The organism is Corynebacterium sp. 212_CJEI (genome assembly GCF_001055915.1).
GTDB classification, from domain to species: domain Bacteria; phylum Actinomycetota; class Actinomycetes; order Mycobacteriales; family Mycobacteriaceae; genus Corynebacterium; species Corynebacterium jeikeium_D.
In genome coordinates, this window is sequence record NZ_JVPT01000072.1 from 1 (window position 1) to 115,343 (window position 115,343).

A 115,343-nucleotide genomic window follows, 5' to 3' on the forward strand; every position below is an offset into this window, starting at 1 on the left:
GGGTTAAGTAAAGAAAAGTGTGTCTTTTCCGGGCGTGTTGCGGTTATTTGATCCAGCCTTTTTGGATGCCGAGGTTGTGTTGGTAGCTGGTGTCGATGGCGGTGTCGTATTCTGCTGGTGCACCGATGTCATTGGTAGTGGCTGTGGTGTTGTGGGTGATCAGGTCTGTTGCTGTGGAAAGTGCGTCTTGACCCCATCGTTGGTCCCTGGCGATCTTGACCGGATCGTCAGGGACTTCTGTATGTAGATACAGCCACCAATCCATCACTGTGCGTTGATGCGGTAGTGATAGTCCGCGGTGTCTGCGGGCTAGTTCTTTTATGGGGGCGTTGATGCCACCTTCGAGGCTGTTTGTTGTTGCTGCAAGGTTGTCGGGGTCGATGGTTGTTGGTGGGGGTTGCAGGTAGGTAAACAGCAGGTCTCTGCGGTGCAGAGATAGCAATGATTGATAGGCCGCTCGGACGCGTTGGTGGGTGTAGACCTTGGTGTAGGCGCCGGTAGCAGGGTCTTTGATGGTGGTTTTCTCGTTCATCCATTCCCGGTAGGTGTGGTCGAATTCGTGCAGGTGGGCGACCCATGTGGATGCTTGGTCAAGGTCGGTGATGCGAGTGAGTTTCAGGGCTAGGCGGTAGAGGGTTTTGCCGGCATCGGTGCGGGGGTTGCTGGTGGTGTGGCGGCGGACTGTTCGTTGGGCGTGGACGAGGCAGCGTTGGATGCGTGTTGTTGGCCAGCAGTGGTGGATGGCTGATTGGGCACCTTGTCCGCCGTCTGTGACTGCGATTAGTGGTGCGGCAATGGGGCGTAGGAGTTCGGTGTAGGCGGCGGTGGTTTCGTGTCTGGCCCAGGTCCAGTTGATGACGTGGGTTTTACTGGCTGCGATCAGGAGGCATCCGGACTTTAGATAGGTCGCGTCGAGGAAGATTTGGTCATGGATGCGGAATGAGTCGATGGTGGGTGTGGGGATGATCCACCAGCACCATCGGAATCGGTGGTGCATGGTTTGCCTGGTTACGCCATGGTGTGCGGCGAAGGTGGTTAGAGATTGGGTGCCGGTGGCCCATTGGATGAACAAAGCCATGGTGGCGGTGTTTTTGTTGTGGGTTTGGGTGTTGCGGGTAAAGGAGTGTCCGCAGTGGGTGCAGCGCCAACGGGTGGTTGATTTGCTGGTGGTGCCGTTTTTCTTTGTGTTGTTGCCGCATAGTGGGCAGCTGGGGCGGTTGGTGGTCATCCTTTAATCCAACCGGTGTGCGGTTAGCACAAATGTGGCCGGAGGTGCGGGATGGTGTGGGTAATAGCTTTCGGGGAGCTATTCTTTGGTGATTTGTGGTGTGTGGTCTGGGGTTATGGTGGCATGCGGACACACTTTTCTTTACTTAACCCCCTATTGCAGCGCCGAGGTCAAGCGGAAAACAGAGTCCAGGTAGCGCTGACGAAGGGGCCGGTCATTCCATTCCTCCTGGGTGAGCAGGAAAGATTTGTCGCGGTACTCGTCGGCAAGCATGATCAGTTTGTCCACGATGGAACCGGCGGCGGAAAGAAGCGTGATCTCGTAGTTGAGGCCGAACGAGCGCATATCCAGATTGGAGGAGCCGAACATGGCCATGCGGTCGTCGATAACCATGAACTTGGAGTGCAGGACCGCAGGCGCCGGATAGCGGTAGATCTTCACGCCAGCGGTTAGCAGTGCCTGGTAGTAGGACTGCTGCGCGTGGCCGACCATGAACTGATCGGACTCTTCGTTGACGTAGAGCTGGACGTCGATGCCTCCATATGCGGCAGAGGTCAGCGCCATGAGCATGGATTCGTCGGGGACGAAGTACGGGCTGACGGCGATAATCCGCTCGTGTGCCTGGTAGATCATGTTATTGAAGACGCGCAGGTTCGGCTCCGTGCTGAAGCCCGGACCCGACGGCAGCACCTGGACAACGTTGTAGTTGTCGTTGACTTCGGTGTTGTGGAGTGAATAGTTCCTGGTGGCATCTGGGGTCTTGTATAGCTCGCTGGTCCAATCAACCGCAAAAATTGCGTCGAAGGCCAGCGCAATATCGCCCTCGAGCTCAATCCATGTGTCCACCCAGCGCCGGCCGATCTTATGATTCTTCTTCTTCTGATATTCGGGCTCAATCAAATTCTGCGAGCCCATGAATACAATGTCGCCATCAATCACTACGAGCTTGCGGTGATTACGCAGATCCAGGCGGCGCCAGGTGAGCTTCAGTAAGCTCACGGGCAGCATTGGGTGCCAGGAGATTTTAGCCTGGTCCAGGCGCTTTTTCAGCTTGTAGTAGCCGGGGTACTTCCACGAACCAATTGGATCGACCAGTACCTTGACCTCTAGTCCCCTGTCGTGCGCGCGTTCAAGAGCCTGTATGAAAGGCTCCGTGCTGGAATCCAGTGCAAAGATGTAGGACTGCACGTGGATTGATTTCTGGGCCGCATCGATGGTCTCAATCATGCGGTCAATGGAGGCGTCGTATTCGGTGAAAAGTCCCTTTTCCGCGCTGGCAATTGCCGGCATTCCCGTGAGCTGGCGCGAGAGCTTGAATACGTTGACAACGTCATCTTCTATCTCGGCATCGTCCGGTACGTCGGGCAGATGCTCGGTACGTTCCGCAATGAGCTCCTGTGCCAGTGCCTGTACCTCATGCCGACGGCCCGTAATCTGCTGCGAGCCCAGGAAGAGGAACAGAGGTAGGCCGATAAATGGAATCAGCAGAATCAGCAGCAGCCACGCCGTCGAAGCCGATGGGCTTCGGTTTTCCGGCACCCATCCAATCGCGATGAACTTAATCGTGTAGTCGAGTGCGAAAAATAGTACTTGCCACCACGTTAAGTCCTCCACCAGCCACGGGAAGGTACCCATCAACCAATCCATGCAGATGATATTACTGAAGGAATTTTCAGTACCTTTGGTCGCGGCCCCTTAGGTGCACTCTCCCCTTTTCGTGACAGCCTATTGTGACATCTGAAATTGAATACTGGTATCAATACGTAGTAAGGTTCAACTCATTGAACATCGCAAGCGTTTGGCATGTCGACTTCGAAAGGACTACCCCTCCAAATGACTGAGAAGGCTCCTACGAGCACCGAGTTCGACGTTGCCACTAACGTACTGAAGTTGATGGCCGACAAGACGCGTCTCTCGATCCTGTCGCTCCTCCGTGACGGGGAGATGACCGTCACCGCCATCGCTAGCGCGCTCGATCGCCCCGTCCCCGCGATTTCTCAGCACCTGGCGAAGTTGCGCATGGCCAATATGGTGCAGACCCGCAAGGAGGGCACGTCTAGCTTCTACTCTCAGCCCGACGAGCACCTTACCAACCTCGTGGTCAACGCTCTCCACTTCGCCGAACACACGCTCTACAGCGATCCGCCCCATCACCGCGGTCAGTAGGCGCACACGGATACGCCCGCTTTACTCGCTTTACGACGAAAACCCCGCGCCTTTCTGAACCTAGTTGGCGAGCCCGGCGTTCGATGCCCTTCCCTGGTCAAATGCCTCCATGATGCGCTGGGCGGCGAGCGTCGGTGTGAGCAGCCCCGAGCGGAGTTGTTTTTCCACCAGGGTGCTCTCTGTCTGCACAGCCTCGTTGGTGTTGAGCCGCTGCAAGAGCGTCTCGTGAACCATGGACCACATCCACTTAATCTGCTGGTTAGCGCGGTTTTCATCAAAGAGATGATTCTCGTGCATAGCCTCGACATGGTCTTCGATGGCTTGCCAGAACTTGTCGATGCCGTCGTCCTCCAATGCCGACATAGTCAGTACCGGTGGCGTCCAGACTTGGTCTGAGGAACGAACCATCTTCATGGCCGTCATCAGATCACGCGCAGCGCGCTTTGCCGGGCGCAAGTTCTTACCATCCGCCTTGTTGATAGAAATCACGTCGGCCATCTCCAGCACACCCTTCTTGATGCCCTGGAGCTGGTCACCAGCGCCGGCGAGTGCCAGAAACGCAAACGTATCCACCATCTGGGCCACCGCGACCTCGGACTGACCGACGCCGACAGTTTCGACGATGACAATGTCGTAGCCTGCGGCCTCGAGCACCACCATGGCCTCACGCGTTGCCTTGGCGACACCACCGAGTGTGCCCGCAGAGGGCGACGGACGAATGAAGGCTTCATCCGCGGCCGAGAGTCGGGACATACGGGTCTTGTCGCCCAGAATCGAACCACCGGACTTCGTCGACGACGGGTCGATGGCCAGCACTGCAACGCGGTGGCCCTCCTCGATCAGCTTCAGTCCGAGGGTTTCAATCGTGGTTGATTTACCGACGCCGGGGACGCCGGTAAGGCCGACACGCATGGCCTTGCCGGAAAATGGCAGCAACTTCACCAGTAGCTCTTGAGCCAGCACCTTATGCGCCGGAGCAGTCGACTCCAGCAGCGTGATTGCCCGGGCCAACTTAGTGCGGTTTCCAGCCCGCACGCCCTCAAAGAGGTCGTCGACATCGATCCGTCGTCGCGCACGGCGGACGACTTCGGGGGCTACAGCGGTCTTTCCCTCAACGACCGTGCCAGCGGTAGTGACGAGGGTGCCCAGGTTTTCTTCAAGATACTCGTTCATCGCTACTTCTCAATTCCGACAACGCGCTGAGCTGAACAGTCAGCCCAGCGCGGATGCGGTAGTTATTTAGGACTCTTCGTCAACGGCAAGGTCGAGGCCCAGCTCGTTAGAGAGCTTGGTCATCATGTCGATTGCCGAATCAGCGATGACAGTGCCCGGCGGGTAAATAGCCGCGGCGCCGGCATCGTAGAGTTCCTGGAAGTCGCCCGGTGGGATAACACCACCGACAACAATCATGATGTCCTCACGACCCAGTTTTGCCAGCTCATCGCGCAGGGCAGGAACGAGCGTCAGGTGTCCGGCGGCCAGCGAAGAAACACCGACGACGTGGACATCCGAGTCGACTGCCGACTTGGCGGCCTCCTCCGGAGTTTGGAACAGCGGTCCCACGTCAACGTCCATGCCGAGGTCCGCGTAGGCGGACGCGATGACCTTCTGGCCACGGTCGTGACCATCCTGGCCCATCTTGGCCAGGAAGATACGGGGACGGCGACCTTCCTGCTCTTCGAACTTATCGGCCATGGCGATGGCCTTGGAGACGTTGGACACGGCTCCCTCCTTGCCAACTTCGTCCTTGTAGACGCCGGAGAGAGTACGGATCTCGGCCTGATGGCGGCCAAAGACCTCTTCCATGGCGTCGGAGATTTCACCGATGGAGGCCATGGCGCGAGCACAGTCGACAGCGAGCTTCAAAAGGTTCTTGTCCAGGTCCCCCGGTTCACCCGGGTTACGGCAAGCGTCGGTCAGAGCGGCCAGTGCCTTCTGAACCTCTTCCTCGTCGCGCTCGGCGCGCAGGCGAGCCAGCTTGTCAATCTGCTCCTGGCGCACGCGGGAGTTCTCAACCTTGAGAACCTCGATGGCCTCGTCCTCTTCGACCTGGTACTTATTCACGCCGATGAGAGCCTGACGACCCGAGTCAATACGGGCCTGCGTACGAGCTGCAGCCTCTTCAATACGCAGCTTCGGAATGCCCTCGATGGTGGCCTGTGCCATACCGCCGGCCTCTTCGACCTCGTCGATGTGCTGGCGTGCACGCTTGACCAGCTCATTAGTCAGCCACTCGATGTAGTAGGAACCAGCCCACGGATCAACCGGACGCGTGGTGTTGGACTCCTGCTGAAGCAGCAGCTGAGTGTTACGAGCAATACGGGCTGAGAAGTCAGTCGGCAGTGCCAGAGCCTCGTCCAGTGCGTTGGTGTGCAGCGACTGGGTGTGGCCCTGTGTTGCGGCCATAGCCTCAACAGCAGTACGCGCGACGTTGTTGTAGACATCCTGAGCGGTCAGCGACCAACCAGAGGTCTGCGAGTGAGTACGCAGGGACTGGGACTTCGGGTTCTTCGGGCCAAACTTGCCAACCAGCTCGGACCAGAGGATGCGGCCTGCACGCAGCTTGGCGATCTCGGTGAAGGTGTTCATCGAGATGCCCCAGAAGAAGGACAGACGCGGAGCGAACTTATCAACTTCCAGGCCAGCGTCAATACCGGCCCGCAGGTACTCGATGCCGTCGGCAAGCGTGTAAGCGAGCTCAAGGTCGGCCGTCGCGCCCGCTTCCTGAATGTGGTAGCCGGAAATCGAAATCGAGTTGAACTTCGGCATCTTTGCCGAGGTGTACTCGAAGATCGAGGAGATGATTCGCATCGAAGGCTTCGGCGGGTAGATGTACGTGTTACGAACCATGAACTCCTTGAGAATGTCGTTCTGGATCGTACCGCGCAGCTGCTCGGTCGAAACGCCCTGCTCTTCAGCGGTGACAATGTAGAAGGCCAGAATCGGCAGCACAGCGCCGTTCATGGTCATAGACACCGAGACGCCGCCCAGGTCAATGCCCTGGAAGAGCTCACGCATGTCGTAAATCGAGTCAATTGCCACGCCGGCCATACCGACGTCGCCGGACACACGCGGGTTGTCCGAGTCGTAGCCACGGTGGGTAGCCAGGTCGAAAGCGACCGAAAGGCCCTTCTGGCCGGCCGCGAGGTTGCGGCGGTAGAAGGCATTGGACTCAGCTGCGGTGGAGAAGCCAGCGTACTGGCGAATAGTCCACGGTTGGTTGGTGTACATGGTCGGGTACGGCCCGCGCATGAATGGGGCGATACCCGGGAAAGAATCTACCGGGTGGCCCTCGGCAGCAGCGGCGTCGCGGTCAGCGCGATCGTAGACGCGCTTGACATCGATGCCCTCTGGAATGGTCCACACTTCACCAGCTTCCGCGGCAGCTGCCTTGTTGGTGGCAGCGGCTGCGTCGTCGGTGTTGCGGGAGATGTCAGCGAAATTTGGGATGGTGGTCATTACTTCCTTCACGCTCCCAGTTCGTTCAGCAGTCGGGACAGCTCCGCGACAGCATCGATGGTCATGTTCAGGTATCCGTCGGGGCGAGCGTCCTCAGCGGCATTGGCGAAGCTCTTCTCGGAGCCGGCCACCAAGACCTCCTTAGCGCCGGCGGCGCGGGCGGCCTTGACAGCGTCCTGGCCCGAGGCCTCGTACTCGCTGTCGGCTGCGCACAGCACGACAATCGGAGAGGCCTTCACTGCCTCTTCGAAACCTGCCTCGCCCGGCACAACCTGGCCGGGGTTGGCGACGGCGATACCGCCGGAAGCCAGCAGGTTGGAGGTAAAACCAGTGCGGATGTTGTGCTTGGCCAGCGGACCCAGCGGCAGCATGGCAATCAGCGGACGGTTGCCCTTTTCAGCCAGGAAGTCATCGGAGCGGTTGCGCAGCGCCTCGAAGTCGCTGGCCCAACGGCGAATCGGGTCGCCCTCCGGGCGGGCCTCAGGAGCCAGTGGGGCCTCAGCCAGGTTCGGGAACTCGTTGATGGCGGTGACCTTGGTGCGGCGGTGTGCGATGTCGGCGCGGCGCTTTTCCCAGGTAGCGTCCAGGGCGGCGCGAATATCGGCCTCCGCGGAGGCGAAACCGCCGCCGGCCTCAGTGCCGGTAAAGATCTCCCATGCCTTGTCGGCCATTTCTTCGGTCAGGTCTTCGACGAAGTAGGAGCCACCTGCTGGGTCGGCGACGTAACCAAGGTGAGACTCTTCCAGCAGCAACAGATTGGTGTTGCGAGCGATGCGAGCCTTGAAAGTCTTGGAGACGTTCGGCATGCCGCCGACAACTGCGTAATCAAACGGCAGAACCTCAACTGAGGAGGCACCGCCGACACCTGCGGCGAAGGAGGCGACAGTCACACGCAGCATGTTGACCCACGGATCGCGCTGGCTGAACATGACCGGGGCTGTCACGGCGTGCATCGGAGCGCGGCCAGCTTCAGGGGCGCCGATAACCTCAGCAACGCGGGCCCAGAGAACGCGAGCGGCGCGGAACTTCGCAATGGTGTCGAACTGGTCGTCGGTAGCGGCAAAGCGGAAAGCGATCTGGCCGAGGGCTTCTTCAGCGCTCAAGCCCGCGTCGGTCAGCGCACGCAAGTAGGCGACACCAACGGCGAGACTGTAGCCAATCTCCTGGATGTTGTTTGCACCCAGGTTGGAGAAAACAACGCCGTCGACAAGCAGGGCACGGACGTCGCCCGGCTGCTTAGCCGCCTTGACGGCCAGCTGCGTGGCCTCGTCGAGAGAAATATCGTCAATACCGGCAAAAGCGGAGGTCAGCGGAGCCGCGGAAAGCTCGACTGCGACGGCGTCCGGATTAGTCGGGTTTGCCTGCTCGATGTAGGACGTCAGTGCTTCCGCAACCTGCGCAGTCTTCTTACCGGCATGCACGGCAATCGGAGCAAGGTCGACGTAGACGTTGTTGAGCAGAGCCGGCACATCAGCGGCTTCGAGGGAGCCGGTGAAGTCCAGGCGGATGTCCGTGGTGCCGTTTTCCAGTGCAGTCAGCAGAGTCTCGTTGACGGCCTTTGGGTCAAGTGCATCCTCACCTGGGTACTGGCGACCGAAGGTTTCCCGAACGCCCCAACCGTTGGTGTTGTCCGAAGTGACCTTTGCGCCACGGACGAATGGGAACTGGCCCGGAGCTGGGCTTTCCGCGAGCTCGTCCGCGTGGGTGTAGAGCGGGCGAACATCGACACCGTCATAGGTGGTCTGAATCAGTCGTTTCCAAATATCGAGCGGTACATCTGCAACGTCTTGCTTGTGCACCCGCGCGAATACCTTGGCCACGCCCTGATACCAGGAATTCTGCAATTCCTCGAAGTTTGGTGGCAGCGTGGAAGGTGATTCGGGGGTCGTTCGGTCAGTCACGACAGACCTTCTCCCTTACATGTTCTAAGCAACGCCTCTATCAATCCATAACCGAGGAAATTCGGCTGCGACAATTTCCGAATTCTCCGCGACGGAAAGGGATTTAAAGGCGTTGGCTTCCTCCAATAGTCAATAAGAGCCACTAGTCAGACGCTAAGACTCACCCGAGTGTCCATGCACTGAACTTTTCAGCTATTTGTGCAATACCCTTACGTTCGGTTTTGTGCTGACGGGCACGTCAAGTGCTCGAGCCAAGGCATAGTGACCTTGATTCCCATCCTAGTGAAATAATGGGCAAACGCCTTTAGCCGCTGACTAGCCCTCCTCGCAGAGCCTCCAACGCGCAGGTCACACGCTTCCCCGCAATCCCCGGTAACCTCAAATGGGTGAACGTATCCGATGTGCGAATTACCCCTACACTCAAAAAGGTTCTGCTGGTGCTAGCCGTAGGTGTGGGGGTCGTCGTCACGCTGTACGTCGATGTTCCCACCGTCGCTACCATCCGGCAGTGGTCCATCGATGCCGGTGACTGGTTCCCGCTCCTCTACTTTCTCGCATACGTTGCACTGACTCAGTTCCCAATCCCCCGCACCGTATTCACTTTGGCTTCCGGAATTCTCTTCGGGCCAGTGCTCGGTTTCCTGCTGGCAATTACTGCGACGACGGTTTCTGCCCTTCTCTCCCTCTGTATTGTGCGGTTTTTGGGACGCGATTGGTTTCGCACGCACCTGACCAACCGCCGTCTTCTCAGTCTCGACCATCGGTTGGAGCAACGCGGCTGGCTCACAGTGCTCAGCTTGCGCATGATTGCTGGCGTGCCATTTTCGTTTCTCAACTACGCCTGTGGACTGTCGTCGATACGCATCGTGCCGTATATCATCGCCACTGCCCTAGGTTCGGCGCCGAACACACTCGCCGTCGTTCTGCTTGGCGACGCGCTGTTGGTCGGCTTCGACGTGCGCTTTGCGGTGGCCACGGGAATTCTGCTCGTGCTTGGCTTGCTGGGACTTCTTGCGGACGCCAAGTTCCCTGTCGTAACCGGTTCTTCGAAACGTTAAAACACCGCTTGGCGCTCTTGAGCTAGACGTGAGTTTTCGGCGAGTTGGTGTGGGGCGCCCGTGAGTGTGCGGAGGGAAGGAAAGTGTCTTAGCCCAACTGTCAAGGGGTGGGGCTAGACTAGAGCGTATGTATTCAGTCTTTGCCAGGTATCGCGGTCGATCTACTCGCAGGGCAGATCACGTTCAGGCCTCTGCGCAGGCACTTTCCGGCCTGGAAGGCGTAGGAACTGTTGAGGTTGCAGGTATCGAAGAGCTTCGCGCAGCTCCTGAAAATGCTGTGGGAGTCACCACGCTTGTGCTGGCGCTATTGGCCGCAGGTGACTGGGCGATAGGTATCGGTGTTTGTCCTCAGGACGACATTGAGCAAGCGCATCTGGCATCGAGCTCAGTCATCGGTAAGGGAGGCAGGGCCGGCACGGTAAAAACCCGCATTCGGACTAACAATCCGCGTGGTAAGGATTACTCGGAGGATATTGGTGCAGCATTCACATTGCTGCACCACGTTATCTCTCGCAGGTCCCCCGAAGGCCGCGAGGCAACTGGTTTGGTTCGCGCTGGTTATTCACAGGTAGAGGCCGCGGAAGAATTGGGAGTTTCAAAGCAGGCCGTCAATCAGCGCCTCGCAGCAGCTGGCTGGCAGGCGGAGCTGGCCGGATGGAACCTGGCCGTCCACCTGCTTCAGCGAGCTGATGAGTTATAAAAGCTTACTGCCCATTTTCTGGGGCGTAAGGGTCACGTGACCATCCTGAAAAATCTGGACGCTCGGCGGAGTGTGTACCGCCGCCTGCATTGGTATTGCCGGTGCCAGGAGCCGAGGGCAGGTCACGTTTGCCGGAAGGAACTGACGGCGCAGCCGGTGTGGCCGGCGCAGCGGGCGCAGCCGGTGTCGCAGGTTCAACCGCTGCCGGGCCGTTCTGGCCACCCAACTGTTCAGGCTGAGCGGGCTGAGCCGAATCAGCGCGGCGATTCTTCTTCCTCTCAGGGGTATTACCAGCTGCTGCAGCTACCGGATCATCAACCGGGCGGTTAGCGACCTCGTTCGCCGCGGCAACTGCACGAGCCAACTCCGGATTAGTCGACATGTCGAACCAGTTCTCGTCGCGGCCCTGCTCAGCCTCTTCCTTGGTCTCTCGGCTCACGGCCGGAGGCTCATAGCGGAAGACACCGTCGGCATCCTTCTTGCCGAAAGCCCTAGCGAAGCTCTCGAGACTGTCGCCAAACTGCGACGGAATCATCCAAACAGTATTGCCGTCCTTATTTGCCAGCTCAGGCAGCTTCTCCAGGTACTGCCAGGCAAGAATCTCAGGTGTCAACTGTGAAGCCTTAACAGCTGCGTTGACCTTCTGGATAGCGCGAGCATTACCCTGTGCCTCAAGGTAGGTAGCGGCGCGAGTACCCTCAGCGCGCAGAATGGTTGCCTGACGCTCAGCTTCAGCAGCCAGAATTGCTGCGTGCTTGTTACCTTCGGCGGCGAGAATCTGTGCCTGCTTACGGCCCTCAGCAGTTTTAATGTCGGCTTCGCGGGTACCTTCCGCAGTCAGAATCATGGCGCGCTTCTCGCGATCGGCCTTCATCTGCTTTTCCATCGACTGCTGAATCGACGGTGGCGGCTCAATGGCCTTCAGCTCCACACGAGCGATACGAAGACCCCACTTGGCAGTGGCCTCGTCCAGCTCGCCGCGCAGACGGCGGTTGATGTAGTCACGGGAAGTCAGTGTCTCTTCCAGTGTCAGGCCACCCACGACGTCGCGAAGCGTTGCGGTGGTGATCTGTTCGACGCCGAAGATGTAGTCGTCGATACCGTAAATTGCCCGATCCGGTTCGTTGACCTGGAAGGTCACGACGGTATCGATAGCCACAGTCAGGTTGTCTTCGGTGATCACTGCCTGTGGCGGGAAGGTAACCATACGCTCACGGGTATCAACCTTCTCGCGCACTCGGTCAATGATCGGGATGATGAAGTTCAGGCCGCTGTTCAGTGTCTGCGTGTATCGTCCCAGTCGCTCTACGATTGCCGCTTCACCCTGAGGAACCAGGACAATCGCTTTGAGAACCAAGGTAACAACCACGAGAATGAAAACGACGAGGATGATAAAGCCTTCCATGAGATTCCCCCGTAGCTAGAAACTGTGTGGTCAGTTATTTAATGGTCAGTAACTAAGAGTGCTCCGAGCGCCCTTTAAGTGAGTTGACTGCTCAGAGCAGCTTGTCCACTACTGCGGTATTGCCCGAAATCTCTACAATCGTGACTCTTTCCTTCGCATCGAAGGTCTGCGCAGTCAGAAGACTGCGCGCGCTCCACAACTCGCCGTTGACCTTAATCAGACCCGCTGACGAAGAAACTGGCTCGATGACCTCAGCATGACGGCCCGCTAGCAGTTCCGGACGCGACTCCAGTTCGGCGGACTTGTCCGGTTTTGCCATCTTTTTGCGCAACACAGGGCGAACTGTCAGCACAAGTGCGGCGGACACAACGGCGAAGATAACCACTGATAGCCAAAGCGGCGCTCCAAGCTGGCTCGCACCGGACGCTGCCAGTGCACCACCTCCGAGCATTAACAGTGCTAAATCTCCGACTGCGAGTTCACCGAGAACCAGTAGGAGGCTTGCTCCGAGCCAAAGGAGAGGAATCACGCCCTCACCCTACCTACTTTGCAGAACAAATGTGGGGCGAGTGGAGCCAGTATTCCGGGGTCAGTACTGCATATGTGGCTCAGTTACGAAGTCGACCAGGCGCTCAACTGCGCCAATCAAATCTGACTCCAGATCACGGTAGGTGTGTACACCTGCGTAGACACGTCGCCAGCCCTCCTTGGGGTCGTCTCCCCAGCCCAAGCGACGGCAGATTCCTGTCTTCCAGTCCTCCCCGTAGGGAACTTCCGGCCATGCCTCGATGCCTACCGACGAGGGTTTGACCGCTTGCCAGACATCGATAAACGGGTGGCCTGTGACCATCACGTGCGGGCCGAGCTGCTGAGTCATGCGGCTTTCCTTACTGCCCTCCACCAAGTGGTCTGCCAGGACTCCGACGCGGCGCTTCGGACCCGGACCAAATTCGGCCAAGCGTTCTGGAAGGTTGTCCAAGCCCTCCAGATACTCCACGACTACGCCCTCAACACGCAGATCGTGGCCCCACACCTTCTCGACGATTGCCGCGTCATGAATACCCTCGACCCAGATACGGCTGGGGAGAGCAACCTTGGCCTTGACGTTGTGGACCTTGCGCGAGCCCGATGCCGACAGATCCTGCGAGGGCTTTTTGGGTTGTGCTTTCGGACGCACCAGAGTCACAGGTTTGCCGTCGATGAGAAAACCGCGCTCGTGCATGGGAAACAGCCGAGACTTGCCGTGGCGGCCCTCCAGCCGGACGCACCAGCCGTCGAAAGTTTTCTCCAACCCGATAATGGCACCGACGAATCCGTCATAGGACGCCTCGACGACAACACCATTTTCTGCTGTCACCTCGCGTGCCGGCTGTGGGATACGGCGGCGGTGGCCACGTGCGCCAGCGAACACGTCCTGATTGCGGTACGGGTCTTGAAAGCTCATGGGTACTGAGATTAACAGCATCGGTTACGGGACCAACGACACGCTGCACTAGGATGAGCTGCACTATGCAGCGCAGTGTTCTCGACCAGGTCTGGAGTCCAACTCAGCACATCGCCCTTTGGCTGGGCGCGTGGTTGTCGGGTTTGGAAAACTACGATCATCTCCTCGACGCGCTAGACTCGCTCGGCGGACCCACGTCAGTTCCGGGGACGTTCGTGCTTGCCGACGCCACGGTTCCGAATGTCATCGATTGCGACGCTGATCTCGATCGAAGCGACATGCTCCGCCTTCTTCGAGCGGTTACTGAAGCGGGAGATTGGCACAGTGACCACCGTCCCCTCGTCCGCCTCATTCTCTCCGGGCCCGGTGATGCACCTGCACTGCCTGCGGGAACCGACGCCGCTGAAGCTGCACGCGCAGCAGGCTCGGCCATTGTGATTGCGGATGCGGAGCCGGGCTGGAACCATGTGCTCATACCAGTGACAACGCCGGTGCCAGGCCTACCGCAGTGGCATTGGTACACACTGGAAGGCCACATTCCCGAGCCGGCCTATCTCTCCCCTGGCGAGGCGGATTTACAGCTGGCAGATGCGGCGCGGGTTGCGGCTGCCACGATTGCGGCGATGCCGCGTTCACCGCTGACGTCGTCAAGCAGTGGTGCCCCGAAAGTGGATCCCCGGCTGATGGTCGGCATGCTCGATGACCACCTGGACATGGCCTTTGTGCCGGATGATGTGCCACGCCGTGCACTGGGAGTGCTCGCCAGAGCTGATCGGGTGTCGTCGATTCTGGCGGTGGCACAGGGCAGCGAGTCGGGGCACGGCAGCGCCGCGTTTGATGCGCAGCTCATCCCGCTGTGGCGGAAGATTCGGCAGGCGCGGATGAGCGCGGTGGAATACGCGATTCAGGAGTGGACTCGCTAGGGATTTGCCTTGCCCCGCGGCCCCATTGCCGCCAAAGGAATCAGTGTGGGCGGCGCTTTGCCGGGGTACAACAGGATGCGGCGCAGGGGGCGCCGTTGCAGGCCGAGCCGAGTAGCGGTTCACTTCCCAGACGGCGGGGCTTGACATCTGCGATGCGCTCTTCGATGAGCTCCACGAGCATGTCGGTGAAAGTAGCCGTCGGACCAGGCGTTGCGACCCGCTCGATGACGATGTCGTGATGAGCCATTTCATCCTGAAGCTCAGCATCCAAATCCCAGGCGACCTCAACATGATCCGAGATGAAGCCAATCGGGCACACTATTGCGGATCGGAGGCCGTTGGCGACCTTCGCTTCAACGTGGTCGACGATGTCAGGCTCCAACCACGGCACGTGCTCCGGGCCAGAGCGGGACTGCCAGACGACGTCAAAGTCGGTGATACCCACTGCGTCGGCGACGAGCCGTGCTGCTTCGTTGACCTGGCGGGAGTAAAGATTTCCGCCGAGCTCTACCGGCCCGGATGCCTTGTCCGCAGAGACCGGAATAGAGTGAGCGGTGAAAATAAGCCGGGTGTCCTCACGGCGGTCATCCGGTAGCTTGGCAAACGCCTCACGCACTGCGTCTGCATAGGCTTTTATAAAGAGCGGATGATCGTAGAAGCTCCGGATTTTCTCCATGTCAAAAGCACGGTCGCCCAGAGATTCGCGCATCCGAGCAATGTCTTCGTGATACTGGCGGCAGCCGGAGTAGCCGCCCCAGGCGCTAGTGGCGAAAACGAGCGCTCGCTTAACACCGTCATCAGCCATCTTTGCCGCGGTGTCTTCAGCCATCGGATGCCAATTGCGATTGCCGAAATAAACAGGCAAGTCATAGCCACGGCGAGTGAGCTCAGCCTTAAGGTTGGAGACAATTTCGCGGTTTAAATCGTTGAGCGGGGACTTACCGCCAAAGTGCGCGTAGTGTGCACCGACTTCGTCCAACCTCTCCGGCGGAATTCCGCGGCCGCGGGTGACATTCTCCAGGAAGGGACGCACATCGGCCATCTTTTCGGGACCGCCGAAAGACAACAGCAAAATAGCGTCAAAATTATCAGAAGACATAGCTAATCATGTTAGTAGCGCAGTCTGAGGACTCCATAAGACGACTGCTCAATGCCCCCGGCGTCTCCTGCCAATCGGGTTCCATACAAATCGCTTTACGACGGCACCCTAACCCAGCCCTACTGCGGAATTCGACGATTGGTCACAAGCAGTGAGCCCACGGTCACTAGCAGCATCGCGAAGGCTGCGATCAGATAGGGCCTCGGATTCTCGGCCCGCTTGAGTTCGTAACCGATGTCATCTTCCAGTGAGCCATAGGCATCGCGGAGCTGCTCGAGGGAACCAGCGCTGAAGAACTCACCTTTTGTTCGACGGGCGATCTCTCGCAGCGAATCGTCGTCGTTAGGCACTGGAATTAATTCGCCCTGAACCGTGATTGCGCCTTGCGCGGTACCGAACGAAATCGTGTTGACTGGCACCCCGGCCTTGGCGGCTTCGGCGGCGGCGGTATATGCGCCGCGGGGATCGTCGAGTTCTTGTGGGACGGTCTGTTTGCCGTCGGAAAGCAGCACGATTGTAGCTGGTGGGGCGCCTTCTCCCCCGCCCTGAACTGAGTCGCTGAACTGATTGATGGCATCGAGCGCGGCTGCGATGGCATCACCGGTCGCAGTCGCCTGATCTAACTCAGCAGCCTGGAGCGCTCGATTCACGGTGTCATGGTTGGTAGTCGGGCTAACAGCAGTGCGAGCGCGACCAGAGAACGTCACCAGGCCGATATTGAGGTCGTCGGGAAGGTTCTCCACGAACTCTTGGCCGGCTTCTTTAGCGGCAGTGATGCGGTCTGGCGCAACATCTGTCGCCGACATAGACAGCGAAACGTCGACCACCAGCATGACCGTCGCTCGGTTGCGGGCGACTTTGGTCTCCGAAATCGGACCAGCCAATGAAATGATGACCAGAACTAGCGACAACAGCGCACTGATAGCCACGACATGGCGCAGGCGTGCCGACGACTTATTCCCCAGTGACCCAACGATGGTGAAGTTGCCAAAGGCAATGGCACGTTGCTTTCGCTGCTTAGTGCTGATCCAATAGGCCACGGCTGCCACGAGAGGCAGAGCGAGTGCGAGCAGCCACCCTGGGTGCGCAAAAGTTGAGTTTAGGAACGTCATCGCGGTATCAGTTTCCTCACATCCAGTCGCCTAAACAGTCGCGTATAAACCAGTGGCTATAGCCGGTTAGTCGGTGGCCCAAAAGAGATAGCACTAACAAGCGGCCACTCAGACGCTAATGTTGGCCAATTTGTCGAGCAAAATCCAGTACCCAATCGGAATCCGTACGCAAGGTAATAACGCGAGCACGGCATTTGCGCAGTTCATTGATTACACGCTCGTGGTGGGCACGAGCCTGAGCTGCATACTCGGCGCGGGTCTTGTCGTTGATGTTGAGTTCAATGGTCTCGCCGGTTGCTGAATCCGCCATGACCACCGGGCCTTCGCCGGGTAAGGCTTCATCGGCTGGATCTACCAGGCGAATCGCCATAATCTCTGTCGAGGCCGAGGCAACGCGCAGCGGGCGCGCCCAATCGAGTGATCCAAGGAAATCCGAGATGACAACCAACAGCCCAGCGCGCGGAGCCTGAGTCATTACTGTGTCAATATCCGCTGCGAGGTTATGCTCAGCAGTCGCGTCAGCCAACTGCTTGAGCAGCATCAAGCTGTGGGCACGGCCCTGGCCCGCGGGCACTGGAGTGCCACCGGCGATTAATCCAGTTCGGGACCCCGGGGCGTCGTTAAGCATCGTTACTGCGCCGGCAGCGGCGGTGAGCAGATGTCGTTTGGTGGTATCGGCCAAGCCGGTGGACAGACGTGCGGCGGGTTCGGCTACAATCCAGCACTCCAGCTCGCGCTCGGCCTCGGAGGTGCGAACGTGCGGCACTCCAGTGCGGGCTGTCACTGCCCAGTTCATCTGGCGAACATCATCGCCGATAACATATTCGCGGGAGCCAACCGGCTCAGAGCCATCTCCAGTAGCGGTGGAGAGAAAGCTGCCGCGCAAAAGTCCGTTGAGCTTACGCGTAACAGTTAGCTCTAAGTACGCCAGGACGCGTGCAAGATCGTCTTCACGAGCTGACATTAGGAGGCAGTGCCCTCATCGGAGCCAGTGCTCGCGCCTTGGGGAAGGCGCACGTGAGACAACACGATGTCAATAATCCGTTCGGGAGTAACGCCATCGGCCAGGCCCTCATAGGAAAGGACCAAGCGATGACGCAGCACGTCGGGAAGCACGGAGACCACATCGTCCGGCACGACATAGTCGCGACCGGAAAACAGCGCGTGGGCGCGGGCAGCCGCGACAGCACCAAGAGTTGCACGCGGTGATGCGCCATAGGAAAGCCAGCGGTCGACATCCTTCAACTCCGCCCGCATCGGATTGCGGGTGAGTTCGATGACGGCCACGATGTAGTCAATCAGTGTGTGGTGGACAAAGACTTCGCGGGTAGCGCGCTGCAGTTCCCGAACACTCTCTGGGGTGAGAATCTGCTGCGCGACTGGAGGGGTGGCTCCCATGCGGTAGACAATCTCCCGCTCTTCCGCCGGAGTGGGGTAACCCACGAGGACCTTAAATAGGAAACGGTCCCGCTGGGCCTCCGGCAGTGGGTAGACACCCTGGTTTTCGATTGGGTTTTGCGTGGCCAGAACCAAAAACGGCTCCGGTACTGGCGTGGACTCCCCTGCGATGGACACCTGGTGCTCTGCCATGACTTCCAGCAGTGCCGACTGCACCTTCGCCGGTGCGCGGTTGATTTCATCAGCGAGCACGATATTTGACATGACCGGGCCGGGCTCGACAATGAACTCCGAGGTGTCCTGGCGGAAAATCCGGGTGCCGACAATATCTGATGGCACCAAATCCGGAGTGAACTGGATGCGGGAGTAGGACCCACCCATCACTGTGGCAAAAGTAGACACTGCCAGAGTTTTCGCAACACCCGGAACACCTTCGAGCAGGACATGACCTCCTGCGAGCATCGCGATGAAGAGCTGCTTAATCAGGTGCTCCTGGCCAACCACAACCTTCCCCAGCTCCGCGTATGCGCGCTCGAGGTCCGTGTGGTCAGTGGGCGTTGGGTAGGTCACAGAGAAACCCTTCTTTAGGTCGGTCGCCCGACCTGTAGAACACGTCGTTAGAAACTAGACGAGGCGGACAACGTTCGGTGTCATTCCGTTATAACGGACTGGCGAGATCTTAACCACAGAACCGGACTGCGGTGCCTCAATCATCTTGCCATCGCCCAGGTAGATAGCGACGTGGCCATGACCATTCGGGCCCCAGAACAGCAGGTCACCACGCTTCATCTGAGATGCCGGGTAGTGCTTTCCGCGCTGGTACTGGTAGCCGGTGTAGTGAGGCAGGTCAATGCCGACAGCGGCGTAGGCGTACAGAGTCAGGCCCGAGCAGTCGAAACCAATCTTGTTGTAGTCGCCGTGGGAGTCAGCTACTCCGCCGTCACGGATGCCCTTGGTCGGGCCGTTGGCGTTGCCGCCGCCCCATGCGTATGGGACACCGAGCTGCCCCATCGCGCGTGCGATGACAGTCTCGACCTTCTGGCTGGAAGAACCCGAGGTGCTCTGACCGGTCTCTGGATTCGTCGGCGCCACAGTCTGCGCCGGGGTGCCGCTTGACGACGAGCTGTCGGTGCTAGAAGATTCCGAGGTCTCGGTGGACTCAGAGGAGTCCGAAGATTCGGTCGTCTCAGAGGAACTGGTGGAGCCAGTGGAGCTGTTAGAACCAGTCGAGCGAGTCGAGCCCGTAGAACCAGTCGAGTCGGTAGAGTCAGTGGAACCAGTCGAGTCAGTTGAGCTAGTGGAACCAGTCGAGCCCGTAGAACCAGTGGTGCTAGAGCTTTCATCTGTGGACTCAGAAGAGGAATCCTCATCAGTCTGGTTCGACTGCGCCTCGGCGCGAGTCTTAGCTGCGGCTTCCTCAGCGGCCTTCTTGGCAGCGGCGTCTTCCGCTTCCTTGCGGGCCTGCTCGTTCTCGTAATTCTGGCGCTGGGAGTTCAGCTCGTTGACCGCGTTTCGGGCTGCATCCAAAGATGCCTTTGCGGCATCGCGATCGACCTGAGCCTGCTGGTAATCAGCTTGCTCCTTTTGAAGCTCCTCGTTTGCCTCGGAGTACGCGTTCTGAGCATCGGTGTTTCGCTGGTTTGCGGTGGCTTCCGCCTGCTGAGCCTCGTCACTCTTCTTGCGAAGCGTGGACTCCTGGTTAGCAGCCTCGGTTCGATTCTTATCCAGGGAGTCAACGGTCTGCTCTTGACGATCAGCTTCGCGACGCAAAGCGGACAGGCGGTTAATAGCCTCGGATGCATCTCGCGCACCTTCGAGAATCGAGCCGCTGGAACGTCCCTGGCGCATGATGGTGCGTGCTAGCTCGTCGAACTGCTTCTGGGCACTAGCGAGCTCAGCGCGGGAACGGTCGAGTTGGATCCGTGCCTCGTCGACCGCCTCGCGCGCACGGTTAGCGGCATCTCGAGCGTTCTCAAGGTCTACCATGGCCTTGTTGACATCCTCGCGGAGAGTGCCCATGCGTAGCTCGAGGTCAGATACCCGGCGCTCGCTGGAAGTTACCTCGGCGACCAGGGACTGCAAGTACGACTCGGCGTTAGAGGTCGCCTCGCGCGCTTGACGGATCTGGGCGTCGCTCGGATTTAGTGGTTGTGCAGCTGCGACCTGAGTGTTCGTCGCCAGAAGACCCGCCGTGATAATACCGGCAATTGGACGAGTCCAATATGATGCACGGACTTTGCGATTACTCGGCACCGCGTTACTCCTACATTTCTCCTATGGGTGCGTTCACGCCTCAGAATCGACACCAGCGACTTCCCCATCGTTGGATATCTTCCTGTTGTTGCCTCCAGGTCTTGAGTGGAACTTCGAAAAACGTCGAACCGAAACCAGAACCAAAAGCAACAGCGGCGCTCCCGCGAGTTTTTCATTGGTCAATACTGGACCCTTGAGTCCACTATTGGCATCACGAAGCACTTTACGGGTCAAAAAGCTCTAAAAAAACATAAGTAACAAAATTACCAACTGTCCCCCTCTTTGTGACCGTTTCGTTATATGTCGTGGCCTGCGGTTATGGTGAGCCCTAGGTTTCTATGTGAATTATGTCACTATTAGATGACTTATCGGCGTGCCGGAGTGTCGTGGGTCTTTACCTGGGGTACCGGACATAAGAAAAGGTCAAGCTTTAATGCTTGACCTTTGTGAAAATCGTTGACACGGTTACGGTGGCTGCAACAGTGTTATCCAATTCAGATAGTGGCTGATTTCTCTACTGCTACCAGTTTTTGGGGCATTTGCCCTGTCTTTCGCCTGGGGGTGGAAAACCGGGGACGGTGAATGTATTCAGTGAGACCGTTAGCTTCAGCGTCCGTCGTAAAGCGAACTCTTAGGCGGTTGGGCGTGTGCGTAGCCAGTAGAACGTCAGTCCGACGAAGAGTGCGACGATAACGACGCCTGCGATGAGGCTGTAAAGAGTCCACGGAACGACGTAGTTAGTGAGCTCGTGCAAATAGGCATCGAGACCCGCCGGATAGTCTCGTGGAGTCTCCATCATTGCGTGGTCGGCGCGTTCAATGGCTGCGCGGGGGAAATCGGCAGATGCGGTGGCCACATTGCCCGGTGTGCGCACGACAGTGGTGCCGCCGACTTGGTCCGCTACTTGGCGGGCAAAGGAAAAGATGTCGGTGTTCTTTTGTTCGGCGACGGGGTAAATCTTCTCGCTATCTAGGTAGATGATATTGAAATTGGGCACCCCCCGATTTGCTGCATCGTCGACAATTGGCTGGACCGCTTCTCGGAGCTGTGGGTTATTTGTCACGATGTTGTCGGTGCGTAGCTGAGCGACCACCTTCGCGACGGTTTCTTTCGCTGCCTGTGAATCTGCTGGCGTATGCATTAATTGCCTTCCGTATCGTGCTCCTGTTTTGCGTGAGAATGGTTTCCACGCGCCCCAATTTGGCGGAGATGCTGCTTCGTTTGTCCTATCTATAATGGCCTGCTCTGGATGTGAACGGGGGTAGCGTGACTCGGCGCGCCGCGAGCAATCTACATACAGAACGTTCGTACTGTTATTGTTGATGCAAGGACGGTAACGCTTCCTTAAAAACGTGTGTGTGGGCTCGTGTGCCCCGCGTCGTGATTATTGCTTTAATTGGTTGATAAGGGGCGGCGTGATCGCACCTATGCCTTGTGGAGAGCCGAAATTCGAGTGCCGGACTCTTCAGTTAAGGCGACAATTCACCCGAATAGAAATGGAGCTGACTGTGGCTGAAAGCAAAAACTCTTTCAACGCCCTGCGCAAGCTTGAGGTCGGAGACAAGTCTTATGACTACTTCGCTCTTGACGCCGTGCCGGGTATGGAGAAGCTGCCTTACTCGTTGAAGGTTCTCGGTGAGAACCTGCTGCGCAACGAAGATGGCGCCAACATCACTGAGGAGCACATCAAGGCTGTCGCCAACTGGGTTCCTTCGGCTGATCCGTCGATCGAGATTCAGTTCACCCCTGCTCGCGTTATTATGCAGGACTTCACCGGCGTCGCCTGTGTTGTTGACCTGGCTACCATGCGTGAGGCTGTTAAGACTCTCGGCGGCGACCCGGATCAGGTTAACCCGCTGAACCCGGCAGAGATGGTCATCGACCACTCGGTCATCATCGAGGCCTTCGGTAGCGAAGACGCTCTGGCTAAGAACGTCGAGATTGAATACCAGCGCAATGATGAGCGCTACAAGTTCCTCCGTTGGGGTACTGGCGCATTCTCCAACTTCCGCGTTGTTCCTCCGGGAACCGGTATTGTCCACCAGGTCAACATCGAGTACCTGGCTCGCGTTGTCTTCGAGAACAACGGCCTGGCATACCCGGACACCTGTGTTGGTACTGACTCCCACACGACCATGCAGAACGGCCTGGGCATCCTGGGCTGGGGTGTCGGTGGTATTGAGGCTGAGGCCGCAATGCTTGGCCAGCCGATCTCCATGCTCATTCCGCGCGTCGTTGGCTTCAAGCTGACTGGTGACATTCAGCCGGGCGTTACCGCAACCGACGTTGTGCTCACCGTCACCGATATGCTGCGCCAGCACGGCGTCGTCGGCAAGTTCGTAGAGTTCTACGGCGCTGGCGTCTCCAAGCTGCCGCTGGCTAACCGTGCGACCATCGGTAACATGTCGCCAGAGTTCGGTTCCACCGCTGCTATCTTCCCGATCGACGATGAGACCGTCAAGTACCTGGCCCTGACTGGCCGTGACAAGGAGACCCTGGAGCGCGTCGAGGCTTACGCCAAGGCTCAGGGCATGTGGTTGGACGAGAACACTCCGGAGGCTGAGTACTCCGAGTACCTCGAGCTGGACCTGTCCACCGTCGTTCCGTCCATCGCTGGCCCGAAGCGCCCGCAGGACCGCATCGAGTTGGCTTCCGCCAAGGAGCAGTTCCGCAAGGACCTGCACAACTACTCCGACGGCGAGATTAAGGGCGCTGTCAAGGCTTCCGCACCGACCTCCGAGCTGGCCGCAGACTACAACGAGTCCCGCGAGGGCCACGGCGAGTCCGCCGCTAACGGCGCTGAAGGTCGCCCGAGCTCCCCGATTACCGTCACTTCCCCGAAGGGCGGCGAGTACACGCTCGACCACGGTATGGTCGCTATCGCTTCCATCACCTCTTGTACCAACACCTCCAACCCGTCGGTCATGATTGGTGCTGGTCTGTTGGCACGCAAGGCAGTCGAGAAGGGTCTGCAGGCTAAGCCGTGGGTCAAGACCATTTGTGCTCCGGGCTCCCAGGTTGTTAACGGCTACTTCAAGCGTGCTGACCTGTGGAAGGACCTCGAGGCTCTGGGCTTCTACCTGTCCGGTTTCGGTTGTGCAACCTGTATCGGTAACTCCGGTCCGCTGCCGGCTGAGATTTCCTCCGCCATCAACGAGGCCGACCTGGCTGCTACCGCGGTTCTGTCCGGTAACCGTAACTTCGAAGGCCGCATCTCCCCTGACGTGAAGATGAACTACCTGGCCTCCCCGATCCTGGTTATCGCTTACTCTATCGCCGGTACCATGGACTTCGACTTCGAAACTGACGCCCTGGGTCAGGACGCAGAGGGCAACGATGTCTTCCTACGCGACATTTGGCCGTCCACCGAAGAGATCGAAGCAACCATCGAGGCCTCCATCTCCTCCGAGCTGTACGACGAGGACTACAAGGATGTCTTCGCTGGTGACGAGCGCTGGCAGAACCTGCCGACCCCGGAGGGCAAGACCTTCGCTTGGGACGACAAGTCCTCCTACATCCGCAAGGCACCGTACTTCGAGGAGATGGAAATGGAGCCGGCACCGGTTTCCGACATCAAGGGCGCTCGCGTCCTTGCTGCCCTGGGTGACTCGGTGACCACCGACCACATCTCCCCGGCTTCCTCCATTAAGCCGGGCACCCCGGCTGCTCAGTACCTCGACTCCATGGGCGTTGAGCGCAAGGACTACAACTCCCTGGGTTCCCGTCGTGGTAACCACGAGGTCATGGTGCGCGGCACTTTCGCTAACATCCGCCTGCAGAACCAGCTGCTTGACGGTGTTACCGGTGGCTACACCCGCGACTTCACCCAGGAGGGTGGCCCGCAGGCCTTCATCTACGACGCTGCCATGAACTACAAGGAGGCTGGCACTCCGCTGGTCGTCGTTGGTGGTAAGGAATACGGCACCGGTTCCTCCCGTGACTGGGCAGCTAAGGGCACCCTGCTGCTGGGCGTCAAGGCTGTTATCGCTGAGTCCTTCGAGCGTATCCACCGCTCGAACCTCATCGGCATGGGCGTTGTTCCGCTGCAGTTCCCGGAGGGTGAGTCCTGGAAGTCCCTGGGCATCGATGGCACTGAGACCTTCGACATCGCTGGTCTGGAGGAGCTGAACAACGGCTCCATCCCGAAGACCGTCAAGGTTACGGTTACCAAGGAAAACGGCGAGTCCTTCGACTTCGACGCTGTGGTCCGCATCGATACCCCTGGTGAGGCTGACTACTACCGCCACGGCGGTATTCTGCAGTACGTCCTGCGCAACATGATCAAGGGCAACTAGTTTCCCTTTGACTCGTGCGCGCTAGGGCTTGTTACAAGCAGCGCTTCTAGAGGCCGGTAGGTAGCGCTAGCCCGCGGATTCATACCCCACGGGCTAGCGCCCTGCCGGCCTCGGGTTTCTCTACCCCAACCAAAATGAGGCTTGGGAAGTATAGGAATGGCGCTGCCACGTCATGCAGTGAAACATGTCCCTGGGCGTCGCCGGCAAGAAAAGAGTTTCCTTATGCCAAAAGTGAGTAACCAGGATTTAGCTCAACGGCGGCACGAAATTCTCGACGGCGCTCGGCAGTGCTTTGCAGAATTCGGCTACGACGGCGCAACGGTCTCTCGTCTGGAGTCCGCTACCGGTAAGTCTCGCGGTGCTATTTTCCATCACTTCGGATCCAAAGAAGGTCTGTTCTTAGCATTGGCCGAAGAAGATGCCGCAAATATGGCGGAAGTCGCGGAGGCTTCCGGCTTAGTGGAAGTAATGCGTGACATCGTGGCGAACCCAGACAAGCATGGCTGGCTGGGAACTCGCCTTGAGATTGCCCGTCGCCTTCGCAGCGATCCGGAGTTTAAGGGCCAATGGTTGGGTCATCAGGATCAATTGGATGACGCTGTTGCCCACCGATTGACCCAGACATCCTCATCCGGCTCCCTACGGTCGGATTATTCGGTTCGCACGATGCAGCTTTTTCTCGAGCTGATGCTCGATGGCATCATCGTTCGTCTGGCATCTGGTCGCACTGTCGACGAATTGGATTCCGTGCTTGATTTAGTTGAAGACAGCTTACGGCGCAAGGACTAGCCACTCAGGCTAGGCCTGATAGCGTTACGTACCACCCGCTCCCCTAATACGGGAGCGGGTTTCGGCTTTCTGCCGTGCATTTACCCCGTTTGACCGGTGAAGATGCATAGATTTCACTCAATATGGACTAAGCTGTCTATTTATGAGTGTGGGTAAGTTTTTGTTGGTGGCGCTCCGCCCCGCAGATGGTGCGGGGCAAGCCGAGTACCAGGACTTTCTGGATTCCACCGGGCTTGAGCCCAGCCAGTTGGATCTGTTTACCATTGACGCTGTCGGCGCTAAGTTGCCCGACCTGACCTCCTATGACGGCGTATTCGTCGGAGGCAGCCCATTTAACATCACCGACCTTGAGCATTCGGGTTTGCAGAAGTATTCGCACGATGTGCTTTACGACGTACTTAGGAGTCCTGTCCCCGCACTGCTTATCTGCTACGGCGCTAGCTACACAGCCTTTACTTCGGGTGGTTTGGTTAACCTGCGCCACGGCGAAGTAGCGGGTTCTACCCGGGTAGAGCTCACCGAAGCCGCCACTCAAGATCCAATAGCTTCGGTGTTGCCTCCGGTTTTTTATGCGTTGACTGGCCACAAGGAATCCGTTGCGGAACTTCCCAATCACGCAACTTTGCTTGCCACAGGTCCAACCTGTCCGGTGCAGATGTACTCGATCGGACCGAATAACTGGGTTACCCAATTTCATCCGGAGATGAATGCTAACGGACTGCTCCGCAGAATGTCTTTCTACACCGACGTCGGTTACTTTGACCCGTTGGAAGTCGACGCGATTCGACTAAAGGTATCTGATGTGGACCTCCAGGCCGTCTCGTCAATCATCCCCCGATTTATGCACGTATGTACGCATGCAGCCAATCCGAGCCTGCTAGTGGTGCAGTAGTCTCCGTCCCCCTCTAGCTCCCTTTTTCACGAAATTTGTTCCCGCAAATGTCTACCTCCGCCAAGCCCTTCCTCTTGCTTTCCACACGCGGCGAAGATGCCGCAGCTCACGCTGAACATCTCTCATTTGCCAGGAGGTGTGCATTGGCGCCGGCAAAGTTGCATCAAATTCGCCTGGAACAGTCTCGTCCGGGGAATCTGAATCTAGATAACTACTCGGGCGTAATCGTTGGCGGAGGACCCTTTAACGCCTCTGATGACGATAAGAGCTATCTACAGAAGGAAGTCGAGACCTGGTTCGAGGATTTGTTGGCAGAAGTGCTCGAACGAGACTTCCCCTTCTTCGGAGCTTGTTATGGCGTCGGCCTGCTCGGTACTGCTGGCCATGGCCGTGTCTCCCGCAAGCACGGGGAGCAGGCAGCTGTAATCGAAGTAGCTGCAACTCCAGATGGCGAATCAGATCCAATTCTTGATGGTTTACCGGCCCACTTTCACGCCATCGTCGGCCACAAGGAGGCCATCGAAGAACTGCCTGGCGACGCTACGTTGTTGGCAACTGGTAAGGACTGCCCCGTACAGATGTTTCGGTTGGGCCGCAATGCATATGCGACGCAGTTTCACCCGGAATTAGATGCCAACACATTTGCCCAGCGTCTCCAGATTTACGCAAATGAGGGCTACTATTTACCAGGAACAGATCTTAAAGCGGTGTCGGCCGCGCGACAGTTGGATGTTGCTCGAAGTGGGCGTATTCTTCAGAATTTCGCTCGGCTCCATACCGCATGTAGAGACTAATTAGTTTTATCTAGTGGCAATAAGCAAAAGGAATGTGATTGTCGCATGGAGAGGTGGAATCCCGATTCGGCACTTGCCGGACAGTCACCATCAATTGAAATGTCTGTGCTGCGATCCGGCGCGATTATTATTGCCGTCACCGGCTTTTTGTGGCAGGTTGAATCGGCTGTTCGTTCTGTCCCCTTTGAAAACTTTCTGAGCCACTGGTTCCCTTTTGCATCACTGCTCATATTCATTCTCAGCGATATGTTGCTGATTTGGGCTGTGATTAATAATACGCGGCGAGGCCTTATTACCGCACTGCGTGTGCCGATGTACATCATGTTGGTTTTCCTGATGTTGGTTTCAACCTATTGGGATCTCCCTCATAACCTCGTTGGAAATGCGCTCTGGTATAGCCCATTTTCAGGTTTAGCCCTCGCTGCATTTGCTCTGACAGTGCCACTCCACATCAGTTTGTCCGTGATGGTATTTGTTCCCGGACTTATTGCGGTCATTAATTCGTGGTTGCTGGGACACACTTTTTGGCTCGACATGTTGTCGGATGTTGGTTTCAATCTCATCAACACTTTTCCATTTGTGATTATTGCAGGCTCTGCACAACCCGTCGCAAGGCTTATTGACTTCACCTACGAGAACTCTCGGAAGGTCAATGAGAGAGCGGAGCGTATGCGTGTCCGCGGCGAGGCGATGAGCAGCTTCAACGCCTATGTCCATGACTATGTATTGGCCGCACTGTCTGCAATCGGTAAGGGCTCTAAGATTGACTTCTCGCTAGACGAGCAGACTGGGCTGTTTTTCTCGCCTCGGCAAACAGTAAGCGGTAGAACTTTTGCTGAGGCTGTACGGGCGCAATTGATGTCGGTGAGCCCCGACATTTCGGTAACGCTAGACACCAGCGAAGAAGGCGGTCCAGTTCGGCTGCCAGGAGAAGTTGCTAACACGTTCCTATTAGCCGCAACCGAGGTGGCAAATAATGCCAAGCGTCACGCAGGTGCCGCAGCGGAAAAGAAATGCCACATTCGTGTTGCCTCGGGAGAGGTGTCCATTGATTTTCGTGACGATGGCACCGGGTTCGACCCCGAGGGAATTGACCCGCATCGTGCAGGTATCCGGTTGAGCGTTAAAGGGCGAATGGAGGCCCTTCGCGGTGGAGATGCTCTCGTTAATTCAAAGCCTGGGAAAGGTACTCAGGTTATTCTCAAATGGCACGGTAATACCTCTCCTGTGGAAGAGGAAGATGTAGTCGATTCCTCCGCTCACACGACATCGCTGTATGACCTCATGGGAATGTCAATTGTTTTTTCCTGGCAGTTCTACGGCGCGATCGTCGGCGTGTTGTTCATGGTTCTAGTCAGTAATGGACAATTATTTACCGCGGCCGGGCAAATCAGTCTGGCATTAGCGATCGGCCTTCTCGGGCTGATTATGTATGGCCGCCATTCACAATTGCCGTTAGCCCGTGCAATCGTAACTGGTGTCGCGATCGTTGTATTAGCTGTGGTGGGGCTCTACCAGCCCATTCCAAATAATTTGGAATGGTCGTATTTCTGGCACTTTAGCTTAATTTCTTTTGCATCTGCATTGCTCGCCATCCGCGGCCGCCCCTGGGTTGCGCTGAATTCAGTGCTCGGTGGCGCGATCATGGTGGAGCTTCTCAAGTTCTTCCCCTTTGCCCCCTCGGATACGACCCACATCAGTATCTCTGGAGTTGACCTGTTAGTTCGCTCCGTGATGTTGGTCGCGGGAATTTTGACGTCCATCATGGTCCGCTTTTTTATGCGCACCGTTCCGCAGTCTATTCAGGATTATAATCGTGCGCTGTACGCTGCCGGGGCCGCCAAAGAGTACGAAATTAGCAGCCAGAGTAACTACGAATGGCTGCAGCGCCGGGTCGGCCCCATTTTTAGCGCCGCTGCAGTTTTGGAAGAACCGACCCCGCGACTGCAGTTGCGTGCGCGGCTTACAGAGCAGCTTCTCCGAGACGTCCTACGTTCGCCGCATCTAAATGTTGGGTCCCTTCACCAAGCTGTTTGGGACGCCCGCGCAAGAGGTGTTCATGTCCGGCTCCTCGATGACCGCAATCACACGCAGGCCGTTTCCGATAGCACCGATGTGCGCCGTATTCCGCTTGTCGACGACGATTCCGCGGTGGCCAAGTTGATGCCGAACTTCCTCGAAGCAATCGATAACGCCGAAGAAGGATCGGTAACGATTCGCCTATTGCCCCCGGGCAGACGTGCATTTGCATCTATTTCTGATGACAATGGAGTGCAAAGGTTTGATGAAGCCGGTGAGAGGATAGTGATGTCACGTGACTAGGGAGAATATTGCGGGAATGAGCAATGCTTCCATCGACGTCTCGGCTGCAATTGACTCCGACAACATCGGAGATTACAGCGTGCAGTCGGATCGTTTGCTTCGCGTTGCTGCGATTGATGATCATGCCTTGACTCTGCAGGGGCTCGAAACCCTGCTTTCTGCAGAGCCAGACTTTGAGCTCGTCGGCTGTTATCAAACTGTGCCGGAGCTACTGGCCGATGTGGGCACCGATGACCGCCTGGATGTGGTCGTGCTGGATCTACGGCTGGCGGATAATTCAGATCCAGCGCAGAACGTTCTGTCGCTGGAATTGGTTACCGATCACGTGCTCATCCTCTCGTCAGCTGAAAGCCCATACCTTGTCCGAAAGGCAGTGCGTACCGGAGTGATGGGGGTTGTGCAAAAATCGGAAACCCCGGAGACAATCGTGTCTGCAGTACGGCTGGCGGCACTTGGCAAGGGTGCGCTGACTACAGAATGGGCATCGGTAGTTGACTCTGATCCCCTGCTCGACTCTGTCGATTTGTCAGAACGCCAGCGTGAGGTACTGGAGCTTTACGCCTCCGGTGAGTCGACGAAGCGAGTCGCGTCGATGACAGGGCTGACACCGAACACCGTGTTGGACTACTTGGGTCGTATTCGAGCCAAGTATGCGGCAGCTGGCCGGGCCGAGAACAGCCTTAACAAGTCGGAGATGTATAGGCTCGCTCAGCAGGACGGTTACCTGCCAGGGCCAATGGATCCGTCTTAAGCCAGCTCGACGATTTCCATGTAGTCGTCGCTCCAGAGGTCTTCGGTGCCGTCGGGAAGCACGATGACGCGCTCGGGCTCTAGCGCCTTGACCGCACCTGGATCGTGGGTAACCAGAACGACGGCCCCGGTGTAAGTGCGAAGTGCATCGAGAACCTGTTCGCGGGACTGCGGGTCGAGGTTGTTAGTGGGCTCGTCGAGAAGCAGGACGTTTGCGCGGGAGCTAACCAGCGTCGCCAGCGCCAGACGCGTCTTCTCACCACCGGAGAGGGTTCCCGCTGGCTGCTGCAGCTTGTCGCCGGAGAACATAAAGGCACCGAGCAGGCTCCGCAGCTCCGGCTCGTTGACGTCAGGGCAGGCGTAGACGGTGTTTTCCCAGACAGTCTTGTCCGGATCAATCGTGTCGTGCTCCTGGGCGAAGTAGCCGATGCGCAGGCCGTGGCCGGAGACAATGCCGCCTTCGCCATCGGTGCGCTCCACACCGGCGAGTAGCTTCAGCAGCGTCGTCTTACCAGCACCATTGAAGCCGAGGACAACCACGCGGGAACCCTTGTCAATCGCAAGATCAACACCGGCGAAGACCTCCAACGAGCCATACATCTTGGTCAGTCCCGTGGCGTTGAGCGGAGTCTTGCCACAGGGGGCCGGCTCTGGGAAGGAAATGTGGGCGACTTTATCCTCGACGCGGACCTCGTCGAGACTGTCCATCATGCGCTCAGCACGAGCCACCATCTGCTTGGCCGCACGAGCCTTCGTCGCCTTCGCGCCTAGCTTCTCGGCCTGCTTGCGCAGTGCGCTGGCCTTCTTCTCCGCGTTAGCGAATTCACGGCGACGTCGAGCCTCATCGGTCGCGCGTGCCGACAGGTAGTTCTTCCAGCCCATGTTGTACACATCAGCTTCGGCGCGCACCGCATCGAGGAACCAGACTTTGTTACACACGGCCTCGAGCAGCTCGACATCGTGCGAAATCATGATCAAGCCGCCCTCATGCTTACTGAGGAATTCGCGCAGCCAGGTAATCGAATCCGCATCGAGGTGGTTCGTCGGCTCGTCGAGAAGCAGCGTCGTGGCGGACTTGCCCGAGCCTTCGGTAGCGGCGAAGAGAATCTGAGCAAGCTCGACGCGGCGGCGCTGACCACCCGAAAGCGTCTTCAGCGGCTGGTCGAGTACGCGCTCCGGCAACCCCAGCGCGTCGCAAATGCGGGCTGCCTCGGCGTTCGCCTCGTAGCCGCCGAGGTCGTGGTAGCGCTCCTCGAGACGCGAAAACTTCCGAATCGCCGCATCGCGTTTCGTGTCGGTGGTCGCGGTCTCCATGATCTCCTGTTGGCGATCCATGCTGCGGCGGATTTGGTCAAGACCTCGCGCCGACAGCACACGGTCGCGGGCGGAGATGTCGATGTTGCCCTCGCGCGAGTCCTGTGGCAGGTAACCAATCGAGCCAGAGCGCACTACTGAACCGCCGTAGGGTTCAGTTTCACCGGAGAGAATACGCATAGTCGTCGTTTTGCCAGCACCATTTCGCCCGACGAGTCCAATCCGGTCTCCCGGCTGGACGCGCAGCTGCTCACCCGGCGCAGTGAGCAGGGTACGGGCGCCGACTCGGACTTCAAGGTCATGGGTCACAATCACGAACGAGTAGCCTACCAGTTATGACTTCATTTCCCGTGACCGCCTCCGTCGTCGGCCTCGGGCCCGCCGGAAGAATCGCCGCCCACCGTGCATCCGCTCGCGGCTGGGATGTCACCGCTTATGACCCAGCCGGTGGCACACTGCCCTCGACGATTGGTCTCTGGTGCGACCAACTCCCCGACTGGTTGCCCAGCGACTTCCTCGCCGCCACCTTTCAACCCAGCGTCATTCTTGCCGACGGCACCGAACGTCAGCTCGCCCGCAACTACGGCGTTGTTAACAAGGACTGCCTGCAAGAACTTGGCGGTTTCCACATCGAACGCCGCGCACTCACCGATTCCGAAACCACGGGTACTGACATCACAATTGTCACCACCGGGCGCACGCACGCCGCAGTCGGGCGAGGTGGGCAGGTACGGCAGCTCGCCATCGGGCACATCTTTTCGCTTGACGACGTCCCCAGCGCCCACCGCCGCGCAGTCCTCATGGACTTCACTCCGGCTGAACCGGTTGACCCAGCGGCAGAGCCGGCTAGTTTCTCCTATCGCATTTTCTTGGATGACAGGACCTTCCTCATTGAAGAGACCATTCTCGCTACTCCGACTCCTATGGTTGACGGGTATCGTGGCGAAGCCGGTGCTGCAGTCCGGATCGGCGGTGAGGCCGATGACTCCGCACTTTTAGCGCTGTTGCGTAGACGCCAAAGTGCACGGTTGAAGTCCCTGGGGCTTTCGGAAGATCTGGCCATCGATGAAGAAGTGGTGTCCTTTCCCCTACTGGCAAACTTTCCCTCTCGCCGCGGTAACTTCACGCACAGTGGACCATCCATGGGCACTCTCTTCGGCTTTGCTGGTGGTTGGATGCATCCTGCCACTGGTTACTCGGTGGGTTCGGTTATCGAAGATGTCGACCGCTTCTTGGCCGATATGGAAAAGAAGGGAAGCCGGACGCTGGGGACGTCGTTAAGCATGCGATTGCAGCGATGGCTACGCGAACGTGGACTCGCGGCGCTGCTGGGGTTCGATGCACGACAGACGGGTGCGTTTTTTCGGGCGTTCTTTTCGTTGCCGGAAAAGGACGTGTTTGCCTATTTGATAGGGACATCCCCACTGACGACGCTTCGCGCTATGGCGAAAGTGGCCGTGCCTTTGCTGAAAATGAGTCCGCGTACGTGCGGAAAGCTCATCGCAGGGTTTGTGCGGGGACCTGGGAGATGGAGAACTCGTTGACCGGGAGCATATACATCAGCCGATTTGTGGGGTGATACCAACAATTAAAGCGGTGTGGTTTTTGCATTCACCGGAGTACAAACGCTTATGATAAATGAATGACTTCGACGCAATCTGAGGAGACTTCCTCACAAAACCATAAGCTTCAGCGCAGGCTGAGAGCTCGCCACCTGAACATGATTGCCATTGGTGGTGCCATTGGTACGGGCCTGTTTGTTGCCTCCGGTGCGACCATTTCGCAGGCCGGTCCAGGCGGTGCGCTTATCGCTTACGCTCTTATCGGCATCATGGTGTGGCTGGTTATGCAGTCTCTCGGCGAGATGGCCGCTTACCTGCCGGTGCCCGGTTCCTTCCAGGAGTACGGTCGCCGATACGTCTCAGAATCCTTCGGCTTTGCCATGGGCTGGAACTACTGGTTTAACTGGGCGATTACTGTGGCCGCAGAGCTCGTCGCTGCTGCGCTGGTGATGCGCTATTGGTTCCCGGATGTGCCTTCAATCATCTGGTCCGCGCTCTTCCTCGCGATTCTATTCGGGCTGAACGCCCTGTCCGCACGTGCATTCGGCGAGGGTGAGTTCTGGTTTGCGACCATCAAGGTCATTACCGTCATCGTCTTCCTCGTTCTTGGTGTCGGCATGATTTTCGGTATCTTGGGCGGCTCCTCCCCCGGCTTCGAAAACTGGACCACGGGCGACGCCCCATTCGTCAATGGCGGAATGGGACTGTTGGCTGTCTTCGTTGTAGCTGGATACTCCTTCCAGGGCACCGAGATGGTTGGCGTAGCAGCAGGTGAGGCTGAAGATCCTGAGCGTACGATTCCCCGCGCGATTCGCACTATCTTCTGGCGTATCCTGCTGTTCTACATCGGTGCCATCGCTGTTATTGGTTTCCTTATTGCGTACACGGACCCGAATCTTCTGAATGCCGCCGAGGACAATATTTCCATTTCACCGTTCACCCTGGTCTTTGAACGCGCAGGTATCGCGATTGCCGCTGGCCTGATGAACGCCGTTATTCTGACTTCGGTGTTGTCCGCGGGTAACTCCGGTATGTATGTGTCCACTCGTATGCTGTTTTCCCTGGCCCGTCAGGGACACGCTCCGCGTTACTTTGGCAAGCTTTCCGGGCACGGCGTTCCGCTGCGCGCTCTGATTGCCACCGCTGTGATCGGTATGGCTGGCTTCATTACTTCATTGGTAGGCGATGGCGTGGCGTACACCTTCTTGTTGACACTTTCTGCGCTCGCGGGCTTTATCACCTGGTTTGGTATCTCTTTCAGCCACTACCGCTTCCGCAAGTGTCTGAAGGCCCAGAATATCCCGTTGGATTCGCTTCCCTACAAGGCGAACTTTTTCCCCGCCGGTGCTGTGCTGGCACTGATTATGTGCTTCTTTGTGGTGGCCGGACAGGCACTTGATCCGATTCGCACTGGCGAGAATATCTTCGCTATCCTCACTCCGTACCTGGGTATCCCGGTCTTCGTCCTGCTGTGGTTTATCCATAAGAAGGTCACGGGCTCCAAGCTCGTTGACCCGGCCACCGCAGACATGACTCGCGAATAGCTGCGAAGAGCTGTGAATAGATGCGAGTAGCTATGCATCTCGCATCTAACTCTCACAACTTGGATTAGCAGTCGAAGACAATAGCGACCCCGCTTGGCACTTTTCAGTGCCAGGTGGGGTCGTTTTTAACTCCGAGTCGGACAGCTTGAAAAAATTGCGGGGATGCTCGTGTGAATACGGGCTGCAGATGTGAAACTGTGCAATTTTATGACGCTTTCAGGCCATTTTTTGAGCCATTTTTGACATAAATGCAGTCAGTAACTCGCATCGCCCTACCGATCCCGGCCATAAACGCAGTCAGCAACTCAAAAAACAAACGAAAAAGTGCCTAGCTGAACGAGCCAGGAGCTCGTCGCCAAGCACTTTTAGCGTAGCGGTTCCCTAATCACCGCTGTCACTGATCATCTAGACCGAGAAACCGAGAGCGCGCATCTGCTCGCGGCCGTCCTCAGTGATCATGTGTGGGCCCCATGCCGGGGACCAGACCCAGTTGAGGCGGAAGTCGCGGATACCCTCGACCTTCATAACCTCGGAGGCAGTCTGGTCGGTGAGCATATCGGTCAGCGGGCAGGCCGGGGACGTGAGTGTCATGAAGATAGCGGCAATGTCGCCTTCTTCAATCCAGATGTCATATACCAGGCCCAGGTCCACGACGTTGACTCCAAGTTCCGGGTCAACAACCTCGTACATTGCCTCTTCAACCTGGATAGCCAGCTTGTTATCGGCTTCGGTCTGCTCCGGTGCCGGCGGGACGGTGATGGACTCGTACGCATCCCCCTCATCAATGGGAGCACCAGTAGTCATGGTGTCCTCGTCGACAGCATCAGGCTGTGCGGGCGAGGTGGCGTCATTAGCGATTGGTTCAGTCATGGCGATGGCCTTCCTCGTCATTGGTAACGGTTACAGTCGCGGTACCAACGCCGTTGCCTTCAGCAGCGTTGGCCAGGGCCTCAGCGGTTGCGGCCTGGAAAGCTTTCCATCCGAGAAGTGCGCACTTCACGCGGGCGGGGTACTTAGAAACTCCAGCGAAGGCAATCCCATCGCCGATAATGTCCTCATCGCCCTCAATCTTGCCTCGGGACGTGACCATCTTCTCGAACTCGGCAAGCTTGGCCATGGCCTCGTCGACAGTCTTGCCGACAATCTCCTCAGCCATAACTGAGGTGGAGGCTTGCGAGATAGAACAGCCCACGGCGTCATAGGAGACGTCATTGACGACGGTGAGGTCGTCGTTCAGAGTGACGCGAAGCGTGAGTTCATCGCCACACGACGGGTTGACGTGATGCACTTCCGTATTGAAAGGCTCCCGCAAACCCGCATGCTGCGGATGCTTGTAGTGATCCAGGATAACTTCCTGGTACATCTGCTCGAGCTTCATGTCCTTCTCCTTTCTTAAAGCTACGGGGTGACACCGAAGAACTTCTGTGCATGGCGCACTGCGTCGGCAAGCGCCTGAACGTCCTCTTCCGTGTTGTAGATGTAGAAGGATGCCCGGGCGGTCGACTGGGCGTTGAGGATTTGGTGAATTGGCCACGCGCAATGGTGACCGACGCGGATGCACACGCCCTGGTCGTCTAAAACCTGGCCAAGATCGTGCGGGTGAATGCCCTCGACCTTGAAGGAGACTGCAGAGCCACGCTGTTCTGGAGTAGTCGGCCCGATGATGGTCACGCCGTCAATTTCCTGCAGCTTCTCCAGTGCGAGCGCGGTCAGGTGGTGCTCATGAGCAGCCACCTTATCCATACCAATGGAATCCAGGTACTTCACCGCAGCCCCCAGACCGACGACCTGGGAAGTCATCATGGTACCCGCCTCGAAGCGCTGCGGAGGCGCCGCGAAGGTGGTCTTCTCCATGGTGACGACCTCAATCATCGAACCACCAGTGAGGAACGGCGGCAGTGCCTCGAGCAGTTCCCGGCGACCGTAGAGCGCGCCGACCCCGTTGGGGCCGAGCATCTTGTGGCCGGAGAACGCCAGGAAGTCCACATCGAGATCTTTGACGTCGACAGGCATATGCGGCACCGACTGGCAGGCATCGAGGACTACCAGCGCACCGACCTCGCGTGCACGGCGCACCATCTCCTTCACATCGGTGACTGCACCGGTGACGTTTGACTGGTGGGTAAAGGCCACTACCTTGGTCTTCTCGCTGAGCTCCAGCGAGTCCACGTCAATGCGGCCGTCCTCAGTCACGCCATACCAACGAAGTGTCGCACCGGTGCGGCGAGCCAGCTCCTGCCACGGCACCAAGTTCGCGTGATGCTCCAGCTCGGTGACGACAATCTCGTCACCTTCGCCGACCTGGTACTGACCTGCGCGGTCGTCGCCAAGCACGAATGCCACTGTGTTCAACGCTTCGGTGGCGTTCTTGGTGAAGACTAGCTCGTCATAGTCGGCGCCGATGAAGCCAGCGATGGCTTCGCGGGCATCTTCGTAGGCGTCCGTGGCCTCCTCAGCGATCTCGTAAGCGCCGCGGTGCACCGGTGCATTGTGGTGGGTTAGGAACTCCACCTCAGCATCGATGACTTGCTTGGGGCGCTGCGAGGTCGCTCCGGAGTCCAGGTAGACCAGCCGCTTTCCGTCACGGACAGTGCGCGACAGAATCGGAAAGTCCTCGCGGAGTGATGGGGTGAGTAGTTCGGCGTTAGGCATTGATGTACTTCTCGTAGCCGTGCTCTTCCAGCTCGTCTGCAAGCTCCGGGCCACCGGAGGTGATGAAGCGACCATCGTGGAAGACGTGGACGAAGTCCGGCTTCACGTAGTTCAGGATGCGCTGGTAGTGAGTAATGATCAGAATGCCGCCGTCGTTTTCGTCCTGGTAGCGGTTAATGCCGTCAGAGACAACGCGCAGAGCGTCGACGTCCAGGCCGGAGTCGGTCTCGTCCAGGATGGCGAACTTCGGCTTCAGCAGGTCGAGCTGCAGAATCTCGTGACGCTTCTTCTCGCCACCGGAGAAGCCCTCGTTGACGGAGCGCTCGGAGAACGACGAATCGATCTCCAGGTCAGCCATTGCCTCACGGACCTCCTTGACCCAGTGACGCAGCTTCGGTGCCTCGCCACGGACAGCGGTCGCTGCAGAGCGCAGGAAGTTGGACATGGACACGCCGGTGACCTCGACCGGGTACTGCATTGCCAGGAAGAGGCCAGCGCGAGCACGCTCGTCGACGCTCATCTCCAGCACGTTTTCGCCGTCGAGGAGAATCTCGCCCTCGGTGACTTCGTAACGCGGGTGACCTGCGATGGTGTAGCTCAGGGTGGACTTACCAGAGCCGTTCGGCCCCATCACAGCGTGGGTTTCGCCGGATTTAATCGTCAGGTTGACGCCCTTCAAAATCTCCTTGGGCTCGGCGGACTCGTCGGTCGGCAGCACCTGCGCGTGGAGGTTACGGATTTCCAAAGTGCTCATAGTGAAATCTTTTCCTTTAATCGGTGTAAGTGGCCTGTCCCCCGGCACTTCCGGGGTGACAGGACGGAAAGGGTGAGAAAGAAGATAAGCGGTTAGAAGCCAGCGGTGTTGAGCTCTTCGTCAACGAGCTTTTCAAGCTTCTCGCGAACGGACTCGACCGGAATCAGGTTGATGACCTCGCTGAAGAAGCCGCGAACCACCAGACGGCGAGCGGCCAGCTCCGGAATACCACGCGAGAGCAGGTAGAAGAGCTGTTCCTCGTCGAAGCGGCCGACGGTGGCAGCGTGACCAGCACCGGCAATCTCACCGGTTTCAATCTCCAGGTTCGGAACTGCGTCGGCACGCGCGCCTTCGGTGAGCAGCAGGTTGCGGTTGAGCTCGTAGGTGTCGGTGCCAGTAGCTTCTGCACGAATGAGCACGTCTCCCACCCACGCGGTGCGGGCCTCACGATGAGCGACATTCGGCTCGCCCTGCAGCGCGCCCTTGTACATCACGTTGGAGCGGCAGTTCGGCACAGCGTGGTCGACCAGCATGCGGTTTTCAAAGTACTGACCGGCATCGGCGAAGTACACGCCCAGCAGATCGACGTCGCCGCCGGGTGCCGTGAAAGCAACGCGCGGAACGATACGGACAACCTCGCCGCCAAACGTTGCGACAGTGTGGCGCAGCGTAGCATCCCGGCCGACACGAACGTGGTGCGCCGAACCATGAACGGCATCTTCGTTCCAGTTCACCATGGTCACGACGCCCAGCTTGGCGCCGTCGCCGATTACGAACTCGATGTTGTCCGCGAACGTGCCACTGCCTCGGTAGTTAATGACGCAGACGGCCTCGGCATGGGACTGCACGTCAATGACAATGTGGCCGTAGGACACCTTGTCCTCGCCCGGACCATCGATGTCGATGACGACAGGCTCCTTGGACACCGAGTTCTTCGCGAAGGTCACGATGTGCGCATCGTCGAAGTTGGAGTACGCCTGTGCTGCCACGCGGTCCGTTGGGGCGCCGGCGCGACCAAGGCGCTCGTCGTCACGCTTGACGACGTCCACAGCGACGCCATCCTGACCAGCAGTCTCGACCGAAATTGAGGCTGCAACCGGCTCTGCTGCGGTGCCGTTGTGGAGACCGCGGAGCTTACGCAGCGGCGTGAACTTCCACTCTTCATCCTTGCCATGCGGCACGGCGAAGTCCTCCACGTTGAAGGATGAGAAAACGTCGCCCTTGTTCGCCAGCACGCGACGGCTATGAGCAGCCTGGTTTTCGTTGTTAATCGTCGTAGTCATTGGTATTAACCGACCGAACCTTCCATCTGCAGTTCAATGAGGCGGTTGAGCTCGAGGGCGTATTCCATCGGGAGCTCCTTGGCGATGGGCTCGACAAAGCCGCGCACGACCATGGCCATTGCATCTTCTTCTTCGATGCCGCGACTCATCAGGTAGAAAAGCTGATCGTCAGAGACCTTGGAAACCGTTGCCTCGTGGCCGAGGGTGACGTCGTCCTCGCGGACATCCACGTATGGGTACGTGTCCGAACGTGAAATCGTGTCCACCAGGAGTGCGTCACACTCGACGTTGGAGTGCGAGTGCTTGGCACCCTTGTTGACCTGCACCAGACCGCGGTAGGCAGCGCGGCCACCGTTGCGGGCCACGGACTTGGACACGATGTTGGAGCTCGTGTGCGGAGCCATGTGCACCATCTTGGCGCCGGTGTCCTGGAACTGGCCCTCGCCAGCCATAGCCACGGACAGCACCTCGCCCTTGGCATGCGGACCGGTCATCCACACTGCCGGGTACTTCATGGTGACCTTGGAACCGATGTTGCCGTCAATCCACTCCATGGTTGCGCCCTCTTCGCACTTGGTGCGCTTGGTAACCAGGTTGTAGACGTTGTTCGACCAGTTCTGGATCGTGGTGTAGCGGCAGCGGCCACCCTTCTTCACGATGATCTCCACAACAGCCGAGTGCAGCGAGTCGGACTTGTAAATCGGAGCGGTACAGCCCTCGACGTAGTGCACGTAGGCATCTTCGTCGACAATAATGAGCGTGCGCTCGAACTGTCCCATGTTTTCCGTGTTGATACGGAAGTATGCCTGCAGCGGGATGTCCACGTGGACGCCCTTCGGCACGTAAATGAAGGAGCCGCCGGACCAGACTGCGGTGTTAAGAGCGGAGAACTTGTTGTCACCGGACGGAATGACGGTGCCGAAGTACTCCTTAAACAGCTCCGGGTGCTCCTTGAGAGCGGTGTCGGTGTCCAGGAAGATAACGCCCTGGGCCTCCAGATCCTCGCGAATCTGGTGGTAGACAACCTCAGACTCGTACTGAGCGGCGACACCTGCGACCAGGCGCTGCTTCTCAGCCTCCGGAATGCCGAGCTTGTCGTAGGTGTTCTTAATATCCTCCGGCAGGTCTTCCCAGGTCTGGGCCTGCTTCTCGGTGGAGCGAACGAAGTACTTAATGTTGTCGAAGTCGATGCCCGACAAATCCGCGCCCCAGGTGGGCAGCGGCTTGCGGTCGAAGATTTCCAAAGCCTTCAAGCGACGTTCAAGCATCCACTCCGGCTCGTTCTTCTTAGCCGAAATATCGCGAACGACCGCTTCAGACAGGCCACGCTTCGCGGAAGCGCCAGCGGTATCCGGGTCGTGCCAACCGAACTGGTAGGCACCAATGGACTCGATAATCTCTTCGTCAGTCTGCGGAGTGGCAGCCTTCGTGGATTCAGCCACGTCGGTGGAGTTCTCATGGGCGAGGGTCATTCTCCGCTCCTTTCTTGTGGCGATTCAGTAAGTGTCTTTGTTACGGGAGTGAGTGGGATATTCGTAGTGCAGATACCGTTTCCATCAGCGATAGTCGCCAACGGTTGGGTGTGCTGACCTAATAATTTACTAACGGCTTCATGCTCCGCCGCGCAGAGCTCCGGAAACTCGGAGGCTACGTGGCTAATTGGGCAATGGTGCTGGCAAATTTGCACGCCGCCAGTGTTCTGGTTGATAGTTGCCGCGTACCCGGCCCGTCGGAAAGCATCGACGACGGCCTCTACGACCTCTTCCTTCTCTGCGTCCTGCCCCACTGGGGTGACGCCGAGCAGAATGTCATCAATGCGCTGACGGGCAAACTGGGCAACTGCCTGCTCACCACCGGCCTTGCGCAGTGCGGTCAGAGCTGCACTGGCAAGATCGTCGTAAGCGTGCCCGAATCTAGCGCGGCCCCGATCTGTCAGGCGATAGGACTTTGCTGGCCTGCCTCGGCCCCGGGGGCCGGTGCTGGGTGCCGGAGCGGTTTCGGCAAGACCTTCGTCCACCAGAATGTCAATATGACGGCGGACGCCTGCAGCGGATAGTCCCAGGGTGTCTGCGATAAAAGTCGCGGACGCCGGGTTGTGTTCCAGAAGCAATTGGAGAATGCGCTTGCGCGTATCACCATCATTGACTGTCGGCTTCCGATCTGCCATGACTGGTGAGTCACCTCCTGCGATTGGACTGCTGGATAATAATGGGTGTCTAGGTGGCTCAGCGAGGCAAGTATCCCACTTGCGCCGCTGGTGTATTAGACAACATAATTGTGTCGTAATTGGGCCACAATGTCCAACGCATTTAAATATCAATGCAACGTCGCTGATTAGAACGCCCTTTCGGCGTGTCGAATCGTCTACTATGTGACTTTGTGAAAACTAACCGACCTACCCCGCGCCGCTCGTCCGCCTTCGACGACGCTCTCGGGGTGCGTGACGCCATTCCGAAAATTGGTCTGGCCGGTTCTAGGTCGGCAACCCTCCACCAGGGCTCAGAACAGCCGCTCCAACACCGCATCAATTACCGCGAACTCAGACGCTTCACCTGGCTGCGTTGGCTGGGTGCTCTCGGTGCGATCTTTATTATGGTCGCTGGGATTGGCGCAGGCGCGACACCGGTGGTTGGAAATGAGTTTTGGGGTACACCACTTGGGCTAATCCTCGGTCGAATGTTGGTGGCAACGACAATCGTCACCTTCGTGGGCATTGGCATGTTAGTCACAGCCTGGTTGGGTGTCGGCGCTTTCGTTCTGGCCGGTGCGCGGACTCGCGTCACCGCAGTGACTACTCCGATGCTCATACGCACCTACGCGGCATGGGTATTGCCCTTGATGTTTACCGCTCCCCTGTTTACGCAGGATATCTATTCCTATTTGGCGCAGGCTGCAATTGTGGAGCGGGGTATGGATCCCTACCTCGCAGGACCTGTTGACCTATTGGGAGCCAACGACCCACTTGCCCGATCGGTGCCATTGATTTGGTCGCACTCGCCGAGCCCATACGGTCCCACGGCCCTCGCAGTGGCATGGGGTATCGCCAAGATAACCAGCGACGGGGTCATCGCTTCCGTCTTTCTGCATCGACTTGTCGCCATTGTTTCGCTTCTCGTGGTGTCCTGGGCGCTGGTGCAGCTTGGTCGCCGCTGCGGCGTTAGCTCTCAGTTCACCCTCTGGCTGGGCACGCTCAATCCGTTGGTATTGCTGCACCTGGTGGGCGGTATCCACAATGAGGCCCTGCTGCTGGCTCTCCTGCTCGTTGGTCTCGAACTGTGTCTGCGAGCTATCCACGGCCCTGCGCAATCGATGGTGCCCGATGAGCTGCCAGAACCCGGACCGATCGGACACGAGAACCAAAGCCGAGGTAGATCGTGGGCGCTGTATGCAGGCGGTATCGTGCTCATCAGCCTTGCCGGAATGGTCAAAGTCACCGGTTTCGTGGCGCTCGGCTTTGCCGGCATGTGGCTGGCCCGAAAGTTTGGCAGCACTTGGAAGGCCGTTGCTTTTTCCGCGGTAGTGACGGGCGCAATAACCGTCGTCACGGCAGTCGTTGTTTCCTTAGGAACTGGTCTGGGCTTTGGTTGGATCACCGCGCAGGGTGGCGCCGCAACGGTGCGCAGTTGGATGTCGTTGACTACCCTGCTCGGGATCATCGCTGGTTTCTTCGGCAGGCTTCTGGGGCTCGGCGATATCAGCGACAGTGCTTTGCTGTTTACCCGCGGCATTGGCGTAGTGCTGGTGGCTGCCTGGCTCCTGCGCATGCTGTTAGCGACGTTCCGTGGGCGCATTCACCCGCTCGGCGGCTACGGCCTCGCGATGTTCGCTCTAGTAATCCTCTTCCCCGTCGTGCACCCCTGGTACCTGCTATGGGCCATCGTGCCCCTGTCCGCTTGGGCCAACCGGGTACAATTTCGCATTGCCGTGGTTCTGTACTCGGCAATTTTCAGTTTTGTAGTACTACCACGCGGCCTGGGGTTGCCTCCGGGCACCGTCGCTCAGATTTACCTACTGGCGTTGGTATTCTTCGTCGCAGTCATGTTCGTCATCTTGGCGTACTCGACGCGATCTAAGGTATTTCGCCTTCATTAAAACTGTGAGATTAGACTGACTAACCGTGAATAACGCTGCCAATTCTCCTGCTCTGCGCCTTGAGAACGTAACGAAGAAATTCGATGACGTTGAGGCTGTATCAGACCTTTCGCTTTCCCTGGATCGAGGTAGGGTTCTTGCGCTCCTCGGCCCCAACGGCGCTGGTAAGACCACAACCGTTGAAATGTGTGAGGGCTTCATCAAGCCGGATGAAGGGCGAATTCGCATTCTCGATCTCGACCCGGTCACTCAAACCACAGCACTGCGCAGCCGCATTGGCATCATGCTCCAGGGCGGAGGTGCCTACCCCGGTGTTCGCGTTGGCGAAATGCTGAACCTCGTTGCCAGTTACTCCGCAAACCCGCTGGACACTGATTGGCTCCTTGAAATCGTTGGCCTAGAACGCCATCGTAAGACGAACTACCGCAGGCTCTCTGGCGGTCAGCAGCAGCGACTGTCGCTCGCATGTGCCCTGGTCGGACGTCCGGAGCTTGTGTTCCTCGACGAGCCGACAGCAGGCCTCGATGCTCAGTCCCGTCTAGCCGTCTGGGATCTCATCTCGTCGCTGCGCCGTGATGGGGTCACCGTGGTCCTGACAACGCACCTCATGGACGAGGCCGAATCGCTTGCCGACGACGTTGCGATTATCGACCGGGGCCATTTAGTTGTGGCCGGTACCACCGAGGAGATCACTAGCGCAGGCGCATCGGCTCTCCAGGGAACGTCGTCAAGCACTGCTATGAAGATCAGCGTTCGAGGCAGCCTTGACTTCGAAGAGGTCAACCGCAACTTCAGCGAGTCCGGTCTTCCACAGCGTCTGCAGCGTTCTGGCGGTGGAGAGTTTTCCCTGATTGGTGAGGCTTCACCGCGCGCCTTGACTGTCTTGGCGCAGAGTTGCGAGCAGCAAGAGGTGTTGATCACCTCGTTGAATAGGGCGACGCAATCGCTTGAAGATGTCTTCTTGCAGATCACTGGAACGGAGATGAGGAGCTAATGACTACCGCACCGAGGGCCGATGCTTCCCGCTTTGCAAAGGGCACTTTCGCCCCAGCGCCACAGCGTTCGGACATGGCGAAGTTGGTCATGTCGCAGGCGTGGTTGGAAACGAAGCTCTTCTGGCGACATGGTGAGCAAATGCTCCTCACCATCATTATCCCGTTGGCGATGCTCATCGGCCTGGTGATGGTGCCGGTGTTGGAGCTCGATGATCCGCTCGAGCGTATCTTCCCCATGGTGCTGGCGATTTCCGTCATGTCTGCAGGGTTTACCGGACAGGCAATTGCCGTGGGCTTTGACCGCCGTTACGGAGCCCTGAAGCGCATCGGCGCCTCAGGCGTGCCACCCTGGGGCATTATCGCAGGCAAGATTGTGTCGGTCTGCACCACCGTCACGTTGCAGTACGTACTGTTTAGTCTCGTGGGGCTCGCCCTTGGCGCAGAGCTGTCGATTGGCGGCTGGCTGCTGGCTTATGTGGGGATGCTTCTGGGAACGTTCGTCTTTACCTCATTGGGCTTGCTCATGGGCGGTACGTTGGGAGCCGAGCTAATCCTAGGTCTGGCCAACCTGATCTGGTTCATCCTCATTGGTGCTACTACGTATGTGGCCGTTGCGCCATCGTTAGATGACATCAGCTCTGTACTGCTACACCTCTTGCCGTCCGTCGCGCTTACCGACGTGATCTCCGCGGCATTGGCCATGTCCGTCCATTGGTCAGCTGTCGGGGTGCTGATTGTGTGGGGTGTCCTTGGCGCTGCACTGGCGGCTCGCTGGTTCCGTTTTGATATGCCGAATGACTAGGAATCTATCGGGGAGTCTGCATAGAAAAGCGCAGCCCAACGCAGGGGTTTCGCTTATTACCATTTTCCGCCAGCATGGGTAGAATTTCTTAATGTGAATACTGCAGATCGAAGTTCGCCCCTATCGTTTTTGCCGCTGACACCAATCGGGCGCCAGAAGCTCTATGCCCTGCTGGTTTTGATTGCACAGGCGGCAATTGCGGTAACCGGTTCTATCGTCCGTGTTACTGGTTCAGGTCTCGGTTGTGCTTCGTGGCCTGAATGTCACCCAGGCAGCTTCGTTCCTGTCGCGGGGGAAGCAGAAATGCTCCATCAGATTATTGAGTTTGGCAACCGGCTGCTCACCTTTGTGCTGGTTGCTCTGACACTTCTGCTCTTTCTTTCGGTTATGCGTGTCGGTCGCCGTCAGGAAATCAAGTTGCTGGCCTTCCTCAACGGTCTCGGCGTTATCGTCCAGGCTGTTATCGGCGGTATCTCCGTTTGGGTTGACCTGAAGTGGTACGCCGTAGCGCTGCACTTCCTGCCTTCGATGATTCTGGTCTGGCTCGCTGGCATGCTTTTCGTCAAGATTTCTGAGCCTGACGACGGCACTGCTACCCGCATGTACCCGCGCTATCTGCGCTATCTGGCTGCCGCCTCCGGCTTGGCCCTGACGATGACGCTGATTACCGGAACTATGGTCACCGGTGCCGGACCACACGCTGGAGATGCTTCGGTGCTCCCGGAGGATCGCCTCCAGCTACCGATTGTTGACCTGGCGCATATCCACGCTGGTTTTATGTACCTCTACCTTGGCCTGGTTATCGGCCTCATTTTCGGTCTGCTGGCCTCGGAAGCCTTTGCACCTGTGCGTAAGGTTGCCATCGCACTCGTTGTGTTCATTTTGGCTCAGGGCGTAGTTGGAATGATTCAGTATTGGTCCGGTGTACCGGAGGCATTGGTGCCGGTTCACGTTGCCGGATCTGGTATCTGCACCGCTTTGACTGCAGTACTTTTCCAGCACGGTTACCGCACTGTCGGTGGGAGCGCAGAAGTCACTGGCTCGCTTGAAGGCGATGCGGCTGCCGCCACTGTTGCTTCGGAGAAGAACGTCGAGGTTACCGCGTAGCTAGCTGCCGGTCAGCGGCTGTATTAACCACTGTGGTTACCGGCTGTTGATTCCTGCTTGAACCGCCTAAACACGCGCTTTGGTTGTGCGTGTTTAGGCGGTTCTGCTGTCTGCTCGGCTCCGTGTGCTCGGATGTGCGTTTCCCAGTGGCTAGCGGGCTGCGCGGGCGGTGCGGGCTGCGCGGGCGGTGCAAGGGGGCGGTCTGCCCACCTATCGATCCGAGTTACTGACTATGTTTATGACAGAAATCGCGCGAAAAATGGCCTGAAAGTGTCATAAACTCGCACAGTTTCACATTTGCAGCCCGTGCCCATCTCCACACACAAAAAGAGACCCTTCCCGCAACCGGAAAGGGCCTCTTCAAAGGAGCTCAGCAACTGCCCTAGAACATGCTCGAAATTGTCTGCAATCCGAGTACGGCATCGAGAGAAAGCGCCACACAGACGATAGACAAGTAGTTGTTCGACATGAAGAACAGCTTCATCGGCTTGATCTTGCCACCGGTCTTAACGTGGCGGTGCAGGTCAATGGCGCCCCACAGGAACCAGGCACCAGCGCCAACGGCGCCAATCAGATAGATCCAACCCGCGTACGGAACCAACAGCAGAGTGGTAATCACGGTCGCGGCGGTGTAGTAAATAATGCGCTTGGAAACGACGATTGCCGGCTTGACCACTGGCATCATCGGCACGCCAGCGGCCTTGTAGTCCTCCTTGTAGCGCAGGCCCAATGCCCAGGTGTGCGGCGGAGTCCAGAAGAAGATAAGCAGGAACAGGATGAATGCCTGCCACCAGTGAGCCAGCCCCGTAATCTCCGGGTTGTTGTCAGTGATCACGGCCCAGCCGACCATCACCGGCATACACCCCGCAGCGCCACCCCAAATTACGTTCTGATCAGTACGGCGCTTCAGCCACAACGTGTAGACGAAGATGTAGAAGGCAATCGTAATCAGAATGAAAACGGCGGCCAGCAGCGAGTTACACAGCAACCACAGCCATAGGAACGACGCAATCATCAAGACAGTGCCGAAAATCGCTGCCGCTCGACGGCTAACCTGGTTGCGCGCGAGCGGGCGACGGCGAGTACGGCGCATCTTCTGGTCAATGTCGTAATCCATGACCATGTTGAAGGTGTGCGCAGCTGCGGCACCCAACCAACCACCGAACAAGGTGAGAAGAATCAGTCCAACGTGAACATGACCGCGATCAGCCTGAAGCATTGCGGGAATGGCCGCGACGAGCAGGAGCTCGATAATTCTTGGCTTAGTCAGTGCAATATACGCCTTGACTGTTTCCAACAAAGCAATGTCCCTTTCACGCGCCATAAACAAACCCCCCGTTTACAGATAGTCGGATGTAACGGTCGGAAAGTTCCCGACGAGTTTTTCCGCAAAATTAAATGAGGGGCAGGCAATCAGTTTACCGGTAATCATAACGGTTCCAATAATGACCGTCGTAAAGCATGTGCGGCGCGCCCTCTGAGACTTATCTCTCAGCTATTCGGCCCGGTTTGAACCCGGAGCGCGCAATCCTAGTTAGTATGGAAGAGAATTTTACTAATCCATTTGGATACTAGGAGTCATTCACGTGACACTGTCGACTGAGCATGAAGCACGGGTTGTGCGCAACTACCCCTCGGACTGGTCTGACTTGGATACGAAGGCCGTAGATACGGCCCGTGTGCTGGCTGCAGACGCCGTTGAAAAGGCAGGTTCGGGGCACCCCGGCACTGCGATGAGCCTCGCACCGCTGGCTTACTCTCTTTACCAGCGCGTTATGCGCCATGACCCGAAGGATACGAAGTGGATTGGCCGTGACCGTTTCATTCTCTCCTGTGGTCACACCTCTCTGACGCAGTACGTCCAGCTCTACCTCGGTGGTTTCGGCCTGGAGCTCGATGACCTGAAGGCGCTGCGTACGTGGGACGCTCTCACCCCGGGTCACCCGGAGTACGGCCACACTGACGGCGTGGAAATCACCACTGGCCCGCTGGGTCAGGGGCTGGCGTCGGCCGTCGGTTTTGCCATGGCTTCGCGACGGGAACGTGGGCTGTTCGACCCGGAAGCTGCTCCGGGTGAGTCTCCGTTCGATCACTACGTGTACGTCATCGCTTCTGATGGTGACGTTCAGGAGGGTGTCACTGCCGAGGCCGGCTCGCTGGCCGGCACTCAGCAGCTGGGCAACCTGATTGTCTTCTGGGATGACAACGGCATCTCCATCGAGGACGACACCACCATTGCTTTCACCGAGAATGTCGCGGACCGCTACCGTGCTTACGGCTGGCAGGTCATTGAGGTCGACGGCGGCGAGGACGTCGCAGCACTCGAGGCTGCTGTCGAGGAGGCCAAGAAGGATACGGAGCGTCCGACCTTCATTCGCGTTCGCACTGTGATCGCTTACCCGGCTCCGACGAAGATGAACACCGGCGCATCGCACGGTGCTGCTCTTGGTGACGAGGAGATTGTCGGCATCAAGGAAGCTCTCGGCTTCGATACCGACAAGAGCTTTAACGTCGCTGACGAGGTCATTGAGCACACCCGCAAGCTGGTTGAGCGTGGTGCTGAGGCTCACGCACAGTGGCAGGTCAAGTTCGACGAGTGGGCTGATGCTAACCCGGAGCGCAAGGCTCTGCTGGACCGTCTGACCGCTGGCGAGCTGCCGGAGGGCTTCGACGCTGAGCTGCCGACTTGGGAGCCGGACGAGAAGGGCGTTGCTACCCGCAAGGCCTCTGAGGCCGCGCTGCAGGCACTGGGCAAGACCCTGCCGGAGCTGTGGGGTGGCTCGGCTGACCTGGCTGGCTCCAACAACACCGTCCTGAAGGGCGAGCCGTCCTTTGGTCCGAAGTCCATCACCACCGGCACCTGGACCACCGACCCGTACGGCCGCAACCTGCACTTCGGTATCCGTGAGCACGCCATGGGTTCGATTCTCAACGGCATTCTGCTCCACGGTGGTACCCGTCCGTACGGCGGCACCTTCCTTATCTTCTCGGACTACATGCGTCCGGCTGTCCGCCTGGCATCGCTGATGGGCATCTCCCCTATTTATGTCTGGACCCACGACTCCATTGGTCTGGGCGAAGACGGTCCGACGCACCAACCTGTTGAGCAGCTGGCTTCGCTGCGCGCTATCCCGGGTGTGTCCACTGTCCGCCCGGCTGACGCTAACGAGACCGCTCAGGCTTGGGCCGCTGTTCTTCAGGGAGAGGCAGGCCCGAAGGCTCTGGCTCTGACCCGCCAGAACGTTCCGGTCCTGGAAGGCACCAAGGAGAAGGCCACTGAGGGCGTCCGTCGTGGTGCGTACGTGCTTGTCGACGGTGCCAAGGAGACCCCGGACGTCATCCTGATGGCTACCGGTTCGGAAGTTCACCTCGCTGTCGAAGCTGCTGACAAGCTGGCCGAGGAAGGCGTCAGCGCCCGCGTTGTCTCCGTTCCGTGTCTTGACTGGTTCGAGCAGCAGGACGATGCCTACCGCGAGCAGGTTCTGCCGAAGTCCGTCCGCGCTCGTGTCTCGGTTGAGGCCGGTATTGCAATGCCGTGGTACCGCCACCTGGGTGATGCTGGTCGCGCTGTCTCCCTGGAGCACTTCGGTGCATCGGCTCCGTACAAGGAGCTGTTCGAGAAGTTCGGCATCACAGCAGAGGCTGTTGTCGATGCCGCCAAGGAGTCCATCGAGGCTGCTAAGTAAGTTTGTTAAAACCTGGCGCTATCGGCCGTTGTCGGGACGGGATTTGTGAAAACCGTACCGCGCTCCGGTAGCGCCAGTATTGTTTGTGACGCACAGTAGTTTAAGGACATACAACTTTTAGCGAAGTCTTTAGGCAACGAAGCGGTATTGACAGAAAGGCGTTAAACACTATGGGAAACACCACGATGGAAGCGCTCGCCAAGGTAGGGACTTCGGCGTGGCTCGACGATCTTTCGCGCCAGCGCCTCACCTCGGGCGATTTGAAAAATCTTATTGAAGAGCTTCGGGTTGTCGGTGTCACTACTAACCCGGCAATCTTCTCTTCGGCGATGACCGCCGGTGAGGATTACGACTCTCAGCTGGCGCAGCTCACTGCAGAGGGTGCGAACCCGGCAGATGCTGTGTTCGCGATGGCAATCGACGACGTCCGCGATGCCTGTGACCTTTTCGCTGGTGTATCCGAAGAAACCGACGGTGTCGATGGCCGTGTGTCCATCGAGGTCGATCCTCGCTACGCCGACAACTACGAGGCCACGATTGCGCAGGCCCGTAAGCTCTGGGAGCGCGTCGGCAAGCAGAACGCGATGATTAAGATTCCGGCGACCGATGCTTCCCTGCCGGCTGTCACCCAGGCTCTGTCCGAGGGAATCTCGGTAAACGTCACCCTGATTTTCTCGGTGGAGCGCTACCTGCAGGTCATTGATGCGTTCATCGAGGGCATTGAGCGTGCGAAGGACAACGGCGTGGACCTGGCTTCGGTTCACTCTGTTGCGTCGCTGTTTGTTTCCCGCGTTGACACCGAAATCGATGCTCGCCTGGACAAGATCGGCTCCGAGGAGGCCCTGGCTCTGCGCGGCAAGGCTGGTCTGGCCAATGCCCGTGCAGCTTACGCCAAGTTCGAGGAGACTTTCTCGGCGCAGAATATTCGCTGGGCACAGCTGGAAAACGCCGGTGCTAAGCCGCAGCGCCTGCTGTGGGCTTCGACCGGTGTGAAGAACCCGGCTTACCCGGACACCCTCTACGTCACTGAGCTGGCTGCACCGCAGACTGTGAATACCATGCCGGAGAAGACGCTGCGTGCTGCCGGGGGCTTCGAGGGCGAGGTTCGCGACGCCGTCAGCGGCCAGGGGGAAGCAGCCAATGCCGTTATGACTCAGCTCAGCGAGATTGGCATCGACCTCGATGACGTCTTCGCTGTCCTGGAGCGCGAGGGCGTGGAGAAGTTCGTGGACTCCTGGCAGTCCTTGCTCGAGTCGATTGCACAGCGCATGGAGCAGCTGAAGTAAGCCTGCTGATTATCTAGGTGCCTGTTGGTAGTGGCTGCGTTTCTGGCTAGCGCCAGCAGGTCGCCTGGCGATCCGAGTTACTGACTGCGTTTATGTCAAAAACGGCCCGAAAAATAGCCTGAAGGTGTCATAAACTTGCACAGTTTCACATTTGCAGCCCGTAACTTTTGGGGTTGTCAGTTTCGGTTCGCCTGTTGTGTTACTTAACCCGCATTTTCAACGTTGGACATGAAAAAGCTCCCCGCGCAGGGGAGCTTTTTTGATGGAGCTAGGACGCGGCGAAGGCGGGGCGCACAGTGGGCAGCGGGCGTTTCTCTTCCTTTAATGCCCAGGCCATCACGAACGCAGAGATTACGGTGATGATTGAGGCAAAGATCGGCACAGCCGGCCAGGGGGCGCCCGGTACGGAGTCGGTCACGTCCAGCAGATAGCTAAAGAGGAAGAGCGTGACCAGGGCCAGGCCAATGGTGATCGATCCTGCACGAGTGCCCTTCGCGCCGGCGACGGTGCCGACTGCGGTGCTCGCCACGGTAGCCATGAGGAAGCTCAAGAAGACGCACAGCGCGGTGAGCAGAACTGTGGTGTAGTTCTGCCCGGAATCCTCAATCATGTACAGCTCCCCGTTAGTGTCCGGAAACAGGGCCGGTCCGGAGGTGACAATGAAGCTATCGAATCCGCGGTAGTAACCGGACTTGTTCTGTTCGATGACCATCGCCGTGACGATGAAGGCGGTAGCCACCAACGATGTGCCCAAGATTGCGATGATTGCGGAGCGTACCCAGCGGGAGGTGCTCACGCCGTAGTCGCGCAGGGTGACCGAACGCCGGGCTGTGATGAGGAAGAGGATGCCCAGCGCGATAATGCCAAGCAAGGTGTTACCGGTTCCGCTGCCTACGAGCATGCGCCCGAAGGCCGAGTACAGGATGGCCACGGCGGCAACACCGAGGAAGGTTTTCTTGTTGGTCGCGATGAAAGCTCCGGTGCTCATTTCTTGCTCCGTTCGATGTAGGAGGAGGTGCTTGCGAGGTCGATGAGGGCCGCGGGGTCGAGGTAGCTCACCTCAACGCCGAGGGCGCGGGCATGCGCAGCGGCAGACGAACTGAGCTCTGTAGCCAGGATTGCCTCGCAGCGCTCGCCGAGGGTTTTCTTAGCGAGCACTGGGCCGGCCACCTGCGCCACGAGATCCGTAGGGCCGCGCAGCACCGGATGGCTAGCGCGCAGCTTATCGACGTCATAGGGCCCGTACGCATCCTGCTTGTGGATGACAATCAAGGTGTCCACTAGGCCGGCTAGATCCTGGGAGTGCTGCGAGGTGACCACAATGTCGGCCGATTCGGCCGAGTCGATAAGCATGCCGCGCAATGTGGCGCGGTGCTCGACATCGAGGCCGTTGAAGGGCTCGTCGAAAAGCAATGCTTCCTTGCCCGATGCCAGGGTGGCAGCGGCGATGAGCAGCTGGCGCTGGCCCAGGCTGAGCTTTTTGATAGGGGTGTCAGCGGGGAAATCGAGGAGGGACTCCGCGTGGGGCACATCGAGCTGATCCCAGCCGGTGCGCAGGATCTGGAAATATTCGCGCGGGGTGGCACCGAAGACCTGGGTGTCGGGTGCAGCCTTCGCCAGGGCCGCCGTAGGCATCTGCGCGAGGGTACGCAGGTAGTAAGTCTTGCCGGCGCCGTTGGGGCCAATCACGCCGTAGATGCTCATTTCTCCTCCTCCAGCATGGCGATGATGTCGTGGAGCGTGAGGCCGAGAATGCCGGCCTCCGCTTTTAATGGCTCGATGTAGGTGCGCTGGAACGCTTCACGACGCTCAGCGCGAATGCGGTTACGGGCGTCTGGAGTGACAAACATGCCGAGTCCTCTTTTCTTCTCCACAAGCCCCACCATCGACAGTTCCGTCATGGCCTTGGCGGCCGTGGTTGGGTTGACCTGATAGAACTCCGAGAGCTCCTTGGTTGAAGGGGCACGATCCTCAGCCGAGAGCTCCCCGGACAAAATCATTGATTTCAGATCCTCGGCGATCTGGACGTAGATGGGCCGAGGGTCCGCCTCCTTCGCCTGCATATCCACCTCCGTGGTTTATGGGTATACCACCTAGGTCATAAACCTATGGCAGAAGAAAGGGGCCCGTCAAGGCCCCATCGGAGGAATCGGAAACGATTCCACCGGACTTTTCTCGATATGACATTATGTAAACCGTGAGTGATTCTCTGCAACGCAACGATTCGAACTCCCCTACTGCCAGCTCTCCGCACAACGGAGACGACAGCACCAACCACGACGGATACATCAACCCGCTGCGCGACCCGCAGGATAAGCGCTTGCCGCGTATTGCCGGCCCGGGCGGCATGGTGATTTTCGGAGTGACGGGCGATCTGGCCCGAAAGAAGCTTCTGCCTGCCATTTACGATCTGGCCAACCGCGGTCTGCTGCCTGCCTCCTTCGCGTTAGTTGGCTACGGTCGTCGCGAATGGTCGAAACAGGACTTTGAGGATTATGTGCGCACCGCAGTGGAACAGGGCGCCCGCACAGACTTCCGTGAGAGTGTCTGGCAGCGCCTGGCTGAGGGCATTCACTTTGTCACCGGTACCTTCACCGATGACGAGGCCTTCGATCGCCTGGCCGCACAACTTGAGGAGCTCGATCGCTCCCGCGGCACCGCTGGCAACTGGGCCTACTACCTGTCCATTCCGCCAGCTAACTTCCCCGATGTCTGTCATCAGCTCGATCGTTCGGGGCTGGCGCAGTCGGGCGAGGATTATTGGCGTCGCGTGATTATTGAGAAGCCATTCGGACACGACCTAGCCTCCGCTCAGGAACTCAACCGGATTGTGAACTCGGTCTTCCCAGAAGACGCTGTGTTCCGCATCGACCACTACCTGGGCAAGGAAACCGTCCAGAACATTCTGGCCATGCGTTTTGCCAACCAGTTGTTCGACCCGATGTGGAATTCTCACTACATTGACCACGTCCAGATCACCATGGCCGAGGACATTGGTTTGGGCGGTCGCGCTGGCTACTACGACGGTATTGGTGCAGCTCGTGACGTGATTCAGAACCACCTACTCCAGCTCCTGGCGCTGGTGGCAATGGAAGAGCCCATCGCCTTTACCCCGGAAGAGCTGCAAGCGGAAAAGATCAAGGTTCTGCGTGCCGTCGAGCCAGTGCGTCCGTTTTCGAAATACACCGCGCGTGGCCAGTACACGGCGGATTGGCAGGGCAGCAACTTCGTGCCAGGGCTGCGCGATGAGGAAGGCTTCGACCCCGAATCCACGACCGAGACCTACGCCGCCTGTACGCTGCAGATCAACTCCCGTCGCTGGGCCGGTGTCCCCTTCTACCTGCGCACCGGCAAGCGCCTCGGCCGCCGCGTCACTGAAATTGCGCTGGTCTTTAAGTCCGCACCTCACCTGCCCTTCGCAGAGACAATGACTGCCGCTCTCGGCCAGAACGCCATGGTCATCCGAGTCCAGCCCGACGAAGGTGTGCTCATGCGATTCGGCTCGAAGGTGCCGGGCTCGGCTATGGAGGTCCGCGATGTCAACATGGACTTCTCCTACTCCGAGGTGTTCACCGAGCAGTCGCCAGAAGCCTACGAGCGCCTGATTCTGGATGCGCTTCTCGACGAAGCCAGCCTCTTCCCCACCAATGAGGAAGTCGAGCTGTCTTGGAAGATTCTTGACCCCATCATCGAGTACTGGGCCAAGCGCGGTCGTCCCGAGGGTTACCCCGCAGGTTCGTGGGGGCCGTCCTCCGCTGACCACATGCTCGAGCGCGACGGTCGCGCTTGGCGCCGGCCATAGGTTGCCGACCTCTCAGTTCTTAAGAATTTTCTGACAGAAAGAACACTTTCATGATTGTCAATTTGCCAGACACTGACACCGCGAGCATTGCTCGTCAGTTGGTGCAGCTTCGAGAGCAGGGCGGCATCGTCACCACGGGCCGTGTCCTCACCCTGATTGTTTTGGCCAAAAGCGAAGACGACCTGGAAAACATTATCTCCACGGTCAACTCCGTTTCCCGCGAGCACCCATCCCGTGTGCTGGTATTGGTCTCCGATGATCCACGCCTGGACAATCGCCTTGACGCGGAGCTCCGCGTCGGTGGTGATGCCGGTGCCGCTGAGATCGTCGTTATGCACATGTCCGGAGAGATTGGTCAGCACCACAGCTCTGTGGTGACTCCTCTGTTGCTGCCGGATACACCGGTCGTGGCGTGGTGGCCGTCTGAGGCGCCGCAGGTCCCAGCGGCGACACCAATCGGCCGGATTGCCCAGCGCCGTATCACCGATTCACTGTGTGACCCGAATAGCAACGCTATCTACACGCGCCGTACGGGCTACACGCCCGGCGATTCCGACCTGAGCTGGTCGCGGCTGACGAACTGGCGCGGTGTGTTGGCATCCGCTTTCGACTTGCCGCCGCACTCGCCGGTGACCTCCGTGTCCATCTACGGCCCACAGGACTCGCCATCGGTCGAGGTCGCCGCCGGATGGTTGGCAGATCGCCTGGGGCTGCCGGTCAACCGTTACTCCACCGGTGAGAAGAAGATTCCGGTGGACGAAAAGGGCCGCGCCAAGCCACCGGTGACCTCCGTCGCCTTTGAGCGTGAAAATGGCCAGACTTTGCGCATCGATATTGAAAGCGCCACCACTGCATCGGTCACCAACGGAGAAAAGCCCCCGTTCAAGGTCGCAGTATCGCGTCCAACACGCTCCGAATGTTTGGCAGAGGAGCTGCGTCACCTCGACCACGATACTGCCTACGGACGTGCCCTGCGTGGCCTCAGCCAGATTCACACGGTGGGAATGCAACCTCCGACGTCCACAACAACTAGCTTCGCTAACGAACCAGGAGTCTCTGACAAGTGACCACCGATAACGCCTCGAATACCGTCCCTGCCCCTCAGTTCCACCGCGCCGCTGACCAGGCGGGCATCGTCGAGGCTGCACGTCAGCGCTTCATCGATGCGGTTGTCGCCGTCCAACATGGCAACGCCTCTCCGGTCACCGATGACGGTTTCGTACGCGTCGTTCTCACCGGTGGCGGCGCGGGTACCGCTTTGCTCAGTGCGCTTGCCGACGATTCCGGAGACATCGACTGGAACCGAGTCCTGGTGTTCTTCGGAGATGAACGCTTTGTCGCTGCCGACTCGGCAGATCGCAATGCGTTGGCTGCTCGTAAGCGTCTCTTGTCCCCTGTCGGCGTGCCGGAGGAAAACATCTTCGAGTTTGCCGCTGCCGACAGCGGCGTGACCACCACGGAGGCCGCCGAAAGCTACGAAGCTATCGTTCGGGAGAAGGCTCCAAATGGCTTTGACCTTCACCTTCTTGGTATGGGCGGAGAGGGACACATCAACTCGATTTTCCCGTATACCGCAGCGCTGGCTGAGCAGGAACGCTTGGTCGTGGACGTGCATAACTGCCCGAAGCCACCGCCGACCCGTATCACGTTGACGATGCCGGCCATCGCCAGCTCTCAGCGTGTGTGGCTACTTGTAGCGGGCGGCGAAAAGGCTGAGGCAATTGCAGCTATCGCTCAGCAGGACGACCCAGCGCAGTGGCCGGCGGCCGGGGTTCGCGGTGTTCAGGAAACCGTTGTCTTTGTTGACGATGCTGCGGCTGCGCAGCTCTAGGCATCCGCTTCACCGCTAACAGCCCAGAAACAGTAAATTCCCGTCGATAAGCGAAATGCTATCGACGGGAATTTTTATTGCTTAAAGGCCTGCGGTGGGGCGTGCTGCGTGCGGAACCTACCAGCCGAAAGTATTGAACAGCAGCAACAGGACAATGCAGAGCAACCAGATAATCACGGTCACAATAGTGACGCGGTCAAGGTTCTTCTCCACCACAGTCGAACCGGACAGATTCGACTGCATGCCGCCACCAAAGAGGCTGGACAGTCCGCCACCCTTACCCTTGTGGAGCAGGATGAACAGCGTCATCAGGATGGATGTGATGACCAGGACAATCTGAATGGCGAGGTACACGCGCACTTCCTTTTGAAACGTCGCTTCTTTAAGAACTCCAACTATACTAGCGCAATTGCTCCGCTGGCTAGGTATCCCTAGCCGTATCCCTAGGCGAATTCCTAGCCGGAGTTGCGCAGTGCAGTTGCCAGACCATTCATGGTCAGCTGAATGCCCCGACGCACCTTGTCGCGATTATCGCCGGCACGGTAGCGACGCAGCATCTCCAGCTGGATGATGTTCAGCGGCATAAGGTACGGGAAGCGCATGTCCACCGAGCGCCTGAGCAGCGGGTTGTCCTCCAGCAGGTGCTTGTACCCGGTTACCTTCAGGAACATCTCCAAAGTCAGGTCGAACTCAGCCTTGAGGATGCCGTAGATGCGCTCACCGTCGGCCTTATCTTGGCACAGGCTAGCGTAGGCGCGCGCCAGGTTCAGGTCAGCCTTGGACATGACCTGCGCCATGTTCGACAGCACCGAATTGAAGAACGGCCAAATCTCGTTGAGCTGACGGAGCTCAGCCAGGCGGGAACCGTCTTCGTCCTCGCCGATCCACTCCTGCAGTGCAGAGCCGACACCAAACCAGCCCGGCACCATAGAACGCTGCTGCGACCAGGACAGTACCCACGGAATTGCGCGCAGGTCAGAAATGGTCTGGGTCTGCTTGCGTGAGGTCGGACGCGACCCGATGTTCAGGCTGCCGATTTCATCGACCGGAGTCGAGGAAGTGAAGAAGTCAATAAAGCCCGGGTCCTCGTGCATGAGCTTCGAGTAGGCCTCACGCGACAGGTCGGAAATCTCCGACATAATCTCGTGGGCGCGAGCCGGGTTCTTCAGGTCATCGACGTCGAGCAGAGTCGACTCAATCGTTGCCGAAACCAGCGCGGCGAGGTTCCTGCGTGCCGCTGCAGGGTGACCGTACTTGGCAGAGATAATCTCGCCCTGCTCAGTGATACGCACCGACCCCTGGACTGCGCCGGAAGGCTGCGCCAGGATTGCCTCGTAGGACGGACCGCCACCACGGCCGACAGTACCTCCGCGGCCATGGAAGAGACGCAGGCGAATGTCGTTGTCCTTCGCAGCTGCCACGATGGCGACCTCCGCGTCGTAAAGCGCCCAGTTTGCAGCGAAGTACCCGCCGTCCTTGTTGGAGTCGGAGTAGCCGAGCATGACTTCCTGCAGATCTCCGCGTGCGGAGACGTATGCACGGTAGACCGGAATGTCCCACGCAGCACGCAGGACGTCGGCACCAGCCTGCAGGTCTTCGATGGTTTCGAACAGCGGGATGACGTCAACAGAACCGGTCGGCTGCGAGCCATTCGGGCGAATCAGACCGACTTCCTTGAGCAGAATCATCGGCTCCAGCAGGTCGGAGACCGATGTACACATCGAAATGATGCAGTGCGGTACCGCGTCGTGACCGTACTTGCGCACCGCACGAGATGCCGCACGCATAATGCCTAGCTCGCGAGCCGTAGCTTCGGAAAGATCTGCGGAAGTCGAAACCAGCGGACGGGAGGACTGCAGTTCCTTGGTCAGCAGTTCGACCTTGTCGGCTTCCTTCAATCCCGCGTAGTTGTCCACCACACCGGCAGCGGAGAACAGCTCGGTGAGGATTTCCTCATGAGAGTCTGAATTCTGGCGGATATCAATCGAGTACAGGTGGAAACCAAATACCTCCACTGAATCCATCAGGTCGCGCAGGCGGTGATCGGCGATGAGGTCATCGTGGCTGGACCGCAGGGAGTCGTCGATAATCGAGAGCTCTTCAAGTAGCTCCTCGGCGCTGTCATACGGAGTGAATTCCGACCAGTCGCCCTCAATGATGGACTCGTCGAAGAAGTTCACCGCTGTTGCCGCCACGCGACCGCGGATACCGTGAACCGCACGACGGTACGGTTCATCTTCGCGGTTTGGTACGTCATTGTGGCCTCGGCTGGCCAAGGCGACTAGATCCACGGTGACCTTGGTCAGGCGATCGCTGAGACTGAGCTCGCGCTCCAGCAGATGCAACTGCGAGAAGTAGTGACGCAGGATGGTACCCGCTGCCCTATCGGAGGCGTAGCGCAGCGTCTCCTCTGTCACGTATGGGTTACCGTCGTGGTCGCCGCCGATCCACGATCCCATGCGAATCGTTGGGTTAGCCGGCAGCTTGTTGCCGCCGAGCTGACGCAAGTGCTTGACGACGTCTCGGTTAATCTGTGGCACAGCTTCCAGCAGAGAAAGCTGGTAGTAGCGAAGACCAACCTCGACCTCGTCGCGAATATCCGGGCGATTCATGCGAATCAGAGCCGTTTGCCACAGCGTAAGGATACGGCGACGGATATCGGCATCAATCTCAGCAAGTCGGTCCGCGGTACGTGCATTCAACGGGGCTGCTTGGATCTCGTGGCGGCGACGCATTGCGGCCGTGATGTGCTTCTGCACATCGAACACTGTGCGACGACGAGTTTCCGTTGGGTGTGCGGTCAGAACCGGGACGACCTCAATGTGGTCCATCATGTCCGCAATGGCGCTGCTGGAAACCTTGGCGTCGCGAAGCTTCTGCCATGTTGCTTCCAGCGTGGAGTCCTGCGGCGGATCGCCAGCATCGAGAGATGCCTCGATGCCCAGCTCCTCGTGCAAATCCTCAGCGAGGTTAGCTAAAAGTGCGAAGTGCGTGAAAGCACGGATGACAGGGCTTGCCTCGGCAGGGTCAATATCGCGGAAGAGGCCGGTGAGCTTCTCGATGTCGCCATCGCCACGATGGAGTTCGAAGGCTGCACGGCGAGCATTTTCGACCAGGTTAAAGACCTCGTCACCCTCTTGCTCGCGGATTACCTGCCCAAGAATTCGACCCAGGTGGCGAATATCCTCCCAGAGCAAGTCCTGCTGCTTCGCGGTAGCGGTCGATGAGGATTGCTCATTGCTTGCAGTGTGTCGGTCAGTGTCACCATGTACTTGTTCGTTCATTGAGCACGTCCTTTGAAAATTGCCGGGCATTCCAAGTGGAAAGCCTCGGGAAATGTATCGCGCTAAAACATTGCCAGTCGGTGTGCCTGGATTGAGTCCGCCTAAAGGCAATAACCCCGAATCGGTTTTATGAGAATCAATAAAACCAATCCGGGGTCGCGCATGGCGCCTATCTTATCAGTTGTTCTGAATTTATATGCACTTAGGCGTTCTGAGCGGCATCTGCAGCAAGTGCGCAGAGCTTCGCGAATGCTTCACCGTCGAGCGAAGCGCCACCGACGAGGCCGCCGTCGACGTCGGGCTTGCCGACGATCTCAGCGACGTTCTCGGCCTTGACGGAACCACCGTAGAGGATGCGCATCTCCTTTGCGATGTTCTCGTCCGCAATTTCTGCGACGGTCTCGCGGATAGCTGCACAGACTTCCTGCGCGTCTGCAGCCGATGCGACCTTACCGGTGCCGATAGCCCAGACAGGCTCGTAAGCGATGACGGTCTTGGCCAGCTCAGCGTTGGTCAGGTTAGCCAGGGAGCCCTTGACCTGAGAGACAACGTACTCGACGTGCTCTTCGGCCTCTCGGACCTCCAGCGGCTCGCCGACACAGACGATTGGGTTCATGCCCTCGCGCAGTGCTGCCTTGGCCTTCTTTGCGACCAGCTCATCGTCCTCTGCGTGCATATCGCGACGCTCGGAGTGACCGACGACGACCCAGGTGCAGCCGAGCTTTGCCAGCATCGATGCGGAAATCTCGCCGGTGTAAGCGCCGGACTCGTGGACTGAGACATCCTGCGCGCCGTAAGTGACGCCGAGCTTATCGCCCTCAACCAGAGTCTGGACCGAACGCAGGTCGGTAAACGGCGGGATGACAGCGACGTCAACCTTGTCGTAGTACTCCTTTGGCAGAGCGAACGCGAGTTTCTGCACCACACCGATAGCTTCGAGATGGTTCAGGTTCATCTTCCAGTTACCAGCAATAAATGGTGTACGTGCCATAGTGGTGGAATTCACTTCCCTATCAATTAGCGGATTTTTAAGCGATGAAAATCCGGTGGTGGAAAAATCTTAGTCTTCCAGGACGGAGACGCCCGGCAGAGTCTTACCCTCGAGGAACTCCAGCGAAGCGCCACCACCAGTGGAGATGTGGCTGAAGCCGTCCTCGTTCAACCCCAGAGTACGTACTGCTGCTGCGGAGTCGCCGCCACCGACGACGGAGAAGCAACCGTTGTTAGTGGTGGCATCGATGATGGCCTGTGCAACCTCGCGGGTGCCAGCTGCGAAAGCCTCCATCTCGAACACGCCCATCGGGCCGTTCCAGAACACAGTCTTGGACTCAGCGAGCACCTTGCCGAATGCCTCGGCGGAAGCCGGTCCGATGTCCAGGCCCATCCAGCCTTCCGGAATCTCGGTGGCGTCTACCACCTTGTTTTCAGCGTCTGCAGCGAACTTGTCAGCCACGACTACGTCGGTTGGCAGAACGATCTTATCGCCGTAGCGGTCCAGCAGATCCTTACAGGTGTCAATCATCTCTTCCTGCAGCAGGGATGCACCAACGGCGTAGCCCTTGGCAGCCAGGAAGGTGAAGCACATGCCGCCGCCGATGACCAGGGAGTCAACCTTCGGCGCGAGAGCCTCAATAACGCCCAGCTTGTCGGAAACCTTGGAACCGCCGAGCACGACGGTGTACGGCTTCTCCGGGGTCTCTGCGACCTTGCGCAGAACTTCTAGCTCAGCCTGAACCAGGTTGCCGGCGTAGTGCGGCAGCTTCTTAGCGACGTCGAAGACGGAAGCCTGGGCGCGGTGAACAACACCGAAACCGTCGGAAACAAATGCTCCGTCCGGAACAAGTGCAGCCAGCTCGGCTGCGAACTCGGCGCGCTCTGCCTCGTCCTTGGAGGTCTCGCGCGGATCGAAGCGGACGTTCTCCAACAGGAGTACATCGCCCTCGGTCAGGCCATTAGCGCGCTCGTGCGCGTCCTCACCGGAGACATCACCGGCGAGCGCGACGTACTGCTCCAGGCGCTCAGACAGCGCCTCAGCGACCGGGGCCAGGGAGAACTCGGACTTAACCTCGCCCTTCGGTCGACCCAGGTGAGCCATAACAACGACCTTGGCGCCGGCCTCGACAAGCGCGGACAGGGTGGGCAGCGAAGCATCGATTCGACCCGGATCGGTGATAACGCCGTCTTTCAGTGGGACGTTAAAGTCGGAGCGGACGAGGACGTAACGGCCTTCAATACCTTCGTTGATCAGGTCTTTGACAGTCTTAACAGTCATCTCAATGAAATCCTTGTGAAAGTGTGTAAAAAACGGGCCGCGGGTGGCGTGCCCTACTCAGGCGCAACCACCCCGGCCCGTTCGGGGTCTGGGATTAACCAGGTGAGTTATTAGAGGCGCTCACCGACGTAGACAGCCAGGTCGACGAGGCGGTTGGAGTAGCCCCACTCGTTGTCGTACCAGGAGACAACCTTGACCTGATCGCCGATGACCTTGGTCAGCGGTGCGTCGAAGATCGAGGAACGCGGGTCGCCCTCGATGTCCTTGGAAACGATTGGGTCCTCGTTGTAGCCCAGAACACCCTTGAGCTCGCCCTCAGCAGCTTCCTTGATGGCAGCATTAACGGACTCGACGGTGACCTCGCTCTTAGCAGTGAAGGTCAGGTCGGTGACAGAGCCGGTCGGGGTCGGAACACGCAGTGCGTAGCCGTCCAGCAGACCCTTGAGCTGCGGCAGAACCAGAGCGACTGCCTTTGCAGCACCGGTGGAGGTCGGAACAATGTTCAGTGCAGCAGCGCGGGCGCGACGCAGGTCCTTGTGCGGAGCGTCGTGCAGACGCTGGTCACCGGTGTATGCGTGGATGGTGGTCATGAGACCGCGCTCGATGCCGAACTTGTCGTCCAGGACCTTAGCCATCGGAGCCAGGCAGTTGGTGGTGCAAGAAGCGTTCGAAATGATGTTGTGCTTCTCCGGGTCGTAGTCAGTGTGGTTAACACCGACAACGAAGGTTGCGTCTTCGTTCTTAGCCGGAGCGGAGATGATGACCTTCTTGGCGCCAGCCTCGATGTGAGCCTTGGCAGCGTTGGCATCGGTGAAGAAACCGGTGGACTCAATGACGATGTCGACCTCGTGCTTGCCCCACGGCAGGTCCTTCGGGTCACGCTCAGCGTATGCCGCGATGCGCTTGCCGTTGACGGTGAGGGACTCATCGTCGTAGGTGACCTCTGCGTCAAGCTTGCCCATGATGGAGTCGTACTTGAGCAGGTGAGCCAGGGTCTTGTTATCAGTGAGGTCGTTTACAGCAACGACTTCCAGGTCAGCGCCCGCAGCGAGCAGGGAGCGGAAGAAGTTGCGGCCAATGCGACCAAAACCGTTAATACCTACACGAACCGTCACAATAATCTCCTTAATGGATTGGCGAATCGATGCCACTTGTCAGGGCGCTGATTGCGCTCCAACAGGTTCACTACAGAAGTGTACGTTGGGTTTTTCATTCGCGCAGCGGTGGTTTGGTGCGAAAATCCCAAATAAACGGAGATTTATCAAAAATTACGCACCTGACTAGGCATAACAGGTGCTTTACTCGTCAACTTCTTTGTCAAAAAGTTCGTCTGTAACGACTGCAGTTGTGGGGGGAATTCCGAGTTCGTTTGCTCTTTTGTCTGCCATGGAGAGCAAACGGCGGATGCGTCCTGCGACGGCGTCCTTGGTCATTGGCGGATTGGCCAGCTGCCCAAGTTCTTCCAATGAAGCCTGCTTGTGCTCGATGCGCAGCTGTCCTGCAGACACCAAATGGTCTGGTACATCGTCACCGAGAATCTCTAAAGCACGCTCTACTCGCGCTGCTGCAATAACGGCCGCACGAGCCGAGCGCCGCAGGTTGGCATCGTCGAAGTTTGCCAAACGAGTGGCCGTCGCTCGCACTTCACGACGCATACGCTGTTCTTCCCACTGCAGGCGAGTAGTCTGGGCTCCCATTCGCGTCAGCAGCGCACCGATTGCATCGCCCTCCCGGATGATTACGCGATCGCCACCGCGGGATTTATTCTCCTTGCTCTTAGCCGTAATTCCGAGCCTACGAGCACATCCCACCAATGCGAGTGCCGCTTCAGCAGAAGGAGCAGTGACTTCTAAAGCTGAGGACCGCCCCGGCTCAGTCAGTGAACCATGTGCCAAAAAAGCACCCCGCCATGCAGCTTCTTGATCAATTTTCTGCCCCATGATCAGCTTGCGTGGTAGCCCACGTACGGGACGTCCTGCAGAGTCAATCAGGCCAGTTTGCCTAACGACGAGCTCCGCGCCATCGGTTACCCGCACGATGTACTTCGAGGTCTTTCGCAAGCCACCGGGAGACAAAACATTGAGGCTGGCTTTGACATCGTAGAGTTCGGCCAGCATGGAGCGCAGGCGGCGTGCGACAGCGCCGGAATCCAACTCAGCCTCCAGCACAATCGAACCTGCCACCAGGTGGAGTCCTCCTGCGAAGCGGAACAGGGTCGCAATCTCCGCTGCCTGAGCGCTTTCCTGCGAAACTGACACGCGGGCTAGTTCGTCTTTGACCTTCGCCGTCAATGCCACGATGCTGTCCATCCTCATTTCATGTGTACGAGCTGGGTTTGGGCCTGGTTAATTTAGGTGAAATTAACCCCATTTGAGCTTTAGCAATAAACCTCAAGGATAGTATCCGGAACCAATCGAGTGGCAATTAGTTGATTGCCTGCTGCATCCCCGCAGGAGAATGCATAAAAACCCTCGATTGACAGGACGCTTTAGAGGAACTGACGAAGTGCGACAGCTAGCTTCTCCGGCGAATGTCGACCTGTCAAAGCTCCGTGGTCATCAACTTCTTGCACATCGGCGAAGACAACCTGCGCGTCTAGGCTATCCGCCGCTCGCTGCAGGTATTCTCGTTCGGTATCCGCGAGCGGCGTGTTGTCGTCGACAAGCACGTAATTGAGCTTCAAGTTAGGTGCATGCTGCGTGAGCATATGGATGTGCCGTTCGGAAGAAAAACCGGCGGTCTCCCCCGGCTCGGCGACAAGATTCAGCACCACGACGGTTGTGGCATTGGTTTCTTGCAGAGCATCCCGCAGCCCGGGCACCTGAAGATGTGGCAGAACCGAAGTAAACCACGAACCCGGACCCAGCGTCACCAAATCGGCATTGAGGATAGCTTCAATGGCCTCCTCGGATGCCGGCGGAGTCTCAGGAATCAGCCGGATTCGGCGCACCTGGCCAGGTGTCGTGGCCACTGCGACCTGGCCACGGACCTGACGCACAACGCGAGCATCCTGCTCCAAGCCAACGACTTCGGCCTCAATCTCTAGCGGGATCGGCGACATGGGCACGACGCGACCCCGGATTTGCAGCAACCGGCCAATTTCGTCAAGCGCGTCGACTTCATTTCCCATCACACTGGTGAGGCCAGCGATAATCAGATTGCCAATCGCATGCCCTGCCAGTGCGCCAGTTCCGCCAAAGCGGTGCTGCAGTGTCTTTTCCCACAGATCGCCTTTTTCCGTATCTGCGGAAAGCGCGGCGAGTGCCATGCGAAGGTCTCCAGGGGGAATCTGCCCCAGCTCACGACGAAGGCGACCCGAGGATCCGCCGTCGTCGGCAACTGTGACCACCGCTGTGACATGGTCCGCAACCTGACGGTCAGCTCTCAGCGTGGCAAATAGACCATGACCGCCACCCAGACTGGTAATTGATGTCAATTTCTACACCTCCACGAAAACCGCTAGTTGCGGTCAATATCGCGGTGGACGACGTTGACGTTGATCCCGGAAACTCCCTCGAGCTTCTTAGCCAGCGCCTCCGACATGGCCACACTTCGGTGATGGCCTCCGGTGCATCCCACAGCGATAGTCATAAAACCCTTGCCCTCACGGCGGTACCCGGGCAAAACCAATTCAATCAAGTTTGTGACGTTGTCCAAAAACCCCTGAGACTCAGGTTGGGACAGCACGTAGTCGGCCACGGCTTTGTTGGTACCGCGGCCCGCACGCAGCTCAGGTACCCAATAGGGATTGGGGAGAAAACGGACGTCGAAAAGCATGTCGGCATCGCGCGGCGCACCGTGCTTAAACCCAAAGGATTCGATGGTGATCTGCTGAATCTTGCTAGCGGTATCCGACAACTGATGCTCTAACTCACGGCGCAAATCGTGCACGCTCATGTCAGAGGTATCCACTACTAAATCCGACATGCCCTTTATTGGCAGCAACATCTGACGTTCAGCGGCAATACCCTGTGAAAGCGTGCCATTTTCCTGCAGCGGATGGGTGCGGCGGACAGAGTCGTAGCGGGCGATGAGGGTGTCGTCGTTGGCATCAAAGAAGATGACATAGGGCTGGCGCCCCTCATTGCGGAGTCCGTCGAGCACCTCCCCCAAACTGCCGGCGAACGCGCGCGAGCGCACGTCGGTGACGATAGCGAGGCGCTCTACTGGAGAGTCCGCCTCAAACGACAACTCGACCATGCGCATAATTAACTCCGGTGGCAGGTTGTCTGCGACATACCAGCCCATCTCCTCCAAGACGCTGGCGGCCGTATTGCGTCCGGAACCGGACATGCCGGTAATCAACACAAGTGACTTTTCAGCCTGAGGGGAATAACCCGAAGTAATCATGCCATCACTCTAATACAATTCCGCCCAACCGCTCTCGGTTTTACTAGCGGAAGTAAACCCCCTAGCACTGTTTCAAGTGCGGTTTTAGCCACTTGTTTACCTACTTCTACGCCTACTCTCCCGGACCGACATCCGAGTTTGGATCTGACGGCTTCTCGTCTGGATGGAGGTAATCGTAAACAGTTTTCGCGAGCATCGGCCCGAAACCAGCCACTTCTTCGATCTGCTCGACGCTGGCCTTCTTCAGCGCCGCAACGGAACCAAAGTGCTTGACCAACTCACTGCGGCGTGCTGGCCCCAGCCCCTTAATGCCATCAAGCACCGAAGAACGCATGCGTTTAGAGCGCTGCTGGCGGTGATAATTAATGGCAAAGCGGTGCGCCTCATCACGAATTCGCTGAATAAGGTACATCGCCTCCGAATTGCGCGGCAGAATGAGTGGCTCATCATCGTCGGGAATCCACAGCTCTTCTAAGCGCTTGGCAATCCCCACCAACGTCACATCGGTGACCTCGAGTTCATCGAGGACCGCCTGTGCGGCTGCGACCTGCGGTGCACCACCGTCGACGATGAACAACTGTGGCGGGTAGGCAAACTTGCGGTTACTCCGCGACTGCTCATCGACGGCATCAGTCGTCTCTTCGACGAACATCTCGCTTGCATCATCGGGCATGGCGAGCTTGTCCTCGTTATGGCGCAGAAAACGACGGCGCACCACCTCAGCGATAGAACCGACGTCGTCCGAGCGACCGTCACCCGCTGCATCTTTGATTCGGTAGCGGCGGTAGTCGGACTTCTTGGGCAATCCATCCTCGAAGACCACCAACGAGGCCACCACATCGGTGCCCTGAATATGCGAGATGTCAGTGCACTCGATGCGCAGCGGCGCTTCATCCATAAATAGCGCGTCCTGGAGTTCGGAGAGAGCCTGCGATCGAGTAGTTAGATCTCCACTTCGCTTTAGCTTGTGCTGGCGTAGCGCTTCAGCTGCATTTTTCTGCACGGTCTCCATGAGCGTCCGCTTGTCACCGCGTTGTGGGACGCGAATATCTACATTGGTGCCACGAATATCGGTCAAAAATGCAGTAACCTCGTCAAGATCGTCGGGCGTGGCCTGAACGAGAATTTCGCGTGGCACAACCTGGGCGGCAGTGGTTGATTCATCGCCGTCGACATCCGCGTGCTTGGCGGCGTCGCCATAGAACTGTGTCAGGAACTGCGTTAGCAGCCCACCCAAGCTGGGGTCAGTTTCTCCCTCTCGAAACTCCGTAGTCGCGTACTCGCCGGACTTCTCCACTACCCAGCCGCGCTGACCGTAAATACGTCCCGCCCGAACATGGAAAATCTGCACGGCCGCTTCCAGTTCGTCGGTTGCCAGCGCAATAAAGTCGGCATCGGCGGCGTCGGAAAGCACGACTGACTGCCGCTCCATGACCTTGTCGATGGCAGCGAGGTTGTCGCGCAGACTAGCGGCGCGCTCGAAGTCTAACTCGCCGGCAGCTTCCTCCATTTCCTTTTTTAAGCGCCTCGTGACCGGGCCCGTATTTCCCGACATGAAGCTGGTAAAACCACGGACAATTTCGCGGTGTTCCTCGGCACTGACACGGCCGACACAAGGCGCCGAGCATTTGTCGATATAGCCGAGCAAACAGGGCCGCCCCAGGGCTTGCTGCCGGTTGAAGACTCCCTTTGAACAGGTGCGGGCTGGGAAAACTCGTGTAAGCAAGTCGAGCGTTTCTCGGATAGCCCACGCGTGTGAATAAGGCCCGAAATAACGCACGCCCTTCCGGCGCGGTCCTCGGTAGAGAAAGAGCCGCGGGTACAGCTCTCCAACGCTGACGGCCAACATCGGATACGACTTGTCGTCGCGGTACATCACGTTGAACCGCGGATTAAAGCGCTTGATCCAGGTGTACTCCAACTGCAGCGCTTCGACTTCATTGTGGACGACAGTCCACGTCACCTTCGAAGCGGACTGCACCATCTGGCGGGTGCGGGGATGAAGCCGAGTTAAGTCCTGGAAATAGTTAGACAAACGCGCACGGAGATTCTTCGCCTTGCCGACGTAGAGAACGCGCCCGGTTGAATCGAGAAAACGGTACACCCCCGGCTCCGTGGGAATGGTGCCGGGGGCGGGACGGTACTGAGAAGGGTCAGTCACTTACGGTGTCCTTAAAACGTGTCCTTGGGTTAGTCCTCCGGCATGAACTCGTCTTCAAGTTCACGGAACCGGCGGATGTCTTCCACGACGCGGCTGCCGTCGGCCGACTGGATCGCGAGCATCGGCACAAACTCAAAGTCAGGCAGCTCCAAGCGAGCCCAGCGGGACTTCTTTGGAAAACTCAGGCCGTAGATATCGACCCACGGGTAAAACTTCGCATTGAGTAGATTGCGGACTTCCACACCCCTGGCATTGACGCGAACGCGAGCCCGAGTCAGCAGCAGGATTACCCCGGCGATGATCAAACCAATCATTGGGAAAGCCAGCTGGTCGATAGCGGTCACCGAAGCTCCGGTGTTACCAAAGTCCACCACGATACCCATGAAGATATGGATAGCGAAAACCACAACTGCAGCGATAATCGCCCACAGACGCAGCTTTTGCGAGGTGATTTCCAACAGCCATTTGTCTTCGCTACCGGTGTCGACGGCAGTCGAATTGCTGTGGCGTTCGGAGTTACCCATTCTTACTCAGCTCCACCTTCACGAAGGGACTTCAACACTGCGACGGTGTGCAGCGCTGCGGCCATGGCCTCGCGACCTTTATTCTCCGCGGCGCCCTCACCGCCGGCACGATCAATTGCTTGCTGTTCAGTGTTGCAGGTCAACACACCATTGCCAACTGGCGTTTCACAGTCCAGTGCGATCCGCGTCAGGCCCTCAGTCACCGAGTCGCAGACATAGTCGAAGTGCGGCGTACCACCGCGGATAACGCACCCCAGCGCCACCACGGCGTCGTGAGTTCGCGCGAGCTGTTGCACCACAACCGGAATCTCCAGAGCACCGACGACAGTCACATCCGTGACTACAGCGCCGACCTCCTCGGCCTGGGACAGCGCTTCACGACGAAGCTGCCCAGTAATCTCCTCGTTCCAGTGAGAGGTGACCAGACCGACGGTCACACCAGTGGAATCGGGAACGGTAATTTCAGGAAGACCTGCGCCACTCATCTACTGTGCTCCTTCTGTCGACATGCCGTGGGTCTCCATGTACTCATCCAACCAAGGAAGTTCATGGCCCATGCGTTCGCGCTTTGTCAACAAGTATTTCAAGTTATCCTCGTTGACCTCAACTGGCACCGGTACCCGGCGGCTCATCTCCAGTCCATAACCACCTAGGCCGGCACGCTTGGTCGGATTGTTCGTCAGCAGCGCCATAGAGGTGACCCCAAGATCCTGCAGAATCTGTGCACCAGTGCCGTACTCGCGGGCGTCCGACGGCAAACCGAGTGCGAGATTGGCATCAACGGTGTCAGCGCCTTCATCTTGCAGGTGGTAGGCCTGCAGCTTCGGCATCAGACCAATGCCTCGGCCTTCGTGACCGCGCATGTAGAGAATGACGCCGCGCCCTGCCTCGTGGACCATGCGCATGGAGTTGTGCAGCTGCTGACCGCAGTCGCAGCGGCGAGATCCCAATGCGTCGCCGGTGAGGCATTCGGAGTGCACACGCACGAGGACATCCTGGCCATCGTTGGAAGACACATCCCCCACAACGAGAGCGACATGCTCGACACCGTCGATAAGGCTGCGGTAACCAATGGCACGGAACTCGCCGTAGTCGGTCGGCAGCTTGGTTTCGACAACGCGCTCAATCAGGTGCTCGTTGTGGCGACGGTATTCGATGAGCTGCTCGATGGAAATCAGCGCTAAATCGTGCTCGTCGCAGAAGCGACGTAGTTCCTCCGCGCGAGCCATGCCGGTCGGGTCTTCCTCGGAGACAACCTCACACAGCACACCGGCAGGACGAAGCCCTGCCAGGCGGGCGAGATCGACCGCAGCCTCGGTGTGGCCGGCACGGACGAGGACGCCACCATCGCGAGCTCGCAACGGAACCACGTGTCCCGGTCGGGTGAAATCGTGCGGGCTGGACGTGGGGTCAGCCAGAGTACGAATGGTGTTCGCACGATCTGTGGCGGAAATGCCGGTCGTACCGGTGTTGGCATCCACGGTCACTGTATATGCGGTACCGCGGGCATCCTCATTCTCCGACACCATCGGTGGCAGATTGAGACGCTCGCAGTCCTCGGCGGTCAGCGGTGCACAGATGTAACCAGAGGAATAGCGAACCATAAAGGCAACAAGTTCAGGCGTTGCCTTCTCTGCGGCGAAGATAATGTCGCCCTCGTTCTCACGATCTTCATCGTCGACGACGACCACGGCCTTACCGGCTGCGATGTCCGCAATGGCCCGTTCAACAGAATCGAACTTAATCACAGTCTTGTAGCTTATCTTTCCAACATTTTCTCGACGTACTTGGCTAGCACATCGACTTCCAAATTGACCTTGGTGCCTACTGTGGTCGAACCAATAACGGAGTCCGTCAGCGTCGTCGGTATCAGACTGACCTCAAAGAACCCCTCGCCTACTGCAGAGACAGTCAACGAGGTGCCATCCACGGCAATTGAGCCCTTTTCCACGACATACTTGGAGAGCTGCTCCGGCAGAGAAATCCGCACTACTTCCCAGCGTTCCCCTGGCGTGCGCGAAATAACCTCGCCGGTGCCATCGATATGTCCCTGCACGATATGGCCGCCGAGGCGTTGCCCTACTGCGGTTGCACGTTCGAGGTTGACCTTGGAACCGACCTCAACCTGGCCGAGACTCGACCTATCCAGAGTCTCTTGCATGAGATCAGCGGTAAAGAAGTCATCGCCAAACTCCACGACGGTCAAACAAACGCCATTGACAGCAATGGAGTCACCGTGGTGCACGTCGTCAAGCACGGTGGTCGCGCGGATGGTCAGAGTAATGGAATCGGCTTCGCGGTGGATTTCGCGAATTTCGCCGAGCTCCTCAACAATTCCCGTAAACATAGTGGTCAGGAAAATCCTTTACCGTTTGTTATAAATTGAAAGATTTTTACAAAACTAACTCTAGCCGGTCTACCCGCGATCTTTGCCACTGCGGAGTGCCGTGATCAAGATGTCGTCCCCCAGAGTCTCGACCGCGACGGTACGGAAACGGGAGATGTCAGTGATGGAGGTCTCGTGGTTGGCCGATGTCACTGGCAGGCCAGCGCCGAGAAACGCCGGGGCAATGTAGGACTCAATCGCGTCGACAGCATCGGCTTCTAAGAAAGCGCCGGCGAGCCGTGGGCCGCCTTCTACCAGCACGTCAATAAGCCCCATATCCGCCATTGTCTCCAGCGCCACTTCCACATCGTGAGTGCGAATGTGGCGGAAGTTATCGCCACGGATATTCGCATCGGCGGCGACCTCCGATGTACCAATCGCGATGCGCAGAGGCTGCGTTGACAGCTCCTCGCCGTCTGGTGTGCGCGCGGTCAATCGCGGATTGTCGGCGAGCACTGTTCCCGTTCCGACGACAATCGCTTGCCGACGTGCACGATCTACATGTACCCGTGCCCGCGCCTGCTCCCCCGTAATCCACTGCGAGGTGCGGTCGGTAGCGGCGGCGAAACCATCCAGCGTGCCCGCTGTCTTCAACGTGATGTGTGGGCGCCGAGTGCGCTGCCAGTGTAACCATGGACGTAAGTAGCCGGCGGCTACTCGGTCACGCTGGAATTCTTCAACGACCTCGATATCTTTATAACGCAACCACTCGCTGCCGCCAGCGGCGACGGGATTAGGATCGGCGACCGCAAATATGACGCGGGAAACACCGGCTGCCGCAAGTGCCTCGGTGCACGGTGGTGTACGGCCGATATGATTGCACGGCTCTAGTGTGACCACTGCAGTGCCGCCCTGAGCTCGTGCCCCAGCCATCTCCAATGCCTGTGGCTCTGCGTGTCGCCCGCCTACAGGCTCAGTTCCGGCCACACCGACCGCGATCCCTGCGGTATCGAGAATGACGCAACCAATCGGTGGATTGGGATAGGTGGTGCCTTGAACCCGCTGGCCGGCTTCTATGGCCAATGCCATAGCTTGGGCGTCAGTCAGCGGCTGTGCGGAGACGAGATCCGGAAACTGTGCCACCGTTTCTCACCGCCGTCTACTTTGTTGCAGCAGCGGTTGCCAATGCGCGCAGCTCATCGACAGCCGCGGCACGATCCTCAGCGCCGAATACGGCCGAGCCTGCGACAAAGGCATCGCAACCAGCGGCGGCAGCGGATTCGATGGTCTTGGCGGAGATACCACCGTCAATCTCGATCAGAGTATCCAGACCATCGGCATCAATACGCTGACGCAGCTTCTCGACCTTGGCCAGCTGATCCGGCATAAAGGACTGGCCCCCGAAACCGGGTTCGACACTCATGACCAGCACCTCGTCGAATTCGGCGAGGTGATCCAGCCACGGCTCAATTGGGGTACCCGGGCGCAGCGAGAACCCGGCCTTCACGCCCTGGGAACGAATGTGGCGGGCCAGTGCGATGGCGTCGTCGGCGGCTTCAACATGGAAAATAACGGAGCTCGCCCCCGCTTTGATGTAGGTGTCGGCCCACTTCTCCGGGTTTTCAATCATGAGATGGACATCCAAGTACTTGTCCGTCACCGCAGCTACGGCCTCCAGCACCGGAGCGCCGAAGGACAGGTTGGGAACGAAGTGGCCATCCATAACGTCGATATGCAGCCAATCTGCATTGGCTACAGCCGCAACCTCGCGGTCGAGGCGAGCGAAGTCAGCAGCGAGAATGGACGGGGCAATAATTGGTGCGCTCATAACCTCTGAGCCTAGTCGTTCTTGCGCAAAACTGAGAAGAACATCGCATCGGTCCCGTGGCGGTGTGGCCACATCTGCACAGATGGATACGGCCCGACATCAGTCATCGGCGCTACCAACTCGTGTGCATTCAGCTCAGTCACCGGCAATTCCGCCACTGCTCTATCGACTATGCCCCTGGTTTCCCGCAGATGCGGCGAACACGTGGAGTAGACGATGATGCCACCCGGCCGTGCCAGACGCACAGCTTCGCTGAGCAGTTCAAACTGCAGCGTAGTCAAGGAGTTGAGATCGGACGGCGACTTCCGCCAGCGCGATTCCGGGCGACGGCGGAGCGAGCCCAAGCCAGAGCAGGGCGCGTCTACCAAAATGCGGTCAAAGCCTGCCTCGAGCCCGGTATCACGACCATCCGCAACCGTTACAGTCACTGGCAGCCCGGCCGTGGCTTTTTTCACCAGTTCTGCGCGAGTCGCCGATACCTCAACAGCATCGAGCTCCGCGCCCTCAATAGCTGCAATGCCGCCGATGAAAGCTGACTTACCACCGGGGCCGGAACACAGATCTAACCAGCGGCCGCTGTCTTCACCGGCAACGGGTGCCATGGTGACGGCACGCGCAATGAGCTGAGAACCCTCGTCCTGCACCGCAGCCAAGCCCTGTCGTACCGGCTCCAACTCTCCTGGGGCACCGGAGTCCAAGCGCACGCAGTACGGCGACCACGGTCCCTCTTCACCGCCGGTGATCAGTGCCAATTCCTCAGCGGTGATCTCGCCCGGACGAGCGACCAAGTGCACCAGCGGGCGGGCATCGTCAGCAGCGAGTGCCTGCTGCAATTCACCGGCTTGTGCACCGAGTGCGCGGGCAAACTCCATCGCAATCCAGCGCGGGTGGGCATGCTTCATTGCCACGTAGCCAATCGGATCGGTCGCAGGATCCGGCGCAATCTCAGCCACCCATTCGCTTTCGGTCTTCGAGGAGACCTTCCTCAAAATGGCATTGACAAAGCCGCGCGCGCCAGGTCCCGCCACCTTCGCCACTGCCCGCACCGAGGTATCGACCGCCGCGTAGGCGTCGACGCGCGTACGCAGCAGCTGGTACGTGCCCAGGCGTAGCACGTCCATCACCGGTCCAGCAATATCGCTTAACGGGCGTGACGACGATGCCTCAATCACGGCGTCCAACAGGCCTTCCGCCCGCAGTGTGCCGTACGTCAGCTCCGTTGCAAAAGCAGCATCCCGCCCCTTGAGCTTGTGTGTCTTCAGCAACTTGGGCAGCAGGAGGTTTGCGTAAGCATCCTTCTCGCGAACGTCGGCTAGTACCTTCAGTGCGACCTTGCGCGGCTGGTCAATGCCACCGCGATTATCCCCACCTCGGATGTCACGGTTACGGTTGCGGTCATTGCGGTTCTGTCCGCCGCGGTTGCTGCGCTGCCGTCCGCCACCGGTGTGGCGGGGTTTGTCGTTGCCCATTTACTCGCAGACCTTTCCGCCGGGTTGGCTACCTCGCGCCCAGTCGGACGCATCCATCATCTTCTTACCCTGTGGCTGCACCTTCACCAGCTGCACATAGCCATCGGCACAACGCACGGATACCCGGTGCTTCTCCACTACCAACTCACCCGGTGTGGCGGCTGCAGCCTCCGGAGCAGCTGCCTTTCGCACCTCGTCGACCGCGGCGCTGTCCTCGTCGGAAAGCGGGGTGAGCTCTCCGACCTTCAAACGTGCGCCGTCGAGGGTCGTCCACGCACCTGGGGCAGGCGTGAACGCGCGAGCGCGGCGGTCGAGAAGATGTCGCGGCTGAGTCCAAACGATTCGGGCATCCTCCGGCCCGAACTTAGCGGCGTAGCTGACGTCCTGTTCCGGCTGAGCGGTCGGACGCAACGCACCGGCTTCGATGCCGTCCATGGTGGCGGCTAGAAGATCCGCGCCGGAGTATGCGAGGCGGGTCAAAAGGCCGTCGGCATTATCGGTCGGGCGAATCGCTTCGGTGACGGTACCGAAAACTGGTCCGGTATCCAGGCCCTTTTCAATCCGGAAGGTACTGGCACCCGTGACTTCATCGCCGGCAGCGATAGCTGCCTGCACCGGCGCGGCACCTCGCCAAGCAGGAAGCAGTGAGAAATGCAGATTGACCCAGCCGTGCGTCGGTACATCGAGCAATTCCTCCGGCACGAGATTGCCGTAGGCGACCACCGGGATGCAGTCGGCGTTTAACTCGCGGATCTGCTGCTGGATCTCTTCATCGCGCAGGGTCGTCGGGGTGAGCACGGGAATGTCGTGTTCCAAGGCCAGAGCCTTCACCGGCGAGGGCGAAAGCGACTTACCGCGGCCACGGCGGGCATCGGGGCGAGTGAGAACAGCGACGATTTCATGACGGGAGTCTTCTAGCAACTTCTTCAGTGCAACGACAGCAGGTTCCGGGGTTCCGGCAAAAATCAGGCGCACAGTAAGTGGATTCCTTCCTGGTGGACCTAGTTGTTCTAGTTAATCTAGTGATGAAACTCGGGGCGCCACACCCAGGGGTCTAGGCGCAGGTGAGTTAACCGCGGTTGAGGAACCAGTCCTGCTCACGCAGAGAACGCATCGCGGTCTTGCGCTCGTCGCCCTCGAGACGCTTCAAAAACAGCACACCATCCAGGTGGTCGCTTTCATGCTGCACACAGCGAGCCAGCAAATCATCAGCTTCGAAGCTCACCGGTGTGCCGTGGCGATCCTGGCCAGTAACGCGCACACGTGCGTGTCGAGTCACGGGTCCATTAATACCCGGGATAGATAGGCATCCTTCGATTTCGTGGACAGTCTCGTCGCCGATGGCTTCCCATTCCGGATTGACGATGTGCCCGCGGGTGCCGTTGCAGTCGTAGACGAAAACGCGCTGCAGCACGCCGACCTGGTTTGCCGCGAGCCCGACGCCCTGTTGCTCGTCCATCGTGTCGAACATGTCATCAATCAGGTGCGACAGCGTCGCGTCGAAATCAGTGACGGTATCCGCCTTGGACAGCAACACCGGATCGCCGAAAAGACGTACCTCACGAACTGCCATGAACTTAGAGCCTCCAAGAAAACTGGTGTGAATCAAGCGATAACGCGCTCATTTTAGCAGCTAGCCGAAATTAATCGGATCGACGACAACGCGCACCGGCGTCGGGTCCTTCCTGGTCGCTCGAACGACCTGTGCTGCCTTCAACGCCGCTCCCACCGCCCGTGCTTGCCGACGGTCACAGCGCACCAACATCCGCTGAATAGGTGTACCCGGTTCCACGCCTGCTGGTGGTCTGGCGTTGCGGGGAAGGTCTACCGGCCCCAGGATTTCCGCGCCCGATGGAACCTCCAGGGACTCCATGAAGTTACGCAGGCCCTCTTCAGTCCCGTCCACCGCTGCCACGTGAAAGGCCGGAGGCAGAGTGGCGGCTGTACGGTCGGCCAATTCCCTGTTCGCAGCGCCTACCGCGTCCCATGCCAGAAGATCGGCCACAGTCGGGACTGCAGCATCCGCATCGATAACCACTGCCCCTCCTCGCTCCCGCGGTCGCGCAAGCGTGACAGCTCGAGACCAATGCGCATAGGCCTCTTCATGAGCGCGCAAGTCCTGCCGGCCGAGCATCGCCCAAGTGTCCAGCAGCATCACTGCACCGTAGCCCTCCGGCGCATAAGGCTCGGCTCCCGGCGTGGCCACCACGACCCTCGGGCCTTCGGGAATGTCGTCAACAATCCGTTCGCCAGAGGAAGCGACGACTGGGAATGGACTGAAAATACGACCAAACTCTTCCGCCGTACGTTCACTGCCGACCACGACTGGCCGAATCTTGGTGGAACCGCAGCTATGGCAACGGTGGTGGATGTCGATGCGGCCACACCACCGACAGGTCGGCGGCGCCGGATCGTCCGGGTTATCGGACGGTGGAATTCCCAGTGGACCGTTACACCAGCGACAGCGCGCAGGCGCGCCACAGGAGCGACACGACAATGTCGGTACATATCCCTTGCGGGGTACCTGGACCAGAATCGGAAGCTCTTCGCGCAGCGCGGCTTTTGCCCGTCGAAAAGCGATGGCAGGAAGGCGTCCCCTACTCACGTCATCCGGGTCTTCGGAAGTGTCCGTGGAGGCAATCATCTCCGGCATGGATTCAGCGAGGGCGTCGGCGCCTGCAACCAGATTGTGCGCCCAACCTGAGGAGACCAGCAGCTGCACCTCTGCTGTACGGCTATACGATGCAAAAATAAGAGCGCATCCCTCCTGCGCACTTCGCGTGACCAGCACCTCGCGAGAGTGGACGTAGGGTGCGCGGGGGTCTACGAGGTTGTCATCGCCATCATCGACAATCACTGCTAAACGCAGATTCTGCACTGGGGCGTACGCTGCCGAGCGCGTTCCGACGACTATGCGCCCCTGGCCGTGCAGGATATCCAGGTAGCGGCGATAGCGGGACTCGGGACCGAGACCAGCCCCGAGAAGAGTGAGCTGACGGGCAGAAATGAGCTCGCGAAAAGCGCTCTCGAAGCGTGCCTGCGTGCGTGCGTCCGGCACAATGATGAGAACACCGCCACCATCGCGGGCGACCGAAACGCTGAGCGCGGCGAGCATGGCTGCCACCTGTTCCCCTGGAACTGGCTGCCACGCTGCGCGTGCCGGGGCGCCCTTGCGGACGGAATCGACAAAGGATTCGCCGAAGACATAGTTGCCCCACGCGGAAAGGTCCGGATCCTCGGTGGCAAGCTTTCCCAATTCCTCCCACGTTGGGGGCATCTTCTCCTTGCGGGCACGTTCGGCCCGTGCATGACGGGTTGGGATGGCGGATCGAATGATGTTTGAGCGTGTTGCGCCGTAATACTCCGCCAGAGAATCCACCAACCGTCGAAGCTGTGGCGGATAGACAACCTCAGAGCTGATGACATCCTTGAGATAGGACAGTTTGCCGTCGTGAGTGGGCGTGGCACAGCGCTCCAGTACCAGCGCATTGACCAATTGGCCGTGGAAGCGAATCCGCACGCGGCAACCGACAACCGCTTCCTCCGCTAGCGCGCGCGGAACCAGGTAATCGAAGGGGCGATCCAACTGCGGCAGCCCCAAAAGTGGAAGCACCCGCGCGACTGGCAGCTTCTCAGCTGCGGCGGCGGGTGCGAAGGGGGCGTCGGTCATAGAGTCTTACTCTACTTCCCCACCCCAGGGTCATGCTGGCGGGTGGTGTTTATCCCAGGCCAGCGGCTGCGCGGAGCTCTTCAACACGGTTGAGTTGCTCCCACGGCAGGTCCAAGTCAGTTCGGCCAAAGTGACCGTAGGTGGAGGTCTGCGCATAAATCGGGCGCAGCAAGTCCAGGTCACGAATAATAGCGGCCGGACGAAGGTCGAAGACCTTGTTGATAGCCTCGCGGATGGCGTCGTCCGAAACGTGACCGGTGCCGAAAGAGTCGACGTAAAGGCCTACCGGGCGAGCGCGGCCGATAGCGTAGGCGACCTGAATCTCCAGGCGGTCAGCCAGACCTGCGGCCACGGCATTCTTCGCAACCCAACGGGTGGCATAGGCGCCGGAGCGGTCCACCTTTGACGGGTCCTTACCCGAGAATGCGCCGCCACCGTGACGAGCCATACCGCCATAAGTGTCGACGATAATCTTGCGGCCGGTCAGGCCGGCATCGCCCATCGGGCCACCGATAATAAACTGGCCAGACGGGTTGACCAGCAGATTCAATTCCTCGGTAACAAAGCGCTCGCGCAAGTTAGCGTCGTCGAGCACCCAATCGACTACGTGAGTCTTAATCTGCTCGGTAATCCACTCCTGGGTCACATCCGGGTCGTGCTGCGTGGACACCACTACGGTGTCCAAGTACACCGGGTTATTGTCTTCGTCGTAAGCGAAGGTGACCTGAGTCTTACCATCCGGTCGAAGCGATGGGACGATGCCTTCCTTGCGTACCTGCGTCAAGCGGCGAGCCAGACGGTGCGCCAGTGCAATCGGTAGCGGCATGTACTCCGGAGTTTCGTTGGTAGCGTAGCCGAACATCAGCCCCTGGTCGCCAGCGCCCTTGAGATCTTCTGCTTCGACTTCGCCACCAGAGCTGCGTGCTTCCAGAGAAGTGTGCACACCGTCGTGGATGTCTGAAGATTGCTCACCGATCGAAATGGAGACGCCACAGGTCTTGCCGTCAAAGCCCTTTTCAGAAGAATCGAAACCGATCTCCTTCAGTCGACTCCGGACAATTCCAGGGATGTCAACGTAGCTCTTCGTGCGAACCTCGCCAACAACATGGACTAAACCGGTAGTCACCACAGTCTCAACGGCGACCATCGATGCAGAATCCTGCGCGAGCATAGCGTCAAGGATGGAGTCCGAAATCGAGTCGCAAATCTTATCTGGGTGCCCCTCGGTAACAGATTCACTGGAAAACAGCCGAAGATTAGAGGCCACGAGCAGTACAACTTTCTTCTAGATCATTTCCCCAGCCCTGCGATGTCGCTGCGGCGTGGGTTTTCGTTTGATTCGATAATTATAGACCAAGCGGTTCAGTCGCCGTAGTAGGCACCGGCTACTCCGCTGGCTGAGGTTCCTGTCGCAGCTCGGAAACTGCATCCAAAATCGAACCGGCCACCGAGAATTTTGAGCCCCGCGGCACGTCCCACTGCTCGCCATCGAGAGACAACAACCAGCCGACATTGTCCGTCGCACCGAAAGTTTGCCCACCTGAGACGTCGTTACACATGAGCAAATCGCAGCCCTTGCGCACAATTTTCTGCTTCGCAAGCTCGAGTGGCGTCGTCGTCTCGTCGCCGGTCTCAGCCGCAAAGCCCACCATCGTCGTGGTTGCCGGAATCTCGCCCGCTTTACGACGCTCCACAGTGGTAGCCAGAATGTCAGGGTTTTCTACGAGCTGGATGTTGCTCAAAGCGTCGTCTGCGACGCCCTTCTTCATCTTGGCCCCAGCGGTCGATGCCGGACGGAAGTCGGCGACGGCAGCGGCAAAAATGCAGACATCGGCCAACTTGGAGTGTTCGTGGGCGGCCTTGGCCATCTCCAAAGTGGAATCAACCTTTACAACATTCGCGCCCAGCGGTGTCGGCAACTGATCTGTATGTCCTGCCACCACAGTGACCTGAGCGCCACGCTGTGCTGCCATCTCCGCTAGCGCGAAGCCCTGACGCCCTGAGGAGTGGTTGCCGATAAAACGTACCGGGTCGATAGCCTCACGGGTGCCACCGGCAGTAATCATGAAGCGCACGCCCTCGAAGTCGCGGCGGAAGTGGCGCGGATTCTCGACTGCCGCTAATGCCAGCGAAACTATCTGCTCTGGCTCCGGCAGACGACCTGGACCAGTGTCCTTACCAGTCAAACGGCCATGGGCCGGATCGAGGACAATAGTGCCATGGCGACGAAGAATCGCGATATTATCGCGCGTAGCTGGATGGTTCCACATCTCAGTGTGCATGGCAGGAGCCAGAACCACCGGGCAGGTCGCCACAAGCAAAGTTGCGGTGAGAAGGTCGTCGGCACGCCCGTGTGCGGCACGCGCCATAAAGTCGGCAGTCGCGGGAACCACGACGACGAGGTCGGCCTCCTGCCCCACGCGGACATGCTGAACTTCATCGACTGCGTCAAAAACCGTAGTCGACACCGGGTTCCCCGACAGCGCCTCGAAAGTAGCCGCACCTACAAAATTCAATGCGGACTCGGTGGGAACGACGCGAACATCGTGACCGAGTTCCTTGAAGCCACGAACAACGTGTGCGGCCTTATATGCAGCGATGCCGCCGGCAACCCCGACGACAACCTTTAAACATTCGGATACGTCAGCATTACCGGCGGCATGCATACAGATATCTCCCCTTAAGGAAATGCTCTAGCCCTCAGTGTGGTCCAGCAGACCAGCGTTAATTTCACGAAGAGCGATGGACAGAGGCTTCTCAGCGACCCCCGGAGTAACCAGCGGGCCAACGTACTCCAGCATGCCTTCGTCAATCTGCTGGTAGTAGTCATTAATCTGGCGTGCACGCTTGGCAGCGAAGATAGCCAGAGCGTACTTCGAAGAAGCCTTACCAAGCAGCTCATCGATCGGCGGATTGGTAATACCAATTGGCGGGTCGAACACTGCCTCGGTGGCGGTATTTTCCTGGGTCACGAGAAATCTTTCCTCAATAGAACGTGAGTTACTGGGGTGACAATAGAAACCGTCGGAGCAATAGAAACACCATTGCTTGGAAACGATTTCTACTATCGATGATGTGGAGTCGCCCTGTTACTTGCCAGTAGTCAGCGCCCGAGCGATGGCCGCCACAGCATCATCGACATTGTCGTTGACAACAACCTCATCGAATTCGTGCTGAGCATCCATTTCCACTCGCGCGGTTTCCAGGCGACGCTTGACTTGCGCCTCGGTTTCCGTGCCACGACCAGTGAGCCTGCTGACGAGAATCTCCCAGCTTGGCGGAGCCAAGAACAGCAGGTGAGCATTCGGCGCTACCTTACGGATGGAACGGGCTCCCGCCAGATCCACCTCAACGAGTACCGGACGTCCCTCGGCGAGAGCTTTATCCACCGGGCCACGCGGCGTACCAGAACGCTGCAGACCACCGTGGATTTCAGCCCACTCGAGCATCTCTCCAGCATCAATATGCTGTTGGAACTTCTCCGGGGTCACGAAGAAATAGTCGCGGCCATCGACCTCACCCGGCCGTGCGGCGCGGGTGGTCATGGAAACGCTGAAGTACAGTCCGGGAACCTCGGCACGGAGCCGACTGACAACAGTGGATTTTCCCACACCGGCAGGGCCGGCAAGGACTACCAGCTGACCGTTTTCATTCCCGGCCACTGCGACTAGTCCTCCACTGCGTAGCCGAAGCGCTCCAGCAGAGCGCGACGCTGACGGTCACCCAGGCCACGCAGGCGGCGGGTCTGAGCAATCTCCAGGTCATTCATGATGTCCTGTGCCTTGACCTTGCCGACCTTCGGCAGAGCCTCGAGCAGAGCGGAGACTTTCATCTTGCCGATGATCTCGTTCTCGTCAGCCTGCTTGAGAACCTCTGGCAGGTCGATAGCGCCACGCTTCAGCTTGTCCTTGAGCTCTGCGCGTACCTTGCGGGCCTGAGCTGCCTTCTCGAGTGCTGCTGCACGCTGCTCCGGGGTCAACTGCGGAAGGGCCACGTGTTCCTCCGTAAAAATAGATTGGTTAGCTTCTTATTTACTTGCACGAGCCTCGCGTCCACCAAGGGCAGGCAACGACACCGTGCTTAACGATTGGAGACCGTACCGCACTTACCGGTTGTTGAGGCAAATGCTGACGGGGTGTCGATAAAAATGACACCAGGGCTTTATCCGCCCCACCTTTCGGTCATGGTCAACCAACTCCGGCGATTGTAGCACCGTTTGCCCAGGAGAATGGAAATTGACCACGGTTTTTGTACGAAATCTCCCAGGAATCGTCACAGTAACTTGCCCATACCTACTCCGCCGCCACCTGAGGCTCATTAGGAAAATCTCGTCAGCTAGGTACGGAAGAAGCCCGCAGGGGCACCTGTTCTATGAGGTGCGCCCTGCGGGCCTCTGCCAAATCGTCGATTCGCTGCTAACTCTCGGATAGGAACGGAGCCGCAGCTTCAATAGTTGCGCGCCGCAGCGCAGCAGGATCAGGCCCAGCGGAGAGAATTGCACGCGAAATATTTGGCAGTGCAAGCCCCTTGGATTCCCCTGCCAGACGATCTACATCGGCCGGGGTTCCACCCTGAGCTCCCACACCGGGCATGAGAATGGGACCACGCAGGTCACTGAGCACCGGGGCGTCGTCAAGCGTTGCGCCAACAACAACGCCGATGCTGCCCGCCTTTGCACCAGCGTCAATCTGGCGGGCATTAATAGCGGCTGCCTGGTTGACCATGGTCTGAGCCAGACTCTCACCCGAAACGGTCGCCTTTTGTACGGACGCACCTTCCGGATTGGACGTTGCGGCCAACACGAACAGGCCGCGTCCGTTCTCCAACGCCAACGAAACCGCCGGATCAAGAGCACCGAACCCGAGGTACGGAGAAACCGTCAGAGCGTCGGCTGCCAGCGGCGAGCCATCCGATAGCCAGGCTTCGGCGTATGCAGCCATAGTCGAACCGATATCGCCACGCTTGGCATCTGCAATCGACAGCGCACCTGCGTCCTTCAGGTCCGCCAACGTCCGCTCCAGGACGGCAAAGCCCTTGGAACCGTAGGCTTCGAAGAACGCCACCTGGGGCTTGACGACGGCAACGATGTCACCAAACGCTTCGACGCATGTGGTGGCAAAGCGCTCTAGACCTTCTGCCGATCGCGGTAACTGCCAGGCATCCAGCAACCTAGGGTGCGGGTCGATTCCCACACAGAGCCGGCCGCGCTCGGCGACAACCTCGCTGAGGCGATCGCCGAAACCCTTAATTGTCCGCACTGCGGATCCTTCAGCCTTCGCGGTCATGTTAGACCTGCTCCTGAGCAGCCAACTCTGCCGGGTGGAGCTCCTGCAGAGCCTTAACGCTCATCTCACCGTTGCGCAGTGCCAGGATGCCCTGCAGTGCTGCGACAGCGCCCTGAGCGGTAGTCACACAAGTTACGCCCTGGCTCACCGCAGCGGCGCGAATCTCGTATCCGTCAGAACGTGCGCCAGCGGAACCGGATGGGGTGTTGATAATGATGTCAACCTCACCGTCGCGGATCATGTCGACAATGTCGCGCTCGTCCGTCGGCGCTTCGGAATCAGTCGTACGCTTTGCGACGACCTCACACTCGACACCGTTGCGGCGCAGCATGCCGGCAGTACCCTCCGTTGCCAGGATGCGGAAGCCCATATCCGCCAGCGTGAGGATCGGGAAGACCAGAGTGCGCTTATCGCGGTTGGCCAGCGAGACGAAGATCGTGCCCTCGGTCGGCAGCTCACCGAAACCGGCCAGCTCGCCCTTGGCGAAAGCGGCACCAAAGTTGTCTGCCAAGCCCATGACTTCACCGGTGGACTTCATCTCCGGGCTCAGCAGGCTGTCGAGAGCGCGGCCCTCGAAGTCGCGGAAGCGGTTGAACGGCAGGACGGCTTCCTTAACCGCAATCGGAGCGTCAGCAGGCAGAGAGCCACCGTCGAAGTTGGACGGAATCATGCCCTCTTCGCGCAGTTCCGCGATAGTAGCGCCCATCATGACGCGGGACGCGGCCTTAGCCAGCGGAACTGAGGTTGCCTTGGAGACAAACGGTACGGTACGAGATGCACGCGGGTTGGCCTCGATGACGTAGAGCGTCTCGTCCTTGAGTGCGTACTGAACGTTCATCAGGCCCTTGACACCGATGCCGTGTGCCAGTGCCTTGGTGGATTCACGCACCTTGTCGATGATGCCTGCAGACAGAGTCATCGGAGGCAGCGCACACGCGGAGTCGCCGGAGTGAATACCGGCTTCCTCAATGTGCTCCATAACGCCGCCGAGGTAGACCTCTTCCCCATCACACAGTGCATCAACATCAATCTCGATGGCGCTGTCCAGGAAGCGGTCAACCAGTACCGGGTGCTCATTGGACAGCTCGGTAGCGCGGTTGATGTAGTCCTCCAGAGTGGCCTCATCGTAGACGATTTCCATGCCACGGCCGCCGAGGACGTAGGACGGACGGACCAGCACCGGGTAACCGATACCAGCGGCAACCTGGCGAGCTTCTGCGAAGGAGGTGGCGGTACCGAACTCCGGCGCCGGCAGCTTGGCCTCAGCCAGCACCTTGCCGAACTCACCGCGGTCCTCAGCCAGGTCGATTGCCTCTGGGCTAGTGCCGACAATCGGAACGCCTGCGGCCTGCAGACGCTCCGCCAGGCCCAGCGGGGTCTGGCCACCGAGCTGAACAATGACGCCTGCGACCTTTCCGGACTGGCTCTCAGCGTGGTAGACCTCGAGGACATCCTCGAAGGTCAATGGCTCGAAGTAGAGGCGATCTGCGGTGTCGTAGTCGGTGGAAACCGTTTCCGGGTTGCAGTTGACCATGACGGTCTCGTACCCAACCCGGGAGAGCTCGAGCGCCGCGTGGACACAGGAGTAGTCGAACTCAATACCCTGGCCGATGCGGTTAGGACCGGAACCGAGGATGATGACCTTTTCCTTCTCGGTCTGCGGGGCGACCTCGGACTCAGCAGCCGGGTCCAGCTCGTATGCCGAGTAGTGGTACGGAGTCTGTGCTTCGAACTCGGCGGAGCAGGTATCGACAGTCTTGAATACCGGGTGGATGTTCAGGCGCCAGCGCAGCTCGCGCACGCCGTCTTCCCCGGCCAACTCCGGACGCAGCGCAGCAATCTGGGCGTCGGACAGTCCCCAGTACTTAGCCTCACGCAGCAGGTCGGAGGTCAGCACCGGAGCGTCGATAAGCTCCTTGCGGATATCCTGCAGGTTTTCCATCTCGGCGATAAACCACGGATCCAGGCCGGAAGCTTCGTGGATCTGCTCGATGGAAGCACCCAGACGCTGAGCCAGCTCAACGTCGTAGATGCGACCTTCAGTCGGACGCTTCAGGTCCTCAAGGACAGCGTTGACATCGTTTGCGCGCTCACCTGCAAAGTCCTCATCCGGAACAGTCCAGAAACCAGCTGGCTTGTTCTCCAGCGAACGCATGACCTTACCGAGCGCGCCGATGTAGTTACGGCCGATAGCCATGGCCTCACCGACGGACTTCATGGTGGTGGTCAGCGTATCGTCAGCACCTGGGAACTTCTCGAAAGCAAAGCGTGGAGCCTTGACAATCACGTAATCCTGCACCGGCTCAAACGCTGCCGGGGTTTCACCGGTGATGTCGTTGGTGATCTCATCGAGGGTGTAGCCGATAGCCAGCTTGGCAGCAATCTTTGCAATCGGGAAACCAGTTGCCTTGGAAGCAAGCGCCGACGAGCGGGAGACGCGCGGGTTCATCTCAATGGTGATGATGCGGCCGTCATTCGGGTTGATGGCGAACTGGATGTTACAGCCACCGGTGTCAACGCCGACCTCACGCAGAATTGCGATGCCCTGGTCACGCATGGTCTGGAACTCGCGGTCGGTCAGAGTCATCGACGGAGCGACAGTCACCGAGTCACCCGTGTGGACACCGAGGGCATCAACGTTTTCAATGGAGCAGACCACGACAACGTTGTCGTCGCCATCGCGCATGAGCTCGAGCTCAAATTCCTTCCAGCCGAGGATGGACTCCTCGATCAGAACATTGGCCTCGGGCGATGCGGCCAGGCCGCCACCTGCAATACGGTCGAGGTCTTCCTGGTTGAAGGCCAGACCGGAACCCAGACCGCCCATGGTGAACGACGGGCGAACAACGACCGGAAGACCGAGCTCTGCAACAGTCTCGTGGACTTCTTCCATGTTGTGGCAGACGCGGGAACGTGCGGATTCGCCACCAATCTTGGCGACGATGTCCTTGAACATCTGGCGATCCTCACCGCGCTGAATGGCCGGAATATCAGCACCAATCAGCTCGACATTGTACTTCTCCAGAATGCCCTCGCGGTCCAGCTGAATAGCTGCGTTCAGTGCAGTCTGGCCACCGAGAGTTGCCAGGACAGCGTCAATCGGGTTGCCCTCTGCAGCTTCCTTGGCCAGGATCTTTTCGATGTACTTGGTTTCAATCGGCTCGATATAGGTGGAGTCTGCGAACTCCGGGTCAGTCATAATCGTTGCCGGGTTGGAGTTGACCAGCGTGACTCGCAGGCCCTCTTCGCGTAGCACGCGACAAGCCTGGGTGCCGGAGTAGTCGAACTCGCAGGCCTGACCGATAACAATCGGGCCGGAGCCGATAACCAGTACGTGGTTGATGTCTGTACGACGTGGCATGGTGTTAGGTCCCTTAGCCCTTTCCTACTTGTTCGAGTTTCCGGTTGCGGACTTGTTGAAATCGACCTTCTGGATCAGCGCCAGGAAGTCATCAAAGAGAGAGTGCGCATCGTGCGGGCCGGCTGCGGACTCCGGGTGGTACTGCACAGAAAAGGCCATGCCGTTCTTCAGTGCGACACCTTCCACGACGTCGTCGTTAAGGCAGGTGTGCGTAACCTCTGCCTCGCCCCACGGGGTATCGAAACTCTCGCCGGCCTTGCCTTCAAGTGCGAAACCGTGGTTCTGAGCGGTGATAAAAATACGGCCAGTGCGGTGGTCCTTCACCGGAACATTGACGCCGCGGTGACCGAAGACCAGCTTGTAGGTATTCAGGCCGAGTGCGCGGCCAAGAATCTGGTTACCGAAGCAGATACCGAATAGCGGCATGCCGTCATCGAGGGCAGCCTTGGCGACCGCAACCATCTCATCAGCAGTTGCCGGGTCACCCGGGCCGTTGGACAAAAAGACACCGTCCGGCTGGTATTCCTTCTTAATATCTTCGTACGGAGTGTTAGCCGGAACAACTACGACTTCCAGGCCACGCTTAGCCAGCTCACGCGGGGTGTTGGACTTGATGCCCAGGTCGTAGGCCACAACACGTGCCTTCTTCTCCCCCTGTGGTTCCACGACATAGGCCTCATCGGTGCTGACCTCGCGAGCCAGATCCGCGCCCTTCATCGCAGGCTGAGCGCGAACGATTTCCACCAGCTTATCGACGGGCTGCTGTGCGTCCTCACCGGAGAAAACACCAGCGGCAATCGAGCCATTGTCGCGCAAATGGCGAACCAGCGCGCGGGTATCAATCTGGCGGATACCGATGATGCCCTGTGCCTTCAGTTCATCTTCCAAGCTGCGCTCCGAGCGCCAGTTGGAGGGAATGCGCGACAAATCGCGGATAATAAAGCCAGCTGCCCAAATCTTGTTTCCGCGGGACTCGTAGTCCTCATCGTTCCAACCGGTGTTGCCGATCTGTGGTGCGGTAGCCACAATCAGCTGGCGGTGGTAGGACGGGTCCGTCAGGGTTTCCTGGTAGCCCGTCATAGCGGTGGTAAAAACTGCCTCACCCAGGGTTGTACCGGTGGCGCCGAAACCGCGTCCGCGGAACACTCGGCCATCTGCCAATACCAGGACTGCCGCTGTAGCGGCCGCGGCCTGCGACTCGTTGCTCACGTTATTGCCTTTCAGTTGGGTAGCGTGCGAGGAATTTACATTAATCATACGGGACGCATGTGAATTTTTATGCGTTGACATGAATATTATCCAGCGACCTCTCCGTTAAGAGCGGTCACCTTACCGCGCAGCACGGTAGCTGCCACGGACACGGCCATCTCCATTTCCTCATAAGGAGTGTTCTCGGACTTCGACGCCAGGTCTTCGCCGCGGACCGTCCACTTTTTGCCCGGGTCAACAACGGTCAGGTTGGCAGGCTCACCGACAGCAATCGGACGGCCGTGCCCCGGTAGCTTCACGATTTGAGCGGGACGCTCACTCATGACCTTGGCCAGCCAGCGCCAATCACAATCGCCCTTCAAAACGAACTCTTCGGCGATGATTGGCATCGAGGTCTCCAGACCAAGCATGCCGGGCTTAGCGTGCTCGAACTCGCAGCACTTTTCTTCAGAGCCGTGCGGAGCGTGGTCGGTAGCGACACAGTCAATGATCCCGTCAATCAGAGCCTGACGCAGAGCCAGGGTGTCGCGCTGCTCACGCAGCGGCGGATTGACGCGGTAGACGCCGTCGTAGGTCTCCAACTTCTCATCGGTGAGAATCAGGTGATGCGGGGTAACCTCGGCGGTCAGCGGAATATCATGCTCCTTTGCCCACTTGACCAGCTCAACCGTGCCTTCGGTGGAAGCGTGGCAGATGTGCATGCGTCCGCCGTAGTCGCGAGCCATAATGGCATCTCGGGCCACGATGGACTCCTCAGCTACGCGCGGCCACCCGGTCAGGCCGAGTCGTGCGGCGGTTGGACCTTCGTGAGCCGATGCATCTGCGGTCAGACGCGGATCTTCGCAGTGCTGCGCCAACAATACGTCTTCGCCGCGGGCGTATTCAATCGCGCGGCGCATAATCAGCGGATTGTCAACGCACTTACCGTCATCGGAGAACATGCGTACCTTCGCCTGCGAGTCTGCCATCATGCCGAACTCAGTCAGCGTCTCGCCCTTCAGCCCCTTAGTAATGGATCCGACCGGGTGAACGTCGCAGAGGTTCAGCGCCTGGCCCTTGAGCCACACCGACTCAGCAATCGAGGGGTCATCGGTTACCGGCGCGGTATTGGCCATAGTGAACACTGCGGTGAAACCACCGCGTGCTGCGGCAGCGGAACCAGTGGCCAGGGTTTCCGTATCTTCACGACCCGGCTCCCGCAGGTGCACATGGATGTCAACCAGGCCTGGCAAGAGAACGAGGGAGTCGAACTCCAGGACCTCTACCCCGTCCTCGGCCGTGAGATTTTCTCCAATCTCAGCGATAACGCCATCTTCGATCAAGACGTCGACGTCTTCGCCTTCACCGTAGGGACGCACACCCTTCAGCAGCAGCTGTCCCCGTGCGGGTGCTGCCAATGGTCCTACCTCGGGGTACGAGGCTTCGTCATACTCATTGCGATTCGACATTTATGCCTGCCCTTCCAAGTTGGTGGAAACACCTGAGGTCAGCAGTGTGAAAAGAACTGCCATGCGGACGTGGACACCGTTGGCTACCTGCTGCAGCACGGCAGTGCGCGGCAAATCAGCGACGGCATCGTTAATTTCCATGCCACGAAGCATCGGGCCTGGGTGCATCACAATGCAGTCGTCGCGAAGCATCTTCTCGCGAGCCTTCGACAGCCCGTAGCGAGTGGCGTATTCGCGATGGGATGGGAAGAAGCCTCCGTTCATGCGCTCCTGCTGAACGCGGAGCATCATCACGGCATCAGCATCGCGGATCTCGTCTTCCATGCGGTAGGCAACACGCACCGGCCAGGTCTCGATGCCAAACGGCAGCAGCGTCGGTGGCGCGACGAACACGACCTCGGCGCCGAGCTTGCTCAGCAGATCGGCGTTAGAGCGAGCGACGCGAGAATGCAAAATATCGCCAACGATGACGACCTTGCGCCCCTCAATTCCACCGAGGCGCTGACGCAACGTCACCGCGTCCAGGAGAGCCTGCGTCGGGTGCTGGTGCTTTCCGTCACCCGCGTTGATGATCGATGGGCCGTTGCCAAATTCCTCAGTCCACTTGACGATCAGCTGTGCCGCGCCCGACGATGGGTGCCTAACGACGATGGCATCGCCGCCGATAGCATCCAAAGTCAGCGCGGTGTCTTTCAGACTCTCGCCTTTCTTCACAGAGGAAGAGGAAGCCGAGATATTAATAACATCGGCGCTCATCCACTTACCCGCAGTCTCAAAAGAAGAGCGGGTACGCGTGGAATTCTCGTAAAAGAGGTTGTAAATAGTGCGGCCACGCAGGGTCGGCAGCTTCTTAATTTCCCGACCGCGGATGACCTCCTTGAAACGATCGGCCTCATCCATCAGGCCGACAATTTCATCCTTGGTCAAATCCGCAATGCTAATCAGGTGTTTCACTGTTCCTCCGCCCGGGTGAGAATAACCGCGTCACGGCCGTCAAGTGCCTCTACCAGCACATCGACGTCTTCGTCGCGGGAAGTTGGCAGATTCTTACCGACGTAATCGGCGCGAATTGGTAGTTGACGATGACCACGATCAACCAGCACTGCAAGCTGAATTACTCGTGGGCGACCGATGTCAGCAATAGCGTCGAGTGCGGCGCGAATCGTGCGACCTGAGAAGAGGACATCGTCTACGAGAACAACGGTGGTGCCGTCGATTCCGGAGTTTGGAATGTTCGTGGGCTGCAGGGCGCGGTGCGGGCCCTTGCGCAAGTCATCCCTGTACAGGGTGATATCAAGCGATCCAGTTTCCGGGCGAATGCCGGAGAACTGTTCAATCAAATCGGCTAGCTTCTCCGCCAGCGGTACGCCACCAGATGGAATGCCGAGGAGAACTACGCGCCCAGCATTTGGGCTATCCAGCGCAGTTTTTTCAATAATTTGGTGCGCGATGCGCGCGATGGTACGTGCAACTTCGTCTGCATTGAGCAGCTCGGTTGTTTGCGGCGTTCCTTCGCTCATCGTGACCTCCTTCCCCGCCTCTCAGTGCGGTCCGTTAAAGGATGTCTTGATTGTGGATATTTGATTATCAGTTTGCGTGACCCGCAACTACGGTCGCGGTGCAAACTTCCGCTGACCAGAATAGCACTCACACTTAAATTGCCTCTAAATGCAACAAAACTCCAAGCCCCCAAAAAAGGGACTTGGAGTTTCAGACAATCCGCGAGAACCGACTGTGATCGGCTCGCAGTGAGCCCGGCCGCTTTGATTGGCTAGGACCCGTTCTCGCTCTTAGCCACGTCTTCAGCCACCAGCTTGGCAATATCGCTCATGTCCAGGCCGGTAATCTTAGCCATCTCATCGGAGTCAGCCAGTGCCTTGTCAGCTTCCTCATTTGCAGCAGCCTGTGCCTGAATAGCCTCGTCGAACTGGGACTCGCCCACCGAAGTGCTAACAGCTGCTGCTGCCAGGCGTGCCTGGTCGGCAATCTTGGCCTCGGCATCGAGAACTGCGTTGATGTACGGTGCCGCCACATCAGTGGAGTATTCCGATGCCAGCTCAACGCCTTCCACCACGGCCACACGCGGAGGCACGTCGGAGTTGTAGAACAGCTCCCAGGTGGAAAGACGCAAAATAGCACGGTCGACTGCTGGTAGACGGCGCAGCGGCCACTCCTCCGTCAGGTACGAAGAAATCGTCGAGTCGATACCGATAATTTCCGCAGCTACACCGCGCACGATCTGCTCGGTGTACTCCGCAATTGGGTTCACATCCAAATCGGGATTACGGACCATTTCCAGCCGCTCTTCAAGAAGCTTGACGACGTCGACGCCTCGCTGCTCGGCCTCAAATAGCAGATCTACCGCACGACGGCGCGCACGGTAGCGCGCGCCGTGGCGCTTGTAGTTAGGTTCGCGAACTTTCGCGGACTCCTGCGCATCCGGGGTCTCGACGGACTTGTGATCCTTTTCAGTCATGGATGTGTATGTATCGCTCTCAACAAAAGGGTGAACTAGATGAGGGAATTAGTGGTTGACGCGGGACAGGTAGGAGCCGTCACGGGTGTCGACCTTCAGTACGTCGCCGGTTTCGATGAACAGCGGCACCTGAATCTCAGCGCCAGTCTCCAAAGTTGCCGGCTTGGTGCCACCGGTGGAGCGGTCGCCCTGCAGCCCCGGGTCGGTCTGCTCAACCTTCAGTTCAACCGAAACAGGCATTTCAGCGAAAAGAACGTTGCCCTCATGGAAGGACACCTGGCAGGTGGTTTCCGGAAGCAGGAACTTAGCACCCTCCGGCATCTGAGCGTCCAGGATGGAAATCTGGTCGTAGGTCTTGTCGTCCATGAAGACGTATCCTTCACCGTCGTGGTACAGGTACGTCATGTCGCGGCGGTCGACGGTAGCAGTCTCAATCTTGACGCCAGCGTTGAAAGTCTTGTCAACAACCTTGCCGGTCAGAACGTCCTTCAGCTTGGTGCGGACGAATGCCGGACCCTTACCTGGCTTGACGTGCTGGAACTCCACGATCTGCTGAAGCTTATTGTCGTGCTTGATAACTAGACCGTTTTTAAAATCTGCGGTGGTAGCCAACTAAACTCTCCTGAAATTGTTAAAAAGCTCTCTGACGAAACCACGATACTCCGTATCTCATCGAGAGAAAAATAAAACGCCGTGATGTTAGGCTCGCGGTTTCGGCAGCTGCGTAATAATTTCCGGCTCGGTGTCGGTGATAATCAACGTATCTTCGATGCGCACACCGCCGAACCCCGGCACATAAATACCAGGCTCGATGGTCAACGTCATGCCAGCTGCCAACTTCCCCTTGCCGGTGCGAGCAGCAAATGGAGCCTCATGCACCTCAATACCGATTCCGTGGCCGGTGGAATGAACGAAGTGCTCCCCATAACCAGCCTTTTCAATAATGTCCCGGCATGCTGCGTCTACAGCCACAACATTAGCCCCTGGCACGGCCGCTTTTACGCCAGCCAGCTGGGCTTCCAGCACGACATTGTAAATCTCTCGGGCCTTCTCGTCTGCGAACTCCACCCCGGCAACAATCGCGCCGTCCAAATCTGACGACGTATTGTTCGGATCGTTTTCGCTTGACGACGTTCCCGCCTCACCGGCAAAGAGGGTACGTGTCATATCTGAGTTGTAGCCCCCGGCAAAGGCGCCAAAGTCAATAGTGACCAGGTCACCTGCCTCGATTACGCGATCTTCCGCTCCGTGGTGTGGCTTGGCGGAATTCGGGCCGCTCGCGACAATCGTGTCGAAGCTTGGCCGATCGGCGCCATGCATGCGCATGCGGTACTCCAACTCTGCGGCGACTTCGCGCTCCGTGCGGCCGGCGACCACGATGCCGTCGTGAAGCAAGTCCTCGAATGCGCGGACCGCGATGTCAGCGACGTGGCGCAGAGCGACGAGTTCTGTATCGGACTTGACCTCCCGCAGTTTAGAGACGACGCCCGTAGTCGATACCAGCTCGAGTGCCTGTGGCCGGGCATCCTCTAGCTCTTGATAAGCGGCCATAGTGAGGAACTCAGATTCAACACCAAGACGCGAGATATCCAGCTTTCGGCATTGACCGACGAGTGCCACGCCGGTGTTGCGGGCGGTGAGTAACTCCACGTCCGGTGCCTGTTTGCCAGCCTGAACCGTATAGCGGCCGTCGGTGGAAAGCAGCGCTTCCCCACTGGCCGCAACAATCAAACCAGCATTCGAGCCGTGGAAACCTGTAAGCCAACCAACATGCGTCGGATCGACTGTGAGGAAACCGTCGCAGTCGTTGTCGGACAATGCGTCGATAAGAGCGGCTCGGCGGGCGGCGTAGTTCGTGGAGATATCTGTCATAGTTTCGTACTCACCCTTCTCAGTGCCATGGAATACCCATCAGTTCCGCATCCGACGATAACGCCCGCGGCAAGCGCCGACAGGTACGAGTGGTGCCGAAACTCCTCCCGGGCGTGAATGTTTGAAATATGGACCTCGTGGAAGCCCGCGCCGTCGGCAATTTCGGCAAGCGCGTCACGTAGGGCGACGGAGGTGTGTGTCAACCCCCCTGGATTGATAATGACTGGCCAACCGTAGTCGGCAGCTTCGTGAACCCACTCGATGAGTTGACCTTCATAGTTGGATTGGCGGCAATCCACTACGACGCCAAGCTCCTTGGCTAGGGTGCGAAGTTCAGATTCGACATCGGCCAAAGTAGTGGCACCGTAAATTTCTGGCTGACGCTTGCCTAGACGATCGAGGTTCGGGCCGTTCAGAACAAGCACGGTCGGAATCGCCGTTGTGGCATCAGTTGCTGCGCGAAGAGAGGTCATGAGCGGGCTGACTCCTCCGATGCGGCGTGCCCATTGTTGCAGAGCAGTTCGTATGCACGCTCGAGGTCATCCATTCCCGGGCCTTCAAGACGGGCTGTTTCACCGGGGTTGTCCAGAATAACGAATCGGATCGCACCATCGCGGTTCTTCTTATCCCTGGTCATAGCATCGTAGAGCTCGGTAAAACGACCTGCCTGGTAGGTCGTTGGCAGCCCAATGCACTCTAGGATGCGACGGTGGCGGTCTACGAGTTCCTGATCAATATGTCCGGTGATCTTGGCCAGCTCAGCAACATAAACCATGCCTACAGCTACGGCGTGGCCATGGCGCCAGCGGTAGTTTTCAAAGTGCTCAACGGCATGACCGAAAGTGTGGCCATAGTTCAGGATCTCACGGAGGCCAGATTCCTTCAGATCCTCAACGACAACGCGTGCCTTGACAGCAATCGCGCGCTCGACCAGTTCTGGCAGGTCACCGTCAACATCGAGGCAGGCCTGCGGGTTTGCCTCGTAAAGATCGAGAATCTTCGTGTCCGCGATAAATCCAGCCTTGATAATCTCTGCCGAGCCCGCAATCAGCTCGGCCTTCGGCAAGGTGCGCAGGACGTCAAGGTCACAAAACACCGCGGCAGGCTCGTGGAAAGCGCCGACCAGGTTCTTGCCGGCTGCAGTGTTGATACCGGTCTTACCGCCGACAGCCGCGTCGACCATGCCGAGCAGCGTCGTCGGGACCTGGATAACCTTCACTCCACGCATCCACGCGGCGGCGACGAATCCACCGAAGTCTGTGGCTGCACCGCCGCCAATCGCGATTACCGCGTCACGCCGACCCAGACCGCGTTCACCAAAAGTGTCCCAAACTGTTTCAGCAACTGCGAGCGTCTTGCCCTCCTCCGCATCCGGAATCTGGATGCTGAAAGCGTCGACTCCCTTGTCCGCCAGTGCCTTGATGACGCCGAAGCTCAGCTCTTGAACGCTCCCCTGGTGAATTACCGCAACCTGGGAGGCAAAGGTAGCGGCCTCCGCAATCTGCTCGGTGAGTCCATGCCCCATGGTCACCGTGTACGGGGATGGGCCTTCAACACGGATTGTGCGGGTTGAGTTCATTGTCAGTCCCTAGTCGTTAGCGTAAGAAATGTATGGAGTTGCTGGTTATACGGCAGTGATTAGCTGCCGCCTTTTAAGAGTCGCCAGTTAAGCCTCGTCGCAGGTTTCATCGAGGTAGCTGAGGATCTCGGCCACAACGCGCTGCGGGGAACGTTCGTCGGAACGCACCTTGAAAGTGGCTGCATCTTCGTAAAAAGCTCGGCGAGCCTCATAGAGCGCGCGGTAATGAGCCTCAGGGTCATCCGCCTGGAGCACCGGGCGCGAATTGTTACCCGCTGTACGACGGACCCCCTCTGCAATGCTGATCTCGAGGTAGACGACGTTATGGTCTGCCAGCAGGTCACGGGTCGCCTGCGAAATCACGGCACCACCGCCAAGTGAGACGATTCCGTCGTGGGTCAGAGCCTCCGCCACGATTTGTTCCTCGATACGGCGGAATTCCGGCTCTCCCAGCTCGGAAAAGACTTCCCCACAAGTCTTGCCCATGCGCTGTTCAATCATCTCATCGGTATCGGTGAGTCTTGTGCTCAATGCACGAGACAGTCGACGACCGATGGTGGACTTTCCCGATCCGGGCGGTCCGACAAGGACAATAGTAGGAACGGACATTCCCCTCGTTTTACCCTTCTTCGTGTGCGCGACTGTGGCGCTATTTCCAATCAAGGCGACGTCGAGTCTGCTCCAAGTAGCCCTCAACGTTACGCTTGGTTTCCTCCAGGCTATCGCCGCCGAACTTTTCCATCACTGCACGCGCCAGTACCAGCGCGACCATTGCCTCTGCGACAACACCGCCGGCCGGGACCGCGCAGACATCAGAGCGCTGGTGGATTGCGGTAGCTGCATCGCCGCTGGCCATATCGACGGTCTTCAGCGCACGCGGAACGGTCGAAATTGGTTTCATCGCAGCACGCACAACGAGAGGTTGAGCATTAGTCATGCCACCCTCCAGGCCACCGGCGCGGTTAGTTTCCCGATCCACGCCGTCGTCGGTACGCACCATTTCATCGTGAGCCTCGGTGCCACGGCGACGGGCTTCCTCAAAACCGTCGCCGATCTCCACGCCCTTGACGGACTGAATTCCCATCAAGGCAGCCGCAAGCTGCGAATCCAGACGGGCATCACCGGAAATGTGCGATCCCAGACCCACCGGCAGACCGTGGACAACGACCTCGACGATGCCACCGAGGGTGTCGCCCTGCTTCTTGGCGGCCTTGATTTCGTCAATCATCGACTCCTCCGCAGCTGCGGAGAATGCACGTACTGGCGACTCGTCAATCTTGTCCTGATCAGCGAAGGTCGGCAGTGGCCCCTCGTAGGGCTCCGAACGACCGATGGAAATAACGTGGCTGACAACTTCCACACCGAGAGTCTCACGCAGAATTGAGCGTGCCACAACCGATGCCGCCACACGTGCTGCAGTCTCGCGAGCCGATGAACGCTCCAGGATGTTTCGAGCATCGGTGTGGTTGTACTTCAGCATGCCGTTGAAATCGGCATGCCCCGGGCGCGGGCGGGTTAAGGTGGCGCCACGAGCTGTATCCAAAACAACTGGGTCAACTGGATCCGGGCTCATGACCTCAGTCCACTTGGGCCATTCGGAGTTGCCGACCATAATGCCAATCGGCGATCCCAGCGTCTCACCATGTCGAATGCCAGTCAGCAGGGTGACCTCATCAGCCTCAAACTTCATTCGCGCCCCGCGACCATAGCCGAGGCGGCGGCGTGCGAGGTGGCGTGATACGTCATCTGTAGTCAGGGGAAGTCCGGCTGGCGCGCCTTCTACGAGAGCGATAAGCGCTTTGCCGTGAGATTCACCCGCGGTAGTCCAACGAAGCATAGGTATCATAATGTCACGTTTGCCGTACTTCTTGTGCATTTGGGGGCATACAAGTTTCAAATATGCCCCAATTCATCGCCCCTGGTCTACCGCTTCAGGGGACTTGTAGGTACCCTCCGCTTATCCCCCACACAATGGCGGTTGCTGCAAGCATCGCAGGCCCATGAGGCACGCTCGCCGGTACAGGCGCTGTTTTTGCTTTACGACGGTCACCCCAGCCCCGCTTTCCCGCGGTGACTCCTGCCATGAGGAGAGTGAGTCCGGCAGCCAACAGAATTGCCACTGCAATCCAAATTGCTGTCGCCACTGGCTCGCCCGATACCAGACCGACACCGCCCCCGAGAATTGCTGCGAGCTTCACATCTCCAGCCCCCATAGAGCGTGGGTTGAAGATGAAGACTGCTACATAGAGGCCAAACCAGAGGCCTATTCCTGTTCCTATGGCTGCGACTGCACTGGCGAGATTGTCAGCCAAGGTGCTCTTTTGCTGGAGCACCATTCCAGTGGTTGCTATCAGACCCACTGCCCCTAGCACTAACCACCAGTTCGGTAGTCTTCGCCGAGTCACATCCAACCAGCAGCCAATACCGCCCCAGCCGAGTACAAGCATCACGACTAGGAAATAGAAAACCCGGTCAAGGTAGACCGGGTCAATCCTGTGCTGTCCAATCGGAGACAGCCCTATCTCAGTTATTCCCCACCCCATAACTTTGGGATTGTAACGGTTGTGAGCTAGTTCGGCAGCGCTGCACGCATCGCCTCGACATCGGGAGTGCGTCCAGTAAACTGCTCAAACTGTCCCACCGCTTGATGTAGCAACATGGACAATCCACCGACCGCCTGTGTCCCTCCGCGTTCCGCTGCTTTCACAAGTGGGGTTGGCCAGGGATTGTAAATGACGTCGAGAATCTTCGGTGCTCGAGCGAGGTAGCCAGCAACCGACTCAATTGCGGCTGACGGCACCGTAGAGACCAGCACGTCGGCATTACCAGCAATATCTGCCAGGTTTGGAACATCAAAAGTCACCCAAACAAATTCCATCCCCAGCGCGGCAGCTAATGGTTCAATGTCATATGCGCGCTCGGAGCGCGCTACTACGGTCACATGATTGACACCCAGCTGCGACAGCGCCCAAAGTGCCGGTCGTGCCGTGCCACCGGCACCAACAACAACGGCGCGGCCACGTGGTGCGTTCGTGCAGTCTATCTCGCGCAGTGCTCCCAGTACGCCGTCGCCATCGGTGTTGTCGGCAAACCAGTCCGAATCGCGACGGACCAGAGTGTTCGCTGAACCTATGAGCCGTGCGCGCTCACTGACTTCATCCGCGAAGTCCAGCGCGGCAAACTTGCCAGGCATCGTGACGGAAAATCCCTGGAAACAGGGGTCTGCTCCACCAACGACGTCGGCAAGTTCTTCGGCGTTGCAGCGAATGCGGTCATAGTGCCAGTCATTCATTCCCGCAGCGCGGTAACCGGCGTTGTGAATAGCCGGCGAGTACGAGTGATCAATCGGATCTCCCAGCACGGCTGCGCGATGAGTTATAGGCATAGGAGTTCTACCTCTTAGCGGTTGGAATCCAGCACGCCATTGTTGCGTGACTCGTCGATAGCGGCCTCGTGCTCTTCGAAGGTCGTGCTAAAGACAGTATTTCCTTCCTTGTCCACCGTGACAAAGTACAGCCAGGTGCCGTCAGCCGGATTTTCCATGGCACGAATCGCCTCGATGGAGGGCGAAGCAATGGGGGTTTCCGGCAGCCCCTCCTTGGCGTAGGTGTTCCACGCGGTCTTTCGCGCGCGGTCCTCATCCGTGGTTGCGATTTCCTGATCTGGCAGGTCGTAGTTGACTGTCGAGTCGAACTGCAGCTGCATCGGTTCGTCGAGACGGTTGAGAATAACGCGAGCGACCTTATCGAAGTCGCCATCTGGCGCCTCCATCTGGATCAAAGAAGCTGCGGTAATCAGCTCGTATGGAGTAAGACCAACCATGTCCGCTGAAGCCATGAGACCCGTGTCCTCATAATTCTTCACCGATTCCTTGACCAATTTTGCCAGCATCTGTTCGGGCGTCTGCTGCGGGTCAAGGTGATGAATACCCGGCGTAATGAGTCCCTCAAGACGACGGGGGTCGTTGCCGCGCGCAGCTACCGCGTCCCGTGCCCATTCTGGAACACCGAGCGCGGCCAAATCGGCCTCCCCAGCAGCACGTTCGAGGTCGGCCTTGGACACGCAGTCATTGTCCTCAACACAAGTGGCCTCAGAAATAAGCGAGAAAATTCCCTTACGTACATCCGATGAGGACACAATGCGGGTATCGGCGAAACGGACGCCAGTCGGAATGTCAACGGTACCGACCTGATTTTCGACATTCAGAAGAGCCTCGACGGTCTCGTCGGCCTTCATCCGCTGATGGAGTCGGTAGAAACCCGGCTGCAATTCACTTGAATGGGAGTTCTCATTCGCGGCCTGGATGAACGCACGGGAAGACTTGACGACGCCGCTTTCCACCAATTGGTTGGACAAATCAGTAAGTGACGTGCCTTCACTGACTTCGACAATCGTCAATGGACCCTCAGCTTTGCCATCGTAATCGTCAACAATGCCGCCACGATTCCAGACGAGGCCAATCACTCCGAGGACCAACACGCATAACAGCACAGAAGTCACGTTGATTGCCACTGCCGTTTGGCGGTGACGAACTCGAGGCTTTGTCCCACCGCTACGAGCACCAGCGCGGTCCCGGTCGGCACGGCCGCTAGCAGTGCGGCGCGCAGTCTGCGCGTCTTTACTCATCAATAATCTCCTCGAATGCAGCTCACTCTCCCATCGGTATCAGCAAGGAGTCCTCCCATTTGGGTACGACACGCGACTGATAACGACTGGTGCGACATAGCTTTACGACGAAGTCGTAGCACTAGGTTGCATTGTAGGTGTGAATCGCCACTTCAACTTTTCAAATCCCATGCACGAAGAAAACGTGCTCAGGTATTACACACTTAATAATTGCGCAAAGGTGGGTGAATTGTCACCTTTCGGTAACTTTTGTGTGCCCCTACTCGGTATTTTCGTCCAAAGCTTTTGCCCGTCTGTCCAACCAGGATTGTAGAATTTCTACTGCCGCAGCCTGGTCAATAATCTTCCGCCCGGACTTAACATCAATACCTGCTGCGTGCAGCCGTGATTGAGCCATTACCGTCGTCATACGCTCGTCGGCGTAATGCACTACGACTCGGTCACCGAGTCGGCGCTGCAGCCGGAATCCAACGTCAGTAGCTTTCCGCGCAGAAGTCCCGAACGTGCCGTCGAGCATAAGGGGCATGCCGACAACAATCTCGACGACCTCAAGTTCAGTGGCGAGTTCCACGAGCCGGTCAATATCCGGCCCGTCAGGATCTTTTCGCCCCGTTGCTCGAGTGACTGTTTCAACCGGGGTCGCCAGGATACAGTCGGGGTCAGAGACTGCGACACCAACGCGGACATCGCCGACGTCGATTCCGAGCCGTCGACCCCGACCGGGATCATCCTGGCCGGGGGTATCAATGCGGGGCTTAGCCATTGTTTACTGCTCTTCCGATAGCACAGCCGTTAATTGGCTACTTGGACAGTTCGGCCTCAACAGCGGCCAATGCTGCGTCGATACCGGAGGTATCAGAGCCGGAGCCCTGTGCCATTGCCGGTTTACCGCCGCCCTTGCCGCCGACCTCGGCGCCCATCAGCTTCACCAAATCGCCGGCCTTAATACCGCGATTGACGGCTTCATCCGAAACCGAGGCCACAAACGGAACCTTGCCGCCGGCGTTGGAGATCAACGCAATGACGCTTGGGCGATCCGCAAGGCGCTTCGCCAAGTCATTAGCCAGCGAACGGATGTCCTTCATCTCCGTACCGTCGGGAAGCTTAAGTCCGAGGTAGGTGACATCGCCGATGGTGCGAGCGGACTCCAGGTGAGACGCGGCATTGGCCAGCAGCTGTCCGGCCTTGAAATCAGCGAGCTGCTTCTCTGCAGCCTTGAGCTTCTCAGCCAGTGCTGCAATGCGGTCTGGCAGCTCAGCAGACGGAGCCTTGAATTCAGTGGCCAGTCGCTCAGCCAGGAGACGCTCGGTGGACAGGTAGCGGAAGGAATCGATACCCGAGTAGGCCTCAATACGGCGCACGCCCGATCCGACAGAGGACTCGCCCAGCACAGCTACCGGACCAATCTGCGAAGAATGCGAAACGTGGGTACCGCCACACAGCTCAATTGAGAACGGGCCACCGACCTCGACAACGCGGACGATGTCGCCGTAGTTCTCGTTGAACAATGCCATGGCACCAGCGGCCTTGGCCTCTTCCAACGGCATCTCGGCAGTATTGACAGCCCAGTCGTTGTCGACAGCCTCATTGGTAATCTGCTCAATCTCACGGAGCTGTTCCGGTGTGAGCTGCTCACCGTACTTGAAGTCGAAACGGAGGTAGCCCGGCTTATTCATGGAACCAGCCTGAGTTGCAGTATCCCCCAGTACCTGACGCAGAGCACCGTGAATCAGGTGAGTTGCAGTGTGCGCCTGACGAGCACCGTGACGCCACTGCTCGTCGACCAAAGCTTCAGCGGAGACGCCCGGGGTAAACTCACCGGCTGTGACGATGCCCTTGTGAAGCCACAGCTTCTTGCCCACCTTTTGGACATCGTTGATGTGGACCACAGCGCCGGAATCAGTCACGATTCGACCACGGTCAGCCAGCTGACCTCCGGCCTCGGCATAGAGCGGAGTGCGGTCGAGGATAACCTCAATCTCATCGCCCTCTGCGGCAAACGCCAGCTTCTGGCCATCAGCAATGATGCCGAGAATCGTGGATTCGTCGGCAAGCCGATCGTAACCAGTGAAGGACGTCGGGTGTTCATCGATGAACTCGCGGTAGACGTGCAGGTCGGTGTGCGACTGCTTCTTTGCCTGGCTGTCGGCCTTTGCACGCGCACGCTGCTCAGCCATCTCGCGATCGAATTCCTCGCGGTCGATGGTCAGGCCAGCTTCTTCGGCCATCTCGATGGTCAGGTCGATTGGGAAGCCGTGGGTGTCATGCAGGGTGAAGGCATCGTGACCGGATAGAACGGTTTTACCCTCTGCCTTGGCCTTGGTGGCCGCGCGCTCGAACAGCTCCTCACCAGCGGACAGCGTCTTGGTGAAGGTCTTTTCCTCGGCGACGGCGACGCGGCGAATACGGTTCCAGTTCTCCGCGATCTCTGGGTACGACGGGGTCATGGTCTCGGCCGCGATACCAATCAGCTTCTCCAGCACTGGACCGTTAGCGCCGAGCAGGCGCGCAGAGCGGATAATACGGCGCAGCAGGCGACGCAGAATATAGCCACGATCGGAGTTCGAGGGGGTGACACCGTCGAGCATCAGCATCAAGCCGGTACGGCTGTGGTCAGCGATGACGCGGAAACGGATGTTGTCCTGGTGGTTCGAGCTGTATTTCGAACCGGTGAGCCGCTCAGCCTCGTCGATAACCGGACGCAGTAGGTCGGTTTCGTAGACGTTGTCGACACCCTGCAGCAGGAAAGCAACACGCTCGATCCCCATACCGGTATCGATGTTCTTCTTCGGCAACGGGCCAAGAATCTCGAAAGAGTCCTTGCCTGTTCCTTCGCCACGCTCGTTTTCCATGAAGACGAGGTTCCAAATCTCGATGTAGCGATCCTCGTCGGCCTCTGGGCCACCATCAGCTCCGTACTCCGGGCCGCGGTCGTAGAAAATCTCTGAGCACGGACCACACGGGCCAGGCACACCCATGGACCAGTAGTTGTCCGCCATACCTCGGCGCTGAATGCGCTCCTCCGGCACACCAACCTTCTCGTGCCAGATGTCATGGGCCTCATCGTCGTCGAGGAAAACAGTTACCCACAGCTTCTCAGCCGGGATGCCAAAGCCGCCGTCCTCAACAGCACCAGTCAGAAGGCTCCATGCATGAGTGATGGCACCTTCCTTGAAGTAATTTCCGAATGAGAAGTTACCCGCCATCTGGAAGAAGGTGTTGTGGCGGGTCGTGATACCTACCTCTTCAATGTCCAGTGTGCGCACGCACTTCTGAATTGAGGTCGCGGTGGAGAAGTCCGGAGTCTCATTGCCGAGGAAGTAGGGCTTGAACGGCACCATGCCGGCATTAACGAACAGCAGGTTCGGGTCATCCAAAACCAGGGAGGCACTGGGGACCTCGGTGTGTCCCGCCTTTACGAAATGCTGGATGAAGCGATTTCGAATTTCATGAGTCTGCACGGTGTTCTACTTCCTCGTTTCACGTCGAGCGTCCGAGATGTTTAATACAAAACTAGCAGTCTACCCGCTCGGTTCGAGCAACTTTAAAACCACCCCACCGGCACCCCGTAGATTCCGACCGATCTCGCCTACTTCGATTTCCGGCGGCTCCCCCGGATAATTCGGCGAATGCGTCCGAGGTATTCAGCCATGCCGTTTTCACGACCGTGATTGGATGGGACGAAATAATCGGTGCCCACCAACTGATCTGGTGGATACTGTTGGGCGACGACACCCATGGGGTCATTGTGCGGGTAGATATAGTCCACCGCGTGACCAAGGTCCTTAGCCCCGCTGTAATGTCCGTCGCGCAAATGTGGTGGCACCGGTCCGGTCTTCCTGGAACGAACATCCTTCAATGCCCCGTCGATTGCGCTTATGACCGAATTCGACTTCGGTGCTGTTGCCAAGTGAATCGTGGCCTGCGCCAGCGTCAGCCGGGCTTCCGGCATCCCTATCAAGGCAACTGCCTGCGCCGCGGCGACGGCGGTTTGCAGAGCTGTCGGGTCGGCCATACCGATGTCTTCGCTGGCCAGAATTACGATTCGGCGGGCAATAAACCGAGGGTCTTCCCCACCCTCAATCATCCGCGCCAGGTAATGCAGGGCAGCATCGACATCAGATCCGCGAACGGACTTAATAAACGCGCTGGTGACGTCGTAATGCTGGTCGCCGTCGCGGTCATAGCGAACCACGGCTCTGTTGATCGAATTGGCAAGCGACTCAGCGGTAATCTGCTCACCATCGGCGACGGCTTCTGCGGCTGCCTCGAGGTACGTGAGGGAACGACGAGCATCACCAGCTGCCAGCGCAATGAGCTGTTTACGTGCATCGTCTGTCATACTGACGCGACCATTCAGGCCGCGCTCATCGGTAAGTGCTCGATCAATGAGCGTGCCGACGGCTTCGTCGTCCAGTGACTGCAACTGCAACAGCAGTGACCGACTGAGCAGCGGGGACACCACTGAGAAGGATGGGTTTTCCGTCGTTGCCGCGACGAGAAGGACAATCCGGTTTTCCACGGCACCCAACAGGGCATCCTGCTGGGTCTTGGAAAAACGGTGCACCTCGTCGATGAAGAGCACCGTTTGAATGCCCTGGTTAACGAGCGTGCGACGAGCAGTGTCGATAACCGCACGCACTTCCTTTACCCCGGCATTAAGCGCGGAAAGCGCTTCAAAGTGTCGTCCAGTCGCCGCGGAAATCAAACTGGCGAGAGTGGTCTTGCCAGTTCCGGGAGGGCCAAACAAAATAACGGAGGTGTCGCCGCCACCTTCGACCAGACGGCGCAACGGTGCTCCGGGGGCTAACAGGTGGTCTTGACCAACGACTTCATCGAGGTTTCGCGGTCGCATCCGAACCGCCAACGGCGCGTGTGCACCTGGGTGAAAATAGGCGCTCGCATCGGAGTTCAGGCCAGTGCTTGCTGGCCCCGCACTCCGACCTTGGCTCTTGGCCGCTGTAGGTCCGGCGACCGAAGGCTCGTCGAAAAGCCCTGGAGCGTCATCGGCGGAGCCGTTTGCACCGCCTGACGGCAGCTTATTCGGATCCGCCACGTGTGCCCTAGCCTTCCTCTTGCTCTAAGAAATCGATGACTGCATGCGCGAACTGTTCCAGCTCGTCGGCACGATCGTCCTCACACTTATGGGCGAACTGTGCAATCGCGCGAGCCGTGTTAGCCATGTCGCGCCGCTCCAGTGCTGAGCCGCCAACTTCCGGCTTCAGGTCCGTGCGTCCTTCATGCCCCACCCACAGCGCTTGTTTTGGAGAACCGAAGAAGGAAACCGTTGCGGAGATGAAAAACCAACCGAGCAACGCTGCAGCGATGAACGCCATCAAACGGCGGTCGCTCGTGCCGCGATACCAATGGTCACGAATCTCTTCCATCCAGGCACGGACAAACACGTCGACCTCTGCCTCCGATGGACGCTCCACGAAAACGTGCAGCGGGAAGCCTGCGACGACGCTGGCCACGTCGAAGATAACATCGCGGTAACCAGCCCACTCATAGTCGAGGAACTGGACCTTATCCGCCAGCAGAATGTTGTCCGGGGCGAGGTCAAACGGAGTAAACGCCCTATGCGTGCCCTTCTCAATTCGACGAGCAGCATCCTCACCGAAAGAGCGCACAGCGTCGGGAACAGGAATGCCGGACCCCTCGACAGCTCGCATACCAAAGCGAATCCCCGACACAATGCCGTGGTCACGCGCCTCGAGAGCCTCGCGATCGACCTTGTTCTTCACCCACATACGACGACGCAGGGTCTCAAATCCCTCTTCACGAGTATGCGTGTGAATATGCATCCGACCCAGCGAAGCGCCGAGGCTGCGGAATGCGCGCAATCGTCGCTCTTCATCGCCACGAAAGAGTACGTCCGCAAGAGTGTCCACGACACCGACGTCGCTGAGAACCAATAGCTGCTTTGAAACATCGTAAGCAAGAAGCTGAGGCCCCGGGCGGACGTCGTCAGGCAGTGTATTGATGAACTGGTACGCCACGACTTCCCGTAAAACGGCGGGATCGACGCCTTCAGTCGTCGTAGGAATTTGCTTTACGACGACCGTGCGTTCCTGCATAAAGGGATTTGTGGCGACCCGTACGCGGACAACAAGAGCGTTTGACTGACCTGTAAGTACTTCTGGATCCGACAACACTGGAGTGCCGCCGAATCGTGCGGAAAGCAGTGTCTCTGCATCTTTAACTACGCTGTCAACTTCTGCTGCAGCGTCGTCCGAGTACTCCATTGAATGCCCTTTCAATGAGCCAGTTTCAGTCAGGCGATACGGATGTTGCGTTGTGGCCAGTAACGCCTTGGTTAGGAGGAATTGGCGCCACTCGCGCTGTTCACGCTGGAGTGACAGATCACATTCCTCGCAATGTGATTTCTTTGTTTACTTGCTGTCGCCTGCGTCGGCTGCTGCCTTAACGCCGTCTGCCTTCTGCTTTGGCTTCGGCTTGAAGTCGATACCGGTCTCCTTGCGCTGCTGAGCGGTAATCGGAGTCGGGGCGTCAGTCAACGGATCAACGCCGCCACCGGACTTCGGGAAGGCGATAACTTCGCGAATCGAGTCAACGCCGGCCAGCAGGGAAACGATACGGTCCCAACCGAATGCGATACCACCGTGCGGCGGAGCGCCGTACTGGAAGGCATCCAGCAGGAAGCCGAACTGCTCCTGTGCCTCTTCCTCGCCGATGCCCATAACATCGAAGACGCGCTTCTGGACATCTGGGCGGTGAATACGAATGGAGCCGCCACCAATTTCGTTACCGTTGCAGACGATGTCGTAGGCGTAAGCCAGTGCGTTGCCAGGATCCTTGTCGAAGGTATCCATGTGCTCTGGCTTCGGCGAGGTGAAGGCGTGGTGCACAGCAGTCCACTGCGAGTGGCCCAGGGCAACGTCACCGGAAGCGGTAGCGTCGGCAGCCGGCTCGAACAACGGTGCGTCGACGACCCAGGTGAATGCCCAGTCGCCTTCCTTGATAAGGCCGAGCTTCTTGGCAATCTCTCCACGAGCAGCACCCAGCAGTGCACGGGAGCTCTTAGCGTCACCTGCAGCGAAGAAGATGCAGTCACCCGGCTTCGCGCCTACGTGCGCCGCGATGCCTTCACGCTCTGCGTCAGTAATGTTCTTGGCAACCGGGCCGCCCAGAGTGCCGTCCTCCCCAACAAGGATGTAGGCCAAGCCCTTTGCGCCGCGCTGGCGGGCCCAATCCTGCCAAGCGTCGAGCTGACGACGAGGCTGCGATGCGCCACCGTCCATAACAACTGCACCGACGTAATCGTTCTGGAAGACACGGAAAGTGGTGTCCTTGAAGAACTCGGTGCACTCCACCAGCGGAATGTCGAAGCGCAGGTCCGGCTTGTCAGAACCGTACTTCTCCATGGCCTCCTTGAAGGTCATGCGTGGAATCGGGGTCTGAACAGTGACACCGGCCTCGGCGAAGATAGCAACCAGAATCTCTTCTGCCAGCGCAATGACATCGTCCTGCTCGGCGAAGCTCATCTCAACGTCGAGCTGAGTGAACTCCGGCTGGCGGTCAGCGCGGAAGTCCTCATCTCGGTAGCAGCGGGCGATCTGGTAGTAGCGCTCCATGCCAGCGACCATAAGCAGCTGCTTGAACAACTGAGGGGACTGCGGCAGTGCGTAGAAAGTGCCCGGCTTCAAACGAGCCGGCACCACGAAGTCACGAGCACCTTCCGGCGTAGAGCGAGTCAACGTCGGGGTCTCGATTTCGGTGAAGTCGTGGCTGTCCAGCACCTTACGGGCTGCGCGGTTGACAGCCGCACGGAGACGCATAATCTTGGCCGGGCCTTCACGGCGTAGGTCTAGGTAGCGGTACTTCAGGCGGGCTTCCTCGCCGACAGTGCCAGAAGTTCCAACATCCTCGAGCTGGAACGGCAATGCCGCCGACTCGTTGAGGATGGTCAGCTCCGTAACATTGACCTCAATTTCACCCGATGCCAGGTTCGGGTTTTCGGAGCCCTCCGGGCGCTTCTCAACGACACCGGTGACCTGAATGCAGTATTCGCTGCGCAGGTGGTGTGCACGCTCAGCAACTTCGCTGTTGCGGAACACAACCTGGGCGTAACCGGAGCGGTCACGCATGTCGATGAAGATCACGCCACCATGGTCACGGCGGCGTCCTACCCAACCGGTCAGGGTTACTGTGCTGCCGGCGAGGTCAGCGCGGAGGTCTCCGGCAAGATGCGTACGAAGCACTGCGAATTGGTCCTTCCAAAATTGGTGCTATAGGGATTAACGCTGTGGATAGCGGTTTCGTCCGTGTAGTCTACCTTGAAGCCAGAAAGGTGAGAAGAAGACCCCGGCTATTTTGCTTATTACCGGTCATCGCCTTGGGCCTACCTCGGGCTTCATGTACTCACTTAGACAAAGTTCTCCGTAGATCCTGACGTTGATTTACATGCGGATACTATGACGCAGCGCTATTCAATGGCCCGTTTTCCGCACCTTATGCAATAGTCTTACTCCTATGACCTTCCGGAATGACTTCCAAAAGAGCTCGGCTCGTGCCGAGCGACGCTCGGGTGGTGGCCGCGCTATCGCCGTAGGCGGTGGCGGTATCGGCGGCCTTGTCCTCATCGGCCTGTACTTACTTCTCGGCGGCGACCCGGGACAATTGGGACAGCTGACAGGTGCCCAGAACAACCAGTCCTCGCAGACTGCACAGCAGTCCCCTGGCGAGGATCCATGCAAGACCGGCGAAGATGCCAACAGCCGCATCGATTGCCGGATGGAATTCACCGGTATTTCGGTCGACCGAGTCTGGGAAGAACAACTCCCCGCACAGGCCGGCATCGAGTACACGAACCCAGGCTTAGTCCTCTTTGAAGGCTCCACTCAGTCGGGCTGCGGCGCAGCGTCCTCGTCCACCGGCCCGTTCTACTGCCCCGCCGATCAAACGGCCTACTTCGACACGGAGTTCTTTAGCACCCTGGAGCGCATGGGCGGAGGCAACGGACCGCTCGCACAGGAATACGTCGTGGCCCACGAATTCGCCCACCATATCCAAAGGTTGGAGGGCACACTCGGCCGCAGTAACTACAACGAACCGGGCCCCGATTCCGACGCTGTAAAGATCGAGCTGCAGGCCGACTGCTACGCGGGTATCTGGGCTCATTACGCGGACAAGGGGCCGGACGCAATCCTCGAACCGCTTTCCGACGAGCAAGTTGCCGATGCCCTCAAAACTACGAAGGCCATTGGCGATGACACCATCCAGCAGCATTCCGGCGGTGGTGTTCAACCGGACTCCTGGACCCACGGCTCGGCCGAGCAGCGTACGAAGGCATTCCTCACCGGCTACAAGTCAGGAAAGATGTCTCAGTGCGACACTCTCGAGCGCGGCGTCTACAGCTAGACTCCGCACTCAACAAATGCGCGTTTCCTAGATGCGCGACTGCAACTCCTGAACCAGTGCATCTAGGGCGACTGCGTGCTGCTCGTGGGACTCAAGGTTCTTCAGCTGAACCTCGCCCGCGGCCAATTCAGACTCGCCGAGGACCAACGCAAATCGGGCTCCAGCGCGATCGGCACCCTTCATCGCGCCCTTCAGACCGCGGCCGCCGTAGGACATATCTGCGCGGATACCCGCTTGGCGCAGCTTATTGATCTGCACCGCCATAGCGTGAGCGGCTTCTTCACCGAGCGCAACACCATACACATCGACGCGTCGACCATCGCTGGCCTGCTTGCCCTCTGCTTCCAGTGCGAGCAGCGCGCGATCCACACCCAAACCAAAGCCAATTCCAGACAGCTCTTGGCCGCCTAGCTGCGCCATCAGCCCGTCGTAGCGACCACCGCCACCGATACCCGACTGAGCACCAAGGCCGTCGTGAACAAACTCGAAGCACGTCTTGGTGTAGTAGTCCAGTCCGCGCACCATTCGAGGATTGATGACATAGGGCACCTTCATGTCATCCAACAGTCCAGTCACAGCTTCAAAGTGACCGCGAGCGCTGTCAGAAAGGTGGTCCAGCATCAGCGGCGCGTCGGCAAGCATTTCCTGCATTTCCGGTCGCTTATCGTCGAGAACGCGCAGCGGGTTGATGTTTGCACGGTGGCGCGTTTCCTCATCCAGAGGCAGGTCAAACAAGAACTCCTGCAGCTTAGCGCGATATTCAGGGCGGCAGGTGTTGTCGCCAAGGCTTGTCAGTTCAAGGCGGAAGCCTTCGAGCCCGATACCGCGGAAGCATGCGTCGGCAAGCGCGATGACTTCAGCGTCCAGCGCAGGATCATCGACGCCGATTGCCTCTACGCCCACCTGCTGCAACTGACGGTAACGGCCTGCCTGCGGGCGTTCATAGCGGAAGAACGGCCCCGCGTAGGAAAGCTTGACCGGCAACTGACCGCGGTCCAAATTGTGCTCAATGACCGCGCGCATCACGCCCGCGGTACCCTCCGGGCGCAGGGTGACGGAGCGGTCGCCGCGGTCGGCGAACGTGTACATCTCCTTGGTGACGACGTCCGTCGATTCACCTACGCCACGTGCAAAAAGCCCGGTGTCCTCGAAAATTGGCAGCTCAATGTGCTCATAGCCCGCAAGTCGTGCGCGGTGCTGGAATGAGTTTCGCACCGCCTCGAATTCGCGGGAGACCGGCGGGACGTAATCCGGCACGCCCTTGGGCGCGGAGAATGGCTTCAACTTCTTTGGCTTCTGGCTAGAGTTCACCCCGCTAACTCTACCTGCCAACTCTCACGAGGTGTCAGCCAGGCTAGGTGAGGTTTTGCAGGAACGGGTTGGTCGCGCGCTCCTCGCCTATCGACGATGCGGAGCCATGGCCCGGAAGAATCATGAGGTCATCCGCCAGCGGGAGGACCTTATCCTTCAACGACTGCTGCATGTGCTCCGGACTACTGCCCGGCAAATCTACGCGACCGATAGCCCCCTTAAAGAGGACGTCCCCGCTGAAGACAATCTCATCTTCCCCATCGGAAGCGCGCAGCATCACGCATCCCGGAGAGTGACCCGGAGCGTGAATGACTTCGAAATTCAACCCTGCCCACTTTACTTCGTCGCCATCCTCGAAGAAACCAGCTTTTGTATAAGCCTGCATGGATTCGATGTCAAAGAGGTGTCCGAAAGAAGAACCGCCGAGTTTCGGATTGGCCAGCAACACATTGTCGCTTTCGTGAATGAAGACAGGGATATCCCAGAAGTCGGCGGCCTCCGCGACATCGCGGACGTGGTCGATATGACCATGGGTCAGCAGAATTGCTTCCGGCTTCCAATCTCGCTTTTCAACCTCGCCGCGTATTACCTCGAACGCTCCCATGCCCGGGTCAATAATCACGCACGGGGTAGCCAAATCGTCCATCCCCGGAGCGCCTGTTGCCACGTAGCAGTTGGTCTGAAAAGGGCCGGCTGCAAATCCAAATATCTCCATGGCGCTCCATTGTAACGATTGTGTACAGCCCCCGGCAGGCTATTTGCGCCTTCCAACAACGGGAAGAGAGCACCTTTCCCCTTGCTCGTTGGCCTGTCATCTCGCAAATGGGAAGCAATCCCGGGCATAATGGTCGATTGTGTACGCGACGGTGACCGACTGAGCTGTTACTTCAAATGCGGTCACTATCAATGGGCAAAATCGTCCGCTGGTGTTCCGTCACCAGCAATAGATGACTAACAGATACGGAGAAAGACTAGTGGCCAATAATGAGCAAAGGCGCAAAGATGCGATGCGGACGCTCGAGCGCGAACTTAAGCGCCGTGCACGTGCCGAGAAGCTGAAGCCACTGGGCGTTGTCGTAACTACCTTGGCTATCCTGCTCTTTATCGGTGGCGGCATCTACTTGCTGACCACGGCTGGCGGCGCTGACGACAATGAGGCCGCTGATGAATCCACGACTCCAGTCGAACCTGCAGCTCTGACAGCTACTCCTGTCAGCGGTGAAAAGGTTCCAATGAAGCGCTCTTCCCCACTTCCGGAAACCGTGACCTGTGACTACCCGGATGATGGCGAGGCATCGAAGGACATAGATAAGCCAGCTACCGACAACGTTCCCGCCACTGGCACTGTAACCATCACCCTGAAGACTAACCAGGGCGACATTCCGATGGAGCTGGACCGCGCTATTTCACCTTGCGGCGTCAATGCAATTGAGCACATGGCCAAGTCCGACTACTTCAATGACACTGTGTGCCACCGTATTACCGGTGGTGGCCTGAACGTTCTGCAGTGTGGCGACCCGACTGGTACCGGTACCGGCGGCCCGGGCTTCAAGTTCGCTGGCGAATGGCCGGTCAAGGATTCTGGTCTGGATCAGAATACCCCGTTGGTGTACCCGAAGGGCTCTATCGCCATGGCAAACCCGAGCGACCCAGATGCCAACGGCAGCCAGTTCTTCCTCAACTGGGCAGATTCTCAGCTGCCTCCGCAGTACACCGTGCTTGGCTCCATGACTGACGAGGGCACCAAGACGGTTGCGGACATTGCGAAGAACGGTATCGAGGGCGGCGGTACCTCTGACGGTAAGCCAGCTAAGGAAGTCCGTATTGAGAAGGCGGAAGTCAAGTAGCTGACTCAACTGACTGATTCAGAAATTAATCAAAAACAGGGCCAAGGTGTTTCACCTTGGCCCTGTTTTAATACCTACGCGGCCTCATCCTTTTTCACATATCGATGGGCTGCTAAACCGCCTACTGACCAGAAGTAATGCGGTAGACATCGAAGACTCCCTCGACACCGCGCAGAATGTTGAAGATATAGCCCATCTGCTTAGTGTCCGAAACCTCGAAGCTAAAACGCATTACGGCAACGCGGTCATCGGAGGTATGGGAGGACGTCGACAGGATTGAGACCTTCTGATCGGAGAAGACGCGAGTAATCTCCGAGAGCAGTCCATGACGGTCAAGTGCTTCGATTTGCACCGTAACCATGAAGACCGCACCGGAGGAATCTGTTGCCCAGGAGACCTCGATAATGCGCTCCGGCTCCTGGTGCAGCTTCTCCGCATTAGTGCAGTCCGTACGGTGCACACTGACCCCACCGCCGCGGGTGACGAAGCCAAAGATGGCATCGCCCGGCACAGGCGTACAGCATTTGGCAAGCTTAGCGGCCATATCCGCGCTGCCTTCTACCAACACACCCGTGCTGTCAGCGCGGCGCGGAGTGTTGTGCACGTTCATCTTTGAAATTGGCGTGCGGGAGACCAACTGCTCTTCGGCATCGTCCGCGCTCGAGAACTGCGCCATCAGCCGGTGAGTCACATGCTGCGCTGAGACCTGCCCCTTACCGATAGCGGTATAGAGCGCATCGACATCCGCATAGTGCAGCTCGGAGGCAATCTGCTTGATGGACGCCGGAGTGAACAGGCGGTGCATCGGCAGACCGCCGCGCTGTACCTCTGCAGCCAGTGCGTCACGGCCGGCATCGAGTGCCTCCTCGCGGCGCTCTTTGGCAAACCACTGACGGATCTTTGCCCGCGCACGTGGAGTTTTAACAAACTTCTCCCAGTCCTTAGACGGACCGGAATCGGCATCCTTGGACGTGAAAATCTCGACGCGGTCGCCAGTTTTTAGCGGTGATTCCAACGCCACTAGCTTGCCGTTGACTTTGGCACCAATACATCGGTGACCTACTTCAGTATGGACCGCGTAGGCAAAGTCGACCGGCGTGGAGTCCGCAGGCAATGTGATGACATCGCCCTTAGGTGTGAACGCAAAAATTTCAGTGACTGAGAGGTCATAGCGCAGGGAGTCCAGGAACTCGTTAGGATCTGCGGCCTCCCGCTGCCAATCCAGCAGCTGACGCATCCACGCCATCTGATCGACTTCGGCGGAATCTCCCTTGTGAGAGCCCTTGGTTTCCTTGTAGCGCCAGTGTGCGGCAATGCCGTACTCAGCGTTGTAGTGCATCTCATGGGTGCGAATCTGCACTTCTAGCGGGGAGCCACCTGGACCGATGACCGTTGTGTGCAACGACTGGTAAACCCCGAAACGCGGCGCGGAAATATAGTCCTTGAATCGCCCCGGCATAGGTTTGAACAGCGAGTGGACGGCACCCATCGCGGCATAGCAATCCTTGGTCGTGTCCACCAGAACTCGAAGTCCGACCAGGTCAAAAATCTCGTCGAACTCATGGCCGCGGACAATCATCTTCTGATAAATCGACCAGTAGTGCTTCGGCCTGCCCTGTACCTCAGCAGCAATGTGAGACTCCTTCAGATCCTTCTGAATCATCTCGGAGACTTCCTGGATGTACCGGTCCCGCTGCGGCGCTCGATCTGCGACCAAACGCACAATCTCGTCGTACTTCTTCGGGTACAAAATGGCGAAGGAGAGATCTTCCAACTCCCACTTCACGCTGGCCATTCCCAAACGATGCGCCAGCGGTGCAATCACCTCGAGGGTCTCACGGGCCTTCTTAGCCTGCTTTTCCGGCGGCAGGAAGCGCATTGTGCGCATGTTATGCAGCCGGTCAGCCACCTTGATAACCAGCACGCGCGGGTCCTGGCTCATGGCGATAATCATCTTTCGCACGGTCTCTGCCTCGGCGGCGGAGCCCAACGCGACCTTATCCAATTTGGTCACACCGTCGACCAGTCGTGCGACTTCTGGGCCGAAGTCCCGCTCCAGGTCCTCCAGCGTGTAATCGGTATCTTCGACCGTGTCATGTAGCAGCGCTGCCACCAGCGTGGTGGTATCCATGCCGATCTCGGCGGCAATAGTGGCGACTGCAAGCGGGTGAGTGATGTATGGCTCGCCGGATTTCCGGTACACGCCGTCGTGAAGGCGCTCGGCGGTATCGTAGGCACGCTGAAGCACAGCCAAATCTGCGCGCGGATGCACCTGTCGATGCACCGCGACAAGGGGATCTAGCACCGGGCGGATTTTCGTTCTGTTGCCGGTAAGGCTTCGCGCTAGGCGGGCACCATAACGGCGT

General features: G+C 58.5%; 96 protein-coding genes and 1 pseudogene (1 of these 97 running past the window's edge). 23 read left to right on the forward strand and 74 right to left on the reverse strand.

From position 1 onward, the window contains the following. Window positions 1-43: 43 nt before the first annotated feature. Together ADB02_RS09120 and cls are read right to left on the reverse strand one after the other, a co-directional pair. The gene (locus tag ADB02_RS09120; RefSeq protein WP_011018353.1) at window positions 44-1,228 is read right to left on the reverse strand and encodes an IS256-like element IS3503 family transposase; all 1,185 of its coding nucleotides are present in this window, start codon (window positions 1,226-1,228) and stop codon (window positions 44-46) included. A 153-nt stretch (window positions 1,229-1,381) separates the two neighbouring features. Then, window positions 1,382-2,875 (reverse strand): cardiolipin synthase, encoded by a 1,494-nt coding sequence (cls, locus tag ADB02_RS09125; RefSeq protein WP_065421732.1) that lies wholly within the window; start codon window positions 2,873-2,875, stop codon window positions 1,382-1,384. Window positions 2,876-3,061: 186 nt separating this feature from the next. Here cls and ADB02_RS09130 point away from each other — a divergent pair, with 186 nt between their 5' ends. Next, window positions 3,062-3,394 (forward strand): ArsR/SmtB family transcription factor, encoded by a 333-nt coding sequence (locus ADB02_RS09130; protein ID WP_048734120.1) that lies wholly within the window; start codon window positions 3,062-3,064, stop codon window positions 3,392-3,394. 60 nt (window positions 3,395-3,454) lie between these two features. Here ADB02_RS09130 and meaB read toward each other — a convergent pair whose 3' ends face one another. The 3 genes from meaB to ADB02_RS09145 all read right to left on the reverse strand — a co-directional run bounded on the left by meaB (window position 3,455) and on the right by ADB02_RS09145 (window position 8,754). Continuing rightward, window positions 3,455-4,567 (reverse strand): methylmalonyl Co-A mutase-associated GTPase MeaB, encoded by a 1,113-nt coding sequence (gene meaB, locus ADB02_RS09135; protein WP_048734122.1) that lies wholly within the window; start codon window positions 4,565-4,567, stop codon window positions 3,455-3,457. A 66-nt stretch (window positions 4,568-4,633) separates the two neighbouring features. Next, window positions 4,634-6,853, reverse strand: coding sequence for a methylmalonyl-CoA mutase (scpA, locus tag ADB02_RS09140; protein WP_005510731.1), 2,220 nt, complete (start codon window positions 6,851-6,853; stop codon window positions 4,634-4,636). Window positions 6,854-6,861: 8 nt separating this feature from the next. Next, on the reverse strand, window positions 6,862-8,754 hold the full coding sequence (locus ADB02_RS09145; protein WP_049190710.1) for a methylmalonyl-CoA mutase family protein: 1,893 nt from the start codon (window positions 8,752-8,754) through the stop codon (window positions 6,862-6,864). A gap of 386 nt (window positions 8,755-9,140) precedes the next feature. Here ADB02_RS09145 and ADB02_RS09150 point away from each other — a divergent pair, with 386 nt between their 5' ends. Then, complete coding sequence (locus ADB02_RS09150) at window positions 9,141-9,812, forward strand: TVP38/TMEM64 family protein (protein WP_052317814.1); 672 nt, start codon at window positions 9,141-9,143, stop codon at window positions 9,810-9,812. A gap of 127 nt (window positions 9,813-9,939) precedes the next feature. Next, complete coding sequence (locus ADB02_RS09155; RefSeq protein WP_049190712.1) at window positions 9,940-10,512, forward strand: hypothetical protein; 573 nt, start codon at window positions 9,940-9,942, stop codon at window positions 10,510-10,512. Between the two features lie 4 nt (window positions 10,513-10,516). Here ADB02_RS09155 and ADB02_RS09160 read toward each other — a convergent pair whose 3' ends face one another. The 3 genes from ADB02_RS09160 to ADB02_RS09170 form a co-directional block, all read right to left on the reverse strand. Beyond that, window positions 10,517-11,917 carry an SPFH domain-containing protein gene (locus tag ADB02_RS09160; protein ID WP_048734130.1) on the reverse strand — a complete coding sequence of 467 codons (1,401 nt, stop codon included), beginning with the start codon at window positions 11,915-11,917 and terminating at the stop codon, window positions 10,517-10,519. A gap of 91 nt (window positions 11,918-12,008) precedes the next feature. After that, the gene (locus tag ADB02_RS09165) at window positions 12,009-12,446 is read right to left on the reverse strand and encodes an NfeD family protein (RefSeq protein ID WP_042388696.1); all 438 of its coding nucleotides are present in this window, start codon (window positions 12,444-12,446) and stop codon (window positions 12,009-12,011) included. 60 nt (window positions 12,447-12,506) lie between these two features. Further along, window positions 12,507-13,361, reverse strand: a complete 855-nt coding sequence (locus ADB02_RS09170; protein ID WP_049170585.1) for a DUF3097 domain-containing protein — start codon at window positions 13,359-13,361, stop codon at window positions 12,507-12,509. 65 nt (window positions 13,362-13,426) lie between these two features. On the opposite strand from ADB02_RS09170, the gene ADB02_RS09175 reads away from it, so the two are divergent. Next, a complete protein-coding gene (locus tag ADB02_RS09175) occupies window positions 13,427-14,284 on the forward strand; it encodes a hypothetical protein (RefSeq protein WP_016422771.1) in 858 nt (285 codons plus the stop codon). Between the two features lie 40 nt (window positions 14,285-14,324). On the opposite strand, the gene ADB02_RS09180 is transcribed toward ADB02_RS09175, so the two are convergent. From ADB02_RS09180 to ADB02_RS09205, 6 genes are all read right to left on the reverse strand, one after another. Then, window positions 14,325-15,383: a ferrochelatase gene (locus ADB02_RS09180; RefSeq protein WP_049170588.1), complete on the reverse strand. Its 1,059-nt coding sequence runs from the start codon at window positions 15,381-15,383 to the stop codon at window positions 14,325-14,327. A gap of 119 nt (window positions 15,384-15,502) precedes the next feature. Next, complete coding sequence (locus ADB02_RS09185; protein ID WP_049190713.1) at window positions 15,503-16,495, reverse strand: VWA domain-containing protein; 993 nt, start codon at window positions 16,493-16,495, stop codon at window positions 15,503-15,505. A 115-nt stretch (window positions 16,496-16,610) separates the two neighbouring features. After that, a complete protein-coding gene (locus ADB02_RS09190; protein ID WP_016422768.1) occupies window positions 16,611-17,459 on the reverse strand; it encodes a DUF58 domain-containing protein in 849 nt (282 codons plus the stop codon). Continuing rightward, window positions 17,459-18,463 carry an AAA family ATPase gene (locus ADB02_RS09195; protein WP_016422767.1) on the reverse strand — a complete coding sequence of 335 codons (1,005 nt, stop codon included), beginning with the start codon at window positions 18,461-18,463 and terminating at the stop codon, window positions 17,459-17,461. The genes ADB02_RS09190 and ADB02_RS09195 overlap by 1 nt, the downstream gene beginning before the upstream one ends. A 54-nt stretch (window positions 18,464-18,517) precedes the next feature. After that, a complete protein-coding gene (locus ADB02_RS09200) occupies window positions 18,518-20,146 on the reverse strand; it encodes a DIP1281 family NlpC/P60 protein (RefSeq protein ID WP_049190715.1) in 1,629 nt (542 codons plus the stop codon). A gap of 631 nt (window positions 20,147-20,777) precedes the next feature. Beyond that, window positions 20,778-21,287 carry a DUF6676 family protein gene (locus ADB02_RS09205; RefSeq protein WP_049190717.1) on the reverse strand — a complete coding sequence of 170 codons (510 nt, stop codon included), beginning with the start codon at window positions 21,285-21,287 and terminating at the stop codon, window positions 20,778-20,780. Window positions 21,288-21,654: 367 nt separating this feature from the next. Here ADB02_RS09205 and acnA point away from each other — a divergent pair, with 367 nt between their 5' ends. From acnA to ADB02_RS09235, 6 genes are all read left to right on the forward strand, one after another. After that, complete coding sequence (acnA, locus tag ADB02_RS09210) at window positions 21,655-24,441, forward strand: aconitate hydratase AcnA (protein WP_080969616.1); 2,787 nt, start codon at window positions 21,655-21,657, stop codon at window positions 24,439-24,441. Window positions 24,442-24,663: 222 nt separating this feature from the next. Further along, window positions 24,664-25,230, forward strand: coding sequence for a TetR/AcrR family transcriptional regulator (locus ADB02_RS09215; protein ID WP_016422763.1), 567 nt, complete (start codon window positions 24,664-24,666; stop codon window positions 25,228-25,230). A gap of 142 nt (window positions 25,231-25,372) precedes the next feature. Beyond that, window positions 25,373-26,122 carry a glutamine amidotransferase-related protein gene (locus ADB02_RS09220; RefSeq protein WP_049170598.1) on the forward strand — a complete coding sequence of 250 codons (750 nt, stop codon included), beginning with the start codon at window positions 25,373-25,375 and terminating at the stop codon, window positions 26,120-26,122. A gap of 47 nt (window positions 26,123-26,169) precedes the next feature. Beyond that, the gene (locus ADB02_RS09225) at window positions 26,170-26,916 is read left to right on the forward strand and encodes a glutamine amidotransferase (protein WP_080969614.1); all 747 of its coding nucleotides are present in this window, start codon (window positions 26,170-26,172) and stop codon (window positions 26,914-26,916) included. Between the two features lie 45 nt (window positions 26,917-26,961). Beyond that, on the forward strand, window positions 26,962-29,238 hold the full coding sequence (locus tag ADB02_RS09230) for a sensor histidine kinase (protein ID WP_016422760.1): 2,277 nt from the start codon (window positions 26,962-26,964) through the stop codon (window positions 29,236-29,238). Beyond that, a complete protein-coding gene (locus ADB02_RS09235; RefSeq protein ID WP_224433497.1) occupies window positions 29,231-29,989 on the forward strand; it encodes a response regulator transcription factor in 759 nt (252 codons plus the stop codon). The genes ADB02_RS09230 and ADB02_RS09235 overlap by 8 nt, the downstream gene beginning before the upstream one ends. On the opposite strand, the gene ADB02_RS09240 is transcribed toward ADB02_RS09235, so the two are convergent. Beyond that, entirely contained in the window at window positions 29,986-31,617 is a 1,632-nt protein-coding gene (locus ADB02_RS09240; RefSeq protein ID WP_038625400.1) for an ABC-F family ATP-binding cassette domain-containing protein, read from the reverse strand. The genes ADB02_RS09235 and ADB02_RS09240 overlap by 4 nt on opposite strands. Window positions 31,618-31,637: 20 nt before the next feature. On the opposite strand from ADB02_RS09240, the gene ADB02_RS09245 reads away from it, so the two are divergent. Beyond that, the gene (locus tag ADB02_RS09245; protein ID WP_049190721.1) at window positions 31,638-32,846 is read left to right on the forward strand and encodes a lycopene cyclase family protein; all 1,209 of its coding nucleotides are present in this window, start codon (window positions 31,638-31,640) and stop codon (window positions 32,844-32,846) included. Window positions 32,847-32,944: 98 nt separating this feature from the next. Then, window positions 32,945-34,408 (forward strand): amino acid permease, encoded by a 1,464-nt coding sequence (locus ADB02_RS09250; RefSeq protein ID WP_049190722.1) that lies wholly within the window; start codon window positions 32,945-32,947, stop codon window positions 34,406-34,408. A gap of 405 nt (window positions 34,409-34,813) precedes the next feature. Here the strand turns inward: ADB02_RS09250 and ADB02_RS09255 are convergent, their stop codons facing one another. The 7 genes from ADB02_RS09255 to ADB02_RS09285 form a co-directional block, all read right to left on the reverse strand. Continuing rightward, window positions 34,814-35,278, reverse strand: a complete 465-nt coding sequence (locus tag ADB02_RS09255; RefSeq protein WP_016422755.1) for a metal-sulfur cluster assembly factor — start codon at window positions 35,276-35,278, stop codon at window positions 34,814-34,816. Beyond that, entirely contained in the window at window positions 35,271-35,786 is a 516-nt protein-coding gene (gene sufU, locus ADB02_RS09260) for a Fe-S cluster assembly sulfur transfer protein SufU (RefSeq protein WP_016422754.1), read from the reverse strand. Before sufU ends, ADB02_RS09255 begins: the two co-directional genes overlap by 8 nt. Before the next feature lie 20 nt (window positions 35,787-35,806). Continuing rightward, window positions 35,807-37,060, reverse strand: a complete 1,254-nt coding sequence (locus ADB02_RS09265) for a cysteine desulfurase (protein ID WP_049190724.1) — start codon at window positions 37,058-37,060, stop codon at window positions 35,807-35,809. Further along, complete coding sequence (gene sufC, locus ADB02_RS09270; protein WP_049190726.1) at window positions 37,053-37,814, reverse strand: Fe-S cluster assembly ATPase SufC; 762 nt, start codon at window positions 37,812-37,814, stop codon at window positions 37,053-37,055. Before sufC ends, ADB02_RS09265 begins: the two co-directional genes overlap by 8 nt. Before the next feature lie 92 nt (window positions 37,815-37,906). Then, window positions 37,907-39,097: a Fe-S cluster assembly protein SufD gene (sufD, locus tag ADB02_RS09275; RefSeq protein ID WP_016422751.1), complete on the reverse strand. Its 1,191-nt coding sequence runs from the start codon at window positions 39,095-39,097 to the stop codon at window positions 37,907-37,909. A gap of 5 nt (window positions 39,098-39,102) precedes the next feature. Then, a complete protein-coding gene (gene sufB / locus ADB02_RS09280) occupies window positions 39,103-40,569 on the reverse strand; it encodes a Fe-S cluster assembly protein SufB (RefSeq protein ID WP_016422750.1) in 1,467 nt (488 codons plus the stop codon). Then, a complete protein-coding gene (locus tag ADB02_RS09285) occupies window positions 40,566-41,264 on the reverse strand; it encodes a helix-turn-helix transcriptional regulator (protein WP_048734176.1) in 699 nt (232 codons plus the stop codon). The genes sufB and ADB02_RS09285 overlap by 4 nt, the downstream gene beginning before the upstream one ends. Before the next feature lie 185 nt (window positions 41,265-41,449). On the opposite strand from ADB02_RS09285, the gene mptB reads away from it, so the two are divergent. The 4 genes from mptB (at window position 41,450) to ADB02_RS09305 (ending at window position 46,093) form a co-directional block, all read left to right on the forward strand. Beyond that, window positions 41,450-43,189 carry a polyprenol phosphomannose-dependent alpha 1,6 mannosyltransferase MptB gene (gene mptB / locus ADB02_RS09290; protein WP_049190727.1) on the forward strand — a complete coding sequence of 580 codons (1,740 nt, stop codon included), beginning with the start codon at window positions 41,450-41,452 and terminating at the stop codon, window positions 43,187-43,189. Between the two features lie 25 nt (window positions 43,190-43,214). Beyond that, window positions 43,215-44,183 (forward strand): ABC transporter ATP-binding protein, encoded by a 969-nt coding sequence (locus ADB02_RS09295; protein WP_048734184.1) that lies wholly within the window; start codon window positions 43,215-43,217, stop codon window positions 44,181-44,183. Then, window positions 44,183-44,986, forward strand: coding sequence for an ABC transporter permease (locus tag ADB02_RS09300; RefSeq protein ID WP_049190730.1), 804 nt, complete (start codon window positions 44,183-44,185; stop codon window positions 44,984-44,986). The genes ADB02_RS09295 and ADB02_RS09300 overlap by 1 nt, the downstream gene beginning before the upstream one ends. Window positions 44,987-45,079: 93 nt before the next feature. Continuing rightward, on the forward strand, window positions 45,080-46,093 hold the full coding sequence (locus tag ADB02_RS09305; protein ID WP_049190732.1) for a COX15/CtaA family protein: 1,014 nt from the start codon (window positions 45,080-45,082) through the stop codon (window positions 46,091-46,093). 382 nt (window positions 46,094-46,475) lie between these two features. Here the strand turns inward: ADB02_RS09305 and ADB02_RS09310 are convergent, their stop codons facing one another. Continuing rightward, on the reverse strand, window positions 46,476-47,390 hold the full coding sequence (locus ADB02_RS09310) for a heme o synthase (RefSeq protein WP_172954651.1): 915 nt from the start codon (window positions 47,388-47,390) through the stop codon (window positions 46,476-46,478). 289 nt (window positions 47,391-47,679) lie between these two features. Between ADB02_RS09310 and tkt the strand changes: the two genes are divergently transcribed. After that, on the forward strand, window positions 47,680-49,779 hold the full coding sequence (tkt, locus tag ADB02_RS09315; RefSeq protein WP_049190734.1) for a transketolase: 2,100 nt from the start codon (window positions 47,680-47,682) through the stop codon (window positions 49,777-49,779). 170 nt (window positions 49,780-49,949) lie between these two features. Continuing rightward, on the forward strand, window positions 49,950-51,065 hold the full coding sequence (gene tal / locus ADB02_RS09320; protein WP_048731888.1) for a transaldolase: 1,116 nt from the start codon (window positions 49,950-49,952) through the stop codon (window positions 51,063-51,065). Window positions 51,066-51,333: 268 nt separating this feature from the next. Here tal and ADB02_RS09325 read toward each other — a convergent pair whose 3' ends face one another. Genes ADB02_RS09325 through ADB02_RS09335 form a run of 3 tightly spaced genes read right to left on the reverse strand, consistent with a single transcriptional unit; the run spans window position 51,334 to window position 53,128 of the window. After that, window positions 51,334-52,053 (reverse strand): hypothetical protein, encoded by a 720-nt coding sequence (locus ADB02_RS09325; RefSeq protein WP_049190735.1) that lies wholly within the window; start codon window positions 52,051-52,053, stop codon window positions 51,334-51,336. Further along, window positions 52,050-52,769, reverse strand: a complete 720-nt coding sequence (locus tag ADB02_RS09330) for an AAA family ATPase (RefSeq protein ID WP_048731886.1) — start codon at window positions 52,767-52,769, stop codon at window positions 52,050-52,052. Before ADB02_RS09330 ends, ADB02_RS09325 begins: the two co-directional genes overlap by 4 nt. After that, window positions 52,766-53,128: a GntR family transcriptional regulator gene (locus ADB02_RS09335; protein ID WP_049190738.1), complete on the reverse strand. Its 363-nt coding sequence runs from the start codon at window positions 53,126-53,128 to the stop codon at window positions 52,766-52,768. The genes ADB02_RS09330 and ADB02_RS09335 overlap by 4 nt, the downstream gene beginning before the upstream one ends. A gap of 134 nt (window positions 53,129-53,262) precedes the next feature. On the opposite strand from ADB02_RS09335, the gene zwf reads away from it, so the two are divergent. The 3 genes from zwf to pgl are packed head-to-tail and all read left to right on the forward strand — an operon-like array spanning window position 53,263 to window position 56,698. Further along, entirely contained in the window at window positions 53,263-54,867 is a 1,605-nt protein-coding gene (zwf, locus tag ADB02_RS09340) for a glucose-6-phosphate dehydrogenase (protein ID WP_016422737.1), read from the forward strand. 50 nt (window positions 54,868-54,917) lie between these two features. Then, window positions 54,918-55,934, forward strand: a complete 1,017-nt coding sequence (locus ADB02_RS09345; RefSeq protein WP_016422736.1) for a glucose-6-phosphate dehydrogenase assembly protein OpcA — start codon at window positions 54,918-54,920, stop codon at window positions 55,932-55,934. After that, window positions 55,931-56,698: a 6-phosphogluconolactonase gene (gene pgl, locus ADB02_RS09350; RefSeq protein WP_049190739.1), complete on the forward strand. Its 768-nt coding sequence runs from the start codon at window positions 55,931-55,933 to the stop codon at window positions 56,696-56,698. Before ADB02_RS09345 ends, pgl begins: the two co-directional genes overlap by 4 nt. Before the next feature lie 117 nt (window positions 56,699-56,815). On the opposite strand, the gene secG is transcribed toward pgl, so the two are convergent. The 45 genes and pseudogenes from secG to aspS all read right to left on the reverse strand — a co-directional run bounded on the left by secG (window position 56,816) and on the right by aspS (window position 108,660). Beyond that, window positions 56,816-57,052 carry a preprotein translocase subunit SecG gene (gene secG / locus ADB02_RS09355; RefSeq protein ID WP_005510775.1) on the reverse strand — a complete coding sequence of 79 codons (237 nt, stop codon included), beginning with the start codon at window positions 57,050-57,052 and terminating at the stop codon, window positions 56,816-56,818. A 101-nt stretch (window positions 57,053-57,153) separates the two neighbouring features. Then, on the reverse strand, window positions 57,154-59,982 hold the full coding sequence (gene ppc, locus ADB02_RS09360) for a phosphoenolpyruvate carboxylase (protein WP_049190740.1): 2,829 nt from the start codon (window positions 59,980-59,982) through the stop codon (window positions 57,154-57,156). A 202-nt stretch (window positions 59,983-60,184) separates the two neighbouring features. Next, a complete protein-coding gene (tpiA, locus tag ADB02_RS09365; RefSeq protein WP_049190741.1) occupies window positions 60,185-60,973 on the reverse strand; it encodes a triose-phosphate isomerase in 789 nt (262 codons plus the stop codon). Window positions 60,974-61,042: 69 nt separating this feature from the next. Next, window positions 61,043-62,254 (reverse strand): phosphoglycerate kinase, encoded by a 1,212-nt coding sequence (locus tag ADB02_RS09370; protein WP_049172950.1) that lies wholly within the window; start codon window positions 62,252-62,254, stop codon window positions 61,043-61,045. Window positions 62,255-62,364: 110 nt separating this feature from the next. Beyond that, a complete protein-coding gene (gene gap / locus ADB02_RS09375; protein ID WP_048731894.1) occupies window positions 62,365-63,369 on the reverse strand; it encodes a type I glyceraldehyde-3-phosphate dehydrogenase in 1,005 nt (334 codons plus the stop codon). Between the two features lie 183 nt (window positions 63,370-63,552). After that, complete coding sequence (gene whiA / locus ADB02_RS09380) at window positions 63,553-64,551, reverse strand: DNA-binding protein WhiA (protein ID WP_049190810.1); 999 nt, start codon at window positions 64,549-64,551, stop codon at window positions 63,553-63,555. A 191-nt stretch (window positions 64,552-64,742) separates the two neighbouring features. Further along, a complete protein-coding gene (locus ADB02_RS09385) occupies window positions 64,743-65,690 on the reverse strand; it encodes a gluconeogenesis factor YvcK family protein (RefSeq protein ID WP_048731879.1) in 948 nt (315 codons plus the stop codon). Window positions 65,691-65,713: 23 nt separating this feature from the next. Next, on the reverse strand, window positions 65,714-66,604 hold the full coding sequence (rapZ, locus tag ADB02_RS09390) for an RNase adapter RapZ (RefSeq protein WP_005510809.1): 891 nt from the start codon (window positions 66,602-66,604) through the stop codon (window positions 65,714-65,716). 112 nt (window positions 66,605-66,716) lie between these two features. Continuing rightward, the gene (gene uvrC / locus ADB02_RS09395) at window positions 66,717-68,765 is read right to left on the reverse strand and encodes an excinuclease ABC subunit UvrC (RefSeq protein WP_016422728.1); all 2,049 of its coding nucleotides are present in this window, start codon (window positions 68,763-68,765) and stop codon (window positions 66,717-66,719) included. 29 nt (window positions 68,766-68,794) lie between these two features. Then, window positions 68,795-69,289: a PH domain-containing protein gene (locus ADB02_RS09400; protein ID WP_016422727.1), complete on the reverse strand. Its 495-nt coding sequence runs from the start codon at window positions 69,287-69,289 to the stop codon at window positions 68,795-68,797. Between the two features lie 2 nt (window positions 69,290-69,291). Beyond that, window positions 69,292-69,774 (reverse strand): 6,7-dimethyl-8-ribityllumazine synthase, encoded by a 483-nt coding sequence (gene ribH, locus ADB02_RS09405; protein WP_049190744.1) that lies wholly within the window; start codon window positions 69,772-69,774, stop codon window positions 69,292-69,294. Beyond that, window positions 69,775-71,037 carry a bifunctional 3,4-dihydroxy-2-butanone-4-phosphate synthase/GTP cyclohydrolase II gene (locus ADB02_RS09410; RefSeq protein WP_049190747.1) on the reverse strand — a complete coding sequence of 421 codons (1,263 nt, stop codon included), beginning with the start codon at window positions 71,035-71,037 and terminating at the stop codon, window positions 69,775-69,777. 11 nt (window positions 71,038-71,048) lie between these two features. Then, window positions 71,049-71,636, reverse strand: a complete 588-nt coding sequence (locus tag ADB02_RS09415; protein ID WP_049190748.1) for a riboflavin synthase — start codon at window positions 71,634-71,636, stop codon at window positions 71,049-71,051. A 69-nt stretch (window positions 71,637-71,705) separates the two neighbouring features. Further along, the gene (gene ribD / locus ADB02_RS09420) at window positions 71,706-72,704 is read right to left on the reverse strand and encodes a bifunctional diaminohydroxyphosphoribosylaminopyrimidine deaminase/5-amino-6-(5-phosphoribosylamino)uracil reductase RibD (RefSeq protein ID WP_222865347.1); all 999 of its coding nucleotides are present in this window, start codon (window positions 72,702-72,704) and stop codon (window positions 71,706-71,708) included. Window positions 72,705-72,774: 70 nt separating this feature from the next. After that, window positions 72,775-73,443: a ribulose-phosphate 3-epimerase gene (gene rpe / locus ADB02_RS09425; RefSeq protein WP_049190752.1), complete on the reverse strand. Its 669-nt coding sequence runs from the start codon at window positions 73,441-73,443 to the stop codon at window positions 72,775-72,777. An 11-nt stretch (window positions 73,444-73,454) separates the two neighbouring features. Continuing rightward, window positions 73,455-74,912, reverse strand: coding sequence for an RsmB/NOP family class I SAM-dependent RNA methyltransferase (locus ADB02_RS09430; protein ID WP_049190754.1), 1,458 nt, complete (start codon window positions 74,910-74,912; stop codon window positions 73,455-73,457). Further along, window positions 74,913-75,887: a methionyl-tRNA formyltransferase gene (gene fmt, locus ADB02_RS09435; RefSeq protein ID WP_049190757.1), complete on the reverse strand. Its 975-nt coding sequence runs from the start codon at window positions 75,885-75,887 to the stop codon at window positions 74,913-74,915. Between the two features lie 94 nt (window positions 75,888-75,981). After that, window positions 75,982-76,485, reverse strand: a complete 504-nt coding sequence (gene def / locus ADB02_RS09440) for a peptide deformylase (protein WP_016422719.1) — start codon at window positions 76,483-76,485, stop codon at window positions 75,982-75,984. A 60-nt stretch (window positions 76,486-76,545) separates the two neighbouring features. Continuing rightward, window positions 76,546-78,582 carry a primosomal protein N' gene (locus ADB02_RS09445; RefSeq protein ID WP_049190759.1) on the reverse strand — a complete coding sequence of 679 codons (2,037 nt, stop codon included), beginning with the start codon at window positions 78,580-78,582 and terminating at the stop codon, window positions 76,546-76,548. Between the two features lie 49 nt (window positions 78,583-78,631). Then, on the reverse strand, window positions 78,632-79,849 hold the full coding sequence (gene metK, locus ADB02_RS09450) for a methionine adenosyltransferase (protein WP_048731861.1): 1,218 nt from the start codon (window positions 79,847-79,849) through the stop codon (window positions 78,632-78,634). Between the two features lie 118 nt (window positions 79,850-79,967). After that, window positions 79,968-81,248 (reverse strand): bifunctional phosphopantothenoylcysteine decarboxylase/phosphopantothenate--cysteine ligase CoaBC, encoded by a 1,281-nt coding sequence (gene coaBC, locus ADB02_RS09455; RefSeq protein ID WP_049190762.1) that lies wholly within the window; start codon window positions 81,246-81,248, stop codon window positions 79,968-79,970. 27 nt (window positions 81,249-81,275) lie between these two features. After that, window positions 81,276-81,554, reverse strand: a complete 279-nt coding sequence (gene rpoZ, locus ADB02_RS09460; protein WP_005510796.1) for a DNA-directed RNA polymerase subunit omega — start codon at window positions 81,552-81,554, stop codon at window positions 81,276-81,278. Window positions 81,555-81,671: 117 nt separating this feature from the next. After that, window positions 81,672-82,244, reverse strand: a complete 573-nt coding sequence (gene gmk, locus ADB02_RS09465; RefSeq protein WP_016422715.1) for a guanylate kinase — start codon at window positions 82,242-82,244, stop codon at window positions 81,672-81,674. 5 nt (window positions 82,245-82,249) lie between these two features. Continuing rightward, window positions 82,250-82,576 carry an integration host factor, actinobacterial type gene (mihF, locus tag ADB02_RS09470; RefSeq protein WP_016422714.1) on the reverse strand — a complete coding sequence of 109 codons (327 nt, stop codon included), beginning with the start codon at window positions 82,574-82,576 and terminating at the stop codon, window positions 82,250-82,252. 421 nt (window positions 82,577-82,997) lie between these two features. After that, window positions 82,998-83,867 (reverse strand): orotidine-5'-phosphate decarboxylase, encoded by an 870-nt coding sequence (pyrF, locus tag ADB02_RS09475; protein WP_049190763.1) that lies wholly within the window; start codon window positions 83,865-83,867, stop codon window positions 82,998-83,000. Between the two features lies 1 nt (window position 83,868). Next, on the reverse strand, window positions 83,869-87,228 hold the full coding sequence (gene carB / locus ADB02_RS09480; protein ID WP_049190766.1) for a carbamoyl-phosphate synthase large subunit: 3,360 nt from the start codon (window positions 87,226-87,228) through the stop codon (window positions 83,869-83,871). Window positions 87,229-87,252: 24 nt separating this feature from the next. Then, window positions 87,253-88,485, reverse strand: a complete 1,233-nt coding sequence (gene carA / locus ADB02_RS09485) for a glutamine-hydrolyzing carbamoyl-phosphate synthase small subunit (RefSeq protein WP_414630090.1) — start codon at window positions 88,483-88,485, stop codon at window positions 87,253-87,255. A 38-nt stretch (window positions 88,486-88,523) separates the two neighbouring features. Next, complete coding sequence (locus tag ADB02_RS09490) at window positions 88,524-89,885, reverse strand: dihydroorotase (protein ID WP_016422710.1); 1,362 nt, start codon at window positions 89,883-89,885, stop codon at window positions 88,524-88,526. Beyond that, the gene (locus ADB02_RS09495) at window positions 89,886-90,839 is read right to left on the reverse strand and encodes an aspartate carbamoyltransferase catalytic subunit (RefSeq protein WP_049190768.1); all 954 of its coding nucleotides are present in this window, start codon (window positions 90,837-90,839) and stop codon (window positions 89,886-89,888) included. Beyond that, entirely contained in the window at window positions 90,836-91,405 is a 570-nt protein-coding gene (gene pyrR / locus ADB02_RS09500; protein ID WP_016422708.1) for a bifunctional pyr operon transcriptional regulator/uracil phosphoribosyltransferase PyrR, read from the reverse strand. The genes ADB02_RS09495 and pyrR overlap by 4 nt, the downstream gene beginning before the upstream one ends. A 434-nt stretch (window positions 91,406-91,839) precedes the next feature. After that, window positions 91,840-92,361 (reverse strand): annotated as a pseudogene (gene nusB, locus ADB02_RS09505) (transcription antitermination factor NusB); the annotation flags it as partial. A 48-nt stretch (window positions 92,362-92,409) separates the two neighbouring features. Next, window positions 92,410-92,973, reverse strand: a complete 564-nt coding sequence (gene efp, locus ADB02_RS09510; RefSeq protein ID WP_016422706.1) for an elongation factor P — start codon at window positions 92,971-92,973, stop codon at window positions 92,410-92,412. A gap of 87 nt (window positions 92,974-93,060) precedes the next feature. Further along, a complete protein-coding gene (locus ADB02_RS09515) occupies window positions 93,061-94,233 on the reverse strand; it encodes a M24 family metallopeptidase (RefSeq protein WP_049172962.1) in 1,173 nt (390 codons plus the stop codon). Continuing rightward, window positions 94,230-94,706, reverse strand: coding sequence for a type II 3-dehydroquinate dehydratase (gene aroQ, locus ADB02_RS09520; protein WP_016422704.1), 477 nt, complete (start codon window positions 94,704-94,706; stop codon window positions 94,230-94,232). Before aroQ ends, ADB02_RS09515 begins: the two co-directional genes overlap by 4 nt. Continuing rightward, complete coding sequence (gene aroB, locus ADB02_RS09525) at window positions 94,703-95,812, reverse strand: 3-dehydroquinate synthase (RefSeq protein WP_016422703.1); 1,110 nt, start codon at window positions 95,810-95,812, stop codon at window positions 94,703-94,705. Before aroB ends, aroQ begins: the two co-directional genes overlap by 4 nt. A gap of 87 nt (window positions 95,813-95,899) precedes the next feature. After that, window positions 95,900-96,421, reverse strand: a complete 522-nt coding sequence (locus tag ADB02_RS09530; protein WP_048731844.1) for a shikimate kinase — start codon at window positions 96,419-96,421, stop codon at window positions 95,900-95,902. A 40-nt stretch (window positions 96,422-96,461) separates the two neighbouring features. Continuing rightward, window positions 96,462-97,649, reverse strand: a complete 1,188-nt coding sequence (gene aroC / locus ADB02_RS09535; protein ID WP_187400145.1) for a chorismate synthase — start codon at window positions 97,647-97,649, stop codon at window positions 96,462-96,464. A 94-nt stretch (window positions 97,650-97,743) separates the two neighbouring features. Continuing rightward, window positions 97,744-98,355: a prepilin peptidase gene (locus ADB02_RS09540; RefSeq protein WP_049190770.1), complete on the reverse strand. Its 612-nt coding sequence runs from the start codon at window positions 98,353-98,355 to the stop codon at window positions 97,744-97,746. A gap of 26 nt (window positions 98,356-98,381) precedes the next feature. Beyond that, on the reverse strand, window positions 98,382-99,197 hold the full coding sequence (locus ADB02_RS09545) for a shikimate dehydrogenase (RefSeq protein WP_049190773.1): 816 nt from the start codon (window positions 99,195-99,197) through the stop codon (window positions 98,382-98,384). 14 nt (window positions 99,198-99,211) lie between these two features. Beyond that, a complete protein-coding gene (gene mltG / locus ADB02_RS09550; protein ID WP_049190774.1) occupies window positions 99,212-100,438 on the reverse strand; it encodes an endolytic transglycosylase MltG in 1,227 nt (408 codons plus the stop codon). A 259-nt stretch (window positions 100,439-100,697) separates the two neighbouring features. After that, the gene (gene ruvX, locus ADB02_RS09555) at window positions 100,698-101,201 is read right to left on the reverse strand and encodes a Holliday junction resolvase RuvX (protein ID WP_049190777.1); all 504 of its coding nucleotides are present in this window, start codon (window positions 101,199-101,201) and stop codon (window positions 100,698-100,700) included. A gap of 37 nt (window positions 101,202-101,238) precedes the next feature. Continuing rightward, on the reverse strand, window positions 101,239-103,899 hold the full coding sequence (gene alaS, locus ADB02_RS09560) for an alanine--tRNA ligase (RefSeq protein ID WP_049190781.1): 2,661 nt from the start codon (window positions 103,897-103,899) through the stop codon (window positions 101,239-101,241). 128 nt (window positions 103,900-104,027) lie between these two features. Beyond that, window positions 104,028-105,353 carry a replication-associated recombination protein A gene (locus ADB02_RS09565; protein ID WP_241482452.1) on the reverse strand — a complete coding sequence of 442 codons (1,326 nt, stop codon included), beginning with the start codon at window positions 105,351-105,353 and terminating at the stop codon, window positions 104,028-104,030. 148 nt (window positions 105,354-105,501) lie between these two features. Further along, entirely contained in the window at window positions 105,502-106,683 is a 1,182-nt protein-coding gene (locus ADB02_RS09570) for a phosphotransferase family protein (RefSeq protein ID WP_016422694.1), read from the reverse strand. 147 nt (window positions 106,684-106,830) lie between these two features. Continuing rightward, a complete protein-coding gene (gene aspS, locus ADB02_RS09575) occupies window positions 106,831-108,660 on the reverse strand; it encodes an aspartate--tRNA ligase (protein WP_016422693.1) in 1,830 nt (609 codons plus the stop codon). Between the two features lie 271 nt (window positions 108,661-108,931). Here aspS and ADB02_RS09580 point away from each other — a divergent pair, with 271 nt between their 5' ends. Further along, on the forward strand, window positions 108,932-109,819 hold the full coding sequence (locus ADB02_RS09580; RefSeq protein ID WP_016422692.1) for a neutral zinc metallopeptidase: 888 nt from the start codon (window positions 108,932-108,934) through the stop codon (window positions 109,817-109,819). Window positions 109,820-109,846: 27 nt separating this feature from the next. Here the strand turns inward: ADB02_RS09580 and hisS are convergent, their stop codons facing one another. Further along, window positions 109,847-111,130 (reverse strand): histidine--tRNA ligase, encoded by a 1,284-nt coding sequence (gene hisS, locus ADB02_RS09585; RefSeq protein WP_049190787.1) that lies wholly within the window; start codon window positions 111,128-111,130, stop codon window positions 109,847-109,849. A 43-nt stretch (window positions 111,131-111,173) separates the two neighbouring features. Then, entirely contained in the window at window positions 111,174-111,845 is a 672-nt protein-coding gene (locus ADB02_RS09590; protein ID WP_049190788.1) for an MBL fold metallo-hydrolase, read from the reverse strand. Between the two features lie 292 nt (window positions 111,846-112,137). Between ADB02_RS09590 and ADB02_RS09595 the strand changes: the two genes are divergently transcribed. After that, the gene (locus ADB02_RS09595) at window positions 112,138-112,977 is read left to right on the forward strand and encodes a peptidylprolyl isomerase (RefSeq protein ID WP_049190815.1); all 840 of its coding nucleotides are present in this window, start codon (window positions 112,138-112,140) and stop codon (window positions 112,975-112,977) included. Between the two features lie 121 nt (window positions 112,978-113,098). On the opposite strand, the gene ADB02_RS09600 is transcribed toward ADB02_RS09595, so the two are convergent. Next, a protein-coding gene (locus tag ADB02_RS09600) for a RelA/SpoT family protein (RefSeq protein WP_016422688.1) crosses the window boundary here: on the reverse strand, window positions 113,099-115,343 show its 3' portion. 17 nt of this gene lie beyond the right edge of the window; only the last 2,245 of its 2,262 coding nucleotides appear in the window; its start codon lies off the right edge, out of view; its stop codon occupies window positions 113,099-113,101.

Coding starts and splice junctions, on each gene's coding strand:
- ADB02_RS09400 (WP_016422727.1), bottom strand. CDS start 69,289: ATGGGTAACTCCGAACGCCACAGCAATTCGACTGCCGTCGACACCGGT.
- ADB02_RS09205 (WP_049190717.1), bottom strand. CDS start 21,287: ATGCATACGCCAGCAGATTCACAGGCAGCGAAAGAAACCGTCGCGAAG.
- ADB02_RS09445 (WP_049190759.1), bottom strand. CDS start 78,582: ATGACCGACGCCCCCTTCGCACCCGCCGCCGCAGCTGAGAAGCTGCCA.
- ruvX (WP_049190777.1), bottom strand. CDS start 101,201: ATGGCTAAGCCCCGCATTGATACCCCCGGCCAGGATGATCCCGGTCGG.
- ADB02_RS09130 (WP_048734120.1), top strand. CDS start 3,062: ATGACTGAGAAGGCTCCTACGAGCACCGAGTTCGACGTTGCCACTAAC.
- rpe (WP_049190752.1), bottom strand. CDS start 73,443: ATGAGCGCACCAATTATTGCCCCGTCCATTCTCGCTGCTGACTTCGCT.
- sufB (WP_016422750.1), bottom strand. CDS start 40,569: ATGACCCTCGCCCATGAGAACTCCACCGACGTGGCTGAATCCACGAAG.
- ADB02_RS09170 (WP_049170585.1), bottom strand. CDS start 13,361: ATGAGCTTTCAAGACCCGTACCGCAATCAGGACGTGTTCGCTGGCGCA.
- ADB02_RS09335 (WP_049190738.1), bottom strand. CDS start 53,128: ATGCAGGCGAAGGAGGCGGACCCTCGGCCCATCTACGTCCAGATCGCC.
- ADB02_RS09285 (WP_048734176.1), bottom strand. CDS start 41,264: ATGGCAGATCGGAAGCCGACAGTCAATGATGGTGATACGCGCAAGCGC.
- ADB02_RS09220 (WP_049170598.1), top strand. CDS start 25,373: ATGAGTGTGGGTAAGTTTTTGTTGGTGGCGCTCCGCCCCGCAGATGGT.
- ADB02_RS09370 (WP_049172950.1), bottom strand. CDS start 62,254: ATGACTGTTAAGACTGTCAAAGACCTGATCAACGAAGGTATTGAAGGC.
- ADB02_RS09595 (WP_049190815.1), top strand. CDS start 112,138: ATGCGGACGCTCGAGCGCGAACTTAAGCGCCGTGCACGTGCCGAGAAG.
- ADB02_RS09580 (WP_016422692.1), top strand. CDS start 108,932: ATGACCTTCCGGAATGACTTCCAAAAGAGCTCGGCTCGTGCCGAGCGA.
- ADB02_RS09230 (WP_016422760.1), top strand. CDS start 26,962: ATGGAGAGGTGGAATCCCGATTCGGCACTTGCCGGACAGTCACCATCA.
- tal (WP_048731888.1), top strand. CDS start 49,950: ATGGGAAACACCACGATGGAAGCGCTCGCCAAGGTAGGGACTTCGGCG.
- pyrR (WP_016422708.1), bottom strand. CDS start 91,405: ATGAGCGAAGGAACGCCGCAAACAACCGAGCTGCTCAATGCAGACGAA.
- aroQ (WP_016422704.1), bottom strand. CDS start 94,706: ATGACCTCTCTTCGCGCAGCAACTGATGCCACAACGGCGATTCCGACC.
- ADB02_RS09515 (WP_049172962.1), bottom strand. CDS start 94,233: ATGACAGATATCTCCACGAACTACGCCGCCCGCCGAGCCGCTCTTATC.
- carB (WP_049190766.1), bottom strand. CDS start 87,228: ATGCCACGTCGTACAGACATCAACCACGTACTGGTTATCGGCTCCGGC.
- ADB02_RS09190 (WP_016422768.1), bottom strand. CDS start 17,459: ATGTCAGCTCGTGAAGACGATCTTGCACGCGTCCTGGCGTACTTAGAG.
- ADB02_RS09215 (WP_016422763.1), top strand. CDS start 24,664: ATGCCAAAAGTGAGTAACCAGGATTTAGCTCAACGGCGGCACGAAATT.
- ADB02_RS09155 (WP_049190712.1), top strand. CDS start 9,940: ATGTATTCAGTCTTTGCCAGGTATCGCGGTCGATCTACTCGCAGGGCA.
- sufD (WP_016422751.1), bottom strand. CDS start 39,097: ATGACTACGACGATTAACAACGAAAACCAGGCTGCTCATAGCCGTCGC.
- rapZ (WP_005510809.1), bottom strand. CDS start 66,604: ATGATTACTTCGGGTTATTCCCCTCAGGCTGAAAAGTCACTTGTGTTG.
- ADB02_RS09430 (WP_049190754.1), bottom strand. CDS start 74,912: ATGGGCAACGACAAACCCCGCCACACCGGTGGCGGACGGCAGCGCAGC.
- ADB02_RS09245 (WP_049190721.1), top strand. CDS start 31,638: ATGACTTCATTTCCCGTGACCGCCTCCGTCGTCGGCCTCGGGCCCGCC.
- ADB02_RS09345 (WP_016422736.1), top strand. CDS start 54,918: ATGATTGTCAATTTGCCAGACACTGACACCGCGAGCATTGCTCGTCAG.
- ADB02_RS09415 (WP_049190748.1), bottom strand. CDS start 71,636: ATGTTTACGGGAATTGTTGAGGAGCTCGGCGAAATTCGCGAAATCCAC.
- ADB02_RS09300 (WP_049190730.1), top strand. CDS start 44,183: ATGACTACCGCACCGAGGGCCGATGCTTCCCGCTTTGCAAAGGGCACT.
- ADB02_RS09490 (WP_016422710.1), bottom strand. CDS start 89,885: ATGTCGAATCGCAATGAGTATGACGAAGCCTCGTACCCCGAGGTAGGA.
- ribD (WP_222865347.1), bottom strand. CDS start 72,704: ATGGCATTGGCCATAGAAGCCGGCCAGCGGGTTCAAGGCACCACCTAT.
- ADB02_RS09120 (WP_011018353.1), bottom strand. CDS start 1,228: ATGACCACCAACCGCCCCAGCTGCCCACTATGCGGCAACAACACAAAG.
- sufU (WP_016422754.1), bottom strand. CDS start 35,786: ATGAAGCTCGAGCAGATGTACCAGGAAGTTATCCTGGATCACTACAAG.
- ADB02_RS09160 (WP_048734130.1), bottom strand. CDS start 11,917: ATGGAAGGCTTTATCATCCTCGTCGTTTTCATTCTCGTGGTTGTTACC.
- ADB02_RS09265 (WP_049190724.1), bottom strand. CDS start 37,060: ATGCCTAACGCCGAACTACTCACCCCATCACTCCGCGAGGACTTTCCG.
- mltG (WP_049190774.1), bottom strand. CDS start 100,438: ATGAGTAAAGACGCGCAGACTGCGCGCCGCACTGCTAGCGGCCGTGCC.
- sufC (WP_049190726.1), bottom strand. CDS start 37,814: ATGAGCACTTTGGAAATCCGTAACCTCCACGCGCAGGTGCTGCCGACC.
- cls (WP_065421732.1), bottom strand. CDS start 2,875: ATGGATTGGTTGATGGGTACCTTCCCGTGGCTGGTGGAGGACTTAACG.
- ADB02_RS09175 (WP_016422771.1), top strand. CDS start 13,427: ATGCAGCGCAGTGTTCTCGACCAGGTCTGGAGTCCAACTCAGCACATC.
- coaBC (WP_049190762.1), bottom strand. CDS start 81,248: ATGCATGCCGCCGGTAATGCTGACGTATCCGAATGTTTAAAGGTTGTC.
- ADB02_RS09185 (WP_049190713.1), bottom strand. CDS start 16,495: ATGACGTTCCTAAACTCAACTTTTGCGCACCCAGGGTGGCTGCTCGCA.
- ribH (WP_049190744.1), bottom strand. CDS start 69,774: ATGAGTGGCGCAGGTCTTCCTGAAATTACCGTTCCCGATTCCACTGGT.
- ADB02_RS09540 (WP_049190770.1), bottom strand. CDS start 98,355: ATGGGGTGGGGAATAACTGAGATAGGGCTGTCTCCGATTGGACAGCAC.
- ADB02_RS09225 (WP_080969614.1), top strand. CDS start 26,170: ATGTCTACCTCCGCCAAGCCCTTCCTCTTGCTTTCCACACGCGGCGAA.
- scpA (WP_005510731.1), bottom strand. CDS start 6,853: ATGACCACCATCCCAAATTTCGCTGACATCTCCCGCAACACCGACGAC.
- def (WP_016422719.1), bottom strand. CDS start 76,485: ATGGCAGTTCGTGAGGTACGTCTTTTCGGCGATCCGGTGTTGCTGTCC.
- carA (WP_414630090.1), bottom strand. CDS start 88,485: ATGATTAATGTAAATTCCTCGCACGCTACCCAACTGAAAGGCAATAAC.
- ppc (WP_049190740.1), bottom strand. CDS start 59,982: ATGAACGAACAAGTACATGGTGACACTGACCGACACACTGCAAGCAAT.
- ADB02_RS09545 (WP_049190773.1), bottom strand. CDS start 99,197: ATGCCTATAACTCATCGCGCAGCCGTGCTGGGAGATCCGATTGATCAC.
- meaB (WP_048734122.1), bottom strand. CDS start 4,567: ATGAACGAGTATCTTGAAGAAAACCTGGGCACCCTCGTCACTACCGCT.
- ADB02_RS09530 (WP_048731844.1), bottom strand. CDS start 96,421: ATGTCCGTTCCTACTATTGTCCTTGTCGGACCGCCCGGATCGGGAAAG.
- ADB02_RS09250 (WP_049190722.1), top strand. CDS start 32,945: ATGACTTCGACGCAATCTGAGGAGACTTCCTCACAAAACCATAAGCTT.
- ADB02_RS09590 (WP_049190788.1), bottom strand. CDS start 111,845: ATGGAGATATTTGGATTTGCAGCCGGCCCTTTTCAGACCAACTGCTAC.
- aroB (WP_016422703.1), bottom strand. CDS start 95,812: ATGAACTCAACCCGCACAATCCGTGTTGAAGGCCCATCCCCGTACACG.
- pyrF (WP_049190763.1), bottom strand. CDS start 83,867: ATGACCGCGAAGGCTGAAGGATCCGCAGTGCGGACAATTAAGGGTTTC.
- ADB02_RS09570 (WP_016422694.1), bottom strand. CDS start 106,683: ATGGAGTACTCGGACGACGCTGCAGCAGAAGTTGACAGCGTAGTTAAA.
- ADB02_RS09180 (WP_049170588.1), bottom strand. CDS start 15,383: ATGTCTTCTGATAATTTTGACGCTATTTTGCTGTTGTCTTTCGGCGGT.
- tpiA (WP_049190741.1), bottom strand. CDS start 60,973: ATGGCACGTACACCATTTATTGCTGGTAACTGGAAGATGAACCTGAAC.
- aroC (WP_187400145.1), bottom strand. CDS start 97,649: ATGCTTCGTTGGACTACCGCGGGTGAATCTCACGGCAAAGCGCTTATC.
- ADB02_RS09330 (WP_048731886.1), bottom strand. CDS start 52,769: ATGAGCATCTACGGCGTGATTGGCCCCAACGGCGCCGGCAAGACTTAC.
- ADB02_RS09325 (WP_049190735.1), bottom strand. CDS start 52,053: ATGAGCACCGGAGCTTTCATCGCGACCAACAAGAAAACCTTCCTCGGT.
- ADB02_RS09255 (WP_016422755.1), bottom strand. CDS start 35,278: ATGACTGAACCAATCGCTAATGACGCCACCTCGCCCGCACAGCCTGAT.